General features: G+C 33.4%; 89 protein-coding genes (2 of these 89 cut by a window edge). 58 read left to right on the top strand and 31 right to left on the bottom strand.

Features of this window, described 5'->3' with window-relative positions; genetic code table 11:
• The 3 genes from HNP35_RS11865 to HNP35_RS11855 form a co-directional block, all read left to right on the top strand.
• A protein-coding gene (locus tag HNP35_RS11865; protein WP_184161966.1) for an efflux transporter outer membrane subunit crosses the window boundary here: on the top strand, positions 1 to 575 show its final stretch. 835 nt of this gene lie to the left of the window's left edge; the window shows 575 of its 1410 coding nt (coding positions 836-1410); its start codon lies off the left edge, out of view; the stop codon is at positions 573 to 575.
• A gap of 74 nt (positions 576 to 649) precedes the next feature.
• The gene (locus HNP35_RS11860; protein WP_184161963.1) at positions 650 to 1441 is read left to right on the top strand and encodes a hypothetical protein; all 792 of its coding nucleotides are present in this window, start codon (positions 650 to 652) and stop codon (positions 1439 to 1441) included.
• A 129-nt stretch (positions 1442 to 1570) separates the two neighbouring features.
• Positions 1571 to 2578, top strand: a complete 1008-nt coding sequence (locus tag HNP35_RS11855; RefSeq protein WP_184161960.1) for a proline iminopeptidase-family hydrolase — start codon at positions 1571 to 1573, stop codon at positions 2576 to 2578.
• Between the two features lie 37 nt (positions 2579 to 2615).
• Here the strand turns inward: HNP35_RS11855 and HNP35_RS11850 are convergent, their stop codons facing one another.
• Both HNP35_RS11850 and HNP35_RS11845 read right to left on the bottom strand, forming a co-directional pair.
• Positions 2616 to 3515, bottom strand: a complete 900-nt coding sequence (locus HNP35_RS11850) for a helix-turn-helix domain-containing protein (protein WP_184161957.1) — start codon at positions 3513 to 3515, stop codon at positions 2616 to 2618.
• Positions 3516 to 3533: 18 nt separating this feature from the next.
• Positions 3534 to 4532 (bottom strand): aldo/keto reductase, encoded by a 999-nt coding sequence (locus tag HNP35_RS11845; protein ID WP_184161954.1) that lies wholly within the window; start codon positions 4530 to 4532, stop codon positions 3534 to 3536.
• A 328-nt stretch (positions 4533 to 4860) separates the two neighbouring features.
• Here HNP35_RS11845 and HNP35_RS11840 point away from each other — a divergent pair, with 328 nt between their 5' ends.
• From HNP35_RS11840 to HNP35_RS11810, 7 genes are all read left to right on the top strand, one after another.
• Positions 4861 to 6354, top strand: a complete 1494-nt coding sequence (locus HNP35_RS11840) for a DUF1254 domain-containing protein (RefSeq protein ID WP_184161951.1) — start codon at positions 4861 to 4863, stop codon at positions 6352 to 6354.
• 177 nt (positions 6355 to 6531) lie between these two features.
• Positions 6532 to 7251 (top strand): DUF2490 domain-containing protein, encoded by a 720-nt coding sequence (locus HNP35_RS11835; protein WP_246453496.1) that lies wholly within the window; start codon positions 6532 to 6534, stop codon positions 7249 to 7251.
• Between the two features lie 45 nt (positions 7252 to 7296).
• Positions 7297 to 8916 (top strand): arylsulfatase, encoded by a 1620-nt coding sequence (locus HNP35_RS11830; protein ID WP_246453494.1) that lies wholly within the window; start codon positions 7297 to 7299, stop codon positions 8914 to 8916.
• 115 nt (positions 8917 to 9031) lie between these two features.
• Entirely contained in the window at positions 9032 to 10660 is a 1629-nt protein-coding gene (locus HNP35_RS11825; RefSeq protein ID WP_184161945.1) for a tetratricopeptide repeat protein, read from the top strand.
• 164 nt (positions 10661 to 10824) lie between these two features.
• Complete coding sequence (locus HNP35_RS11820) at positions 10825 to 10962, top strand: hypothetical protein (protein WP_184161942.1); 138 nt, start codon at positions 10825 to 10827, stop codon at positions 10960 to 10962.
• Between the two features lie 83 nt (positions 10963 to 11045).
• On the top strand, positions 11046 to 17201 hold the full coding sequence (locus tag HNP35_RS11815) for a M4 family metallopeptidase (RefSeq protein ID WP_184161939.1): 6156 nt from the start codon (positions 11046 to 11048) through the stop codon (positions 17199 to 17201).
• 64 nt (positions 17202 to 17265) lie between these two features.
• The gene (locus HNP35_RS11810; protein WP_184161936.1) at positions 17266 to 17913 is read left to right on the top strand and encodes a porin family protein; all 648 of its coding nucleotides are present in this window, start codon (positions 17266 to 17268) and stop codon (positions 17911 to 17913) included.
• 84 nt (positions 17914 to 17997) lie between these two features.
• Here the strand turns inward: HNP35_RS11810 and HNP35_RS11805 are convergent, their stop codons facing one another.
• On the bottom strand, positions 17998 to 18897 hold the full coding sequence (locus tag HNP35_RS11805; protein WP_246453492.1) for an alpha/beta hydrolase: 900 nt from the start codon (positions 18895 to 18897) through the stop codon (positions 17998 to 18000).
• Between the two features lie 446 nt (positions 18898 to 19343).
• On the opposite strand from HNP35_RS11805, the gene HNP35_RS11800 reads away from it, so the two are divergent.
• The 9 genes from HNP35_RS11800 (at position 19344) to HNP35_RS11760 (ending at position 30381) form a co-directional block, all read left to right on the top strand.
• Positions 19344 to 20810 carry an MFS transporter gene (locus HNP35_RS11800; protein WP_184161931.1) on the top strand — a complete coding sequence of 489 codons (1467 nt, stop codon included), beginning with the start codon at positions 19344 to 19346 and terminating at the stop codon, positions 20808 to 20810.
• Positions 20811 to 20857: 47 nt separating this feature from the next.
• Positions 20858 to 22174 carry an MFS transporter gene (locus tag HNP35_RS11795; RefSeq protein WP_184161928.1) on the top strand — a complete coding sequence of 439 codons (1317 nt, stop codon included), beginning with the start codon at positions 20858 to 20860 and terminating at the stop codon, positions 22172 to 22174.
• Between the two features lie 98 nt (positions 22175 to 22272).
• On the top strand, positions 22273 to 23112 hold the full coding sequence (kduI, locus tag HNP35_RS11790) for a 5-dehydro-4-deoxy-D-glucuronate isomerase (protein ID WP_184161925.1): 840 nt from the start codon (positions 22273 to 22275) through the stop codon (positions 23110 to 23112).
• Positions 23113 to 23116: 4 nt separating this feature from the next.
• Positions 23117 to 23908, top strand: a complete 792-nt coding sequence (locus HNP35_RS11785) for a gluconate 5-dehydrogenase (protein ID WP_184161922.1) — start codon at positions 23117 to 23119, stop codon at positions 23906 to 23908.
• Positions 23909 to 23932: 24 nt separating this feature from the next.
• Positions 23933 to 25336, top strand: coding sequence for a glucuronate isomerase (gene uxaC, locus HNP35_RS11780; RefSeq protein WP_184161919.1), 1404 nt, complete (start codon positions 23933 to 23935; stop codon positions 25334 to 25336).
• Positions 25337 to 25349: 13 nt separating this feature from the next.
• Positions 25350 to 26372, top strand: a complete 1023-nt coding sequence (locus tag HNP35_RS11775; protein ID WP_184161916.1) for a sugar kinase — start codon at positions 25350 to 25352, stop codon at positions 26370 to 26372.
• Between the two features lie 13 nt (positions 26373 to 26385).
• Complete coding sequence (locus tag HNP35_RS11770; protein ID WP_184161913.1) at positions 26386 to 27054, top strand: bifunctional 4-hydroxy-2-oxoglutarate aldolase/2-dehydro-3-deoxy-phosphogluconate aldolase; 669 nt, start codon at positions 26386 to 26388, stop codon at positions 27052 to 27054.
• A 221-nt stretch (positions 27055 to 27275) separates the two neighbouring features.
• The gene (locus HNP35_RS11765; protein WP_184161910.1) at positions 27276 to 28721 is read left to right on the top strand and encodes a tagaturonate reductase; all 1446 of its coding nucleotides are present in this window, start codon (positions 27276 to 27278) and stop codon (positions 28719 to 28721) included.
• A 37-nt stretch (positions 28722 to 28758) separates the two neighbouring features.
• Positions 28759 to 30381 (top strand): UxaA family hydrolase, encoded by a 1623-nt coding sequence (locus tag HNP35_RS11760; RefSeq protein ID WP_184161907.1) that lies wholly within the window; start codon positions 28759 to 28761, stop codon positions 30379 to 30381.
• A 197-nt stretch (positions 30382 to 30578) separates the two neighbouring features.
• On the opposite strand, the gene HNP35_RS11755 is transcribed toward HNP35_RS11760, so the two are convergent.
• Positions 30579 to 31607, bottom strand: a complete 1029-nt coding sequence (locus HNP35_RS11755) for a LacI family DNA-binding transcriptional regulator (protein WP_184161904.1) — start codon at positions 31605 to 31607, stop codon at positions 30579 to 30581.
• 294 nt (positions 31608 to 31901) lie between these two features.
• Between HNP35_RS11755 and HNP35_RS11750 the strand changes: the two genes are divergently transcribed.
• The 13 genes from HNP35_RS11750 to HNP35_RS11690 all read left to right on the top strand — a co-directional run bounded on the left by HNP35_RS11750 (position 31902) and on the right by HNP35_RS11690 (position 49463).
• Positions 31902 to 33347, top strand: a complete 1446-nt coding sequence (locus HNP35_RS11750; protein ID WP_184161901.1) for a glycoside hydrolase family 28 protein — start codon at positions 31902 to 31904, stop codon at positions 33345 to 33347.
• A 115-nt stretch (positions 33348 to 33462) separates the two neighbouring features.
• Complete coding sequence (locus tag HNP35_RS11745) at positions 33463 to 34413, top strand: alpha/beta hydrolase (protein ID WP_246453490.1); 951 nt, start codon at positions 33463 to 33465, stop codon at positions 34411 to 34413.
• 50 nt (positions 34414 to 34463) lie between these two features.
• Positions 34464 to 35687 (top strand): glycoside hydrolase family 88/105 protein, encoded by a 1224-nt coding sequence (locus HNP35_RS11740; protein WP_184161898.1) that lies wholly within the window; start codon positions 34464 to 34466, stop codon positions 35685 to 35687.
• Positions 35688 to 35709: 22 nt separating this feature from the next.
• Positions 35710 to 36933 (top strand): glycoside hydrolase family 88/105 protein, encoded by a 1224-nt coding sequence (locus HNP35_RS11735; protein ID WP_184161896.1) that lies wholly within the window; start codon positions 35710 to 35712, stop codon positions 36931 to 36933.
• Positions 36934 to 37073: 140 nt separating this feature from the next.
• Positions 37074 to 38663 (top strand): glycoside hydrolase family 43 protein, encoded by a 1590-nt coding sequence (locus HNP35_RS11730; protein ID WP_184161893.1) that lies wholly within the window; start codon positions 37074 to 37076, stop codon positions 38661 to 38663.
• A gap of 224 nt (positions 38664 to 38887) precedes the next feature.
• Positions 38888 to 40888: a pectate lyase gene (gene pelA, locus HNP35_RS11725; RefSeq protein WP_184161891.1), complete on the top strand. Its 2001-nt coding sequence runs from the start codon at positions 38888 to 38890 to the stop codon at positions 40886 to 40888.
• Between the two features lie 61 nt (positions 40889 to 40949).
• Positions 40950 to 42305, top strand: a complete 1356-nt coding sequence (locus HNP35_RS11720) for a glycoside hydrolase family 28 protein (RefSeq protein WP_184161888.1) — start codon at positions 40950 to 40952, stop codon at positions 42303 to 42305.
• 112 nt (positions 42306 to 42417) lie between these two features.
• Complete coding sequence (locus tag HNP35_RS11715) at positions 42418 to 43164, top strand: rhamnogalacturonan acetylesterase (protein ID WP_184161885.1); 747 nt, start codon at positions 42418 to 42420, stop codon at positions 43162 to 43164.
• A 577-nt stretch (positions 43165 to 43741) separates the two neighbouring features.
• Positions 43742 to 45802 (top strand): hypothetical protein, encoded by a 2061-nt coding sequence (locus HNP35_RS11710; protein WP_184161882.1) that lies wholly within the window; start codon positions 43742 to 43744, stop codon positions 45800 to 45802.
• Positions 45771 to 46214, top strand: coding sequence for a hypothetical protein (locus HNP35_RS11705; RefSeq protein WP_184161880.1), 444 nt, complete (start codon positions 45771 to 45773; stop codon positions 46212 to 46214). Before HNP35_RS11710 ends, HNP35_RS11705 begins: the two co-directional genes overlap by 32 nt.
• Before the next feature lie 128 nt (positions 46215 to 46342).
• On the top strand, positions 46343 to 47629 hold the full coding sequence (locus tag HNP35_RS11700) for a DUF4861 domain-containing protein (protein ID WP_184161877.1): 1287 nt from the start codon (positions 46343 to 46345) through the stop codon (positions 47627 to 47629).
• Between the two features lie 25 nt (positions 47630 to 47654).
• Positions 47655 to 48977 carry a rhamnogalacturonidase gene (locus HNP35_RS11695; protein ID WP_184161874.1) on the top strand — a complete coding sequence of 441 codons (1323 nt, stop codon included), beginning with the start codon at positions 47655 to 47657 and terminating at the stop codon, positions 48975 to 48977.
• Positions 48978 to 49286: 309 nt separating this feature from the next.
• The gene (locus HNP35_RS11690; RefSeq protein ID WP_012026201.1) at positions 49287 to 49463 is read left to right on the top strand and encodes a histone H1; all 177 of its coding nucleotides are present in this window, start codon (positions 49287 to 49289) and stop codon (positions 49461 to 49463) included.
• 114 nt (positions 49464 to 49577) lie between these two features.
• On the opposite strand, the gene HNP35_RS11685 is transcribed toward HNP35_RS11690, so the two are convergent.
• The gene (locus tag HNP35_RS11685; protein ID WP_184161872.1) at positions 49578 to 50618 is read right to left on the bottom strand and encodes a GntR family transcriptional regulator; all 1041 of its coding nucleotides are present in this window, start codon (positions 50616 to 50618) and stop codon (positions 49578 to 49580) included.
• Between the two features lie 385 nt (positions 50619 to 51003).
• Here HNP35_RS11685 and rhaT point away from each other — a divergent pair, with 385 nt between their 5' ends.
• The 7 genes from rhaT (at position 51004) to HNP35_RS11650 (ending at position 60333) form a co-directional block, all read left to right on the top strand.
• Complete coding sequence (rhaT, locus tag HNP35_RS11680; protein WP_184161870.1) at positions 51004 to 52053, top strand: L-rhamnose/proton symporter RhaT; 1050 nt, start codon at positions 51004 to 51006, stop codon at positions 52051 to 52053.
• A 27-nt stretch (positions 52054 to 52080) separates the two neighbouring features.
• Complete coding sequence (locus HNP35_RS11675) at positions 52081 to 54222, top strand: bifunctional aldolase/short-chain dehydrogenase (protein WP_184161867.1); 2142 nt, start codon at positions 52081 to 52083, stop codon at positions 54220 to 54222.
• Between the two features lie 509 nt (positions 54223 to 54731).
• Positions 54732 to 56006 carry a TIM barrel protein gene (locus HNP35_RS11670; RefSeq protein WP_184161864.1) on the top strand — a complete coding sequence of 425 codons (1275 nt, stop codon included), beginning with the start codon at positions 54732 to 54734 and terminating at the stop codon, positions 56004 to 56006.
• A 65-nt stretch (positions 56007 to 56071) separates the two neighbouring features.
• Positions 56072 to 57433: an FGGY-family carbohydrate kinase gene (locus HNP35_RS11665; protein WP_184161861.1), complete on the top strand. Its 1362-nt coding sequence runs from the start codon at positions 56072 to 56074 to the stop codon at positions 57431 to 57433.
• 95 nt (positions 57434 to 57528) lie between these two features.
• Entirely contained in the window at positions 57529 to 58269 is a 741-nt protein-coding gene (locus HNP35_RS11660) for a (Fe-S)-binding protein (protein WP_184161858.1), read from the top strand.
• 83 nt (positions 58270 to 58352) lie between these two features.
• A complete protein-coding gene (locus HNP35_RS11655) occupies positions 58353 to 59753 on the top strand; it encodes a lactate utilization protein B (RefSeq protein WP_184161855.1) in 1401 nt (466 codons plus the stop codon).
• A complete protein-coding gene (locus tag HNP35_RS11650; RefSeq protein ID WP_184161852.1) occupies positions 59746 to 60333 on the top strand; it encodes a LutC/YkgG family protein in 588 nt (195 codons plus the stop codon). The genes HNP35_RS11655 and HNP35_RS11650 overlap by 8 nt, the downstream gene beginning before the upstream one ends.
• Before the next feature lie 73 nt (positions 60334 to 60406).
• On the opposite strand, the gene HNP35_RS11645 is transcribed toward HNP35_RS11650, so the two are convergent.
• Positions 60407 to 60739, bottom strand: a complete 333-nt coding sequence (locus tag HNP35_RS11645; protein WP_184161849.1) for a YegP family protein — start codon at positions 60737 to 60739, stop codon at positions 60407 to 60409.
• A gap of 143 nt (positions 60740 to 60882) precedes the next feature.
• The gene (locus HNP35_RS11640; RefSeq protein ID WP_184161846.1) at positions 60883 to 61629 is read right to left on the bottom strand and encodes a DUF1349 domain-containing protein; all 747 of its coding nucleotides are present in this window, start codon (positions 61627 to 61629) and stop codon (positions 60883 to 60885) included.
• A gap of 135 nt (positions 61630 to 61764) precedes the next feature.
• Here HNP35_RS11640 and HNP35_RS11635 point away from each other — a divergent pair, with 135 nt between their 5' ends.
• Genes HNP35_RS11635 through HNP35_RS11625 form a run of 3 tightly spaced genes read left to right on the top strand, consistent with a single transcriptional unit; the run spans position 61765 to position 64261 of the window.
• On the top strand, positions 61765 to 62508 hold the full coding sequence (locus HNP35_RS11635; RefSeq protein WP_246453488.1) for a response regulator transcription factor: 744 nt from the start codon (positions 61765 to 61767) through the stop codon (positions 62506 to 62508).
• Between the two features lie 36 nt (positions 62509 to 62544).
• Positions 62545 to 63681: an XdhC family protein gene (locus HNP35_RS11630; RefSeq protein ID WP_184161840.1), complete on the top strand. Its 1137-nt coding sequence runs from the start codon at positions 62545 to 62547 to the stop codon at positions 63679 to 63681.
• Positions 63647 to 64261 carry a nucleotidyltransferase family protein gene (locus tag HNP35_RS11625; RefSeq protein WP_184161837.1) on the top strand — a complete coding sequence of 205 codons (615 nt, stop codon included), beginning with the start codon at positions 63647 to 63649 and terminating at the stop codon, positions 64259 to 64261. The genes HNP35_RS11630 and HNP35_RS11625 overlap by 35 nt, the downstream gene beginning before the upstream one ends.
• A 227-nt stretch (positions 64262 to 64488) precedes the next feature.
• Here the strand turns inward: HNP35_RS11625 and HNP35_RS11620 are convergent, their stop codons facing one another.
• Positions 64489 to 65625, bottom strand: coding sequence for a cysteine desulfurase family protein (locus HNP35_RS11620; RefSeq protein ID WP_184161834.1), 1137 nt, complete (start codon positions 65623 to 65625; stop codon positions 64489 to 64491).
• Positions 65626 to 65992: 367 nt separating this feature from the next.
• Here HNP35_RS11620 and HNP35_RS11615 point away from each other — a divergent pair, with 367 nt between their 5' ends.
• Genes HNP35_RS11615 through HNP35_RS11605 form a run of 3 tightly spaced genes read left to right on the top strand, consistent with a single transcriptional unit; the run spans position 65993 to position 69820 of the window.
• Entirely contained in the window at positions 65993 to 66631 is a 639-nt protein-coding gene (locus HNP35_RS11615) for a (2Fe-2S)-binding protein (protein ID WP_184161831.1), read from the top strand.
• Positions 66628 to 67608 carry an FAD binding domain-containing protein gene (locus HNP35_RS11610; RefSeq protein WP_184161828.1) on the top strand — a complete coding sequence of 327 codons (981 nt, stop codon included), beginning with the start codon at positions 66628 to 66630 and terminating at the stop codon, positions 67606 to 67608. The genes HNP35_RS11615 and HNP35_RS11610 overlap by 4 nt, the downstream gene beginning before the upstream one ends.
• A 7-nt stretch (positions 67609 to 67615) precedes the next feature.
• Positions 67616 to 69820, top strand: coding sequence for a xanthine dehydrogenase family protein molybdopterin-binding subunit (locus tag HNP35_RS11605; protein WP_184161825.1), 2205 nt, complete (start codon positions 67616 to 67618; stop codon positions 69818 to 69820).
• Positions 69821 to 70053: 233 nt separating this feature from the next.
• On the opposite strand, the gene HNP35_RS11600 is transcribed toward HNP35_RS11605, so the two are convergent.
• The 13 genes from HNP35_RS11600 to HNP35_RS11545 form a co-directional block, all read right to left on the bottom strand.
• Entirely contained in the window at positions 70054 to 70617 is a 564-nt protein-coding gene (locus HNP35_RS11600) for a DUF2911 domain-containing protein (protein WP_184161821.1), read from the bottom strand.
• A gap of 105 nt (positions 70618 to 70722) precedes the next feature.
• Entirely contained in the window at positions 70723 to 72534 is a 1812-nt protein-coding gene (locus tag HNP35_RS11595) for a glycoside hydrolase family 2 protein (protein WP_184161818.1), read from the bottom strand.
• Between the two features lie 256 nt (positions 72535 to 72790).
• A complete protein-coding gene (locus HNP35_RS11590; protein ID WP_184161815.1) occupies positions 72791 to 75202 on the bottom strand; it encodes a glycoside hydrolase family 2 protein in 2412 nt (803 codons plus the stop codon).
• A gap of 84 nt (positions 75203 to 75286) precedes the next feature.
• Positions 75287 to 76477 (bottom strand): glycoside hydrolase family 88 protein, encoded by a 1191-nt coding sequence (locus HNP35_RS11585; RefSeq protein WP_184161812.1) that lies wholly within the window; start codon positions 76475 to 76477, stop codon positions 75287 to 75289.
• Positions 76478 to 76681: 204 nt separating this feature from the next.
• The gene (locus HNP35_RS11580) at positions 76682 to 78202 is read right to left on the bottom strand and encodes a RagB/SusD family nutrient uptake outer membrane protein (protein ID WP_184161809.1); all 1521 of its coding nucleotides are present in this window, start codon (positions 78200 to 78202) and stop codon (positions 76682 to 76684) included.
• A 187-nt stretch (positions 78203 to 78389) separates the two neighbouring features.
• Positions 78390 to 81392 carry a SusC/RagA family TonB-linked outer membrane protein gene (locus tag HNP35_RS11575; protein ID WP_184161806.1) on the bottom strand — a complete coding sequence of 1001 codons (3003 nt, stop codon included), beginning with the start codon at positions 81390 to 81392 and terminating at the stop codon, positions 78390 to 78392.
• 358 nt (positions 81393 to 81750) lie between these two features.
• On the bottom strand, positions 81751 to 84048 hold the full coding sequence (locus tag HNP35_RS23800) for a hybrid sensor histidine kinase/response regulator transcription factor (RefSeq protein ID WP_246453486.1): 2298 nt from the start codon (positions 84046 to 84048) through the stop codon (positions 81751 to 81753).
• 17 nt (positions 84049 to 84065) lie between these two features.
• The gene (locus HNP35_RS23795; protein ID WP_246453484.1) at positions 84066 to 85844 is read right to left on the bottom strand and encodes a ligand-binding sensor domain-containing protein; all 1779 of its coding nucleotides are present in this window, start codon (positions 85842 to 85844) and stop codon (positions 84066 to 84068) included.
• Between the two features lie 87 nt (positions 85845 to 85931).
• Entirely contained in the window at positions 85932 to 87560 is a 1629-nt protein-coding gene (locus tag HNP35_RS11565; RefSeq protein WP_184161803.1) for a DUF4955 domain-containing protein, read from the bottom strand.
• A 238-nt stretch (positions 87561 to 87798) separates the two neighbouring features.
• The gene (gene uxuA / locus HNP35_RS11560) at positions 87799 to 88983 is read right to left on the bottom strand and encodes a mannonate dehydratase (RefSeq protein ID WP_184161800.1); all 1185 of its coding nucleotides are present in this window, start codon (positions 88981 to 88983) and stop codon (positions 87799 to 87801) included.
• A 118-nt stretch (positions 88984 to 89101) separates the two neighbouring features.
• Positions 89102 to 89914 carry an SDR family oxidoreductase gene (locus tag HNP35_RS11555; protein WP_184161796.1) on the bottom strand — a complete coding sequence of 271 codons (813 nt, stop codon included), beginning with the start codon at positions 89912 to 89914 and terminating at the stop codon, positions 89102 to 89104.
• Positions 89915 to 90047: 133 nt separating this feature from the next.
• Positions 90048 to 90710 carry a bifunctional 4-hydroxy-2-oxoglutarate aldolase/2-dehydro-3-deoxy-phosphogluconate aldolase gene (locus HNP35_RS11550; RefSeq protein ID WP_184161794.1) on the bottom strand — a complete coding sequence of 221 codons (663 nt, stop codon included), beginning with the start codon at positions 90708 to 90710 and terminating at the stop codon, positions 90048 to 90050.
• A 3-nt stretch (positions 90711 to 90713) separates the two neighbouring features.
• Positions 90714 to 91163 (bottom strand): YhcH/YjgK/YiaL family protein, encoded by a 450-nt coding sequence (locus HNP35_RS11545; RefSeq protein ID WP_184161792.1) that lies wholly within the window; start codon positions 91161 to 91163, stop codon positions 90714 to 90716.
• 122 nt (positions 91164 to 91285) lie between these two features.
• On the opposite strand from HNP35_RS11545, the gene HNP35_RS11540 reads away from it, so the two are divergent.
• Positions 91286 to 92353: a LacI family DNA-binding transcriptional regulator gene (locus HNP35_RS11540; protein ID WP_317618015.1), complete on the top strand. Its 1068-nt coding sequence runs from the start codon at positions 91286 to 91288 to the stop codon at positions 92351 to 92353.
• 117 nt (positions 92354 to 92470) lie between these two features.
• On the opposite strand, the gene HNP35_RS11535 is transcribed toward HNP35_RS11540, so the two are convergent.
• On the bottom strand, positions 92471 to 93640 hold the full coding sequence (locus tag HNP35_RS11535; protein WP_184161789.1) for a DUF4861 family protein: 1170 nt from the start codon (positions 93638 to 93640) through the stop codon (positions 92471 to 92473).
• 201 nt (positions 93641 to 93841) lie between these two features.
• Here HNP35_RS11535 and HNP35_RS11530 point away from each other — a divergent pair, with 201 nt between their 5' ends.
• The 3 genes from HNP35_RS11530 (at position 93842) to HNP35_RS11520 (ending at position 97271) form a co-directional block, all read left to right on the top strand.
• Positions 93842 to 94492: an HAD family hydrolase gene (locus HNP35_RS11530; protein ID WP_246453482.1), complete on the top strand. Its 651-nt coding sequence runs from the start codon at positions 93842 to 93844 to the stop codon at positions 94490 to 94492.
• 164 nt (positions 94493 to 94656) lie between these two features.
• The gene (locus tag HNP35_RS11525; protein ID WP_184161786.1) at positions 94657 to 96579 is read left to right on the top strand and encodes a metallophosphoesterase family protein; all 1923 of its coding nucleotides are present in this window, start codon (positions 94657 to 94659) and stop codon (positions 96577 to 96579) included.
• A gap of 323 nt (positions 96580 to 96902) precedes the next feature.
• Complete coding sequence (locus HNP35_RS11520; RefSeq protein WP_184161783.1) at positions 96903 to 97271, top strand: STAS/SEC14 domain-containing protein; 369 nt, start codon at positions 96903 to 96905, stop codon at positions 97269 to 97271.
• A gap of 73 nt (positions 97272 to 97344) precedes the next feature.
• On the opposite strand, the gene HNP35_RS11515 is transcribed toward HNP35_RS11520, so the two are convergent.
• Genes HNP35_RS11515 through HNP35_RS11505 form a run of 3 tightly spaced genes read right to left on the bottom strand, consistent with a single transcriptional unit; the run spans position 97345 to position 98571 of the window.
• Positions 97345 to 97617: a PrgI family protein gene (locus HNP35_RS11515; RefSeq protein ID WP_184161780.1), complete on the bottom strand. Its 273-nt coding sequence runs from the start codon at positions 97615 to 97617 to the stop codon at positions 97345 to 97347.
• A 30-nt stretch (positions 97618 to 97647) separates the two neighbouring features.
• Entirely contained in the window at positions 97648 to 98052 is a 405-nt protein-coding gene (locus HNP35_RS11510; RefSeq protein ID WP_246453480.1) for a hypothetical protein, read from the bottom strand.
• A gap of 15 nt (positions 98053 to 98067) precedes the next feature.
• A complete protein-coding gene (locus HNP35_RS11505) occupies positions 98068 to 98571 on the bottom strand; it encodes a hypothetical protein (protein WP_184161777.1) in 504 nt (167 codons plus the stop codon).
• 388 nt (positions 98572 to 98959) lie between these two features.
• Here HNP35_RS11505 and tnpA point away from each other — a divergent pair, with 388 nt between their 5' ends.
• Positions 98960 to 99421 (top strand): IS200/IS605 family transposase, encoded by a 462-nt coding sequence (gene tnpA, locus HNP35_RS11500; protein ID WP_184161775.1) that lies wholly within the window; start codon positions 98960 to 98962, stop codon positions 99419 to 99421.
• Between the two features lie 526 nt (positions 99422 to 99947).
• On the opposite strand, the gene HNP35_RS11495 is transcribed toward tnpA, so the two are convergent.
• Positions 99948 to 100865, bottom strand: coding sequence for a DsbA family protein (locus HNP35_RS11495; protein ID WP_184161772.1), 918 nt, complete (start codon positions 100863 to 100865; stop codon positions 99948 to 99950).
• A gap of 301 nt (positions 100866 to 101166) precedes the next feature.
• Between HNP35_RS11495 and HNP35_RS11490 the strand changes: the two genes are divergently transcribed.
• From HNP35_RS11490 to HNP35_RS11475, 4 genes are all read left to right on the top strand, one after another.
• Positions 101167 to 101889, top strand: a complete 723-nt coding sequence (locus tag HNP35_RS11490; protein ID WP_184161768.1) for a DUF1963 domain-containing protein — start codon at positions 101167 to 101169, stop codon at positions 101887 to 101889.
• Positions 101890 to 101901: 12 nt separating this feature from the next.
• Positions 101902 to 102654 carry a DKNYY domain-containing protein gene (locus HNP35_RS11485; protein ID WP_184161766.1) on the top strand — a complete coding sequence of 251 codons (753 nt, stop codon included), beginning with the start codon at positions 101902 to 101904 and terminating at the stop codon, positions 102652 to 102654.
• A gap of 130 nt (positions 102655 to 102784) precedes the next feature.
• Positions 102785 to 103261 carry a TlpA family protein disulfide reductase gene (locus HNP35_RS11480; protein ID WP_184161763.1) on the top strand — a complete coding sequence of 159 codons (477 nt, stop codon included), beginning with the start codon at positions 102785 to 102787 and terminating at the stop codon, positions 103259 to 103261.
• A gap of 6 nt (positions 103262 to 103267) precedes the next feature.
• A complete protein-coding gene (locus tag HNP35_RS11475) occupies positions 103268 to 103882 on the top strand; it encodes a thioredoxin family protein (RefSeq protein WP_184161760.1) in 615 nt (204 codons plus the stop codon).
• 150 nt (positions 103883 to 104032) lie between these two features.
• Here HNP35_RS11475 and HNP35_RS11470 read toward each other — a convergent pair whose 3' ends face one another.
• The 4 genes from HNP35_RS11470 to HNP35_RS11455 form a co-directional block, all read right to left on the bottom strand.
• Positions 104033 to 105259 (bottom strand): PQQ-dependent sugar dehydrogenase, encoded by a 1227-nt coding sequence (locus HNP35_RS11470; RefSeq protein ID WP_184161757.1) that lies wholly within the window; start codon positions 105257 to 105259, stop codon positions 104033 to 104035.
• 353 nt (positions 105260 to 105612) lie between these two features.
• Complete coding sequence (locus HNP35_RS11465) at positions 105613 to 105906, bottom strand: DUF3861 domain-containing protein (RefSeq protein ID WP_184161755.1); 294 nt, start codon at positions 105904 to 105906, stop codon at positions 105613 to 105615.
• A gap of 19 nt (positions 105907 to 105925) precedes the next feature.
• Positions 105926 to 106657, bottom strand: a complete 732-nt coding sequence (locus HNP35_RS11460; RefSeq protein WP_184161752.1) for a LytR/AlgR family response regulator transcription factor — start codon at positions 106655 to 106657, stop codon at positions 105926 to 105928.
• Positions 106654 to 107700 carry a sensor histidine kinase gene (locus HNP35_RS11455; RefSeq protein ID WP_184161749.1) on the bottom strand — a complete coding sequence of 349 codons (1047 nt, stop codon included), beginning with the start codon at positions 107698 to 107700 and terminating at the stop codon, positions 106654 to 106656. The genes HNP35_RS11460 and HNP35_RS11455 overlap by 4 nt, the downstream gene beginning before the upstream one ends.
• A 265-nt stretch (positions 107701 to 107965) precedes the next feature.
• On the opposite strand from HNP35_RS11455, the gene HNP35_RS11450 reads away from it, so the two are divergent.
• The 4 genes from HNP35_RS11450 to HNP35_RS11435 all read left to right on the top strand — a co-directional run bounded on the left by HNP35_RS11450 (position 107966) and on the right by HNP35_RS11435 (position 114390).
• Positions 107966 to 109120, top strand: a complete 1155-nt coding sequence (locus HNP35_RS11450) for an efflux RND transporter periplasmic adaptor subunit (RefSeq protein WP_184161745.1) — start codon at positions 107966 to 107968, stop codon at positions 109118 to 109120.
• Positions 109121 to 109125: 5 nt separating this feature from the next.
• Complete coding sequence (locus HNP35_RS11445; protein WP_184161742.1) at positions 109126 to 112296, top strand: efflux RND transporter permease subunit; 3171 nt, start codon at positions 109126 to 109128, stop codon at positions 112294 to 112296.
• A gap of 18 nt (positions 112297 to 112314) precedes the next feature.
• Positions 112315 to 113721 (top strand): efflux transporter outer membrane subunit, encoded by a 1407-nt coding sequence (locus tag HNP35_RS11440; protein ID WP_184161739.1) that lies wholly within the window; start codon positions 112315 to 112317, stop codon positions 113719 to 113721.
• Positions 113722 to 113901: 180 nt separating this feature from the next.
• Positions 113902 to 114390, top strand: a complete 489-nt coding sequence (locus tag HNP35_RS11435; protein ID WP_184161736.1) for a hypothetical protein — start codon at positions 113902 to 113904, stop codon at positions 114388 to 114390.
• A 360-nt stretch (positions 114391 to 114750) separates the two neighbouring features.
• On the opposite strand, the gene fucP is transcribed toward HNP35_RS11435, so the two are convergent.
• On the bottom strand, positions 114751 to 115343 hold the final stretch of the coding sequence (gene fucP, locus HNP35_RS11430; RefSeq protein WP_184161733.1) for an L-fucose:H+ symporter permease. It continues 712 nt past the right edge of the window; 593 of the gene's 1305 nt are visible here — the last part of the coding sequence; its start codon lies off the right edge, out of view; it ends in the stop codon at positions 114751 to 114753.

Below are 115343 nucleotides of genomic sequence, written 5' to 3'. Positions count from 1 at the left end.
CTGGAGTTCCAGTTTCGCTTTTAAGCAGACGTCCAGACGTAAAAGCTAGCGAATACGCGGTAATGTCTGCAAATGCTAAGACAGGTTTGGCAAAAGCTACAATGTATCCTACTTTAAGTTTAAGTCCGTCAATTGGGGTAAATTCATTTGAGTTTGATAACTGGTTTAATTTTCCTGGCTCTGTTACTAAGACGATTGCAGCCAATTTAGCGCAGCCAATTTTTAGAAAAAAAGCTTTAAGAACTGCTTATGAAGTTGCTGTTTTAGAACAAGAAAAAGCAGTTGTACAGTTTAAACAGTCTTTTATTACTGCCGTAGGAGAAGTTAATGATGCCATGTCGAGATTGAAATATGCTGATGAACGTATTTTATTGGCAACAGAAAAAGCACAATCTTTAGATAAAGCAACTTCCGATGCTTCTTTACTGTACAAAAGCGGAATGGCGAATTACTTAGAAGTTATAACAGCTCAAAACAGTTCTCTTCAAAATGATTTAGATGTTGTAACCATAAAGTTAGAAAAACTTAATGCAGCAATTAATCTCTATCGGGCTTTAGGTGGAGGAGTAGAATAGTTAATTTATATAATTCACCATTTCTGGATAAAAACAGAAATGGTGTTTTTTATTTGGGGGAATTATTATTAAACATGGACAAAGTTAGTTTTACACGATTAGAACTTTACAACTTGGTTTGGAAATTTCCAATTATCCAAATTGCAAAACATTACGAAATTTCGACTATGGAAATAAAAAATGCTTGCAGTAAAATGGAAATCGCTTTACCCAATAACCGTTATTGGAATAAACCAGAATATAAAAGACCAAAAGCACCAAAATTGTCATTAGACTACAATGGCAATAACCAAATTCATATTCTAAAGAAAAGATATGAAATGCAATTTCGCCATACATCAAAATCAAGTCCGTTACTGGATGCTGTCCATCAAATAAAAAAAGATTTGAGTGATTTTTTGATAGTGAAAGAAACCCTTGAAAATCCGGTTGAAATTGTTCTAACTACAAAGGGATATTTCAAAAATTTGAAACAAAATGACAGAAAAGATTTTCTTGAGATTTTGAATTTAAATGTAGCCGATAAAAATTTAAATAGAGCTTTGCTTTTTATGGATGCTTTTATAAAGCTTTTAAAATACCGAGGACATCAATTAATAAAAAATACTAACGAAGCTGATATTATTTTATTTAATAATGGAATTGAGATTGAAATCGATTTAAGAGAAGCTTTAAAAAGAATTACAATTGAAGGAAAAAGAGAAACCTCTGAATATATTTTTACGGGCGAATTTATATTTCGTGCAAAAAGAGAATCTATTAAGAAAGAATGGCGTGACGGAAAGATTTTATTAGAAAACAAACTGGCAATTATTTTAGCAAAATTAGAACTTATAGCAAACGAAGAAAGTTTCTTTACCAATTAAAAAACGTCCGAGATATTATTAAAATATCTTTTATGAAATAAGTGTTGTACAGAATAATTAAGTAAATTAGAATTTTAAATAACTTAAAAAGTTCAGCTTATGATTCTATTTCGAAATGCTTTTTTAATAATGATAACTGCATTTTTTCTAACATCTTGTCATAAAGAAAATGGTTTAGAAAATAAAAACTTAGATCTAAATACCTATTTGAAGGATAATAGCGAAGGGATAAAAACAGGAGGAATTCAAATAGTGCAAATTAATACTCCTAAAGGGAAGTTTAATGTTTGGACTAAGAGAATCGGAAACAATCCTAAAATAAAATTACTGCTTCTTAACGGTGGACCCGGAGCGACACATGAGTATTTTGAATGTATGGAAAGTTTTCTGCCTTCAGAAGGAATTGAATTTATTTACTACGATCAGTTAGGAACGGGTAATTCTGATAATCCGAATGATCCAGCATTTTGGGATTTAGATCGTTATGTTGAAGAAGTGGAACAGGTTCGTCAGGCATTAAAATTAGATAAAGATAATTTCTATTTATTAGGTCATTCTTGGGGCGGAATTTTGGCTTCGCAATATGCACTTAAATATCAGCAGCATTTAAAAGGGCTTATTATTTCGAATATGATGATGAGCGCAATAGCGTATGATAAATATGCAGATGACGTTTTAGCCAAACAAATGGATCCGAAAGTTTTGGCCAAAATAAGAGAAATAGAAAAAAATAAAGATTTTGAAAATCCGGAGTATATGAAATTGCTTCTTCCTAATTTTTATTCGAAACACATTTTACGTTTAGATCCAAATCTTTGGCCAGAACCAGTTAATAGATCATTTGGTAAAATCAATCAATCTTTATATGTTACGATGCAAGGACCAAGCGAATTTGGACTTTCGGGAAAACTAGAGAAATGGGATATTACAAAAGAACTTCCAAAGCTAACGATACCAGTATTATCAATTGGAGCAAAATACGATACAATGGATCCCGAACATATGAAATGGATTGCATCGCAAGTTAAAAACGGAACTTATTTGTATTGCGAAAAAGGAAGTCATATGAGTATGTATGACGATCAGGAAACTTATATGAATGGATTGATTAAGTTTTTAAAAGATACTTCGAACTAAAAATAAGAAAGCCAGAAAAATATTTTTTCTGGCTTTTTTAATTAGTCCTAATTTTTTCTCGAAATTCTAAAGGCGACATTTGAGTTCTTTTTTTAAATAGCGTGCTAAACGATTGCGGATGTTCAAAACCAAGGTCGTAAGCAATTTCACTGACCGATAATTCGGTCGTAGATAATTTTTCTTTCGCTTTATGTATTAGTTTTTCATAAATATGCTCACTTGTATTACGCCCAGTATGTATTCGTAAGAAATCGCTAAGGTAATTAGGAGAAAGATTCATGGCTTCTGCAGCCAAGCCAACGCTTAAAAGACCTTTTTCTGCAGTGTTTTCACTATAATAATCATTTATAAACCGTTCAAATTTTGTTAGCAAGGTATGACTGTTGCTTTTCCTTGTTATAAATTGCCTTTCATAAAATCGACTAGAATAATTTAGAAGCAGGTCAATTTGAGATAGAATGATATCTTGAGTGTGATGATCAATATGTTGGCATTCTTTATCAATTCTATCCAAAATTTCTATCAGATATTTTTCTTCTTGTTCTGATAAATGCAATGCTTCATTTACGGCATAAGAGAAAAATCCAAATTCATGAATTTTTTGTGCTAAAGGATGTTTTAAAATAAAATCTTCATGAAATATCAGTAAATAACCAGCTCCACATTCCATATTATGAAAATCCAAATACTGCACCTGATTGGGTGCAGTAAAACTTAGTACGCCTTTATCGTAATCATAATGCCCTTGACCATATCTAATTTTCCCTTTTGCATCTCTTTTTAAAGCAACACAATAGAATTTATTGACAAAACCTTTCCAGATTTCATCATCGAGAAAAACACTTTCAGATAAATTGATTACGCTTACCATCGGATGTTTCGGTTCCTGAAGAGAAAGTAAACGGTGAAAAGCGGAGACAGATGCAATGGTATTCATAACAGCTTCTTTTTAAGTTTAATCTAAAAGCCCCATACTGAATTCATCATACGGCGCTCCAGTATCTGTTCCCAAAGGTACAATACTTTCAAGTTTTAGCAGATCTGCTGAACTTAATTCTAAAGTAGTAGCATTTATATTCTGCTCAAGATAAGTTCTTCGTTTAGTTCCAGGAATAGGAACAATTCCTTTGCTAATAATCCAAGCAAGAGCTAGTTGAGAAGAATTGATGTTTTTTTCTTCCGCCATATTTTCAATTGCTTTTACCAATTCGATATTTTTATGGAAGTAATTTTCCTGAAAACGAGGAATAGCTCTTCGGAAATCATTTTCAGGAAGATCATCAATTGAGCGAATTTGGCCAGACAAAAAGCCGCGTCCTAATGGAGAATATGCTACAAAGCCTATTTCGAGTTCGTTAAGAGTTTTTAATACACCTCTTTCTTCTGCGGTTCTTTCAAACAAAGAATATTCACTTTGAACAGCTGTAATAGGATGAATTTTGTGTGCTCTTTTAATGGTTTCAGAGGATACTTCAGAAAGTCCCAAATATCCTACTTTACCTTCTTTAACAAGATCACTCATAGCATCAACAGTTTCTTCTATTGGAGTGTTTTTATCCAGACGATGCATATAATAAAGATCAATATAATCGGTATTCAAATTTTTTAGAGAACGTTCAACCGCTTTTTTGATATATTTTTTACTTCCGTTTATAGCCCAAGTCACTTTTCCGTTATCATCTATTTCCCAGCCAAATTTTGTAGCCAGTATATATTTATTGCGATCATTTCCAATTGCCTTTGCGATTAGCTGTTCATTTTTTAAAGGACCATACAAATCTGCTGTATCGAGAAAATTACCTCCCAATTCTAGAGAACGGTGAATGGTTTGTATAGCTTCTTTTTCGTCTGCTGCGCCATACATATTTCCTTCTTCAAAACCCGTCATTCCCATACATCCCAAACCTATCGGCGGAATAATTAATCCTTGATTTCCTAATTTAATCTTTTCCATTTTTTAAAGTTTTTAATGAATACAAATTTCGAAAGTAAGTGAGCTTTGAACAGTTTGCAGATTACGGAAAAATGTAAGCGAATTACTGTTGCTCATAAAAAAGATCTTTTTACTGTAGTTATAAACCCCAAAACTTTGTTGCAAATTATAATTTGCAACATGTTTAAAAATTTTCTTCTAACGATTAGATTTAATTTAGTGCCAGCGAATTAAAGTAAAAGTTGCTCTTGCTTTAACTTGATATTTGATTGTAAAAATGCAGGTATAACTGTTCGATTTAAACAAACAATTACAGTGTTACATTTTTAAATTTTAATAATTGATTATCATGAAAAAAAATCTCTTTTTATTATTTACTCTGATATTCTTGTTATCATCTTGTAAAAAAGAAGAAACGGTAGCTAATACAGAATCTTCAGATGCTGTAGTAACAGGAACAGATAGTTCTGCAACACTAAAAGTGCCTGCAGCACCAGTTCCAAATACTATTATGACAGAAGCTTTTGTCAAAAATCTTGCGACTTCAATTTATGGCTGGGCTTGGCCAATGGTAAATATTCATAATAGAGTAGAGACTTTTAAGGCATTGCCAGGGCCAATTTATGGAGAAGGAATTCTGCCTCTTGCTCCGCCTAATCATTTGTGTATGCTTACAGATTATATTAAGCCACAAGAAAGAGCTGTAGCTTGTCCTAATCAGGATGTTGTATATGGTTTAGCAACTTTAGATTTAACAAAAGGTCCAGTAGTTGTTCAAGTACCAGATTTTGGAGATCGCTTTTGGGTTTATCAAGTCTGTAATCAACGTACAGATGGATTTGCAAGTCTTGGTAAAATGTATGGCACAAAACCAGGTTTTTATCTTTTAGCAGCAAATGATTGGAAAGGAACCGTTCCAGATGGCATTATTTCTGTTTTTAAATGCCCGACAAGCCGTGGAGTTGTAATACCTCGTGTATTTCAGAGTGATGATCCAAGCGATAAAAAAGCAATACAGCCATTAATTAGTCAAATAGGTTTGTATCCTTTAAGTGATTATGATGGAAAACCAAAAACAACAGATTGGACAAAACTAAAATCAACTCCTCCTCCAGCAAAAGGAGAAAAAGGGGAAACGAAATGGGTAAAACCAGAGATTTTCTTCGATCAATTAGGAGCAATTTTAAAAGAAGTTCCTCCCATGCATGGGGAAGAAGCTTTTTATGCACAAATGCAAGCCTTGCTTGATGCTGTTAATAAAGATCCTAAACTAAAAGCTATTGCTACAAATGCAGCAATTGAAGCAGAGAAGAATTATGTAACACCTTTATTCCAGTTTCAGAATGTGGGTTATCCTGTAAAATACAATTGGACTACCCAAAGAAACGGAGCACAATTTGGATACGATTATCTAACTAGACTTTCATGTGCTAAGGCTAATATTTTTGTAAACAAACCTTTTGAAACCAGGTATTTTTATCAGGATCGCGATGAAGCAGGAACAAGATTAAACGGTTCTAATAAGTATACTGTAACATTTGCAAGTGGACAGCTTCCTCCTGTAAAGGGATTTTGGTCGCTTACTCTTTATAATACCGAACATTTTTTTGCTCCTAACAGCTTAAATAGATATTCTTTAGGAACAAAAAATAAAAACTTAAAAAAGAATGCTGATGGTTCTCTTACACTTTATGTACAAAGTACGCCACCATCTGAAGATAAAATGAGCAATTGGCTTCCAGCACCAAAGGAGGTGTTTTCATTATATATAAGATGTTATTGGCCAGAAGAGGCAGTTTTAAATGACAGTTGGAATCCGCCAGCGGTGATAAAAGCGATTTAAATTAGAAATAAAATCAATCCTTTTTTGAGAGGAATTTTACTAATGAAGCAATAAAATAAAATAGTACACGAGAGTTTAATTAGAGAAGCTATGAATAAAATTAAGAAGGCGATTACTATTTTGTTCTGCATTATTTGCCAATCTTTTGTATACGCGCAACTAGATGCACCTTATACTATGGGTTTCATTCCTGCTTCCATTTCTGAAGGAGATCTTGCTTTTCCGATATATGATAAATGGCACTTAAGTGGTCAGGTCGATTTTCAATTGGTTACGCAAGGAGCATATAATACCACTAATCCGTTCGAGTATACGCAGCGTGTTGTAGTTAGACCTTGGATAGTTTATTCAGGTTTTAAGAATATGAAATTGTGGCTTGGATATGCCCATAATCAAAAATATGCAGTAGAAGAAATGGGAAATTATAAAACGCTTGAAAATAGGTTAATTGTTATGGGAACCTATACTCAAGCTATGCCGAAAGGTTCACTTTTTGAACAAGTGCGTTTTGAAACGAAATTTTTCGATGATAGAACCGGGCAGCAGCAAGTAATTCCAAGATTGAGGGCAAGATTTGGAGTCAATCATTACCTGCGACAGACTAGAGAGAAACCTATTTTTTTAGCTCCAAATATTGGTTATTACACAGAGCTTATGCTCAAGTTTGCCAAGAAAGATTATGCCGAAGAACATTTTGACATTTTTAGATTATCTGTATACTATACAGCCGGAATAACTCCTAATCTTCATTTTTTATCAGGCATAATAGGTCAGATGCAACTTCGAACAAATGGAAGTCAATTTGATGTTTACTATGGACCAATGGTTTCCTTAAAATATAGTATAAGACCTAAAGAAAGAGAAACTTTTGACAGTGTCGATGGCGGTGCTGATTAGGAATGTAACAAACGAAAACAGCTATAATAATTAAATTTAAAAATCATGAAGAAAAGTAACTTAAGACTAATTTTTGCAAGTTTGTTCTGTTTTATTTTTATTGGAATTATAAACGGACAAACAAAAAAGAAACCTAATATTATTATGGTAATTTCCGATGATACGGGTTGGGGAGATTTAGGAGTTTATGGAGGAGGTGTCGGACGAGGAATGCCAACGCCAAATCTGGATAGAATGGCAAAAGAAGGAATGCAGTTTTGGTCTTTTTATGGGCAGCCTAGCTGTACTCCTGGAAGAGCAGCAATGCTGACAGGGCGTATTCCAAATCGTAGCGGTATGACAACCGTTGCTTTTCAAGGACAAGGCGGCGGACTGCCAAAAGAAGAATGGACCTTGGCATCAGTACTTAAAAAAGCAAATTATAAAACTTATTTCTCAGGAAAATGGCATTTAGGCGAAGCGGATTATGCCATGCCAATTGCTCATGGTTTTGACAAAATGCAAAATGTAGTGCTTTATCATTTGAATGCCTATACTTATGCTTTTGAGTCATGGAACCCAGAAATGTCTCCTGATATGCTGGCTTTATTCAAAAAAGTGACTACCGGTATTTTAGAAGGCGAAGCAGGTGGAAAAGCCCGTGAGATAAGCAAAGTTACAGAAGAGAATATTGCAGAGCTTGATATGATGATGGTGGAGAATAATTTGAAGCAACTTGATGAATATGGAAAAGGTAAAGATCCATTTTTTATGTGTATCAATTTTGCTAAAAACCATCAGCCAAACTTGCCTTCTAAACAATTTGTTGGTAAATCTCCAGGAAAAAGTAAATATTCAGATGCTGTAGTAGAAATGGATTATAATGTAGGACGTATCATGGACAAGATTCGTTCTTTAGGAATTGCTGATAATACAATAGTAATTTATACAGTCGATAATGGTGCTTGGCAAGATGTGCATCCAGATTCTGGATACACTCCATTCAGAGGAAGTAAAGGAACAGACCGAGAAGGAGGTAGCCGAGTTCCTGCTATTGCTTGGTGGCCTGGGCAAATCGAGGCAGGAAGTCAAAGCCACGATATTGTTGGTGGGCTTGACTTAATGGCAACATTTGCTAGTCTCGCTGGCGTAGAACTTCCAACAAAAGATAGAGCAGGTGTTGATATGGTATTTGATAGTTATGATATGTCTAATGTTTTGTTTAAAAAAGGCACACCGCTTCGTGACAAATGGTTCTATTTTACTGAAGCTGAATTATCACCTGGAGCTGTACGTATTGGAAAATTTAAAGCAGTTTTTAATACACGAGGAGATAATGGGGCTATAGCTGGCAGTGATGCGCCCGGACAACAGCTTGGATGGAGAGGTGACGAAACTTATATTGCTACCATACCAGCTATTTACAATCTTTGGCAAGATCCGCAAGAACGTTACGATTTGTTTATGAATAGCTGGACAGAGAAAACATGGACCGCTATAATCTTTAATCAAGCGATTGCAGATTTAATGAAAACTTATGCCAAAACTCCGCCAAGAGCACCTCAGAGTGAAACTTTTACGGGAGAAATGCAGATCGAACGTTATAGAACTATTGAGCAGGTTAAAAAAATGATGAATGAAAAGAAAACCAATCTTCCTCCATTGAGTGTTGATCCTAAACAATAATTTAAAAAGGTTAATTACAATTTAAAATCCCGTTTCTCGTTTGGAATGGGATTTTATTTTTATTGCTAAGAATTATTTTTATATAATTTTGATGACCCCTTAAGATCTATTACCAATGATACCACGTTTATTCTTTTTATTTCTATTTTTTTTCTCTCTATCTATTCATTCTCAATCTTCAACACAAGAATTAATAGATAGTTTAAATACTATTGAGGATCACGATAAAAAGGTAGAATTATGCAGAAAAATAGCTTTAAGTCTTAAATCTACAGATTGGGAAAGAGCTGTAAAGTATATTGAATTGGCAGAAGCAGAAGCAAAAAAAACACCACAATCAGATTTAGCTTTGGCAAGTGTTTATACAACCGCTGGCGAGGTCTATGATTCAAAAGATGTTTTAGATGTTTCTTTACAATACTATTTAAAGGCGTATGATATTTATAAAGAAAAAAATAATATTGAGGAAGCGGCACGAGTAGAAAATAATCTGGCAATTTTGTATGCTAAAAGCAATAATCAGGAAAAAGCTTTGAAATTTTTCGCTCATGTCTACAAGTATCAAAAAGAGAAGAAAGATTCTGCTAAGCTGGTAAAGATTCTCAATAATATAGGAACTATCTATCTGGAGAAAAATGCCGATTCGTCTTTGTATTATTATCAGAAAGCCAATGCAATTACTGATAAATTGAAAGATAAAACGTTGACAGTTTATATCTACACCAATTTGGCTAGAGCATATATCTTAAAAAATGATAAGCAAAATGTGAATCTCTATTTTGAAAAAGCGTTCTCTGTGTTGAATTCTATTGAAGAAAATTCACTAAAATCATTTGTTTATGAAGCTTTTTCGGAATACAATCTGAAAGAGAAAAAATTGGATTTAGCAATTGCAAATGCAAAACTGGCATTAGAATTTAATAAAGAAAAATCATTTGGTTTTTCTAGTATGCGTTTGAACAAAATGCTTTATGATGCTTATTTAAGCAAAGGAGATTATAAAAATGCCGTCTACTATTTTCAGCAGTACAACAAAATAAGTGACAGTATTAACATTGAGCAAAAAGCAGTAAATCTAGAAAGAATAAGACTCGAACAAGATTATAAAGTTAGAAGTCAGATTCAGAAATTGGTTGAAGAAAAAACACGATTCAAGTATTATGTAACCGGACTGATATTGGTTATCGGAATTTTATCTTTAATTCTCTTATTGATTCGATACAGAAACAGAAATATTAAAAATCAGCTCGAAAAAGAGAAGCTAAAAGCTAAAGAGCAAGAATTAAAACAAAGTCTCGAAGCTAAAAACATGGTTTTGGTCGGTAAAGCAATGGCCGAAATTCATCGCACTGATAACATCAATGAAATCCTGACCGATCTTAAAAAGATCAAACTCAAAACACCCAACAAAGAATTACAGCAGGCAATTGATATTGTCTTAAAACGTCTAGAAAAAGATTTGAATACCGATATCTGGAAAGAATTTGAAATCAGTTTTGAGCAGGTTCATAAATCTTTCTTTGATAAATTGACCATCGATTACCCAACACTTACTCCAAAAGAGCGACGACTTTGCGCCCTTTTATATTTAGATCTAACTACAAAAGAAATTTCTCAGATTACAGGACAATCGTTTAAATCGATAGAAAACGCCCGAACCAGATTGCGTAAAAAGTTCGATTTAACGAATGAAAAAGTAAATCTTTCCACTTATTTAAACAGTTTTAAAGGAGAATCATTGTAAAATAATTTTAAATATAACTATTTGATATAGTTGTTTTTATTTTTAAATGAGTGTTTTTTTAATGCTTCAATTTTGTCTGCGAGTGTTTTTGCATTAGTCCTTTTTTTTCGAACCTTATAGCACCATTCTATTTTTACCAAACCGAATGCAAAATTTAAGTTTGGATGAATACGAATAAAAAAGAAGAGTCGAATAAAAGTCTTGAAGAGCTTTTAGAAGAAACAAAAACAAAGAAGAGCGCACTCTTAAAAATTTTACAAAAAATAACGAAAGCAAGTTCTAAGAATCAACCGCCGAATTGATTCTAAGGACTTGCTTTTGTGGTTTTCTGCGAACCATTTTACTATTAACTCGCAGCCTTAATACTAATTTTAAATTAAAAAAAATGAACCAGATTTACTCTAAACCCAGGTATTTGTTTCTTTTGTTAGGTTTACTGGTCTGTTCCGTTGGAATGGCACAGTCACCTTTACCAAAAAACAAAACTGCAAATGTACAGACGACATTAGGATCGTCGGTAGGACTTCAAAAAAAGGATCAAGTTTATCAAAAAACGGCTAGCTCTACAGTTAGCCAAGAAGAAGATTCTAATCCTCTTTTGACTGAAAAAAGTGTAAAAGGCACAACACTTTCGCAAGAAGAAAGCGATGCTGTAAATAAAAGAATACAGGAAAGTCAAAAGTTTTTCAATAAAAGCCAAAGCAGTACAACGGCTAGAACTGCTCAAACCATTCCGACTTCAGATAGTACAAAAGTGAAATCTTTTGCTAAATCTTCGAGCCTTACAATACGAAATGTATTTGAAGTAAGAAAAGAAGATTTTGAATTGTCTAATTCAGACAAAATGCAGTTGAAATCGGTTTCTGAAAAGCATGGCAGAAAGTTGGCGACTTATCAGCAATTGCATAATTCTGTTCCTGTAGAAGGAGCAATTTATAAGGTTAGAGAAAATAAAACTAAAATTGACGCTTTTGGAGAAACTTCTAAAAAGCTTCCAACTAGTGGCAATTATAAAATAAATGCTTCTCAAGGTTTAGAAAATGCTTTAAAAGAAGTAAATGCTAAAGAATATGTTTGGCAAAGCAAAAAACTGACGCCTTTAGTACATAAAAAAATAAGCACAAAACCGCAAGGAGAATTAGTTTATGTCGGTCCTAATTTTTCTTCAGATTTGAAGGAATATCATTTGGCTTGGAAATACGATGTTTTTGCGACAAATCCGCAGTCTAGCCAAACTATTTATGTTGATGCGAATACAGGAAAAATCATTTTAAAAATTGATTTAAACAGAGATGTTCGTTCGTCTTCTTCACCAGTTGCTGACGGTAGAGCTGCTATTGGAAAAGGAAAAGCAAGATTTGCTGGAGATGTAACATTTGGTACAACTCAATATGCAGATGGTTATAGATTGGAAACTTTAGAAGGAAAATATAAAGTGCCAATTTATACTTTAAATATGAATCACGCAGAGCATGCTTCGGATGAGGTTCTTACAGAATATATCGATGAAGATAATAACTGGAATGATTTATACAATAAAGATCACGATGAAGCTGCAATCGATATTCATTGGGGATTGCAAACGACTTTAAATTACTACGAAGAAAAATTTGACCGTAATAGTGTTGATAATGAAGGAATGACCATTTTTGGATTGGCACATTTAGGAACAAATGTTCAGAATGCTTCTTGGACAGGCGGATGGGCGCAGTTTGGAGATGGAGACAATCAGCCATTTGTGAGTTTAGGAATTACAGGACACGAAATGACTCATGCTGTAACTCAATTCTCTGCCGGTTTAATTTATCAGGGAGAATCTGGAGCAATGAACGAGTCGTTTAGTGACATTTTTGGAATCTCTATCGAGCTTTACGCTGGCAAAGATTCTAAAAATGATATCTGGATGCTTGGTGACGAATTGTACAAACACGGAAGTTTGAGAAGTATGTCTAATCCAAAAGCGGCAGGGCAACCAGATACTTACGGAGGAGAATTTTGGACAAATCCTGCAAATACAAGTGTTGACAATGGTGGAGTTCATCAAAACAGCGGAATTACTAATTATTGGTATTATCTTTTAGTTGAAGGTGGAGAAGGTGTTAATGATTTAAATAACAGTTATAATGTAAAAGGAATTGGTTTAGCAAAAGCTGAAAAAATTGCTTATACAACACTTACAGAGTATTTATCGCCATCTTCAAACTTTATGGCAATGCGTCAAGCGAGTTTATTGGCCACAGAAGATTTATACGGATTAGGTTCTGAAGAATACAAACAAGTTACAAATGCTTGGTATGCTATTGGAGTTGGGCCTTCTTATGCAGAAAAACAAATCCTTTTGGTTTCTGTTGAAAATCCTACGGTTCCATGTGGTCCTTTAAAAGGAGAAGAACCATTTTATGTGAAAATAAAAAATACTGGAAGCACTGTAATTAAAGCTGACGAAAATTTGAATTTCAAATTAAGAGCTATGGCAAGTGCACTTGGAAGATTAATTACTTTTTATACTTATGACGGAAAAGTTCCTTTTGCTAAGGATTTAAGCCCTGGCGAAGAAACAGTTTTAGCATTAAAGTGTAAAATTCCTTATCAAGGAAATGGAGCAACAAACTACGTAGAAGTAAAAGTAGACTTAAATCCTATTACAGAGTTTGGAGCAAAAGAAGGATATACTTTCATTTCAAACTTAGTTGTGCCAGTCGCTCAAAAAGATTTTGATCTTAAAGTTACAGGATTGAGCATGCCTACTTATACTGGAAATGCACTTCCTTCAAATTACCAATCGGGAATTACAATTTTTAATTTAGGCTGTGCTGATATTCCGGCGGGAACTGTGCTTAAAGTTGGATATACTGATACAGCGCCGGGAAGTACAGCGGTTTGGAAAGATGTTACGCTTGCTACAAGTCTTAAAGGAAGATCAGAAATGACAATTCCTTTTGATAATACTTTCGATTTATCTGCCCTTGGTTTACATACTTACGAAGGATACGTAACATTGGCTCAAGATCCTGTTACAACAAACAATAGTATTCTAAATGCGGCATACAGCGGTATTGTAACACAGTTGCCATACTATCAGGATTTTGAAAGAACACCTGGAGGTTGGAATTCTAAATCATTATCATCAAATAAAAATCAAAAATTCTTGTTTCAGACTTTTGCCCCATCTTTTAGAGATACTAAATCAAAATATGTTTGGGGAATGAAAGATTTTACAGAAACTGATAAAGTCGCTCTTAATTCTGATTTTGTATTAGAATCACCAATTTTTGACTTTACAAATGTTGCTTCTCCTTATGCAGAATTCGATTTGTACTATTTATTGCATACAGGATACGATGGATTAATTGTTGAATATTCTGAAGATAAAGGACAAAACTGGAAAAAAGTTGAAGATGTAAATTACCCGGAAACTAAGCATTTAAGTGATTTATTTGATGGAGGATGGTTTACAGGAATAAATACAGTTCTGAAGAAAGATCCTTATCAAATACGTTTAAATAGTCTTGCAGGAAAAAAAGTTGCAATTCGTTTCCGTGTAAAAACAGATGATTATAATGATGGTTTCATTGGAGGATTCGTAGATAATGTTCGCGTTAGTGATGCACCTTACGATTTGCAATTATTGTCTTCAAAATTGGAGGCGGGAAAATGTACTGTTGATAATAGCAATGTAACTGTAATTAGTAAAATTACAAACAACTTTATAGCAGGAAGTCAACGCGTAAACATTACGACTAAAATTCTTGATGCAGCAAAAAATGAAGTTTATTCTAAAACAGAATTAACTACTTTGAACTTTACTAAGTTTAAAGATACAATCAGTTATTCTACTTCAAACATTGTTTTAAAAAATGTAGGAACACATACGGTTACGGTTTCTGTTTTTCCAGAAGACATGACTCAAGATGTTAAACAAGGAAACAACTCCATTACACTTACTTATGATAACTGGAATAACGAAGATTTAAAAGTTTCTGTTCTGCCTTATAAAATGGATTTTGAAGATGCAAGTAAATATAAAGGTTGGAGAACTTTTGAAAATGTAGGTTCAGCAGGATGGAATCATGGTTTACGTGCAGATTTAGGTTCGCCGGGATGGTTTATCGCAGATCATACTAAATTCATGGCAAGTAATGACGATAAATGCAATTGTGACGCAGCAAACGATATGTTGGTTTCGCCAGTATTTGATTTGACCAATTACAAATCGGCACACTTGACTTTTGATGGTTTTGGAGATTCACAACACCTTTCTGATGGATTTGTAAAAGTAAGTACAGATGGTGGTGAAACTTGGAAAGAAGTATTTAAAATGCCGTATTATGGTGCTTGGTGGGAATATGGAGTTGATTTAAGTGAATATGCTGGAAAATCTTGCGTAATGATAGCATTTGTGCAAAATGACAACGGACTTTTTGCAAATGGTTTTGCGGTAGATAATATCGAAATTAAAGAAACTAAAACGAATTTAAGACTTACAAATTTAAGCGTTCCAGAGACGGTTTACGAAGATGCTCCTTCTCACGAATTTGCTGTAAACGTAAGAAATGGTGCTTACAAAGAAGTAAATAAATTTACATTCGAATATCAAGTTAGCCAGAATGGCAATGCAGTTGGAAGTCCAATTTTGGTTGAAAAAAATGAAGCCATTTTAGTTGGACAAACTATTACTTATAATTTGGCTGGTCTGCCGCAATTAACTGCAGGAAAATATGAAATTGCTATAAAAGCCTATACTCCAGATGAATCTAAAGAGAATGCTCAGATCATAAAAGGATCTTTCGAAGTAGTTGCAAACGCACCAGAATTAAGCGTCGAAACTTATTCAAATCTTCCAGCTGGTTCATTATTTGGACAAAAAGGATTTGTTTCTAGCCAAAGTGATGATAATTATCCTTGGAGAGTTGTAACAGCTCCAGATAACGTGAATTTAACTGTTCCTAAAAAAGATCATACTGGCGATACAGCAAAAAATATGTTGTATAGTTCTTTAGAGAATTTATCATATTACAGTGAATTAATTTCGCCGATGTATAAATTATCTGAAAAAGCTTCTGCTGTAGAATTTTATTATGCAATGCAGAGTAATGTTAATGATATTTTATTAGTTGATATTAAAACTGCTGGAGGAGAATGGACAGAATTATGGAGAAGAAATAAGGAAGGAAGTTATGTAGATACGGAATGGAAACGTGCTTCATTGAACATCACTAAATACAAAGGAAAATCAGTAATGTTCCGTTTTAGACATGCAAAAGCTGCAGGATATTCTTATATGGTTTTAGATGATTTAAAAATATTTAACAATGAAGTTACAGATGTTGCCATGCAGATTTTATCTCCAAAAGATGTTTGTGGAAGTCAGGAATACAAAGTGAGATTAAGCAACGAAGGTCAGATTGCGATTAAAGAAAATAGCATTCAAGTAAAAATAGATTATCTGAATACTTCAGAATCTATTTCAGAAACTGTAGAAGCTGGAATTCCAGTTGGTGGAAGTGTTGAGTATATTTTTAAAAAACAGCCAAAATTAGATCAAAGCGATGATTCGCACATATTTAATTTCACTGCCAAACTAGAAGGCGATATTATTGATCAAAATAATACAATTGAAAATTATTATTATCAAGGAGTTTCTGGTGATTTCAAATTGTTTGATAATGCATCAATTCATGGATATGCTGGTAAAAGTGTTTATGTTAATGCTCAAACTAATTTATTAATCAAAGAATTAGATGCAGTTTCATACAAATGGAATACTGGAGAAACAACAAGTGATATTGTAGTAACTAAACCAGGCGATTACATCGTTACAGCGGTTCTTGAAAATGGTTGTACGTTGACAGAAAAAGTAAATGTTACATTTGACACTTTTGACTCGGAGTTACAAAGCGGTTCGCAATGTGGACCAGAAGTTGTTTTAAATCCTGGAAAATACAAATCTTACGAATGGTTTGACGGTTCTACAGATCCAACTTATACTATTACAGAAAGTGGTGATTATTACGTAACAGTTTATAATGAAAACGGTTTAGGTAAAATCTTTACTACTTCAGTTACGATTTTAGAAAATAAAACACCTGAAATCCAAGCGGCAGGAGAAAAGAAAATTGAATCTGTAACAGAAGCGTCTTCTTATCAATGGTATTTAAATGGAAGAATTATTCCAAATGCAACGCAAAAAACAATTGTTGCCATTTGGGAAGGAAGTTATAGTCTGGAAACTACAAATAGTAACGGATGTAACAGCATGTCGGCACCAATAGATTCTAAAGGTTTAATTATCGGAAAATTAACAAATGCTTTTAGAGTTTTTCCAAATCCAGCAGTAGACGATGTGAACATTTTCTTGGCTGAAAAAGCAGAAGGAGAAGCTGAAATCAAAATTTACTCTATGGAAGGTAATGCCGTGTGGAGTAAAACGTATAGCGCTGTTCCTTCAAATGTAAATGTAAGTCAGCTAAGCACTGGAGTTTATATTTTAGATTGTATAGTTCAAGGTAAAAAATACACCGCTAAGATTATTAAAAAGTAAAAAATAAAGATAGAATCGGCAGTTCTGATTTTTAGGACTGCCTTCTTAAAAACAAATAAATACAATGAAAAAATCAAAGCTAATTGTATGTGCATTTTTAGTATGTGCGAGTTTAACAGCTCAGACCGAAAAAGTGAAACTAGGTGTAAAAGCAGGTTTAAATATTTCGAGCCTAACGTTTGATGAAAATGAATTGAATTCATCAAACAAAAACGGATTTACAGTTGGTTTGATGGCTGAAATTCCTTTGACAAAAAACTTCTTTGTGCAGCCCGAACTTTTGTATAGTCAGCAAGGAATGAAATTATCTTATTCTGATGCTGAGGTTGAAAATTCACATTACAAAAGCACTCTTTCTTTAAATTATTTAAATGTTCCAGTAATGTTGAAATATTATGTATTGAAAGGTTTAAGTGTACAGGCAGGACCTCAAGTTGGAATTTTGCTAAAAGCAAATAATAAGTATCAAGATAACTTTTTAGGTTATGACAACCATGAAAAAATGGATTTGAAAGATTACTCAAATGGAGTAGATGCTTCTGTCAATTTCGGATTGGGTTATCAGTTTAAAAACAAATTTTATGCAGATGTAAGATACAATATGTCTTATACAGATGTGTTTAAAGAGGTGACTTCAAACACCAATTATAGTATTAATAGTGATATGAAGAATAGAATTTTTCAAGTAACCGTTGGTTATTTTTTTAAGTAGAGTTAGTAACAAACCTCTTCATATCTCTTTTAAAACCACTCTTATACAAGAGTGGTTTTTTGTTGTTTTAAAAGCAGTAGTATTTTAATTGTAGCCATTAACTTTAAGCCATTCGATACAATCTCTTGTCCAGAATTTGCTTGTGTCGTTTACGCCTAATCCAAATCCGTGGCCACCTTTTTCATATAAATGTAACTCCGCTGTAACTCCATTTTTCTTTAGAGCCAAATAATAATTAATACTATTTTCTGGCATTACAACAGTATCATCTGTAGTATGAATTAGAAATGCAGGAGGAGTTTGTGCTGTAACTTTTTTTTCATTAGAAAATGAATCTATTAAATCTTGCGAAGGATTATTTCCTAATAAATTAGTTTGTGAACCTTTGTGCGTAATCTCATTTTCCATAGAAATAACTGGATAAATCAAAAGAGAAAAATCAGGACGCGCACTTACTTTATAGGCAGATTCATAGACTTTATCATCATAATGTGTTGATGCTGTAGCAGCTAAATGTCCTCCAGCAGAAAAACCTAAAATCCCTATTTTCTTCGGATCAATATTCCATTTTGCTGCATTCTGCCTTACGTAACGAATTGCTTCCTGAGCATCTTGCAACGGACCAACATTTTTATTTTTCATAGTTAAATCTGTTGGAAGTCTGTATTTCAATACAAAAGCTGCAATTCCGATGCTATTAAACCATTCGGCAACTTTTGCTCCTTCTTTATCAAAAGCTAAATGCGAATAACCTCCTCCAGGGCAAATAACTACTGCTGTTTGATTTGGTTTACTTTCTTTAGGAATAAAAATACTTAGTGTTGGTACAGAAACCTGACTTGTACTTTGCATTTTTCCATCTTTCAGTTCAGGTTTTTCTTTATAATCTGGTGCTTTTATTTCATCTGGAATTTTATTCCAAAGCGGAATTACTTGATTCTGAGCATTTGAACAAAATATTCCTGAAAAAAGAATAAAACTCAATGTTATTCTTTTGTAAAATGGTTGTTTTTTAGTTTTCAATTTGATAGTTAATTATTTGTTTTACAATGTTTTATTATGATGAAGAACTGGAAATGTAACAATTGATATAAGTATCTAAAATTAGTAGAAATAATAGATAAAAACCATGTTTTTCAGTACAATTTTGCCCCATAAAAAGGATGAATTTCACCTCATAGCTTTTAACAAATATATTGTTTAATGTGTAATTTTGTATTCTTTTTTTTATGTAATCTATTAATTTAAATAGTTAAAATAATTTTTTATACAATTTATTTGGATTGTAGAGATTAAAAACTATATTTGTGCAATCGATTACATTGTTTCTGTTTGAAGGTGTTAATTTGTTGATTTTTAATATTTTTAAACAGGAGTCAATTGTTTTATTAAGATTACCAAAAATTACAAAACTATAATACCCACTAACTATGAATCAAACCGAAACAGTTGCAGTAAATGAAAGCATTAAGACAACAGGAAAATACCGTTGGAGTATTTGTGCCTTATTGTTTTTTGCAACTACAATTAATTATCTTGACAGACAAGTGCTTTCTTTAACCTGGAGTGATTTTATTGCGCCAGAATTTCATTGGACAAATAACGATTACGGAAATATCACAGCATTATTTTCTATTTTCTACGCTGTTTCATTATTGTTTGCAGGAAGATTTGTAGACTGGCTTGATACTAAAAAAGGATTTCTTTGGGCAATCGGAATTTGGTCAGTTGGAGCTTGTCTTCACGCATTTTGCGGAATTGCAACTTCAGGAATTATTACAGGAGATTGGTTTGTTGGGTTTCATGGTTCAAAAGAAATTATTAGTACAATAAGCGATACAGCATTGGTAATCAATGTAAGTGTTGCTTTATTTATTTTTGCTCGTTTTGTTTTGGCGGTTGGAGAAGCAGGAAACTTTCCAGCGGCAATTAAAACCACAGCAGAATATTTTCCTAAAAAAGATAGAGCGTTTGCAACTAGTATTTTCAATGCAGGAGCAACGGTTGGGGCTTTAGCGGCGCCAATTACAATTCCGTTTATTGCGAAATCTTTTGGTTGGGAAATGTCATTTATCATCATCGGAGCTTTAGGATTTGTTTGGATGGGATTTTGGATGTTTATGTACGATAAACCAGAAAAACATTCAAAAGTTTCTGCAGAAGAATTAGCTTATATCCAGCAAGATGATATTGAAGATAGTAAAATGGGCTTTAAACCTGAAGCTAAAGGAAAAGTTTCTTTAGTAGATTGTTTTAAATACAAACAAACTTGGGCATTTGCATTTGGTAAATTTATGACAGACGGTGTTTGGTGGTTTTTCTTATTCTGGACACCAGCCTATTTAAGTTCTGTTTACGGAATGGATTCTACAGAAGCAGCATTGCCTTTATTTGTACTTTATTTAATTACATTATTATCAATTATTGGCGGTTGGCTTCCAACTTATTTTGTTGAGAAAAAAGGCATGAACCCATATGAGGGAAGAATGAGATCGATGTTGATTTTTGCATTTTTTCCGTTATTGGCTTTAGTGGCACAGCCTTTAGGGTATATTAGTTATTGGGTTCCGGTAATTATTATCGGAATTGCAGGAGCTGCTCACCAATCTTGGTCGGCAAATATTTTTACTACAGTAGGAGATATGTTTCCTAAAAAAGCAATTGCAACTATTACAGGAATTGGAGGTTTAGCAGGTGGAATTGGATCAACGTTAATCAATAAAGGATCTGGGGTTCTGTTTGATTATGCGAAAGATACAGAAATGGTTTTTCTTGGATTTAAAGGTATTGAAGCGGGATATTTTATCATTTTCTCAATCTGTGCAGTTTGTTACTTAACAGGTTGGATTGTAATGAAAACATTGGTTCCAAAATACAGTCCGATTACAGATCTATAAAAAGATTTTCAAAAACTAACTAACCAACCTAAACCACCAAATAAATTATGAATCAAGCTAATGCAGCAATAGGAAAATACCGTTGGACTATTTGCAGTTTAGTTTTTTTTGCTACAACTGTCAATTATCTGGATAGAAATGTAATAAGTTACCTTCGGCCTTTTTTGGCAGAAGCTTTTCATTGGACTCCCGAACAGGAAGTTATAGATTATTCGAATATTGAATTGGCATTTAAAATTGCCTATGCATTAGGAATGCTGGTTGCAGGTGGAATTATTGATAAGTTAGGAACCAAATTAGGCTACGCTATTGCAACTGGATTATGGAGTTTAGCGGCAATCGGGCATGCATTAGCAACTGGAACTGGAGGTTTTTTAATTGCTCGTGTATTTTTGGGAGTTACAGAAGCAGGAAATTTTCCAGCAGCAATAAAAGCTACCGCCGAATGGTTTCCGCAAAAAGAAAGAGCATTAGCAACTGGAATATTTAATTCGGGTAGTAATATTGGAGCAATTATAGTTCCGTTAACTGTTCCTCATATTGCAGAAAAATATGGTTGGCAATGGGCTTTTATTATAACAGGAATTGTTGGTTTTATTTGGTTGGCTTTATGGTTTCTATTTTATGAAGTGCCTCAAAAACAAAAACGTTTATCACAAGCGGAATTAGAATATATTACTTCTGATAAAATTGAAGAGGTTGAGCCAGAATCGAAAGAAAAAGTTTCATGGATTAAATTGCTTTCCTTTCGACAAACTTGGGCTTTTGCAATCGGAAAATTATTGACAGATCCAGTTTGGTGGTTTTACCTATTCTGGTTGCCAGATTTCTTAATGAAACAGTATAAACTGACAGCAACCGAAATTATCTGGCCTTGCGCATTGGTTTACATGATCGGAAGTGTTGGAAGTATCGGCGGTGGATGGCTTCCGTTAAGATTAATAAACAAAAATTGGCCAGCTTATAAAGCAAGAAAAACGAGTATGCTGTTGTATGCTTTAGCAGTTCTGCCTGTTTTATTTGCACAGCAATTAGGGACAATAAATATTTGGTTTGCCATTTTGGTTATTGGTTTAGCAGTTTCAGCACATCAAGCGTGGAGTGCAAATATTTTTACTACAGTTTCAGATATGTTTCCTAAAAAAGCGACTGCATCTGTTACAGGTTTAGGAGGGATGTTTGGTGCTCTTGGAGGAATTTTGTTGACACTTTTAGTTCAAAAAAATATGTTTGTGTACTACACCAAATTAGGAAAAGTAGAAACGGGTTATTTTATTATGTTCTGTATTTGTGGTGCCTCATATTTATTGGCTTGGCTGATAATGCATTTGTTGGTTCCGCGAATGAAAAAAGTCGAATTATAAAGAAAAGTACAGGCAATTGAAATATTTTTTTCGTTTCAATTATGCTATTTAAATATAAAAATATAATTTTGTGCAATCGATTACATTAATTTAAAATTATGACAAAATATAGTTCAAGATACGCGTCAAGTCCAGAAGCAGTAAAAAAATATGACACGCAACAATTGAGAGAAGAATTCTTAATTGATGACTTAATGCAGGAGGATGAAGTGGTGTTGGTTTATTCTCACTATGATAGATATATTGCAGGTTCTGCAGTTCCTGTAAAAGGAGATTTGCCACTTGAAACAATCGATCCTTTAAAAGCGCCTTATTTTTTAGAAAGAAGAGAGCTTGGAATTATTAATGTAGGAGGAAGTGGTTCTGTTGTAGTTGAAGGAACAACTTATGAATTAGGTTTTAAAGATGCTTTGTATATCGGAGCAGGAAATAAAGATGTTGTTTTTAAAAGTGATGATAAAAATAATCCAGCTAAATTTTATTTAAATTCTGCGCCAGCACACACAACGTATCCAACTAAGAAAGTAAGTTTAGCAGAAGCTAATAAATTACAATTAGGAACAATGGAAACGGCAAATCATCGTACGGTTAACCAAATGATTATTGGAAGCGTGGTAACAACTTGCCAATTGCAAATGGGAATGACAGAATTGAAGCCAGGAAGTGTTTGGAATACTATGCCAGCTCACGTTCACGATCGTAGAATGGAAGTTTATTTTTATTTGGACATTCCAGAAAATCAAGCAGTTTGTCACTTCATGGGACAACCTCAAGAAACGAGACATATCTGGATGAACAATCACCAAGCAGTAATTTCTCCGCCTTGGTCAATTCACTCTGGTTCAGGAACTAGTAATTATACTTTTATCTGGGGAATGGCAGGTGAAAACCTAGATTACGGAGATATGGATGTTTGTAAAATCACAGATTTAAGATAAGAAAATGACAAACTTATTTGACATAAAAGGAAAAGTTGCCCTTATTACAGGAAGTACACACGGACTGGGAATGGCAATGGCGAAAGGATTAGGACAAGCCGGAGCAACAATTGTGGTAAACGGAAATTCTTCTCAAGAAAAAATTGATAATGCTGTAGCTGAGTTAAAAAGCGAAGGAATCAATGCAGTTGGTTATAAATTTAATGTGACTGAAGAACAACAAGTAAAAGAAGCTGTTGCTAAAATTGAAAGTGAAGTTGGACCAATCGATATTTTGATCAACAACGCTGGAATTATTAAAAGAATTCCGCTTCTGGATATGGAAGTTTCAGATTTCAGAGAAGTGGTTGATATTGATTTAGTAAGTCCGTTTATCGTTTCTAAACATGTTGCAAAAGGAATGATCGAAAGAAGACAAGGAAAAATAATCAACATTTGCTCTATGATGAGTGAATTAGGAAGAAATACAGTTTCTGCATACGCTGCTGCTAAAGGAGGTTTAAAAATGCTGACTAAAAATATGGCAACAGAATGGGCAAAATACAATGTTCAGATTAACGGAATCGGACCAGGTTATTTTGCAACAGAACAAACCAAACCAATTAGAGTAGACGGACATCCTTTTAATGACTTTATCATTAGCAGAACTCCAGCTGCAAAATGGGGAGATCCAAGCGATTTAGCAGGAGCAGCAATATTTTTATCATCCAAAGCAAGTGATTTCGTAAACGGTCACATTTTATATGTTGACGGTGGAATTCTTGCTACTATTGGAAAACCTTCAAACGAAGAATAATTCTCAAATTATATTTAAAAAGACATGAGCGCAAATACATTCATACACGACAATTTTTTATTAGAAAATAAATACGCTGAAGAGTTGTATCACAATTACTCTAAAAATCAGCCAATTATTGATTACCACAATCACTTAAATCCGCAGTTTATTGCTGAGGACAAGATTTTTGATAACATTACGAATGTATGGATCAACGGCGATCATTACAAATGGCGTGCAATGCGTACGTTAGGAATCAACGAGCAGTTTGTAACAGGAAATGGTTCAGATAAAGATAAATTCTTAAACTGGGCAAAAACTGTTCCGTACACAATGCGTAATCCTTTGTACCACTGGACACATTTAGAGTTAGCACGCTATTTTGATATTTATGATTTATTGAATGAAAAATCGGCTGAGAAAATTTACATCGAAACTTCAGAGAAAATTAATTCTCAGGCGTACAGCACGCAAAACCTTCTTAAAAAAGTAAACGCTGAATTAGTTTGTACTACAGAAGATCCAATTGATAGTTTAGAATATCACAAGAAATTCGCAAATAATTCAACTGGAATTAAAATGAGTACGGCTTTCAGACCTGATAAAGCCATCTTAATTGCTAATGATGGTTATAATGCATATCTGGACACATTAGGGGATGTATCCGGTATTGCAATTAACACTTTTGCTGATTTGCAAGCTGCGTTAAGAAACAGAATTGAATTCTTTAATGCAAACGGATGTAAATTAAGCGATCACGGTTTAGATCAAATTTATTTTGAAGAATTTACTGAATCTGAGATTGCTGCAACTTTCAAAAAGAAAAGAGAAAACAGAATTATAACACCAGAAGAAGCTTTAAAATTCCAAAGTGCTGTTTTAATTTTCCTATGCGAAACGTATCATGAATTTGGATGGGTACAGCAGTTTCACTTAGGGGCTTTGCGTAATAACAACGCTCGTATGCACAGAATCTTAGGTCCGGATACAGGATGGGATTCTATTGGGGATTATCCTCAAGCACAAAAACTTTCAGGTTTCTTAAATGCTTTAGATAGTAAAGATAAATTGAGTAAAACGATTATCTATAACCTAAATCCAGCTGATAATGAAGTTATGGCAACTATGATTGGAAACTTTAACGACGGAAGCGTTCGTGGAAAAGTACAATTTGGTTCAGGATGGTGGTTCTTAGATCAAAAAGATGGAATGACGAAGCAGTTAAACGCTCTTTCAAATATGGGATTAATTAGCTGTTTTGTTGGAATGTTGACAGATTCCAGAAGTTTCTTATCATTCCCAAGACATGAATATTTCAGACGTATTTTATGTAATCTTTTAGGAGACGAAATAAAACGAGGAGAACTTCCAAACGATATGGAATGGATCGGAAAATTGGTTTCTGATATTTCATATAACAACGCTAAAGAATATTTCAACTTTTAATTAAGTATTTACAATGAGTAGAGTAGTTGCATTTGGAGAAATCATGCTGCGTTTATCGACAGAAAGACATTTACGTTTTTCGCAATCTACAGCATTTGGTGCTACGTACGGGGGTGGAGAATTTAACGTATGTGTTTCTTTAGCAAATTATGGTATAAATGCTGAATTTGTTACAAGATTACCTGAAAATGAAATTGGTTTTTCTGCCTTGAAAGAAATCAGAAAAATGAATGTCGAGTCTAAAAACATTGTTTATGGAGGAGAACGTTTGGGAATCTATTTTCTGGAAACCGGAGCAGGAACACGCGGAAGTAATGTGGTTTACGATCGTGCACACAGCGCGATGTCTACTATAGAAAAAGGACAAGTTGATTGGGATAAAGTTTTAGAAGGAGCAGAATGGTTTCACTGGAGCGGTATTACTCCAGCTATTTCCCAAACAGCAGCAGAAGCCTGTTTAGAAGCAATAAAAGTCGCTCACAAAAAAGGAATTAAAATTTCTTGTGATTTAAATTATAGATCAAAGCTTTGGCAATATGGCAAAACGCCAAGCGAAGTAATGCCAGAAATGCTAAAATACAGTAATGTTATTTTGGGAGATATTGACACAGCGTATTTTATGTTAGGAATTCCGAAAGTAAATCCGAATTATCAAGATGAAAAATCGCTTCCAGCTGTATATACAAAGTTGTTCGAATTGATTCCGAATCTTCAGGTTGCCGCTACAACTTTGCGTTATTCTGTAAGTGCTTCTCACCAAAGAATCGGCGGAATTTTGTTTGACGGAAAAGCAATTTATAGCGCAAAAGTAAAAGAAGTTACTCCAGTTGTTGATCGTGTAGGAAGCGGAGATGCATTTATGGGCGGATTAATTTATGGACTATTAGAATATCAAAATAATAACCAAAGAGCTTTAGATTTTGCAGTTGCGGCTTGTTGTTTAAAGCATACCATTGCAGGAGATTACAACTTGGTTACTTTAAAAGAAGTTGAAAATATGATTGATGGCGATGGTTCTGCATTGGTATCAAGATAATTTTAAATAAAAAATGGCAAAATATTCAAGAATTGAGGTTGCACAGCAGATGAAAGAAAATGGTATGGTTCCGTTGTTTTTTCATTCTGATATTGAGTTAAGTAAAAAAGTTTTAAAAGCGTGTTACGATGGAGGTTCCAGATTAATGGAATTTACGAGCAGGGGCGATTTTGCACATGAAGTTTTTGGAGCTTTAAACAAATATGCTTTAGCAGAACTTCCAGGAATGATTTTAGGAGTGGGTTCTATCACAGATGCGGCTTCTGCTTCATTGTACATGAGTTTAGGAGCGAATTTCATTGTTACTCCAGTTTTTAGAGAAGATATAGCTATAGCTTGTAATCGCAGAAAAGTGCTTTGGTCGCCAGGCTGCGGTACTTTGACAGAGATTGCAAGAGCAGAAGAATTGGGATGTGAAATCGTAAAATTATTTCCAGCCGATACTTATGGACCAGAATTTATCAAAGCAATAAAAGGCCCATGTCCGTGGACAAACATTATGCCTACGGGCGGAGTTTATCCAACAAAAGAAAGTTTAAGTTCATGGTTGAATGCTGGAGCAACTTGTGTTGGTTTAGGTTCGCAATTGATTTCAAAAGATATATTAGGAAATAAGGATTTTGATGGTCTATCTGCAAAAGTGAAACAAGTTCTTGACATTATAAAAGATATTAGAAAATAAGATTAAGGGGTAATCATGCCAAACTCCTTATTTTATAAGTTTTTTTTAGATTTTTAGAGATTGTAATTGAACATTACGCTTGAAAAATTTAGCTAGCCATTCCTCACAGCCGGCTTTATTTTACTCAATCGGGTGTAATGTTTCATTTACAATTTAAAAGGCAGAAATGAAGAAATAGGGTTTATAGATGGTTATTTATAACGCATTAAAGAAAATTTAAAATGAAAAAATTAAATAGAATAAATACAGGATTAGAAAAGTTACAGCCAATTAAGGTGGTTCAGTTTGGAGAAGGTAACTTTTTAAGAGCCTTTGTTGATTATGCTTTTGACAAACTGAATAAAGAAGTTGATTTTAATGCCGGTATTGCAGTAGTTCAGCCTTTGAAAGACGGTATGGTAAATATGATTAATGATCAGGACGGTCTTTATACCTTGTTTATGAACGGAATTAAAAAAGGTGAAAAGATACAAGATATTGTGTTGATTAATAATATTGTAAAAACTATAAACCCATATACTGAATTTACAAATTATTTGGCTTTAGCCAAAGAAGAAGAACTTCAGTTTATCGTTTCTAATACAACAGAAGCTGGAATTGAATTTATTGGAAGTGATACTCCAGACATGCAACCACCAGTGTCATTTCCTGCAAAATTAACGGTTTTATTATATGAAAGATTTAAACATTTTAATGGAGATGCTTCTAAAGGAGTTACAGTAATTCCTTGTGAATTAATTGATTACAACTCTGAGACACTTAAAAAATATATTTTACAATATGTTGATTTATGGAAATTAGAAGATGCGTTTAAAACTTGGGTATCAGATGCTTGTACATATCATAGTACTCTAGTTGACAGAATTGTTCCTGGATATCCAAGAGCTGAAATCGAAGAATACAATAATAAATTAGATTATCAAGACAATTTAATTGTTGCTGCTGAACCTTTTTTCCTTTGGGCTATTGAAGGCGGAGATGATCTAAAAGCAAAATTGCCTTTTCATAAAACAGATTTGAATGTAAAAATCGTTGATGATATACGTCCTTTTAAAATGATTAAAGTTCGTATTTTAAACGGTGCGCATACGGCAATGGTTCCTTTTTCACTTTTGCATGGCAATAAATTAGTAATGGAAACTGTTAACGGAGATTTTACCGGGAAATTTGTAAATAGCGTTATTAGTGAAATTAGTGAAACTCTTGATATGGACAAAAATGAAATTACGGCCTATTCTGAGGAAGTAATGGACCGATTTAAAAATCCATTTATAAAACATGCACTTGCTGATATTGCATTAAATTCTGTATCGAAATTCAAAGTAAGAGTTTTGCCTAGTTTATTAGGATATTATAATGCTAACAAAAAATTGCCTGTTAATTTGACTTTTTCATTAGCGAGTTTAATTCGTTTCTACAAAGGAACTTGGAATGGTCAAAGTTTACCGGTTAAAGATGGTGAAGATATTACAGCTTTCTTCAACGGACTTTGGAAATCGGATGATTACGAGAAAATCGCTCGTTTAACATTACAAAACAAAAGTTTCTGGGATGAAGATTTGACTGAGATTCCTGGACTTACAAGAGCAATTACAATTGCATTAGAAGAAATTGACTCAAATGGAATTGAAGCTGGTTTTGCTAAATTCCAAGAAAGAATAAAATAAAAAAAAACACAAAAAGAACAAAGAACAAAGGTTAATTATGGCAACGCAGAAAAAATTAATAAAAGTTCACCCTACAGATAACGTAGCGGTAGCTTTAGTAAATCTGACAGCTGGCGAAGTGATTGATTTTGAAGGACAATCAATTGCCGTTGAGTCTGATGTGAAAATGAAACATAAGATTGCAATGGTTCCTTTTAATGTAGGAGACAGAATCATTATGTATGGTGTTTTAGTTGGTAAAGCAAGCGCAAGAATCGAAAAAGGAGGATTGCTTTCTACTGCGAATGTAAAACACGAAAGTGATAAAGTTACAGGTAAAACTGAAACAATTGGTTGGACAGCGCCAAATGTAGATAAATGGAAAGATAGAACGTGGCAGGGCTATCATAGAGAAGATGGACAGGTTGGAACGGAAAATGTTTGGTTGTTTTTTCCATTAGTTTTTTGTGAAAACAGAAACATCGAAATCTTAAAAGATATTTTTGAGAAAGAGTTGATGAAGCCAAAAGAGAACGATTATCAGTTATTGTTGCGTTCTTTGGTAAAATCAGAAACGGGTGGAGCAGGAAATCAAGAAGCTTCAAATGATGCTAATTTATTCAATAACATTCAGGTAAAATTCATCACTCACCAAGGTGGTTGTGGTGGAATTCGTCAGGATTCTCACAGTTTAGCTAAGCTTTTGGCTGGTTATGTAAATAATCCAAACGTAGCAGGAGCAACTGTATTGAGTTTAGGATGCCAGAATCTACAGATTTCAATTTTCAAAGAAGCTTTAGATGCAATCAATCCAAACAGTAAAAAGCCTGTTTTAATTTACGATCAGCAATCTATTGGAACAATTGAAACAATGTTGAATAGTGTTGTAAAAGATACTTTCGAAGCTATTAAAAAGGCAAACGAAATTAAGAGAGAGCCAGCACCATTATCTAAATTAAGAATTGGTTTAGAGTGTGGTGGTTCTGACGGATTCTCTGGAATTTCTGCAAACCCAACTTTAGGGGTATTGTCTGATAAATTGGCTGCTTTAGGAGGAACAACAATTCTTTCTGAGTTCCCTGAATTATGTGGTGTAGAGCAAGAATTAGTAAACCGTTGCGTTGATGACGAAGACGGAAAACGTTTCTTGAGTTTGATGCAATGGTACGAAAAAACAGTTGTTGATGCAGGTTCAGGATTTGATATGAATCCTTCTCCAGGAAATATTAAAGACGGTTTGATTACGGATGCTATGAAATCTGCAGGAGCGGCTAAAAAAGGTGGAACATCTCCAATTGCAGGTGTTTTTGATTATGGGGAGTATATTAACGAACCAGGATTAACATTGCTATGTACGCCAGGAAATGATGTTGAGTGTACAACTGCAATGGTAGGCTCAGGAGCGAATATGGTATTATTCACGACAGGTTTAGGAACTCCTACAGGAAATCCAATTGCGCCAGTTGTAAAAATATCTTCTAACTCTGAGTTAGCGGCTAAGATGTCTGATATTATCGATATTGACACTGGTGGAATTATCAAAGGTGAAAAATCTATCGAAGAAATGTCTGATGAAATGCTTGAATTTATTATTGATATTGCTAGTGGTACAATTAAAACCAAAGCGGCAGTTTTAAATCAGAACGATTTTATTCCTTGGAAAAGAGGAGTTTCACTTTAATTTTAGGTACTAAGGTTCTAAGGGACAAAGTGACAAAGGTTTATATAGAAGACGCACAACTACTGTGCGTCTTTTTTTTTAAGGTTTTTCTGTAGAGACGCACCGCAGTGCGTCTTTTGTATTTTGTATTGACATTATTATCAATAAAAATGCCCATTCTAAAATGGGCTTATATAACTTATATGGTAAAAAAAATATTAAAAAGTGGTTTTGGTAGATGACTTGCGAATGTGTAATTCAGGTGCTAAAACGACCTTTTTTTCTATTTTAATTGTATCTGTTTTGTCTACTTGCTCTAAGAAAACACGAGCCGACATTTTACCCATTTCTAGAGGTGATTGATCTACAGAAGTGATAGATAATTCCATAAACTTAGTAAAAGGTTCGTTACTGAAACCTGCTACGCAAAACTCATTCGGAATGTCAATATTTCGTTCTTTAAGTTCCTGAATAGCTCCCAATGCAGCAAAATCACTCGAAGAGAAAATGGCATCTGGCGGAGTTTGTAATTGTAAAAGCTTGTCTACAGCTTCTTTTCCCGCATCAACAGCACTTTTGGTATAGATTACATATTCTTCTTTAAAATCAATTCCATTATCTAATAAAGCTTGTTTGTATCCTAAAAACCTGTTTTTAAAGATGTCTAAAGATTGATCCCCAGATAAATGAGCAATATGTCTGCAACCTTCGTCAATTAAATGTTTGGTAGCTAAGTAACCTCCTTTAAAGTCATTTATAGTTACAGAACTTACTCCATCAATATGTTTACTTCTATCGAAAAATATTAGAGGAACATTCTTTTCTAATACATTTCTAAAAGCGCTATCGTTTTCATTTGAAATACCCGTAACAGACATCATGATTCCGTCTACTTGTGCATCTACAAGAGTGTGAAGGTTTTCATTTTCTCTTTTGATGCTTTCATGCGTTTGACAGATAATAACTTGATAACCATGCGGATAAAGTTCTTCTTCGATTCCTCTAATAACAGAGGCGAAAAAGTTGCTGTCAATACGAGGTACAATAACTCCGATATTATTGCTTCGACCGCTCTTCAATGCAAGTGCCAACTTATTTTGCTTATAATTCATGGCAGCAGCAGTTTTAATAACTAACTCTCTCGTAGCTTCTTTAATCTTCGGATTATTATTTAAAGCTCTAGAAACGGTTGCAGCCGTGATATTTAATTTTTCAGCAATATCGTAAATAGTTACTTTTTCACTCATTCAACAAAAGTTTATCGGATTATGTATTAGACTAGACAAAAGTACATTTTTTTTTATTATGTAATATAAATTGTTATCGATTACCAGATTTAGGAAATCAAACGTTTTAGAAATTATTATGATAATAATTTATCTAAATTTTTGCGTTAAATGTAATTAAAATTTGTAATAAAAATTAAATATATAATTTTTTTCTAAATTAATTTGCTCTACTAGAACAATTTTTCTACTTTCGTGTAATCGATTACATGATTTTTGGTCGTTTTACATTTTAAACAAGAAAATACTGCGCAAATGATTGCAAATAAGAACATAACATTTAAAAATATTCTATTTATAGTGACTATAAGTGCTTTGTTCATTTCTTGTTCAGAAAAAACGGTTGCTGTTTCTTTAGATAATGGAGGAAGTTCTTGGAAAAAGATGCATTTAGTTATTAAAAGTATCCCAGAAACAAAATTTTCTGATAAAATCTATAATGTAAACGATTTTGGAGCTGTCGCTGATGGAAAAACGCTAAATACAATTGCCTTTGAAAAAGCGATACACAAATGCGCGGCAGATGGTGGTGGTCAGGTTTTAGTGCCAAATGGAAAATATTTAACAGGTGCTATTCATTTAGAAAGTAATGTAAACTTGCATTTAGAAGATAATGCTGAAATACTTTTTAGTATAAATCCGAAAGATTATCCTATCGTTCATACTTCATGGGAAGGAACGGAAGTAATGAATTATTCTCCTCTTATTTATGCCAAGAATAAAACGAATGTTGCCATTACAGGAAAAGGAATATTAAACGGTCAAGCAGACAGTACAAATTGGTGGATTTGGTCTGGAGGAAAAAATTATGGATGGAAAAAAGGAATTCCATCTCAAAATGATCCAACAAATCGTGAGGTTCTGGTAGACATGGCAGAAAAAGGAGTTCCAGTTGCTGAAAGAGTTTTTGGAGATGGAAGATATTTGCGTCCCAATTTTATAGAATTTTTTGAATGCAATACGGTTTTGGTAAAAGATGTAACAGTAATTAATTCTCCATTTTGGATTTTGCATCCAATAAAAACTAATAACATGATTATTGACGGCGTAACTGTCAACAGCCACGGACCTAATAATGATGGCTGTGATCCAGAGTATTCTCAAAATATTCTAATTAAGAACTGCACTTTCAACACTGGAGACGATTGTATTGCAATTAAATCTGGACGTGACGCAGATGGCAGAAGAGTTGCAATTCCAAGTAAAAATATCATTGTGCAAAATTGTAAAATGATTGATGGTCATGGCGGAGTAGTTATTGGTAGTGAGATTTCGGCAGGAGTAAATAATGTTTTTGTTGAGAATTGTGTAATGGATAGTCCAAATCTGGATCGTGCCATTCGCATTAAAACCAATTCAAAAAGAGGCGGAATTATAGAAGATATTTTTGTTCGAAATCTGGAAGTGGGAACTGTTAAAGAATGTGTTTTGAAATTGAATATGTTTTATAATGTTTATGGATCACAGACAGGAAATTTTATTCCAACAATTAGAAATGTAAGTTTAGAAAATATTACAGTAAAAAATGGAGGAAAATATAGCGTTTGGGCAGAAGGTTATGCGCAATCGCCTGTTGAAAATATCACATTAAAAAATGTAAAAATTCAAAAAGTAGATTCGCTCTATTTATTGAAAAATGTAAAAAATATAAAGTTTATAGATACCTACGTTAATAATAAAAAAGTAGAATCTGTTAAGTAATAATAGTTCTCGAATTGTTGGTAATTAGTAATTTGATAATATTTGAGATTATTGTTTTTTGAAGGAGTTAAAAAGGAGTTTATCAATCGTTAAACTCCTTTCTTAACTGAAAGAAATGAAAAGTAAGATGCAAAAGTTAAAGCTGTTTCTGTTGTTTTTTTTAAATGTTATTGCGGTGCAAAGTCAGCAATATCAGATTGATTCATCTTATACTATAAAAAGTACTTACGCTAAATTAATTAAGAAATATCCTTTAATTACCATTCCAGAAATTAAACCAAATCAAGATGTTCAGGTTACATTCGATTTAGTTTATAACAAAGAAAAAGAAAGAGAGCTCCATTTGGACGCTTTTGTAAATAAGAAAAATAAAAAAAGCCCGGCTGTTATAATGATTCATGGAGGCGGATGGAGATCAGGCAATAAAGATCAGATGCAGTTTCTTGGAAGAGAAATTGCATCAAAAGGATATTCTGCTTTTTCAATCGAATATAGATTGTCATTAGAAGCAAAATATCCAACAGGCGTTATTGACGTTAAAAATGCTATTAAATTCATAAAAGATAATGCATCAAAATTTAATGTCAATGTGAATAAAATTGCTGTCTTAGGATGTTCATCTGGAGGACAAATGGCCGCTTTAATTGGAACGACTAATAATAATTCAATTTTTGAAGATAAAGCTTTTAAAAGCAAATCATCATCAAAAGTAAATGCTATAATTGATGTAGACGGTGTTTTAGCATTCAAACATCCAGAATCATCAGAAGGCGATATGGCTGCATTTTGGTTGGGTGGAAAATCAGATGAAATTCCAGAAATATGGAAAGAGGCTTCAGCATTAACGCATACAGATAAAAATACGCCTCCAGTTTTGTATATCTGTAGCAGTATTCCAAGATTTCATGCAGGAAGAGATGATATGATTAAGATTTTGAATGAAAATAAAATTTATAATGAAGTGCAAACTATTCCAGATTCTCCGCATTCATTTTGGTTTTACGAACCTTGGTTTAAGCAAACAATTTCTTACACAATACAATTTTTAGACAAAATTTTTAAATAAATTAGAGCAAAATTCGAAGCATTAATTTAAAAAGATAAAAGGTATATTTTATGGGTAAATCTCTTTCTACAACAGTCAATTTTGCAAAGCTTATTTTGTTTTTTCTGTTGATTTTCGCTAACAAGACGAATTCACAGAATCAATTAGAAACTGAAAATTCAGTAATCTCATATGATTTAAAATGGTCAGAAAGAACTGCGCTTTCCATCCTTAATAAATACCCGCAAGCTTGGCAGCTAGACGGAAATGATAGACCAAAATGGGATTATAAAATGGGTTTTGTATTGTCTGGATTTGAAAAGTTATACCAAAAAACAAACGATAAAAAATATTTAAATTATATAAAAGAGTATGTCGATGGAATGATCGACAGCACTGGAAATATTAAAAAATATGATATTAAAGAATACAATATTGATTATTTAAATCCAGGAAAATTATTGTTTAATCTTTATGATATTACTAAAGATTCACGCTATTTGAAAATTATTGGTGAATTAAGAAATCAGTTAGAAAGCCAGCCTAGAACAGCAAGTGGTGGATTTTGGCATAAGCAAATTTATCCTAACCAAATGTGGATTGATGGTTTATATATGGCTGAGCCATTCTATACTCAATTTACGGTTAAATTCGAAAAAGGAAAAAGTCTGGATGATGTAGCCAAACAGTTCGAATTGGTTCAAAAACATATAGTTGACAAAAAAACAGGACTAGTTTACCAAGCTTGGGACGAAAGTAAAGAAATTGGCTGGGCAGATAAACAAACGGGAACTTCGCCAACTATTTGGGGGCGTGGTATTGGTTGGTACATGGTAGCATTGGTTGAAACGTTAGATTATTTTCCGAAATCACATCCAAAATATAAGGTTTTGGTTGGGTATTTAAATCAGATTGCAAAAAATGTAAATCAGTATAAAAGCGAATCTGGATTGTGGTATCAGGTTGCTGATAAAACAGAATTGTATGGAAACTACGTAGAGCCATCTGCTTCTGGAATGATTATTTATGCATTTGCAAAAGGCGCTAATAAAGGGTATTTATCAGCAAGCTACAAAGCAATAGCCAAAAAATCATTTGATAGTTTTATAAAAGAGTTTATTAAAGTAGATAAAAAGGGAGTAGTAAATGTTTTAAATGTTTCATCAAATGTAGGTTTAGGTGGAAAGCCTTTTCGTGATGGTACAAACCAATATTATCTTACTTCTAAAACAAAAGAAAATGGTGCAATTGGTCTTGGAGCCTTTTTGTTAGCATCAATTGAATTAGATAAATAATAGAATTTAAATATATTTTGAAATGAAAAACAGTAGAAAGCAAAGTTATTTGATGTCGGTTTTGATGATTTGCGTTATGACAATTACAAGTTGTAAAGTAACTTCTCAAGAACCTGCAAAGAAAGATATCGTAATCGCAAAAAATGCAAAGTGGTCAGATAAAATGGCTTTAACTTTGATGAAGCGTCATCCTGAATCTTATATGTTGGATGATGCTAAGAAACCAAAATGGGATTATGTTCATGCTTTAGTGCTGCATTCAATTGAAGAATTGTATAAAAAAAATCCGGATCCAAGATATAAAGCTTACGTAAGAGGTTATGTTGATAATTTGGTTCAAGCGGACGGAAGTATCAATACGTATGAATTTGATAAGTTTAACATCGATTTGGTTTTGCCAGGACGTTTGCTTTTCGATGTTTATGCATATTCTAAAGAAGAAAAGTATTTAAAAGCATTACAATTAATTCGTAAACAGCTTTCAGAACAACCAAGAACACAAAGTGGAGGATTCTGGCACAAACAAATTTATCCTAATCAAATGTGGTTAGATGGCTTATATATGGGAGAGCCATTCTATGCTGAATACACTGCTAAGTTCGAAAACGGTAAAAGTTTCGATGATATTGCAAAACAATTCGAAATAATTCAGTCAAAAGCAACTGATCCAAAAACAGGATTATTGTACCACGGGTGGGACGAAAGCAAACAAATGCCTTGGGCAAACAAAGAAACAGGAAATTCGCCTAATTTCTGGTCAAGATCTCTAGGATGGTATGTAATGGCTTTGGTTGATGTTTTAGATTATATGCCAAAAGATCATCCAAAACGCAAAGAGTTAATCAAATATTTGAATAATAGTTCTGAAGCACTGCTTAAATTTCAAGACAAATCTGGCCTTTGGTACCAAGTTACTGATAAAGGTGGCGAGAAAGGAAATTATTTAGAAGCTTCTGGATCTGCAATGTTTGCATATGCCTTTGCAAAAGGAGCAAACAAAGGTTATTTACCAGCTAAATTTAAAAAAGCTGCCAACAAAGCTTTTGACGGATTAACAACTGTATTAATCAAAAAAGTTGATGAAGATGGCGGTATCACATTGACAAATTGCTGTCAGGTTGCAGGTTTAGGAGGAACACCATATCGTGATGGATCTTACGAATATTATGTAAACGAAAGAAAAAAAGACAACGATCCTAAAGCAACTGGTCCTTTTATTTTGGCTGCTTTAGAGTTGAATAGATAATTGTTAATTATTGATTGTAAGTTTTGTTTTGCTGAGCGAATTCGAAGCATCGCAAAGAAACTCCTCAAAAAAAAGCATATTAGAAACCCGACAGTTTTTTTAAAGCTTGTCGGGTTTAAATAAAAGTAATAATATCAAAAATGAAGAATCTAAAAATCATCCTTTATCTGCTCGCTATTTTTTTCTCCCAAAAAAACACAGCGCAAGTCTGGGTTCCAGATAATGGTGACGGGACATATACCAATCCAATTCTTCATGCTGATTATTCAGATCCGGATGTTGTTCGCGTAGGCGATGATTATTATATGACAGCTTCTTCTTTTAACTGTATTCCAGGTTTACCAATTTTACATTCTAAAGATTTAGTAAACTGGAAAATTATCGCACATGCTTTAGTAAAACAGCCTCCTTTTGAAAATTACAATCGCGTGCAGCACGGAAATGGCGTTTGGGCACCAAGTATTAATTTTCATAATAATGAATTTTACATTTATTATCCAGATCCGGATTTTGGAATTTATATGATTAAGGCTAAGAAAGCAGAAGGGCCTTGGTCTGAACCTCTTTTAGTGAAATCTGGAGTTGGGTTAATCGATCCTAGTCCGCTTTGGGATACAGATGGGAAAGCTTATTTAACGCATGCATTTGCAGGAACACGTGCACAGATTAAAAGTTTATTGGTTGTCTGTACTATGAATGCAGAAGGTACTGTTGTCAATAATGATGAAGTAATGGTAATCGACGGTCACGATGGAGAAGGTACAATAGAAGGTCCGAAATTTTATAAAAGAAATGGCTATTATTACATTTTTGCCCCCGCTGGTGGCGTGCCGACAGGCTGGCAAACTATTTTAAGATCTAGAAATGTGTTCGGACCTTACGAAAAGAAAAAAGTACTAGAGCAAGGTTCAACTACTATTAATGGTCCGCATCAAGGCGCTTGGGTAACAACACAGACTGGTGAAGATTGGTTTTTTCATTTTCAAGATAAAGGTGCCTACGGAAGAGTTGTTCATTTGCAACCTATGAAATGGGTAAATGATTGGCCAGTTATGGGAGAGGATTTCGATAAAAATGGAATTGGAGAACCTGTTACAACTTATAAAAAGCCAAATGTTGGTAAAAAATTTCCAATAGAAACTCCTGCAGAATCAGATGAATTTAATACATCAAAATTAGGTTTGCAATGGCAATGGCAGGCTAACAGACAAATTAATTGGGGGTTTCCAACGAGTATGGGCTATTTCAATTTATTTTGTCAGCCGACTACTAAAAACATTTTTAATGCTCCAAATTTATTGTTGCAAAAATTTCCAGCAGAAGAATTTACTGTAACGACCAAACTGACTTTTAATTCTAGATTTAATGGAGAATCGACAGGTTTGATTATTATGGGATTAGATTACAGTTACTTGTGTTTTAAAAATGAGAACGGAAAATTATACCTTAATCAAAAAATGGGAACTTTTGATAAAACCGTTTCTGAAACAGAAACCACGCCTCTTAAAATAGAAAACAATACTATTTATTTGAGAGTGCAAATTAGAAAAGGAGGAATCTGCAATTTCTTTTACAGTTTAGACGATAAAAATTATCAATCCATTGGAAATGAATTTAAAGCTAAAGAAGGTAAATGGATTGGCGCTAAGGTAGGACTCTTTGCTTTAGCTCAAGAAGTAAAAAACGATTCAGGCAATGTAGCAGTAGATTGGTTTAGAGTAACGAAATAAAAAGACGAAAAAAAGATATTTTTTCCATTTTATTAAAAAAACGACCTTCATAAATTGTATTTAAAGGACAAAAAATAAAAGTTGATATTCGACTACAATTTGTATTGAGATAATGTTTTAAAAATAGTTTTAAATGACTTTTCTTACAAATTAGTTTTTTAAAATCATTTTTTTTGATAAAAAATCCTGATGTTTTAGTAAAATAAAAGTAAAAACAGATTAAAATGACGCGTGTAAAAAAAATAGCTGTATTTTTCTTAATTGGTTTTTGTTTTTGTGCAAATGCGCAGAATCCATTTAAAAACTGGTCAGAAATTATTCGTAAAAGTGATGCGGCTTGGTTTGGCTCTGAAGATGCCAAAAGAGTAGCAGAAAATGTTTTACTTTATCAGAGGGATATTGGAGGATGGCCGAAAAACATCCAAATGCAGCAAGAGCTGACAGAAAAGCAAAAGAAAGATTTAATTGCACTCAAAAAGACAGCCGTAGAGACAACAACGGATAATGGTGCGACTTGTCAGGAAATGCTGTTTATGTCCAGAATGTATGCCCAGATAAAAGATGAACGTTACAAAGATTCTTTCCTAAAAGGGTTAAATTATCTTTTAGAAGCACAATATGCAAATGGTGGCTGGCCACAGTTTTTTCCTCTAAAGAAAGGTTATTATACGCATATTACCTACAATGATGATTCGATGGTAAACATCATGAATGTAATAAAATCTGTAGCAAATGAAACGGATTATTACAGCATTAAGCCTTCTAAAGAAATTGTAGAAAAATGTAAAAAAGCTTTCGATAAAGGAATTGATTGCATTTTGAAAACTCAATACAAACAAAATGGCATTTTGACAGCTTGGTGTGCTCAGCATGATGAAGTTACTTTAAAGCCTGCAAATGCTAGAGCTTTTGAATTAGCATCTTTAAGCGGTTATGAATCTGCAAAAATAGTGCTGCTTTTAATGTCTATTGATAAGCCTTCAAGAGAAATTGTTATAGCTGTAAAAAGTGCTGTAGAGTGGTTCGAAAAAACCAAAATCACCAATTTGGAAGAAAAAAGGGTACTAAATGATGCTGGAAAAATTGTAGAAAAGAAAATGATTCCAGCTGTTAATGCAGCGCCAATATGGGCTCGATTTATGGATTTGGAAACCAACGAACCTTTCTTTTGCGATCGTGACGGAATCAGAAAAAAATCATTAGATCAAATAGGAGCAGAAAGAAGAAATGGTTATTCTTGGTATTCTGATGCGCCAAAAGAAGTATTAAAAAAGTTTCCAGACTGGGCTGTAAGAAATGGAACTAAAGTAGGAGCAACAGAAAAGAAAAATGTAAATTATATTACTGTGGCACAAGATGGTTCTGGAGATTTTTCCAAAATTCAGGATGCAGTCTATGCTACACCAGCTTTTCCTTATGAAAAAGTAACTATTTTCATTAAAAACGGAATTTATAATGAAAAAGTCAGGATTCCGGAATGGAATAATAACGTTATCCTGAAAGGCGAAAGTAAGGAAAATACAATTATTACTTTTGATGATAATTTTTCGAAAATTGGTTTAGGAAGAAATAGTACTTTTTACACCTATACACTTTTGGTTGAAGGAGACGATTTTACAGCATCTAATCTAACCATTAAAAATACTTCGGGTGAACATGGACAAGCAATTGCATTGTCTGTTGTAGCCAATCACGCTAAAATTATAAATTGTAATCTTTTAGGAAATCAGGACACTTTGTATTTGTCTGGAAAAGATTCAAAACAGTATTTCAAGGATTGTTATATTGAAGGAACAACCGATTTTATTTTTGGAGGAGCTACAGCTTTATTTGAGAACTGCACGATTCACAGTATTAAAAGCTCTTATATTACCGCGGCATCAACACCAGAAGGAACAGCTTTTGGTTTTGTTTTCAAGAACTGTAAACTAACTGCAAATCCAGATGCTAAAGATGTTTATTTAGGAAGACCATGGAGAGTTTATGCTAAAACGGTTTTTATAAATTGTGAAATGGGAAAACAAATTAAACCAGAAGGCTGGGAAAATTGGTCCAAACCAGAAGCAGAAAAAAAAGCTTTTTATGCAGAATACAATTGTACCGGAGAAGGGTTTCAGCCATCTAAAAGAGTCGGATGGTCACATCAGCTTTCTAAAAAAGAAGCAAGCCAATATTCTATAGAAAATATTCTAAAGGATAAGACGGTAAATTGGTATTTAAATTAAGTCGATGTTTTCAATTTCAGTCTACAATTAGTACCGTGACTGAAAACTAAAATGAAAAAATATGAATATAAAATATCTATTTCTATTATTCCTTTCTTGGACTTCTTTTTCTCAGAATAAAGATTTTCCTGATGCTAAAGTAGATTCAATAATAAAAAGAATTCAGCTTCCAGTATTTTCTTCATTTCAAGTAAATGTTGTAAAACTTGGTGCAAAAGGTGATTCAATTACTGATAATAAAAAAGCTTTTGATAAAGCAATGGCTTTGTGCCAAAAGAATAATGGCGGAACCATTATTGTTCCAAAAGGAATTTATAAAATTAATGGACCAATTCATTTTGTCAGCAATGTAAATTTGAAAATAGAGAAAGGAGCAAAAATTAAATTCAGCGACAATCCAAAAGATTATCTTCCAATGGTTTTAACAAGTTGGGAAGGCACGATGTTGTACAATTATAGTCCGCTAATTTATGCTAACAATTGCAATAATATTGCCATTACTGGAGAAGGAACAATTGATGGAGAAGGAGGAAAGATTTGGAAGACTTTTAAAGAAAAAGAAGGAACAGGAAAAAATCAGAGTCGAGAAATGAATCACAATAATGTTCCAATTGAAAACAGAAAATTTGGGGAAGGTTATTTTTTACGACCACAGATGATTCAGTTTTTAAACAGTAAAAATATTTTAGTAGAAAATATTAGAATTGAAAATTCTCCTTTCTGGTGTTTGCATTTATTAAAATCACAAAGCATAACCATTCGTGGAATAAGCTACAAATCCTTAAATCATAATAACGACGGAATAGATCCAGAGTATACAAAAGATGTTTTAATAGAAAATGTAAATTTTGATAACGGAGATGACAATGTCGCTATTAAAGCAGGAAGAGATCATGAGGGAAGAGCCAATACAGCAACACCAAGCGAAAATATTGTAATAAGAAACTGCAATTTTAAAGGACTTCACGGGGTTGTAATTGGCAGCGAAATGTCGGCAGGTGTTCAGAATGTTTTTGTAGAAAATTGTAAAACTGCGGGTTATTTAAAAAGAGGAATTTATGTAAAAACCAATGCAGATCGTGGAGGCTATATTAAAAATATATTTGTTAGAAATATTCAATTAGACCAAGTAGAAGACTGCCTGTACATTACAGCAAATTATCATGGAGAAGGAAAAGGTTATCAATCGGATATATCCAATATATATTTTTCGAATATTACGTGCAATAAAGCTTCAGAATCTGGAATCGTTATTCAGGGATTTCCAGATAAAAAGATTCGAAATATAGCATTAAAAAACATTGAAATTAAAGAAGCAAAAAACGCATTGTCTAATGAAAATGCAGAAAATGTTTTGATGACAGATGTTTTTATTGGTCAAAGGGCAACGGTACCTACAGCGGTTTCTAAAAAATAATTTTTAAGAGACAGAGGTTCAAAGAGGCAAAGTTACAGAGGTTTTCAGAAAAGAAACAAAGATATTTTCTTAAGGTTTGTATACTTTAAGGTTAAACAAAAAAATATAAAAAATGAAAAAATACATCTTCCTAGCATTTCTTATAACATCAGTTAGTTTTGCGCAAAAAACATCTGTTTATTGTATAGGTGATTCGACTATGGCCAATAAAAAAGATCCAGATCATAATCCAGAACATGGTTGGGCTCAGGTTTTACAATCATTTTTCAATGATAATATTGTAATAATTAATAAAGCGGTAAATGGAAGAAGTACCAGAAGTTTTATTAATGAAAAACGTTGGGATTCAATTTATAAGCAATTAAAAAAAGGAGATTATGTATTAATCGAATTTGGACATAATGATCAAAAAATAGAAGATCCAAATCGTTATACAAATCCGCATACGGCATATAGATATAACTTGATAAAATTTGTAAAAGAAAGTAGAGAAAAAGGAGCAATACCAATTTTATTAACTTCTATTAGCCGACGAAATTTTAATGATAAAGGAGTTTTGGTTCCTACTCACGGAGATTATCCTTTAGAAACCCGTTTAGTTGCACAAGAATATAATGTGCCATTTATTGACTTAGAATATGATACAGAATTACTTGAGCAATCTTATGGGCCTGAAAAGTCAAAAGAATTGCATTTACATTTTAAAGCAGGAGAAAATGCTTTTTATGATAATAAAGAAAAAGCAGATGATACCCATTTATCATTAAAAGGAGCAACAGAAGTAGCTCAATTAGCAGTTAATCGAATAAAAGAATTAAAAGATTCTTCTTTAGAAAAACTAAAAAAAGGGATAAAGTAGTTTTTCTATTTTAGGTTAAAAAAAGCACAAGCAATAAAACTTTATTGCTTGTGTTTTTTTGTTTTAAAGATCTTCCAAAACATTTACTATTTCAAATTATACTCTTTGCATAAATATAATTTTCAAACTTATTTATTGTTAATGTGTTGAAAATCAGTATCTTTATTGTCTATTGTTCATTATAAGCAAAAAAAACTTCTTTTTTTAAATCAAAATTATTAATGCGTAATTCTACTTTTAGACAATCACGCACCTTTTTACGCCAGTATAATTAAGGAATTTTGAACTTTTCAAGTCTGAATAATAATGACTTGCATCGAGAATAATTGAGTATTGTAACTATTTTTTATTAGCAGAACATAAACTTTTTTTTAGAAAAAAAAACTTTATTATGTTGTTTTTTAAACTTTTAAAGGAACTCTAGGATAGACGCTTGTAATACTTTTGCTCCCCGAAAAAAAAAGGTTTAGCTGCATTAACAAATTAATATACAGACAATTGTATTTAAGACTAGAATAATTTACTTCAAATTAGTTAACGGTTTTTCGAATCATTGTTTAGACAAACAAAAACAAATATGAAAACAAAAATTACTTTATTTTTTATACTGCTTATGCTGCCTTTTATGAGTGAAAAGGCATTTTCGCAGACTGTTTCTGGTGTTGCCAGTAATACAGGATGTCGGGATAGTGGTACCGTAACATCAAGCAGTACTGGATTAGGGGTAACCCCACAGTATCAGCTTTTGAGATCTGGAATTGTTGTTTCTCCAGTATCTGGAGATAATACGCAATTTACCAATAATCCTGAATTTACGGGATTAAGTTCAGGAACTTATGTCGTAAATGCAAGGGCAACTTCTGGAGGAACAGTATTCTCAAGCGCTAATATTGTTGTCACAGATGGATATACGGCAATGACAGTTATAACTCCAACAAAAGTTGCTAATTGTGTTGGAGGTACGGCACAGTTAATATCAACAGTTGCAAACGGAAAAGGACCTTTTACTTATACCATTGCAACGCAAACTGCTCAAGGTACAATTTTACAGAATAGTGGTCCAATTTCGGCCAATACTTTTACTTTTAATGGACTGGCTGCTAATAGCTATATTGTAAGTGTCACAGATTCTTGCGGTTTGACTATAACTGGAGCTACTTCTATTTCTAATCCTACTCTAGGATTAAATGATATAAAATTAGGTTACATTGTTTATCCAGGATATTCAACTGCTTATAATTGTAATACAGGTTTGTATGCATTTAATTCAGCAAATTTTAGGTATGTAGCAACTGGTACGATTCTTTCTGCAGCAGATGCAGCTAATTTTTCATGGAAAATAAAGTATCAGGGACAATTATATGGACAAGATATAACAGGAGACGGATTGAGTGATATTGGTGGAGCGGGATATCCTGCTTTGCAAGATAAGATAACGATGCCTGCAATCGCCACAAGAGATGCTATAATTGCAGACCTTGCCAACATGAGGGCTGTTCTTATTGATAATTGTGGAAATACAAAAGAATTTCCTTTCAGTATGTTATATAATACTATTGCAACCAGTAATTGCGGTGGTAATGGTCAGTTGCGTATAGGACCGTCCACACTTGGATGTCTTCCCATTAATGTAACATTTACAAATATTGCTAATTCTTCTGATGTGATCCAGAAAACATTAACATCGAACATAAATATTTACAACGGTTTTACTGCCGGAGCAACATATCATCTTACCTATTTAGATGCAGGAGGAAATACAACAGACGTTTTTAATTTACCTGTTTCACAGAATATAACAATTCCAGCTGCTCCAAGTATAACATTGACACAGTATGCCTCTTCACCAAATTTGAATTACTTGAATTATGGCTCAATAGGAGTAAATGTAAGTCCTTATCAAACAGGCGATATAGTTAGTTTTGTAGTAACGGCATCTAATAATCCTCTTGTTCCTGTTGGTTATAGTGAAACTACGACGATAGATAGTGGTGGATATGCAATAATACATAAAGTAAACGCAACAGACCCTACGGGTAACTGGCCTAAAGGTAATTATACATTAGAATTTACCACTACTTGTGGTGTAAAGAGTTTAAATATAACAATAGCGGGATTTAATCCTATAATATCGACTGACAATACTTCTGCTTCGCCAGTCTGTGGTGGATTTAATTATACAATGAGAGGAACTTTTGATAGTCCCTCTTCTTATCAGGTCGTAATAGTATCGGGGCCTTCTAGTGTAGGACAGACAAGAGATATTGCTAATTCTACTTCTTCACTTCCTTTTAATGGGTTAGGTTATGGCACCTATGTCTTTGGGCTAAGAGTTAAAGGTGGAAACACAATTTTACTTAGCCAAACAATTACCTATGATGCGAATAATGCAATTATAGTAGACAAAACAAATACGGGAGGCTATGTCTGCGCTTCAGGAGCTACAAACGGTGTTTTAACCATTACGGCAACTTCTAATTCTCCAGCTCCGAACAATGTACTTCAATATGCTTTGAGTACCGACGGAGGGAATACTTTTGAGCCTTATCAAAGTGCAAATACTTTCAGCGGACTAACCGATGCAACTTATTTTTTTAGAATAGCAGATGGCTGCGGAAATGTTATTACCCAATCTTGATAATAAAAGGATTTTCTTGAGAATGTTCAAGAGAAAGCTAAAAGATGAATTTGAGTTTTCGGAGAATTCTTTTATTGATCAAAACAAAAAAACGGCAAATTATTTTGATCGCATTATTTATGTAATACATAGTAAAGAAGAGTTGCTAAGTCTTTTAAAAGAAGGCCCAAGATCAAATAGTTTGGTTTGTTTATTTGATAAGCAATTTTATAGCAGCCTATCTTTTCTAGAGGCAATTAATAATTTGATTTTGTTTGATGAATCAAAAACCAGCCGTGAAATTTTTAAGGAAGTCAAACTTTTTTTGAAAAAGAGATTAGATTCCAAAAGCCAGAATAAATCAACTTTACAATCTAATATTTTGCAAACAAAGAGTAATGAATATTATAAAGCTATATATTTTCTAATGTAACATAATTTGGTTATTAATTTTTTTTAATCGCAGGACAGTAATTTCTATTGTCCTGCTTTTTTATTTTTTAAGTGTTGTATTAACAGTTATAAATCTTAAATTGCTGTAAAAAAAATAAATCCTAAATAATGAAAAAAAGAGTCATATTTTATCTCTCGATGATTTTTATTGTTGAGACTCTAAGTAGTTGCAAAGTATTTTCTCAGAAAAACACTGAAAATACTATTGTGTTGAGAAACAGTAGTTCGTTAGCATTATCTCAAAAAGCAATTTCAATTAAAAGAGAAAAATTAGGAACAACAAAAGATCTTTTTCCAATTTTAATATTTAAAAATGATACTATTCCAGCGCAAACCAACGACCTTGATGGAGATGGATTCTGGGATGAGTTATTCTTTACAACGGACTTTTTGCCAAATGAAGAAAAAAAAATTGCATTAAAATGGTCAGAAGTTGATCCGAAATTTACCATTAAGACAAGCGTGCGATTTGGAAAGAGAGAAGCTGAAAATTTGCCTGTGCATTCTGATATAAAAGAAATTTTGCTTGCAAATCAAGTTCTGAAAAAATTAGGCTATCAAAAATACCAAACTGATGGACCAACTTGGGAAAATGATAAAGTTGGTTTTAGACATTATTTGGATGGAAGAAATTCTAAAGATGTTTTTGGTAAAAAAATACCCGGAATTACACCTGAAAATGTTGGAATAAATGAAAAAGGTGCTGTAGAAGATAACTATCATGTGATGCACGACTGGGGCAGGGATATTTTTCCAGTTGGAAGTTCAGTTGGTTTAGGAGGTTACGCTTTGTGGGTCGATAGCAAAATTAACAGACTGGGCATATTAGGTAACGATACTATAAATAATGTTGAAAAAACAACATTTAAAATCGTGACCGAAGGGCCTGTCAATTCCGTTTTGAGTTATCATTATCAGAATTGGAAAGCATCTAATAGATTATATCAAGTTCAGGAAACAACTTCTATTTGGCCCGGAATGTATGCCTATAAAAATACAGTTTCGATTGAAGGTATAAATGGAAAAGAAACATTTCTGGCAGCAATTTCAAACTTAAATAATAAAAATCCGCTGCAGGTAGTAGAAGCTGGAGATTGGATATGTTTAATTCAGCATGATTATTTGACTTATGAAAGACAATGGATCTTAGGAACTGCCATTTTAGTTCCGAAAGCTATTTATCAGGGTTACATTGAAGCTCCAAAAACGGGACAGCTTACAGATTCTTATCTAGCAAAATTAAAGATTGAAAATAATAAAGAAATAAGTTATTATGCAGTTGCAGCTTGGGAGTTGAGTGCAGATAAAGATTTTGCTGATTCTGTATTTTTTACCAATTATGTAACTAATTTGGCAAAACAGCTTTCTGTTAAAATACAGATAAAAATAAAATAATGTAGGTAAGTTAATTGCTGAAGAAATGAAAAGTATTCTTTTAATTGTTATTTATATAGGAGGATTGAACTTTTGCTTTTCGCAACAGATAGCAGAATCTTTTCCAGATGGTATGCCGATTGATAGCTGGTTTAAAACGTACGAGAAACTTCAATTGAAAAATTTAGGAAAACAGTACGTGATAACTGAATTTGGTGTTCAGAATGATAGTACCATAATTCAGACTCAAAAGATACAAGCCGTAATTGATTTAGCTTCTCAAAATGGAGGAGGCGTAATCGTAATTCCAAAAGGCGTTTTTTTGAGTGGCGCTTTGTTTTTTAAATTTAAGACAGCTTTGCATTTGGTTAAAGAGGCTGTTTTAAAAGGGTCAGATGATATAAAAGATTATCCAATAATGCCTTCGAGAATGGAAGGACAGAATCTAGATTATTTTCCTGCTTTAATTAATGCTTACAAAGTTGATCATTTTTCAATATCTGGAGAGGGAACAATAGATGGAAATGGCAAAAAATTCTGGGAAGCTTTTTGGAAAAGAAGAAGTGAAAATCCAGATTGTACAAATCTTGAAGTTTCAAGACCAAGATTAGTTTTTGTTTGGAATTCTAATGATGTGCAATTTCAAGATGTTAAAATGATTAATTCTGGTTTTTGGACGAATCATTTTTATAAATGCAATAATATAAAATTACTCGGGCTTCATATCTTTTCTCCGCATACAGGAGTTAAAGCTCCAAGTACAGATGCAGTCGATTTAGATGTGTGCGAAAATGTTTTAATAAAAGACTGTTATATGTCTGTTAATGATGATGCTGTGGCATTAAAAGGTGGTAAAGGCCCCTATGCTGATCAAGATAAAAATAACGGATCTAATAAGAATATAATTATTGAAGACTGCCTATTTGGTTTTTGTCATTCTGCTTTAACAAACGGAAGTGAAGCTATTCATAATCGAAACATTATATTTAGAAATAGCAAAATTGAAGGCGCTTCACGTTTACTTTGGTTAAAAATGCGACCAGATACACCACAGCGCTACGAATATATTTTAGTTGAAAATATTGAAGGTGACACCAATACCGGTTTGGCTATTTTTGCATGGACACAATTCTATGATTTAAAAGGTAGAAAAGAGATTCCTATATCATATGGAGATAATATTATTCTGAGAAAAATTAAGCTTAATTGCAATAATTTTTTTGGAGTAGAAAAAGACTTAAATGTTCGTTTGACAAATTTTAGATTTGAAAATTTGGAAATTAAATCGGTCAAAACTAAAATTGACAAAAGCCTTATAAGTGGGTTTGTTTTAAAGAATGTCTTTATTAATAATACGCTAGTTGATTAGTTTTTTTTCTTTATAAAGTCAATTTGACGAAGAAAAATTAACAAATCTGAGGTCTTTTAGACACAATTTAGTAGTTTTCCTGTGCTATTGCAGATACTTTCTGTAGTACTCTATAAAGACTACTTTAAAAATATTTTTAAAATAAGTATTTGATTATTAATGTGTTGTATTTGCTGGTCTTTTGAGAAATTTGTGAGTCAATTTATTGTAAAGAAAATGAATGAAAAACTGCATTAAATTTAACAGCAAATATGTTGTAACTATCACACAAACTTCTATTTTTGTACCTTAATTTAACAATATATAAGCATGAAAGATTTATTAGTAAAAATCAACGCCGAAATTGAAACATTTAAAGCAGAAGCTGAATCTTTAACTGAAAAAGGAATTAAAGCTGCAGGTCCAAGAGCACGTAAAGCTACTTTAGAAATCGAAAAACTTTTAAAAGAGTTCAGAAAAGTTTCTATCGAAGAATCAAAAAAATAATACCAATAAAAACCTCGTCTGTTGACGAGGTTTTTTTATAAATGAAATTTGATTATTAAGTTTTAGCCAAAGAGAAGAAACCTTAAAATCTTAGCTTCTTAGAAACTTAGTATCTTAAATCGAATTTCTATCAATAAAATTAAAAGGAACTTTTACTTGACCTTTTTCTTTATTCAAAATCATTCGGGCAGCAGTTTCTCCCATAATATTAAAATCGGTAGACATTACTGTAATTCCTAGTAATTCTTTAAGAGGTGTATCATTATATGAAATGACACCTATTTCTTTTCCTAAAACAAATTCTTCATCACGAATCTGTTTGACCAAATTAACTAAATCAGATTCTTCGATTGTAATAAATAAATCTCCTCTTTTTAGAATCATATCATCATAGACTTCGCTTAGAATTTCAAAATTGATTTCATGTTCTACACAGAACTTTCTAAATCCGTGCAAAATTCTTCTAGGATAAGGATAAACGGCTTTATCTGGATAAACTAAGATTAACCGTTTGTATTTTGTTATTTTAGAAAGACCTTCTTTTAAAGCATTGTAAATATCATTTTCAAAATCCTGATAAATTTTAATGACTTCATCGCCAGTTCCTAGTTTTATGTTGTCTAAAACAACTAATTTTTCTTGTAGAATATTTTTTATTGCATTTACAACAGCATCAGTAAAACTTAAATGCTTTAATTCATCTGTTTTAAAATGCGTTGTAATAACATAATAATCATAAGCGCCTTCGAACTTATCTAAAATATTCAGGAATAATGTTTCGTCGCAGTGATAGATTTGAAGATCAACATGTGCATTAGCTCCTAAAGTATCTATAAATGAACTATAAGTTTTCATTTTATAAGAACTCAACTTATTTGTTAAGAATAGAATATTGACTTTAGATTCGAGTTTTGTTCTAGTAATATAATAGCCTTTTCCTCTTATAGAAGAAATAATTTTTCTTTCCTTTAGAATATTATAAGCCTTTTCGACTGTGTCACGAGACATATAAAATTCTTCACTAAAACTATTTATAGAAGGAATTTTTTGATTGATTTTCAAATTTCCGTTAGCGATGTTCTGAAGGATAGAGTCAACAATCTGTTTGTATTTTGGAACCCTTGAATCTTCGTCTATTTTGATAAGTTTAATCATGTTCTTTTTGGGAAATTTGTCTCGTATTTCAACGAAACTCATTTTTAATTCTACTATTTGACAAAAAAACTATTCTGTCAAAATAATTTAAAGGCTTTGTTTTTTTAATCTGATAAAAGAGAATTTGATAAGGCTTGTAGTCTTTTTTTTATAATTTCTAAATTTTAACCAGAATGCATAATTAATAATTGCGAAATCGATTGCTAAAGTAGCCATTTTAAATTTATTTACCCAATAATTACAGAGCCTTATTTGTAATAATCTTTAGTTTTAACAAAAAATACGAAATCCGTAAAGGATAGTACAGGACAGTTTTCTTTTTTACATTCTCTTATTTTACAAAACCAAATTACTATCAAACCAAACCTTAAACCAAAAACATAATATGGAATCATTATTAGGAATCATTTTTCATTCTATCGGAGGATTTTCTTCAGGCAGTTTTTATATGCCTTTTAAGAAAGTAAAAGACTGGGCTTGGGAAAGCTATTGGCTAGTAGGAGGATTTTTCTCTTGGCTGATTGTGCCGCCGGTTGCCGCTTATTTAACGATTCCTCATTTTGGTGAAATTATTGCGACAGCTTCTCCATCAATAAAAGCATTTACTTTTTCAATGGGATTAGTATGGGGAGTAGGAGGTTTAACTTATGGTTTAGGCGTTCGTTATTTAGGAATGTCTTTAGGGAATTCAATTACACTCGGATTTTGTTCTGCTTTTGGTGCATTGGTTCCATCCATTTATTACGATTTATATCCAACAGAAGGTAAAATTTCTTTTAGTGATATGCTAGCTAGTTCTGGCGGACAATTGGTTTTATTAGGAGTTGCAGTATGCCTTTTAGGAATTGCGATTTCTGGAAAAGCGGGAATGCTAAAAGAAAAAGATTTTGCTACAGGTCATGAAGATAAAGACAAAGATTTCAGTTTAGTAAAAGGTTTAACAGTTGCTGTTATTTCGGGTATTTTAAGTTCATTCTTTAATTATGGAATTGAGGCTGGAAAACCAATGGCTGAGCATGCGGTAATTAACGGTTGCAATCCATTGTTTCAAAACAATGTTACTTATATCGTTTTGCTTTGGGGTGGTTTAACAACCAATTTTATCTGGTGTCTTTATTTAAATTTTAAGAATAAAACTATTGGTGATTATACCAATAAAGCAACTCCAATAACAAAGAACGTTTTATTTTCTGCTCTTGCTGGTACAATGTGGTTTTTACAATTTTTCTTCTACGGAATGGGTGAAAGCAAATTAGGAAATGGAGCAAGCTCATGGATTTTGCACATGGCGACGATTATTTTAACGGCGAATTTTTGGGGTTTTTATTTGAAAGAATGGACGGGAGTTTCTAAAAAGACATTTAGAACTTTCATTTTGGGAATCGGGCTAATTATGCTTTCGATTGTTTTGGTAGGAATTGGTAACTCATTATAAATAATACAAGAATTAATATAAAAGTATATGTCGAATACAAACACAATTAATACAAATTTTAAGCACGTAAGCTACCTTTGGGATGATGCTAAAGCCGCAGCATTAGCGGGTGATGAAGTAGCGCTTTTTATTTATCGTTCTAACTTGTTAGGAGCTGATTTAAGATTGACTAACTATGGTGGTGGAAATACTTCTGTGAAAATTACAGATAAAGATCCTTTAACTGGAGAATCTTCTGAAGTAATGTGGATTAAAGGTTCTGGAGGTGATATTGGAACATTGACAAAATCTGGTTGTGCAGCTTTGTATTTGGACAGACTTCGTAATCTTGAAAATGTTTACAGAGGAATTGAATTTGAAGATGAAATGGTAGAATTATTCAACCACTGTATTTTCGATTTAGCTTCAAAAGCGCCTTCTATTGATACGCCTTTACACGGTTTTCTTCCATTCAAACATATTGATCACTTACATCCAGATGCGGCAATTGCTATTGCAGCGGCAAAAGATGGAAAGAAAATTACAGAAGAATTATTCAACGGAGAAATCGGTTGGGTTGGCTGGCAACGTCCAGGATTTGATCTTGGTCTTCAATTAAGAGCTTGTTTAGAAGAAGCGGCTCAAAACGGTAAACAGTTACGAGGTATTATGTTAGGTTCTCACGGTTTGTTTACTTGGGGAGATACTGCATTCGAAAGTTATATCAATACGCTGGAAGTAATCGAGAAATGTGCGACTTACTTAGAAGATAACTACGGTAAAAAACGTCCAGTTTTTGGAGGAAAGAAAATTGACAGTCTTCCAGAAGCAGATCGTAAATTAAAAGCAGCAAAAGTAGCTCCAATTTTAAGAGGTTTCTGTTCATCAGAGCGCCAAATGATTGGACATTATACAGATGATGCAAGAGTTTTAGAATTCATTAATTCTAATGATTTAGCGAAATTAGCTCCATTAGGAACATCTTGTCCAGATCACTTCTTGAGAACTAAAATCAGTCCATTAGTTTTAGAATTAGATCCAAACGAAGATTTATCTGATGTTGCAGCTGTAAAAGCAAAATTAACTCCTGCATTCGAAGCTTACCGTGCAATGTACAAAGACTATTACAATGCATGCAAAAAATCAAATTCGCCAGCAATGCGTGATCCAAACCCAGTTGTAATTTTATATCCTGGAGTTGGTATGTTCACTTTTGCTAAGGATAAAACAATGGCGCGTTTAGCATCTGAATATTATATCAATGCAGTAAACGTAATGAAAGGCGCTGAAGCAGTTTCAGAATATACTTCATTGCCACACCAAGAAGCTTTTGATATCGAATATTGGTTGTTAGAAGAAGCAAAATTACAGCGTATGCCAAAACCAAAAGCATTATCTGGAAGAGTAGCTCTTATAACAGGTTCTGCGGGTGGAATTGGTAAAGCTATCGCGAAGAAATTTGCTCAAGAAGGTGCTTGTGTTGTAATCAACGATATCAACGAAGAGCGTTTACAAGGTGCTACAGCTGAGTTTACAAAAACATTTGGAAAAGATGCGGTTTCTAGTACTCTATTAAACGTTACGGATGAAGTAAGTACAGAAAAAGCATTAGACGAAGCTTCTTTAGCTTTTGGAGGTGTTGACATTATAGTGAACAATGCTGGAATCAGTATTTCAAAATCTATTGCAGAACATACTCTTGAAGAGTGGGATAGATTATACGATATCTTGGTGAAAGGACAATTTATTGTTTCTAAAGCAGGAATCGAAGTAATGCGTAAACAAGGTTTTGGAGGAGATATTGTAAATATCGTTTCTAAAAATGCTGTTGTGGCTGGTCCAAATAACCCTGGTTATGGTTCGGCAAAAGCGGCTCAAGCGCACTTAACACGTTTAATGGCTGCTGAACTTGGAGCTGATAAAATTCGTGTAAACACAGTAAATCCTGACGCTGTAATTTCAGATTCAAATATTTGGTCTGGAGGATGGGCAGAAGGTCGTGCAAAAGCATACGGAATCACAGTGGAAGAACTTCCGGCTTACTATGCAAAACGTACGTTATTAAATGAAATCATATTGCCTGATGATATTGCTAACGCTTGTTATGCTTTTGTTGGAGGTTTACTAGGTAAATCTACAGGAAACGCATTAAACGTAGACGGTGGCGTAGGTATGGGCTTTTATAGATAAAGATTGTTTAGGTTTTTTATATAAGTTTGTTTAAGCAAAAGTGGTTTTTTGTGGTCTAGCGTTCGAATTCTTTCGGACGTTAGATTTTTTTAGCATATAACAATTCGCTTTTACAACGAAAACTTAACAAAAAAGTGAAGTAAAACGGGAGTTTGGATTGTATAAAATCTATAAGTTTAAAAATAGTAAACACATAAAGATATGGAACGCAGATAAAACGGATTCGCTATCGCGAAAACGCTGAAAAAAACGGATTTTTTGGTTTCACGCAGATTTAGACAGATTTAAGCAGATCTAAAAGATTTTAATTTGAGATGATTTAAAAAAAAGATCTGCGTTAGTCTGCTCTAATTCTGCGTGAAACCAAAAAATAAAATCCGCGTTAATCCGCGTTTTCGCGATAGCGAATCTGTATCATCAGCGTCTAAATTCTAGGTGTTGCGTGTTAAAAAAATGTACTAAACGTATAAAATTTATATATTGTAAACTCTATAAAAATATTAATAACTATGTTAATCTCATCAAACCATATTGATTCTCACAATGAGGATTTATTAAAAAAACATCAAAACAAATTAGTTTTCACAGCATCTGAAATCAATGAAACAGAAGCGATTATTCAGAAATTAATCGACTTTCAAATTGCCATTCCATCTTGGGCTTTAGGAACAGGAGGAACACGTTTCGGGCGTTTCGCTGGTGGCGGGGAACCTCGTTCATTAGAAGAAAAAATTGAAGACGTTGGATTACTTCATAAATTAAATAATGCTTCTGGCGCGATTTCACTTCATATTCCGTGGGATATTCCAACAAACTATGGAGCAATCAAAACATTGGCTGGACAGCACGGTTTGAAGTTTGATGCAATGAACTCAAATACTTTTCAAGATCAGGCAAGCGCTGAACACACTTACAAATACGGTTCTCTGCAAAACGTAAACAAAGCGGTTCGTAAACAAGCAATTGCCCACAATATTGAAGTAATTAAACACGGAATCGAATTAGGATCTGAGTCTTTAACTGTTTGGTTGGCTGATGGTTCTAATTTTCCTGGACAATTGAACTTTAGAAAAGCCTATCAAAACACATTAGAAAGTTTAGAGGAAATCTATGACGCATTGCCTTCTAACTGGAAATTATTTTTAGAATACAAATGTGCTGAGCCAAACTTTTATTCTACAACAGTAGCAGATTGGGGACAGTCTTATTCTTATGTGAAAAAATTAGGCGACAAAGCACAGACTTTGGTAGATTTAGGTCACCATCTTCCAAACGCTAATATCGAGCAGATCGTTTCTTTATTGTTAATGGAAAATAAATTAGGAGGTTTCCACTTTAACGATTCAAAATACGGTGATGACGATTTAACAGCTGGTGCATTAAAGCCATATCAATTATTCTTGATTTTTAATGAATTAGTAGAAGGAATGGATGCAAGAGGAATGAATCACGCTAAAGATTTAGGCTGGATGATCGATGCTTCTCACAACATCAAAGATCCGTTAGAAGATTTATTGCAGTCTGTTGAAGCGATTATGATTGCTTACGCGCAAGCACTTTCTGTTGACAGAAAAGCATTAGTACAAGCTCAAGAAGAAAATGATGTGGTAAAAGCGCAGGAAATTCTTCAAAATGCTTTCCGTACAGATGTTCGTGCACTAGTGGCTGAAGCTCGTTTACGTTCTGGAGCGGCTTTAAATCCGGTAGCATTATACCGTTCTATTCAAGTAAGACAAAATCTTATCGAAGAAAGAGGCTTAAAAACAATGGCAACGGGATTATAATTATAAATTATTAATTGTTAATTCTAAATTGACAATTGATAATTAACAATTTACAATTAAAAAAAATGAATGTAGTTGCGATTTTTGATATTGGTAAAACAAACAAAAAGGTTTTTTTATTTAATGAAAATTATAAAATTGTCTGGGAAAAATCAGTTAATCTGGAGGAAACAAAAGACGAAGATGGTTTTCCCTGCGAAGATATAGAGGTTCTTCAAAAGTGGGTTTTAGACCGATTGGAAGAAATAAAAGAATTGACTGATTATGTTTTAAAAGCCATCAATTTCAGCACTTACGGAGCCAGTTTTGTTTATGTAGACGAAAATGGAAAAGTTTTAACTCCTCTGTATAATTATCTGAAAGATTATCCAGAGGAATTAAAATCTGATTTTTATAAAAAATATAAGGGAGAAGAAAAGTTTGCCGTAAAAACAGCTTCTCCGGTTTTAGGAAGTCTGAATTCTGGAATGCAGATTTATAGGCTGAAAGAAGAAAAACCAGAATTATTCGAGAAAGTAAAATACTGTTTGCATTTGCCACAGTTTTTGAGCTTTCTTTTAACTAATGAAGCTTACGCTGATATTACAAGTATTGGCTGTCATACCAATTTATGGAATTTCAAAAAAATGAAATATCACAAATGGTTAAAAAACGAAGGAATTGACGCTAAATTACCTCCAATTTACTACGGCAAAGATGTTATCAGAACAAAAGAAGGATTATCTATTGGTACAGGACTTCACGACAGTTCTTCGGCAATAATTCCGTATACTATAAACTTTACAGAGCCTTTTGTTTTATTATCAACTGGAACTTGGAGTATTTCTCTAAATCCTTTTAATAATAAGCCATTGACTTTTGAAGAGTCGCAGCACGATTGTTTGTGCTATATGCAATACACAAACAAGCCTGTGAAAGCGGCGCGTTTATTTGCAGGAAACGAACATGAAGTTCAAACCAAAAGATTGGCAGAACATTTTAAAGTGCCTGTAGATACTTATAAAGAGGTTTATTTTGATAAAAAAATTACCGCTAATTTACGTTCACTGAATTATCAGATTTTCTATCCAAAGAAATATGATTTTGATATTTTGAATGAATGCCCGTTTCAAAAAAGAGATTTATCGCAGTTTAAAGATTACGAAACAGCTTATCATCAATTAATGTTGGATTTGGTAGAACAGCAGTTTTTCTCTACTAATTTGGTTATCCAGAATAGTCCCGTAAAAAAGATTTTTGTTGATGGCGGATTCAGTAAAAATTCAATTTATATGAATTTATTAGCTGAGGCTTTTCCAGATGTGGAAGTTTACGCGGCTTCTATGGCTCAGGCAAGTGCTTTGGGAGCAGCATTGGCAATTCATGAGAACTGGAATCCAAAACCAATTCAGAACGATTTAATTGACTTGAAATTCTATAAACATTAGGTAAAAACGGTCTGTATGTTGTAAATTTGCTGAGAAACGTATTTTTTACATTTTTACAGTACACGCCTAATGAACAACACACTAAATATTACAATATGAAAATTGGACTTTTTATACCTTGTTATGTCGACCAATTTTACCCAAAAGTAGGAATTGCAACCTACGAATTACTTCAAAAATTAGGTTGTGAAGTGCATTTTCCGATGGGACAAACCTGCTGCGGACAGCCAATGGCAAACAGCGGTTATGCTCATTTAACTAAAGGATGTGATGCCAACTTCATTGCCAATTTCTCAGGATTTGATTATATCGTTTGCCCTTCTGGAAGCTGTGTTTTGCATGTGAAAGACCATTTGCATGATGAAAAACAAGAAGAGAAGGCAACAGCAATTCGAAATACGGTTTACGAACTTACCGAATTTATTACCGACGTTTTAAAAATCGATCACATTGACGGAAGATTTCCGTTTAAAGTCGGAATGCATGTGAGCTGTCACGGTCAACGCGGATTAAAGCTTTCCCAGATGTCAGAATTAAATGCGCCATTTTTCTCTAAACCAGAACAATTATTACACAGTATAAAAGATCTTGATCTGGTTGCTTTAACTAGAAAAGACGAATGTTGCGGTTTTGGAGGTACATTTTGTGTAACAGAAGAAGCGGTGTCTGTAAAAATGGGACAAGATCGTATTAAAGATCACGAAAGTCACGATGTGGATTATATTACAGGTGGAGATATGTCTTGCTTAATGCATTTGGATGGAATTCTAAAAAGACAAAAAAGCAGAATTAAAACCATCCATATTGCTGAAATATTAAATTCACTCGAAAATTAATTTTTTTTCTACCATTAAGATATTAAGAAAGTTAAGTTGCTTACTGCTTAGAGCTTAAAGCCTACAGCTTAAAAAAATAAAAAATGTCATCAGAAAAAATAATACAGCACAGCGAAGCCGCAACAAAATTCAACAAAGATGTTGAACGTGTCAATTGGCACGATGAAACACTTTGGTTTGTTCGCTCAAAAAGAGATAAATCGGCGCATCAGATTAAAGATTGGGAATTGCTTCGTGAAACAGCTTCTCAAATCAAATTTAATGTGCTTTCTAATATTCACGATTATTTAGTAGAATTTGAAGCAAATGCGCAACGAAATGGCGTAATTGTACATTGGGCAGCTGATGCCAAAGAACATAATGAAATTGTGCATTCTATTATGGCAAAACATGATGTAAAGCAAATGGTGAAATCCAAATCGATGCTTACAGAAGAATGCCATTTGAATGATTATTTAGCAGAAAAAGGAATTGAAGTAATCGATTCAGATTTGGGAGAATATATTGTACAGCTTCGTAAAGAACCGCCAAGCCATATTGTGCTTCCTGCGATTCACTTAAAGAAAGAAGATGTAAGCGAAACTTTTCACGAACATTTAGGTACCGAAAAAGGAAACTTTAATCCGCAGTATTTAACCGAATCTGCGCGTCAAAGTTTACGAAATACCTTTTTAACTAGAAAAGTAGCCTTAACTGGAGTTAATTTTGCTGTTGCAGAAACAGGCGAATTTGTAGTTTGTACTAATGAAGGAAATGCCGATATGGGTGCGCATTTAGCAGATGTTCACATCGCCTGTATGGGATTTGAGAAACTAATTCCGAAAAGAGAACATTTAGGTATTTTCTTGAGATTATTAGCAAGAAGCGCAACAGGACAGCCAATTACTACTTTTTCTAGTCATTTTAAGAAACCTAGAGACGGAAAAGAAATGCATATCGTAATTGTAGACAACGGAAGAAGTAAACAATTAGGAAGAGAAGAGTTTAGAAATTCGCTTAAATGCATTCGCTGTGGTGCATGCATGAACACTTGTCCAGTTTACAGGCGTAGTGGCGGACATAGTTATCATAATGCGGTTGCAGGACCAATTGGTTCTATTTTGGCGCCAAATTTAGATATGAGCAAAAATGCCGATCTACCTTTTGCCAGTACGCTTTGCGGTTCTTGTACCAATGTTTGTCCAGTAAAAATTGATATTCACGATCAATTGTATAAATGGCGTCAGGTTTTGGTTAAAGAAGGGCATACGCCAACAGCAAAAACAGTTGCAATGAAAACGATGGCTACTGTTTTAGCCAATCCGACCGTTTTTAATATTGCTGGAAAATCTGGACGATTTGTAATGAAGAACATTCCAGGAATGGTCAATAATAAAATGAACAAATGGTACGATCAGCGCGAAATGCCAGATGTTCCGGAAGAATCTTTTAGAGAATGGTACAAGAAAAATTCGAGAGAATCTAAAGAAAAAGGAAATGAGTAGTAAAGGCGAAATTTTAAAAAGAATAAAAGCAAATCAGCCAGATTTGGTTTCAGAATTGCCAGATCTTAAAGTTTTAGGTTCAGAACAATTTGATGTTTTAGAAACGTATAAAACGGTTTTAAAAGGTATTGGAGGCGATCCTGTGGAAGTTGCTAATTATGACGAAATCGTCAATTATATCAAATCGAATTATAACTTAGAGAAGAGATTAATTACAACACTTCCAGAACTTTCTGAAATAGCTTCTTTAGACTGGAAAACGGTTGATCCACATTCATTGCAAGATGTTGAATTGACTGTTATAAAAGCGCATTTTGGAGTCGCAGAAAATAGCGGACTTTGGGTTACCGATGATATCTTAGGACAGCGAGTTGCACCATTTATTGCGCAATATCTAGCAATTGTGGTCCATAAAAAAGACATTCTGCCAACGATGCAACAAGCTTATGACAGAATTGGAAACTTGGAATATGGTTTTGGAACTTTTATTGCTGGGCCATCAAAAACCGCAGATATTGAGCAGTCTTTAGTTCTTGGAGCACACGGCGCTAGAGGATTGATTGTGTTTCTGTTAGATTAAGAAAATCGAATATTTATATAATAAAAAAGCGAGGCAATTACCTCGCTTTTTTTATGTTTAAAACAGTTTTTAATTAAGCTGTTTGATCATCAATTGTTGCATCTGGAGCATTCTTTTTAACAGATTCGATTCCGTTTTCTCTTGCAGAAGTGCTTTCGTACATTTCGCTTGAACCAATAATTTGTCCGTTTCCAGCTTTTAAATTAAAATAAGGTTTTCCGCTTTTAGATTCTAATCTATCGTAACGACCATCGTCTGATGCATTTTTTTGAACCGATTCAATACCATTATTGCAAGCCGCTTTTGTTGTATAGCCTTCGCTTGTTAAAATTGTCTGGCCATTACCAGCTTTCAAATTGAACTGAAACTCTCCATTTGTTCTAGTAGTAATTACAAATTTTCCCATGCAGTTTAAATTTAAGGTGAGTATTAATTATTTCGCTATCGATAAAAATACAAAACTTAGTAATACAAATCATACGTGAATTTGAAAAAATAATTATGCTAACAATAATAAATCATTTTAGCCCAAGAACTTAGTTGTAGACTTCATATTCCTAAACGAAAATCTGAAACACTTTTCTCTTCTAAATTAATTTCTTCAAAAATACTTTGAGTTCCTTTGTCAACGGGACATTGCGTACTAATTCCCATCCAGATTTCTTTAGGGTAATTGTTTTTATACAAACGAACCATTTGCCAGTTCTTTTTATCAAGAGAATAATAACTAGCAACGGTTTTGGTGTCAGAAGAGATTTTCATGTAAACAGAAGGCTGTTTTACCACATCGTGATTATTATCATCAGAAGTTCCCATTGTACGAACGGTTACAATTCTGTGATTGCCTCTTTCGTCTTGTTCAAAACAGAATTTCTGATAAAAACTATCATTTACATAAATGTATAAAACTCCTGCATTGTATAAACCACTCTCTGTAAATTCGGGCGTAACTTTCGCGGTAAGCGTAAAAGGTTTTGTATTGTCTACTTTCGATAAAAGCATTGGCGCTGTCGTGTTCGATAATTTTCCGTCTGGATCAGAAAAGTAATCTGATTTTTCACCTGCTTTAAAAACGATTTTTTCATTTGCTTCCTTTTTTATTAAAGTATCAGCGCCATTTATCGCTTTTGTAAAATGAATATTCGATAATTTAATATCGCAAGGTAAACCGTTTACAATAGCCGAATCTGTTTTTATTTCTTCTGTCATGACTGTTTTTGATGTCTCATTTTTATTATTACAGCTTGCAAGAGAAAGACTAATGATAATAATAACGTTGTAAAAAAATGTTTTCATAAATTATTTTTTTGGATAGAAAGTGATATTTTTAAGTTTCCAAAAATAAAATTGCTAGATAAAAGCAGCAATACGTAAAATTAACCAATTCCACTTTTTTAGATGTTACAGAATCCTTCAGTCGAAAACCAATTAATGGATACATTTTTAGAACAAAAATTTGAAATTGGAGAATCTAACGACATAGAAATGTACAAACAATTTGTGATAAATTATGTTAAAATCGAGCAGTGTGTGGCAGTTTTATCCGATTATCAAGGAGATTGCAGTTATATTTTTGCTGGAAATTTTGGTTCTGTTTTCGGACTCCCAAATGAAAATTCTGTAATTGATTCTGCTTTTGAAGAATGCATTTTTACTAAAATAAACCAAGAAGATTTGGTTGAACGTCATATTTTAGAACTTAATTTTTATGAGTTTTTGAAAGGAATTCCCAAAGAAGAATATTCCAACTACAGTACTTTAAGCAGATTGAGAATGAAAGATTCGGTTGAGAAATGTTCGTATATCAATCATCGGACTATTTATCTTAAAACGTTCAGTAACGGAAGTATTTCTCTTGCTTTGTGTTTATATGCGCCTTCAACAGATTTACAATTTAGAAAAGGCATTGACGGAAAGATTTTCAACATTCAGACTGGAGAAGTTATTGAAGCTGAAAAATATAGAAACAATGCAGAAACGATTCTTTCTAAAAGAGAAATTGAAGTTCTAAATAGCGTTGCAAAAGGAAATAAAAGTGAACAGATTGCATCAGAACTTCATATTTCAGTTTATACTGTTCGACGCCATCGACAAAATATTATTGAAAAGTTGAAAGTAACCAATACGGCGGAAGCAGTTCAAACCGCTTTTGTGATGGGGATTATATCACTTTAAAAGATTTCCTTATTTTTGTTTAGAGGATAATTTATTATGAAGGAAATCAGCGATATACTAAAATCTTATTCTGAAGCACAAGAAGCAGGTAAAAAATGCGCTTTGGCAACAGTTGTAAAAGTTGAAGGTTCGTCTTACAGACAGCCTGGTGCACGTATGCTGGTGACCGAAGACGGAATTCTTACTGGTGCAATTAGCGGAGGTTGTTTGGAAGGTGATGCATTGAGAAAAGCACTTTTATCTATTTATCAAAAACAAAATAAATTAATTACTTATAATACAAGTAATGAAGACAGTGCAGAAATTGGTTTGCAATTAGGATGCAACGGAATTGTTCATATTTTGTTTGAATTTATAGATGAAGAAATTTCTAATAATCCAATTGAGCTTTTGCGCCAATTAGAAGCAGAAAGAAAAGAAGCTGTAGTTGTGACTGTTTTTTCATTAAAAAGAGGAGCAAAGCAAATAGGGACAGCACTTTTTTTTAGAAAAGATAATCCGGTTTTACATCATGATATTGATGTTTTAAATTTGATTTCGGACGTAAAAGAAGTTTTAGAAAACAAAAAGACCATTGTTAAAAAGTTAATCGAAGAAAATGATGATGAGGCTTTAATCGAATATGTAAAACCGCCAATTTCTCTCATAATCGCCGGTGCTGGAAATGATGTACAGCCTTTGGTGAAAATGGCAACTATTTTAGGTTGGAAAATTACTATTCAAGAAGGTCGCACAACACATGTTACGAAAAAACGCTTTCCCAAAGCAGATGTTTTACGCCATATAAAAGCGGAACAATTTTTAGAGAATATTGTTGTTGATGATCGGACATTTTTTGTTTTAATGACGCACAATTATAAATATGATTTGGCTGTTTTAAAATCATTATTTGAAACAAATTGCCAGTATATTGGAATTCTTGGCCCAAAATCAAAATTTAATAGAATGCTGGACGATCTCCATAAGGAAGGAATTGTGCCGAGTGAAGAACAGCTGCAAAGAGTTCATAGTCCGATTGGTTTAGATATTGGTTCTGAAACAGCAGAAGAAATTGCATTGTCAATAGTTGCTGAAATAAAAGCTTTTGCGACAGAACGAATTGGTACTTCATTGCGTTATAAAAAAGGTAAAATACACGATGAAATTGAATATGGTGAAGAAATTTCAAAATAAAACCGCCATAGTCATTTTGGCTGCTGGAAATTCTTCTAGACTCGGAAGGCCAAAACAATTATTGGAATACAAAGAATCAACTCTTTTAAGAAATACAATTTCGGAAGCTTTAAAGGTTGAAAATTCTTTTTTAATACTTGTTACTGGTTCAAATAATAATTTGATTGAAAAAGAGCTTAATTCGGTTGAAATTACGGTCGCTTTTAATTCTGATTGGCAAAGTGGAATGTCTTCTTCTATAATAAAAGGAATTCAGAAAGTACTAGATTTAAATTCTAATTGCGAAAGTTGCATTTTGAGTGTTTGCGATCAGCCATTTTTAACTAATGCTATTTTTGAAAATTTGATGAAAGAATCTGAAACAACAAAGAAAGGAATCGCTGCTTCGGCATATTCGAAAGCTTTAGGAACGCCGGTTTTATTTCATAAAAAATATTTTGAAGAACTATTACAATTAAAAGGACAAGAAGGAGCAAAAAAACTGATTAATAAATATGCTGATGATGTAGTTGCTGTTCCTTTCGAAAAAGGCAATATTGACATTGATACGGAAGAAGATTACGAAAAGTTGATTTCTTGATTGAGTGACAAAGGATCAAAGTGACAAAGATGCAGAGGTTTCTATTGAAATGATAAATAGCGTCCAACTTTAGCTGGATGATAAATTATTTGATTCCAAAAGGCTTTTTAGCCAAAACTAGAAGAAGTTTGGCTAAAGCCTTTTAATCTTTTTTATTTATTCCTCCAGTTGAAACTGGAGACAATTCAAAAAAACTTTGCGTCTTAGCGACTTTGCGAGATTAAATATTAAGTCTTTAATTTCTCAAGAAGATTTAATATTCTGTCAATAGCAACATCAATTTCCTCATCGGTAGTAAATCTTCCCAAACTAAATCTTATCGAACTCAAAGCTTTTTCATCAGATAATCCCATTGCTTTTAAAACATGGGAAGGTTCTGAAGTTACCGCTGAACAAGAAGCGCCATTCGAAACAGAAATATTACCCAAAGCTAGAATCAATTGTTCTGAGTTTACGCCCGGGAAACAGATATTAGAAGTATTGTAAATTCGGTTTTCTATATTTCCATTTACAAAAGAATTTTCAAACTGCAGTAAACCTTTTTCAAGTCTGTTTCGTAATAAAGAAATTCTATTTCTATCTTTTTCTAATTCGTTTACAGCTATTTCCGACGCTTTTCCTAAACCAATAATTCCAGTGACATTTAAGGTTCCGCTTCGTAATTTCTTTTGCTGTCCACCACCTAAAATTTGAGGAGTTAATTTTAGTTTGGCTTTAACCGAAATGTATAAAGCGCCAACTCCTTTTGGGCCATAAAATTTGTGGGCAGAAAGTGCTAAAAGATCTATTCCTAAGCTTTTTACATCAATCGGAATTTTGCCTACAGATTGTGTTGCATCGCAAAAAAAGAGAACATTTTTAGTTTTAAGAATTTTAGAAATTTCACCAATATTCTGTATGACACCTGTTTCATTGTTGGAAAACATTCCAATGAAAGCCAGTGTTTTATCTGTTATTATTTCTTTTAAAAGTTTAATATCTAAAAGCCCGTCGAAGTTTACGGTCAAGTATGAAATTTCAAAACCGATACTTTCCATAAAAGCACAAGTTTCAAGTACGGCTTTATGCTCTGTCTTTATTGTAATGATATGTTTTTTGTTTTGATTGGCGAGACCTTTTATAGCCAAATTAATAGCTTCAGTTGCTCCAGAAGTAAAGACAATTTCTTCAGCATCTGCATTAATTAAATTAGCAGTTTGCCAAGATGCATTTTCTATAGCTTCGTTTATGGTTAATCCTGCAATGTGTGTGCTAGATGGATTAGCATAATAATCTCTAAAATAAGGTAGCATTGCTTCTAAAACACGGTCGTCAACACGGGTTGTAGCATTATTATCAAGATAGATATGTTGCAGATTTGGCATAATAAAAACTTAATTCTCGTAAAAATACAATTTTTCAAAGTAAATAATAAATCTGTTGAGTGTCTAGTTTTTTTAACGCAAAGCACGCAAAGGTTTTATCGCAAAGCGCACAAAGTTTTTTTTAAAGTATAGTTATCTAGATAACTGTTAAGTTCGCAAAGCTTTATCAATTCAAGCTTTGCGAACTTTGCATTCGCTTAACATAAAGTGAGATAAAAAACTTTGCGCGCTTTGCGTTAAAAAAATATCCCGAAGTTGTAATTATTCTAAATAAGAGTAATGTTTGAATTTCATAACTTTTTGTGATTTAAGATGATTAAATTTGTTAGAATGCCCAAGTGATTTAGCTAATTTAAAAATAGATAGAATGGCTTCTAAAAAAACAAATCAGGATAAAGTAACTCCGGAAGACTCCAATTCCCGTCGTGACTTTATAAAGAAATCAGGACTTTTTACCGCTCTTGCTTTCACGCCGCCCTCTTTGGTAATGGCATCGGACAAGAAGTGGGATGAAAAAATTGCGGAGTATTTAGAAACTGTACCGCTTTCTATTGAAGTTAATGGGCAAAAACACAATCTCAATATAGAACCAAGAACAACTTTGCTTGATTTATTGAGAGAACAGCTTCATCTTACTGGTACCAAAAAAGGTTGTGATCACGGTCAATGTGGCGCTTGTACGGTTCATGTAAACGGAACAAGAATTTTATCTTGTCTAACATTAGCATCCATGCAGCAAAATACGCAGGTTACCACAATTGAAGGACTTTCAAAAGGTAAAAAACTGCACCCAATGCAGGAAGCTTTTATCAAACATGATGGTTTTCAATGTGGTTATTGTACTCCAGGGCAAATTATGTCGGGAATTGCTTGTATTAAAGAGGGTCATGCGAATAGCAGAGAAGAAATCAGCGAATATATGAGTGGAAATATCTGCCGTTGTGGAGCTTATCATAATATTGTTGATGCGATTACAGAAGTGAAGGAAGGAGGGAAAGAATTATGAAAAACTTTCAGATAATAAAAGCGTTGTCGTCTTCATCTGCTGTAACTGGCAAAGCCAAAGACAATTCTTCTATGTTTATTGCAGGAGGAACTAATTTGGTTGATTTAATGAAGAAAAATGTTGTGGCTCCAGACAAATTGGTTGACATAAACGGATTGGATTTAAAGAAAATAGAATTCTTAAAAGGAAAGGTTTCTATTGGAGCTTTGGCTAAAAATAGTCAGGTAGCAGAAGATTCCTCAATAAAAGAAAAACATCCTTTGTTGGCATTAGCTCTAGCGGCTGGTGCATCACAGCAAATTAGAAATATGGCAACAGTTGGCGGAAATATGCTTCAGCGCACTCGTTGCTCTTATTTTTACAATACCGATATGCCATGCAACAAACGAGTTCCAAAAAGTGGATGTGGTGCAATTGGCGGTTCAAATAGAATGTCGGCAATTTTCGGAGCTTCGGATAGCTGTATTGCAGTTCATCCGAGCGATATGTGTGTGGCTTTGGCGGCATTAGATGCGACAGTTTTAGTTGAAGGTCCGAAGGGAAAGCGTCAAATTAATTTTACTGATTTTCATCGTCTTCCAGGAAATACACCTGAAAAGGATAATACATTAGAGAATAGAGAATTAATTACTTCAGTTGAAATTCCAGATCATAATTTCACTAAAAATGTTCACTACTTAAAAGTTCGTGACAGAACTAGTTATGCTTTTGCATTAGTATCTGTGGCAGTTGCTTTAGATCTTAAAAATAATGTAATAAATAATGCCAGATTGGCAATGGGCGGAGTGGCTCATAAACCTTGGAGATTATTTGAAACAGAAGAATTTTTAAAAGGAAAAACAGTCTCAGAAGAAATATTTAGACAGGCAGCAAATTTGTCTATGAAAGGGGCAAGAGGATACGGAGAAAACGATTTTAAACTCACGCTTGGGGCTAATGCAATTACAGAAGCACTTACAATAGCAGCATCAAAATAATTAGATTATGAGCAAGACAAGTAATATAAATAGAGTAGACGGATTTGCTAAAGTAACGGGTTCTGCAACTTATTCTGCTGAATATAAAACAGATGGGGTAGTATACGCCTGTTTAGTCGGAAGTACGATTGCAAAAGGAAGAATCAAAACAATAGATACAAAAAAAGCAGAATGGGCTCCAGGAGTGCTGGCGGTAATTACGCATTTAAATGTGGATAAACCCACTGGATATCAAAAGGCAAAAGATAAAAGAAACTTTGGTCAGCCATTGCAGATTTTTAAAGATGATTCGGTTCTGTATTACGATCAGCCGATTGCTTTGGTAATTGCAGATACTTTCGAGCGTATGCAATATGCTGCGAGTCTGATTAAAGCAGATTATTTTAAAGAAGAACATTCAACGGATCTTCAAAAAGCGGCTGATAAAGAAAGGAAAATTGATACCGATAAGGGAAATGATTATCATCGTGGCGAACATGACGGCTATAAAAATGCTGAAGTTGTTCTAGAAACCGAATACACTATTCCTACTGAAGTTCATAATCCAATGGAATTGGCTAATATCATCGCAAAATGGGAAGGAAATAATCCGATTTTGTATACCAAAAGTCAAGGAGTAGAGGGAACACGAAGAAGCATCGCGGGAGTTTTTGATGTTCCTGCTGAAAATGTTGAAGTGCATTCTGAATATATTGGTGGAGCATTTGGAATGGGGTTGCATACTTGGCCTTATGAAATAGCGGCTTTAATTGGTTCGAAAAAACTAAATCGCCCTGTTAAATTGGTTTTACACCGCGAGCAGATGTTTACAAATGTTGGTTTTAGACCTTACACGATTCAGAAAATGGGTCTTGGTGCAACAAAAGCAGGAAAACTGACTGGATTAACGCATGAAGCTGTTGCTATGACTTCGAGTTATGAAGATTTTATGGAAGGAACCGTAAACATGTCGAGATTTATTTATGATTGTTCGAATGTTTCTACACGCTATAGAATTGTCCCTCTAGATACTTGTACACCAATATGGATGCGTGGTCCAGGCGAAGCAACGGGTTCTTTTGCTTTAGAATCGGCAATGGATGAAATGGCTTATAAATTGAACTTAGATCCAATAGAATTCAGAAAACTTAATTATGCAGAAAAAGATCTGGAACAAAATAAACCTTGGAGCAGTAAATTTCTTCTAGAATGTTATGAAGCTGGAATGGAACGTATTGGTTGGAAAAATCGTAAAAATGAACCAGGTTTAGTTAAAGAAGGAAACTGGTTTGTAGGTTACGGAATGGGGACAGGAACTTTTGGCTGTTATAGAAGTCCTACTTCTGTAAAAGCAAAATTTTTAGCCAATGGAGATTTAGTATTGCAATGCAGTGTAAATGATATGGGACCAGGAACTGCAACTATGATGACTGCCATTGGGGCTGAAGTAATTGGTTTGCCAGCTGAAAATGTAATTATAGAAATGGGTAAAAGCGGATTGCCGAAAGGTCCAACACAAGGAGGTTCTGCAACTACTTCGTCTGTTGGTTCTGCTGTTCACGATGCCTGTAATTTATTATTGAGTAAAGTAATAGAATTGGCAAGTAAAAATCCAGTTTTTAAAGGGATTCCATTGTCAGATTTAGCTTTTGAAAATGGTGTGGTTTATTCTAAAAAAGACAAGTCAAAAACAGTAGCATTAACATCACTTTTGAGTAGCAATAAATTGGAAGATTTTGAAGTTGAAAACCTGTCTAAAGCAGCAGAAGAAGCTAAGAAATATTCTATTTATTCGTTTTCGGTTCACTTTGTAAAAGTATTGGTAAATCCGAATTTGGGTAAAATACGTTTGGCTCACGTGGTTTCTTGTGCAGATATCGGAACAGTTATCAACCAAAAAACTTCTGCAGGACAAATGTATGGAGGTGCAGTAGGAGGTATCGGAATGGGATTAATGGAATCCTTAGAAATCGATCATCGTTTTGGGCGTCCAATTAATAATAATTTTGCTGATTATCATGTGCCCGTAAATGCTGATATTGAAAAGCAAGAAGTTTTCTTTGTAAATAAAAAAGATCCAATCAGTAATCCGATGGGAACAAAAGGCCTTGGAGAAACTGCTTTGGTTGGAATGGCGCCAGCAATTGCAAATGCCGTTTTTAACGCGACCGGAAAACGTGTTAGAGATTTACCGATTACATTGGATAAAATTATAGAAACTGTTAAGGTTTAAAACAAAAAAGACATTTTTCAATGTCTTTTTTTTGCGCTACAATTGTCAATATAGCCCGTAGTTTCAACCACGGGAAACGTATTTTTATAAACGTAATGTTATATACTTTGTGTCCCCGTGGTTAAAACCACGGGCTATATTTGATATACGATTGTGTTTGCAAATGCAAATTATCAAAACAAAAAAAGAGGCATTTAAAAATGCCTCTTTTATAATATTAAAAAAACGATTAATTATTTAACCGTAATTGGCAATTCAACTGTTGTTTTATCCCAACCAATAACAAGATTAGCGATGTTTCCTTGAGTTGTAAAAGCGATTGATAAAGCTTCAATTACATCAGATACGGATTTAACAGGCACTGAAACTCTAACAACATCTTTACTTTGGTCATAAGCATAACCTCCCCATAAATCTAATTCTTTATTGATAATGATTGTCCATTTGTCTTTTTCTGGAATAGCAAATAAACTGTAGTATCCAGCAGGAACTTTTTTACCGCCAATTGTAACATCTTTGTAGAATTTAATCTCTGTGTTTTCATTAGCACCAACTCTCCAAACTTCACCAAACTTTACAACATCACCAAAAATAGTTCTTCCTTTTACAGAAGGTCTAGCATAAATAACTTTTACAACTGGGTTTGGAGTATCAGTTTTTTTGAATTTAACTGCTTTGTTTGGAAAATAAGAAATATCAACCGGACTTGCATCAAGCGGAGCAAATTTTACCACATCTTGAGCTTGAACTGTAAAAGCAGCAAATAGAGTAACTGCCAATAAACATAATTTTTTCATAAGATTACAATTTTTAGAATTACTACAAAGTAAATTAATAATAAAGAAAAATCATATAATTACAGTGTGGTTTTTTGTTAATGAATTGATAATAATGAATAAAATTTACTCCTCTTTTTTCTTTTTAGCGTACCAATCCTGCATGATATAAAATGCTTTTTTCTTTTCTCCATCATTAGAAATTAATCCTTTACGATTGTAACCATCCTGAATTCCTGGAAGCAATCTTTTTGGCGATCTGAAATCAACCAGAATCCAAGGAGTTGTACCACTTAAATGTGGAATCTTTTCAATCATTTTTAAATTTTGAATGTATAGATATTCCTGATATTCTTCAGTCCAACGTTCATTTTTTTCGCCATGAAAACCAGCTTTGGCATCGCCTCCAAATTCAGAAACAATTACAGGTTTATTATAAGGAGTTTTCCAGACCTTCTTTTCAGCTTCTTCAAGATTACCTCCATACCAGCCTAAATATTGATTAAAAGCGATAATATCAAGTGATTTCCCGATTTCGTCATCAATCATTCCAACGCCATCAACTTGAAGCGTTAATAAGGCAGCGCTAGTTAATCTGGTATTGTCTAGCGATTTTGTATGGGCAACAAGATTTTTGATAAACGTATTTCTTGCATCAGAAACAGGAGTTTCATTTGCCATAGACCAGATTATGATACTTGCCCTGTTTTTATCTCTTGTAATTGCTGCGGTTAATTGGTCTTTCGTATTTTGGTACGTATTTTCATTGGTAAATTCAACTGTCCAATAAACCGGAATTTCTTCCCAAACCATTAAACCCATTTTATCTGCTTCTCTGATTATATTTTCGTTATGCGGATAATGCGCCAAACGGACATAATTACAGCCTAATTCTTTTGCCCAATTTAATAAGCGTAAAGCATCTTCTTGAGAATTGGCACGTCCGCCTTTTGCATTTTCTTCGTGAATGCAAATTCCGCGTAAAAAGACTGGTTTTCCGTTCAAAAGGATTTTATCTTCTTTTGTTTCGATAGTTCTAAAACCAATTTTATCGTTTAATTTTTGTCCGTTAAAATCAATAATGACATCATATAATTTTGGGTTTTCTGGAGACCAGTAAGATATTTTCTTTGTTGGAATTTCGAAGTTTAAAACTCCATCAGAACCGATTTTTCCTTTATAATTGATTTTTAATTCAGGAATAGAAATCGAAGCATTATTCTGAGAAGCTTCTAAATTATTAATTTTTATAAAACCAGAAATCGTATTTGCATTGCCTTTTTTAAGCTGAATAGTGTAATCTTCAATAAAAGAGCTTTCTTCTTCAATTAAAGTAACATCTCGTGTTATTCCGCCATAATTCCACCAATCGGTATTAATTGTTGGCACATCTTCTTTATGACGCGTATTGTCTACTTTGACAACCAGATAATTGTCTTTTGGTTTTACAATCGAAGTAACTTCATAATTAAAAGGCGTAAAACCGCCCACATGAGTCCCTAGTTTTTTTCCGTTTAAATAAACATCTGCTTTGTAGTTGATAGCTCCAAAATATAAAAAGAGGCGTTTCTTTTCTTTTAAATTGTAATCGAACGACTTTTTAAACCATACATTTCCCTCATAATATTTCAGCTCAGAAATCTGCGAATTCCAATCGCTTGGAATATTTATTGTTGGCGATTTATCAAAATCATATTCTACTAATTCCTGTTTGTTTTGCGCATGATAATTATTGAAAAAAGCTCCTTTTGCTGGTTTTTCCTGTTTGTCGAATTGATCCATATGAAAACTGTAAAAACCAGTTTGATATGGATCGATAATGTAATTCCAAGTGCCGTTTAAAGAAGTGGTATTTCGGTTTGGTACATTGGAGATTAGATTTTGTGCAAATCCCAGAACAGAAGAAGTTAGAAGTAATGCGGTTAATAGTTTTTTCATTTTTGTATTAATTTGTTTTTGTATTTTTTTTGCCACGAAGGCTCTAAGGCACGATTTTTTTAATATAGTTTGTCATCCTGACGAAGGAAGGATCTCCGTAAGTAGCTCCGCGAACTAAATCGCCAATCTTTGTAGAGTTACTCGTGGAGATCTTTCCTTCGTCAGGATGACAAAAATGCGAGAATACTGCGTGTTTTTATATAAATTAGGCTAAAATAATCTTAGCATCTCAGTATCTTGACAACTTATAACCTTTTTATTCAACAGGAATTCTCAAGTATTCTCCTTTAAAGCTCTGATTCAATGCTGTCATTTCAATAGCATTTCCAGAACCATCAGGAATAACTTCGATAGACGCTTTTCCATTTGCCATTCTTATCGATTCGCTTCCTGTTGGTGTTCCTTGATTTTTCAGTGTTTTACCGCCTTTTAAGCATTGAAAATAAACGCTTACTTCATAATCCAAACAACGTAAATTGTTATTGTCAATGGCGATTGCGGTTACCAGATAATTACCATTTTTTAGTTTCTCAGCACATAATTGTAAAGAAGAGGCAGTATCATTTTTATTGAAACGATAATTAACTTTTATCGTATCAGAAACTGTTTTTCCGTCTTTTGTTTTACCAACGGCGATAAGAATGTTTTCTCCTTTTGTAAAATTAACATCCCAAGTCAAGCCATTTGCTGGATACAAGGAAAGATTGCGCTGTTTTTCTCCTAATGATTTTCCGTTATGAGATAAAGTCACTTTATCGCAATTACTGAATACGCTGATATTTCTCGGAGTATTTTCGGGTCCTTGACGCTCTGTCCAAGTATGCGATTCTATGTACGTGAAAGGCTCTTTCGCCCAATAACTTTTAAAAACATAGTAAGCATCTTTTGGAATTCCGTTTCTATCCGTAAGCCCTTTTTGGTTCATATACGGAATATCATCTTCAGGACGTAGAGGCGTTGCAAAATCTTTAAATGCCCATTGTATATTTCCCACAAACGTAGGGTCATTCTCGGATATATGCAAATGCCAGTCAAACAAATCAACTATGTAATTCTCGCTCCAATCTCCAATTTGCGCAATATTAGCCACTTTTGTTTGTACAATAGCTTCTTCCCAACCTTCTGCTTTTATCACATTTTCTCCCGTAATCGGATTTTCGCTGTGACGCCCAACGTGACTGTCACCGCCATATTCGGCATGAATAAAATGTTTGTATTCTTTTTTATAAACATCAATTGCTTTTTGATAGCTTTTGTAACTTCCAGAATACCAGCCAGACCAGATAGAAGGCGAGAAGACATCGACAATATGCGAACCTTCATAATACTTTCTAATTGCTGTTTTTCGGGTTGGATCTAGTTTATGAGCAATGTCGTTTAATTCGTTTAAGAAAACATTGGTTTTATCGGCATTATCTCCATCAGGAAAATCAGGAAGCCAATTGATTTCGTTTCCTAAAGACCAAATAACAATACTTGGATGATTGTAATTTTGATTGATGATTTCTTCGAGCATGTTTTTGGTATTGGTTTTCCAAGCCTCATTTCCAATTCCTCCACGACACCAAGGCAATTCATCCCAAACCAAAAGACCAAGTTCGTCGCAAGCTTTATAAATCTCGGGATCTTGTGGATAATGTGCCAAACGAACAAAATTTGCGCCCATTTCTTTTATAGATCTCATATCAGCCCAATGTTGTTCATTGCTCATCGCCGCACCAACTCCGGCTTGTTCTTCATGGCGATGCGTTCCGCGAATAAGCAAACGTTTTCCGTTAAGATAAAATGGACCGTGATCTTTAAATTCAAACCATCTGAAACCTACTTTTTCAGAAATGCTATCTCTAATTTGATTTTTCTCTGATAAAACTGCTGTTATTCGATATAAATTAGGTTTTTCAGTATCCCAAAGTTCAGGATTTTTGATGTTTTCAAAAGTAATAGTTGCCGTTTTATCTGTAACCGAAATGGTTTTACTAGCTACTTTTTTTCCTTTCGGATTTTTCAGCGTTACTGTTAATGATAAATCTTTTGAGTTTTCAGGATTTATAAAAGAAGAAACAATCTGAACTGAAGCTTTTTTTGCAGAAACTTCTGGAGTCGTGATTTTTAAATTTTCAATATGATTTTTGTATTTCGAAACTAACCAGACATCACGAGTAATTCCGCCATAAATAAAGAAATCGCTTTTTTGAGACGGAATAATTTCAATATCGTAGCTATTATCCACACGAACAAAAATATCATTATTTCCTTCTTTGATTAATTTGGTAATATCGATAGAAAATCCAATATAACCGCCAATATGACTTCCAGCTTCTTTTCCGTTTACATATACTTTCGTAGTGACATTCGAACCTTCGAAGTATAAAGAATAAACCCTGTTTTTGTCTATTTGCGGAATATTTAATTTCTTTTGATACCAGCTCGCATCACGTCGATAACCAGGATATAAATCGGTTGCATCTTCGGCATTCCAAGTGTGTGGTAAATTTAAGGAAGTCCAGCTAGAAGCTTTTTGCGCATCGCTGAGGTTTTGAGTGTCATTTTCTAAGTAAAGCCAATTTTCATTAATGTTTGTTTTTGTCTGAGCAAAACTGCTCAGACAAATTTGAAACAAAACAAAAAGCGCAAAAATTGAAAATGTATTGTGTTGATATTTCTTCATTTGTTTTTAGGTTCAAAGGTTCAAAGGCTCATCCAGAGATTCAAAGGTTCAGAGGTTCAAAGGCTAAAAACCTTTGTCCCTTTGTTACTTTGTCCCTTTGTCACTCTTTCTTAATAGAGCCTCTAGAAAATAATAATCAGCGTAGATGATCGGTTCGTCTATTTCATCGTGTTTTGGCCAGTTTCCTGTGCTGTGGTCAAATAGAAAAGGTGCCTTAATTTTTGTATCGAGAATATATTGATCTGTTTGGACAGAAGCTATTAGTTTATCAGCAAAAGCTAAATAATTCTCTTTTTTAGTATAACTGTACAATTCGTATAAAGCCGAAGCCATAACCATTGCAGCCGATACATCTCGAGCAGAATTTGGAATACTTGGATCTTTTAAATCCCAATATGGAATTCCGTCTTCAGGCAGATTTTTATTTGCCATAAAAAATAGAGCAGTAGCTTCTGCCTGTTTTTTATAAGCTTCATCTTTGGTATAACGATATGCCATTGTAAAACCATAAACTGCCCAGCCTTGTCCGCGAGCCCAAACCGAATCATCATTATAGCCTTGAAGCGTAGTTTTCTTTCTTACTTCACCACTAATTGGGTTATAATCAATAACGTGATAACAGCTGTTATCTTCTCTGAATTGATTTTTTAAAGTAGTATTAGCGTGTTGAATAGCTACGTTACGATATTTTGGATTTCCAGATAATTTTGAAGCTTCAAAAAGCAATTCCAAATTCATCATATTATCAATGATAACAGGATAATCCCAAATTTCTTTGTTGAAATCCCAAGAACGAATCGAACCCACTTTTGGATTAAACCTTGTGCATAAAGTTTCTGCGCCTTTGATAATTACCGCTTCGTATTCTTTCTTGTTTTCCACTTTTAGAGCTTCTCCAAAACTGCAAAACACTTTAAAACCTACATCATGCGAATTACTATTAACACTTTCTTTTTTACTGAAAGGAGTCCATTTTTGAGCTTGTTCTTTGTATTTTGAATCGCCTGTCAATCGGTATAACTGCCAAAGATTTCCAGCAAAAAAACCGCTTGTCCAGTCCTTTGAAGGCACTTTTCGAATTTCATTGGTTTTGATATTCATACTCCTCGGCATCGACATAGAATCAACAGGATAATCAAGTAGCATTTTATAACGTGTTTCCAATTTTTCTGTCGCAGCAGAATGTTTTTTTGTTTGAGAATTAATTCCGGATTTGCACGCCGTTGCTAGCGATGCAAATCCAAGAATTAAAGAAATGAAATTGACATTCTTCATATTTAAAATAATATATATTTTGAGTAATTGCTAAATGAGTTTTTAAACACATAGGAACATAGTTTTAGATAACCGAAAAAGGCGTTTCACTTTATTTAAATAAACATAACTATGTGTTAATGACGAGTCATCTTCTTAAGCCTTTTATTCAAAAAAAATCTATGTCTCTATGTGCTTAAAAAATATTCAGCTAATATAATTTTTTTAATAACCCGGATTATTTGGTTTTAAATTCGGATTGATGGCCAACTCAGTCCCAGGCAACGGCCACAAATAATCTTTGTTTGGATCAAAATTAGCGTGTGGTTCTAAACCGCTTGGACCAAATACTTCTGGTCCGATTTTTAGTCTTTTAATATCATACCATCTCACATATTCAAAAGCCAGTTCTAATCGTCTTTCGTCAACAACCATTTTTCTAAAAGCGTCTTTAGATAAACCTGGTGTAACATTTGCTGGAAAAGAAACCAATTTTCCTGCTTTATTTCTTGCTCTTGCACGAACACGATTTACATATCCATCTGCTTCTGTTGTTCCCGGATTGATTTCGTTTAAAGCTTCTGCAGCAGTCAATAAAACTTCTGCAAAACGCATTGTGATATAATTGTGCTGAGAAGTTCTTCCGTTAGCTCCAGCTTTTCCCGGAAAACGGAAATATTTAGCGATATGAGGGCGAGGCGCTTTTTCATTATCACTAGAAGGATAAACTTGCAATGCTCCACCTGGACCTGTTTTCTTTCTAATAATAGTATCAAAACTTACGGCTCTTCTGTAATCTCTTTGATCCCAAGTGTTGAATACTTTTAATGATGGAACTGCAACAGAGAATCCTTGCCCGTAGCTATAGCTGTCATCTTTTAAAGAACCTGTAAAAAATGCAGTATAATCTTGACCGTAATTTCCAGAAGTTAAGTTGTTGAAATCGACTGTAAAAAGTGGTTCTTTTAATGTAGCCGTTTTATTAGCGTTGAATAAATCCTGAAAATCAGCATCTAAACCTAAACCAAATTTAGCTTCGTTCGTAATAACAAATTTAGCTTCATCGTATGCTTTTTGATATTGCCCCAATGTTAAATAAACAGAAGATAAATATCCTGCCGCAGTTCCTTTTCCTGGAACAGCTTTTACTTTTGGTTTGTCTTCCAGCCATTGTTTTGCAAATTCTAAATCAGCAATAATTTTTGGATAAACATCAGCTTCTTTTGTTTTAGTGATTGAACTAACTTGTTTGACATCGTTTACCACAAAATCGATATATGGAATATCTCCAAAAAGACGTACCAAATGATAGTAAGCAAAGGCTCTGGCAAAATAAGCTTGAGCAACGATAGCGTTAACTTTTGCAGGATCTCCAGGTGTTTTTTTAGCACCTTCAATTGCTTGATTTGCCGCCGTAATAATCACATAAGATTGTGGCCAAAAGTTTGCTACAAGAGCGTTAGTGTCATTCATGCTCATATCATTTACGTCAATACGAGCTGCCTGTGTAGTTCTATCGCCAATGTCAGACATATCGTCGCGAAGCATTAGGGCAATTGTAAATTCTCTTCCCCAATAATTATTGTGTGCAATGTTGGCAAAAGCACCATTTACGGCCGCTTGCAAATCGTCTGTATTATTGAAAAAGTTTTCTGGACGAATAACTCCAACTGGGTGTTCTTCCAGATCGGAACAGCTAAAAAAAGCAAGTGTTCCGAATAATAGAAAAGCGATATATTTTTTCATAATATTATTTTTTTATTAGAGTATATTTTAACACATAGAAACATAGTTTTTAGAAATGCTAAATAAGGCGTTTCACTTGCATTAATAATCATAGCACTTTGTATATAGCTATGTGTAAAAACTAGTTTTTTAAATTTTCTTCTTCTGAAAAAGAATCTATGTTTCTATGTGTTTAATATTATTTAGATTAAAATTTAAGATTGAAGCCGAATGTAAATGTTCTTACGTTTGGATATCCTCCGTAATCTAATCCTAAATTGGTGTTACTTCTAGAGTTTGTATCGTTTAGGTAATTGGTTTCAGGATCTGTCCCCGGATAATCGGTAATAGTCCAAAGGTTTTGCGCACTGATGTAAAAACGAACTTTGCTTAATCCCATTTTTGAAACAATTTTCTCATCCAAACTGTATCCTAAAGAGATGTTTTTTAGACGAATATAACTTCCATCATAAACAAATCTTGAAGTAATTCTCTTAGTTCTTGCCGCATTTATCGGAACATTTGTATCTGTATTTGTTGGTGTCCAAGCGTCTAAAACTTCTGTCGTAGCGTTATTGTTTCCAGAAGCCAATTCCATCAAAGTATAGTTTAATATTTGACCGCCTTGTGAACCTTGGAAGAAGATATTTAAATCCAGATTTTTATAAGTGAAATCATTATTAAATCCGAAGATGAAATCAGGATTTGGATTTCCGATAATCGTTTTGTCTTGAGAATCTAGTTTTCCATCGCCATTCACATCTCTGAATTTTTCACCTCCAGCAATAGTTTCAAAATTTCCTGGTAAAACGGCTTCTCCTTGCTGAATTACACCATCATAAATAAATCCGAAGAAAGAACCAACTGGCTGTCCAACTCTCAAAATTTGTGATTCAGTCGCCAAAAAGTGACCTGGAGCAGAGTTGATTAAAAGGTCTTTGTTATCAGCTAATTTCAATACTTTGTTTTTGTTTGAAGAAATATTAAAACTTGTTGACCAAGTAAAATCGGCACCGATAAAGTTTTTAGTATTAATGCCCAATTCCCATCCTTTATTTTCTAATTCACCCACATTTTGAAGTTGTGAAGCAATTCCAGAAACTCCCGGAAGCGGTCTATTGAACAATAAGTCTTTCGTTATCGTTTTATAATAATCTGCTGTAATGCTGATTCTGTTATCAAATAAACCTAAATCAATTCCGTAATCCTGCTGGTATGAAGTTTCCCATTTTAAGTTTGGATTGTCCAAAGAAGTTAATTGAACCGCATTTACAATTACGTCACCACTTACGTCATAAATTTCAGAAAATCTAGAAAGCGTAGAGTAGGCACCAATTGACGGATTTCCTGTTGCTCCATAACTCGCTCTTAATTTTAAGTTTGAAATTGTTTTATTGTCTTTTAAGAAATTCTCTTTTGCAATATTCCATCCAATTGCTCCAGAGGGGAAAGTTCCGTATTTATAGTTTTTACTAAAACTTGAAGAACCATCTCGTCTTGCTGTAAATGTTAGCAAATATTTGTCGTCATAATCGAAGTTTAACCTTCCAAAAGCAGAAATTAATTCGGTTTCAGATAAATTAGAATCTGGTTTTAAAAATACGGTTCCAGCACCTAAATTTCTATAAGAATTGGTATTCGTCAAAAATCCTCTTGAAGCTGCGTAAGAACTTTCGTTTTTGTTTTTTTGGTATGAATATCCACCTAAAACTGTCAAAATTCCTTTTGAGATAATCTCACGTTTGAAAGTCAAATAATTCTCTGTCAAGAAAGAAGAGAATCTTGTGTTGTTTACTGAAGCTTCTCCTTTAATATTTTTTCCTGCAATTAAAGTTGAAGGAATAAATCTTCCTGTTTGCGAATTATTATCGGTTAAACCTAAAGTAGTTTTAAAATCTAAATCTTTAGTGATTTGATATTGTGCAAAGAAATTATTTCGGTTTACGATAGAAACAGTTTCTAGAATATTTTCCATCGCTGTTGCATACGGATTGTCAATATCATCTCCAATTGGAGCAGTTGTGGTGTATGTTCCGTCTGCATTATAAATTCCTTTGTCTGGCATAAAACGATAAGCCGAAGCAATTACACCCGCAGCACCAGTTCCTCCAGCTCCCGTCTGGCTGATAATTCCTTCTTTGTTTTGTTTGCTTGTAAAATTGTTCAAACCAACTTTCAATTTTGGAGTCAGATTTGCTTCAAGATTCGCAACAATAGTATATTTATCGATTCCAGAATTGATTACAACTCCATCTTGGTTAAAATAAGTTCCAGATACATAATATTTGATGTCTTCTGAACCGCCAGAAAATGATAATTGTGTATTCGAAATCATTCCATCGCGATAGATAATATCTTGCCAGTCTGAGTTTGCTGGACCTTGCGTATGTGTTGTGAAACTTTTTCTATAAGCCGCAAACTGATCAGCATTCAGTAAATGCAATTTGTTATTTACAGATTGTATAGAAGTCGAATTGCTAAATTCAATTACTGGCTTACCTGGTTTTCCTTTTTTAGTAGTTACCATAATAACTCCGTTTGAACCTCGAGATCCATAAATCGCAGTTGCCGAAGCATCTTTTAAAACTTCAATAGAAGCAATATCTTGTGGAGCAGGCATTGCAACTCCCGCAAAACCATCGACAACAATAAGAGCATCACCGCTGGCATTAATAGAAGTTCCTCCACGAACTCTAATCTTCACTGGAGCACCTGGTTCACCACCGTTGTTAGTCATTACGGAGACACCCGCCGCACGGCCTTGTAAAGCTTGTTCTGCATTTAAAAGTGGATAAGCAGTCAATTCTTTTGCCGTTACAGAAGATACAGAACCTGTAATGTCGCTCTTTTTACGCGTTCCGTAACCTACTACGATTACTTCGTCTAGGGCTTTGGTATCTGGTTTTAAACTTACATTGATTACGGTTTTGGTTCCAACAGGAATTTCAACCGTTTGAAATCCGACAAAATTGAAAACTAAAACAGCATTTTTTTCTCCTACAATAACTGAGTAATTTCCATCCATATCGGCCGAAGCTCCAACGGAAGAATTTTTGATATAAACATTCGCACCAGGAAGTCCGAGTAAATCTTCGCTGGAAGTTATTTTTCCGGTAACTTTTCGTTCCTGTGCATGCATCACGATATTAACTAGTAAAAAAGAAACTAGCAAACACCATTTAAACGATTTGTTTTTTTGGTCTGTAAACATTCATTTTTTGGTTTTAAGGTTAATAAGTTAGATAAAGTAGAAAAGCAATAAACTCATTCCGATGATGATGATGACAAATAGAATTTGTAGCAATAGGAAGTTTGTTTTTTTGATTTTCATATCGCAAATGTAGAAGCCAAAAAAGAAACAGAAATACAAAAAAGGGTATCTAAAAATACAGATACCCTTTTTTAAGCCTTTAAAAATGCGGAATGTTTAAATAAGATGTGAAAAGTGAGATGTGAAAAGTGAGATGTGAAAAGTGAGATGCCAAAAGTGAAAAGTGAAAAGTGAAAAATTAGTTGTATCTCACAATTCACAATTCACAATTCACATTTTACATTTTACATCTCACATTTTACAATTTAATTGTAGAAGATTTATAAAATTTGTCGGCGTATTGAGAAGGAGTTTCTCCATATTTTTTCTGAAAGCATTTACTAAAGTATTTCGGATTGTTGAAACCGACTTTATAGCTAATTTCGGAAACGGTTAATTTGTTTTGTTCTAATAATTGAGCAGCACGTTTTAATCTTATTTCATGAATAAATTCGTTCGGCGTGCAATTGGTCCAAGCTTTAATTTTTAAAAACAACATCGTTCGGCTTACACCTAATTCGGAACAGAAAAACGGAATATCAAATTGTTCGTTCGAAATGTTTTCTTCAACTATTTTAAAAGCTTTTTTCAACAATTCTTCGTCCAAAGAAGAAACCGTAATTTCTGATGGAATAAAACTGTCTTCGCTCGAAAATTTGATTTTTAAACGTTCGGTCGTGTTTAAAAGGTTTTTTACACGAAGTCTAAATTCCATTAAATTAAATGGTTTACTGATATAATCGTCTGCACCGCTTTCTAATCCTTCAAATTTATAAACCAATGAAGATCGAGAAGTCAGTAAAATAACTGGAATGTGACTGGTTTTGATGTTCTCTTTTATTTTAGAACAAAGTTCCGTTCCAACCATTTCCGGCATAATAACATCGCTGATAATTAGATTCGGAACAAATTTTAATGCTTTTTCTAAAGCAATTTTGCCATTTTCGGCTTCGATAATATTGTAATCTTTTTTGAGAAGATTCTTCATGAATTTTCTCAAGACTTTATGATCTTCAACCAATAAAATGGTTTGTTTTTCTTCGTTTACAATTAAATCTTCGATGTCTTCATTTTCAATAATTTCCGAAGGTTCTAATTGTGCAGAATATTGTGCAATATCATCACTGATTTTAAAATCAGGAATAATTTCGCTGTCTAAAAGATGTTCGCGTCCAAGCGGTAAAGTCACTTTAAAAATAACACCGCCAGTAGTTTTATTTGTAACATCAATTTTTCCTTTGTGAAGTTCAACAATGTTTTTTACTATTGAAAGTCCAATTCCAGTTCCTTTGTTATAATTTTTCTGAACTTGATTGTGTGTTGGAACTTCGAAAAATAAATCAAAAATTTTATCAATATGCTCTTCCGAAATTCCAACACCAGAATCTTCAACTTCGATAAAAAGATTTTGCTGATCGTGATTGATTTTAATATTTATTGAACCGCCTTTTGGAGTGTATCTAAAAGCATTTGAAATCAGATTATAAAAAACACGTTCGAGTTTGTAACGGTCGTAATAAACCAAAATTTCTTCATCGGAAGTTTCAAATGTATAGTCGTAACCGCCGTCTTTGGCATATTCAATAAATGATAAATAAATTTCTCGCGTAAACTTGACAATATTGCCATTTGCTGATTCCAACGAAACTTGATGATTTTCCAATTTTCTAAAATCCATTAAACGGTTAATCAAACTCAGAAGATGATTGGCACTTCCTTCAATAACCAAAAGCTTTTTGTACATTTCATTTGTTCCATTATAATCGGCTAGAATTTGCTGTAACGGACCTAAAATCAAAGTCAATGGCGTTCTGAATTCATGCGAAATATTGGTAAAGAAATCCAACTTTAATTTGTTGTTTTCTTCGATTCGCTGCGTTTCCAAATACTCTAATTCCAGTTTTTGTTTCAATCTGGCTTTCGATTTCATAATCCAAATCAAGCCATATAAACCTAATCCAATTACAATTCCATACAACAAAAACGCCCAGATGCTGCGCCATGGAGCCGGATTTACAATTACGGTTAATGTCGTCGGATTTTTATTCCAAACTCCATCATTATTGGCGCCCCGAACTTCAAAAGTATAGGTTCCTGGATTCTGAATCGCAAAATTAGCTTCGCTATTTTTGGTTGTAGTCCAGTTGTTTTCTAAACCAACCAAACGATAGCTATATTGGTTATTTTTTGATCGAATGTAGTTTGGAATTGCAAAGTTTATCGAGAAGTTTGCCTTATCATAATCTAAAGTAATCGTGTTGGTAAAACCGATACTTTGTTCTAAAATCACATCTTTGTCATGCGCATTGATTATTTCGTTTTTGATTTTTAAATCGGTTATTAAAACCTGCGGAGCATAACTATTTAAAGAAATTTTTGAAGCATCAAAAAATGTAGCTCCCGATGGACTTCCAAAGTAAAACTGATTTGAGTTTAACTTTAAAGCCGAATTATCATTGAATTCATTACTTGCCAAACCATCTTTTTGATCGTAAATAACAATAGATTTTTTAGATTGATTGTATTTTATAATTCCCTGATTGGTGCTTATCCACAAGTTTTTGGAGTCGTCTTCTAAAATGGAGTGAATAGAAGTGATAACGGTATTTCCAACTTTAAGACTAGTTTGATTGAATTTTTTTCCATCAAAATAATATAAACTCTTGCTTTTGTTCCGACCCAGATTTTATTTTGAGAATCTTCAAATAAAGTCAAAATATCATCGCCTGATAAAGCCGAATGATCGTAAAAGAAATGCTGTATTTTATATTTCTTAGGATTAAAATTTTGAAGCGAAATACGATTTAAACCATTTTGTGTTCCAAGCCAAATTGAATTTTGTTTGTCAATCAAAATACTTCGAACCATATTATTAGTTAGAAAAGTAGGTTTAGAAATGTCATTTCCAATAATTTGAAAAGTTTTGTCTGATGTATTATAACGAATTAAACCTTTGCCAAAAGTTCCAATCCATAAGATTTTGTTTTCCGCTTTAAGCGAATAAACACCGCTCTCTTTTAATAAATCGGTTAAATCTGGTGCAATTCTGTTGTCTTCAATTCTTTTAGAAATGGTATTATATGCCGATAATCCTTTAGAGAAAGTTCCAATCCATAAAATATGATCCTCTGATAAAGACATGGCTTTGATATCATTTTTATGAGTTTGTCCCGTTTTGCTGTTGATGTAACTTACAGCTTCGGATTTTTTATTGTAAATGGTAATTCCTCCACCTTCGGTTCCAAAGTAAATATTATCATTTTGATCTGAAATAATGGAACTTACAACATCAAAACTCATTGGAATTTTTTTTGAGGTTTGATTGTAATTGGAAAAATTGACATTAGAAATATCCCAAAGATTTACCCCTTTATAATAACAGCCAATCCAGATAGAGCCTTTTTTATCCATAAAAATAGACTTCACCTTATCAATTCCGTTGCTATTGTTGCTATTGTTTATTTTTTGAAGACTTTTATCTTGCCCTAAAATATAAATTCCGTCATAAGAACCAACCCATAAAGAACCTTGTTTGTCAATTATTAAAGATCGAATATCGGTATTGATTTCGCTATATTTTTCATTTGATAAAAATGTGACAAATGATTTCTCTTTTTGATCAAATTTTAGAAGGCCTTTATTTTTTGTTCCGATCCATAAATTACCTTCTTTGTCTTCAATAACCGACTGGACATTTAATAGATCGGTAGTATTTAAAGGAAAATTTTTAAAGGATAATTTTCCATTTTTTCTACTGATTAACTGACATAAACCTTTGGTAGTTCCAATCCATATTTCCCCTTTTTTGGTTCTTAAAATACTCAGAATATTATTACTCGGAAGAGTAGAAGCATCATCATCTGAATGAAAAACAGAAGTAAATAATCCTGATTTTTTATTGAAAATGGTTAATCCTTTTGATGTTCCAAACCACATTTCGCCTCCAATTTCTCGAATGCTCCAAACAGCATTATTGCTAATTGTATGATTGGCTTTGGTATGCAGATATCGTGTAAAACGATTTGAAATCGGATTATAGCAGTTTAATCCATTGTAAGTTCCAACCCAGATTTTTCCCGAATTGTCTTCTTCAATTGCCAAAATATCATTGTTGCTAATAGAAAATTTATCATTAACATCATTTCTAAAAATGGTAAATCGGCTTCCGTCGTATTTGTTTAAACCATCGCGCGTTCCAAACCACATTTGTCCAAATTTATCCTGATGTATAGCAATGACTGAACTTTGCGAAAGTCCGTCGGTTGTGGAGAAATTTTTAAGACGATATTTATTTTGGGAAAATAGGTTTCCGAAAACAAATACAAATAATATAAGAGCTATTTTGAATTTCATAGCGTTTGATTTTTTTGCCACAAAGACGCTAAGACACTAAGTTTTTTTAATTGCTTTGTGTCTTTGAGCCTTTGTGGCAGTTTTAACTTATTTTAAGCGTCTTTGTAATTGATAATCATATAGTGACGGAATTTTTTTTATCGGTGTATTCAAAAACTCAATATACGGATCAACATCATATTTAATTTCAAATTTAGTATTTCCATGGACACCAACAATCCTTGCCATAGCACCGTCTTTCATTCCGTACAGTAAAACAGGTTTTAATGCATCTGGATTTTTGACTTGCACATTTAAATTCCAAAAAGTACTGAAAGGTCCGTGAGATGGTTTCCAATAATCTGCACCGCCGCCGCCAAATATCAAGTAACTGTTATTTTTATCTGGAGTAATATGAACGGTAACATTATCAAATAAATTTTGATGATTCGCGCCCGAATGCTGGTCTAAAAGCGGATCTGCGAAAATCTCACAATCCTGATATACATTTTTGGTTGAAAAAGTATTGAAACTCAACGGATGAACAGCCGAATTGTAGATTTTTAGATTCTTAACCAAAACATTATGAACACCGCCCAAAGTTACGGTATAATGTGCTAAATGAGGTCCGTCAGTTGTAATATCTTGAATAGTTACATTGGCAACTTCTTCAGCTAGAATTCCGCTGTCGGCATTAGTGATTTTTACATCTTTAACCCAACTATTAAACAAACGAGTTAAGAAAATCCCGTTATTTCCGGGCTCGACATGGTGTGCAACTCTTGGAATGTCAGGAAAAGTAAAACGAAGATGTTCGATGCCAACTTCATTTAAATGTTTCCATTCTACCAATTGCGCCTGATAATTTGGTTTGATTGAAATGGTCAATGGCGTTTTTAAAGTAATTTTTGAACCTGAAATTTTAACGATTTCAACTTGCTGTCTTACGATTGGGAGTTTTGGAAATTTCCAATGATGTGAACCAGGTCTAACAGAAGCACCTTGATATAAATCTTTGATGATTTCGCCATTTTCACCGTCTTTATTGAAAAGTTGCAATTCTACTACATCGCCAACTTTCAAGCCTTTTACATCTGAAACGTTGATAATATTTTCGCCCATTTTTCCAGAACTAACTTTTGCCAGCGGACTAGATTCTGGTTCATATTTATCCAAATACGATTTTACACGTTCGCCCGGAACTTGTGTCCAGATAAAACCTCCTGACCAAGCATATTGCGAAAAAGGAAGATCAATATTGTTTTCTGCTTCTCGTTGTCTTTTGTCGAAAGTGGTTAAATATTCTCGTAATTCTGCCAAAACTTCAGGATCTTTAAGATATATCATTGGTCTTGGACAGTAGATTTCAGTTCCGTTTTGAGCAGAACCAGCGCCACGAAGTACAAAATTGCTTCTTTCGATATAGAGAATATCACTAAGAATAATTTTTCCTGCGGGTAATTGCAAAATGACATTTCCTTCAACTGCATTGGCAGCTTTAAAGGCTTTTAATAGCGCTTTAGAATCATCTAATTCATCATTGGCTTTTACACCAAAATCCACGGCGTTTATGATTTTTCCGTTAGCTTCTGGAATCTGGCTTTCGCCGAAATGATATCCCGCATAACTAAAATCGGGAAGATAGTCTGTTTTTGAAGTAATAATTTTAGGTAAGTCCTGCGCCAATATGGTATTCATAAATAAGCCACAGGAGAGAATGATGGCTTGGCGAATCATGGTTTTTGTGATTTGTGGTTAGTTAGTTTTTTATGTATTAGATTTGCCACTAAGTCGCTAAGGCACAAAGTTTTTCTTTTTCATTTCACGCAGATTTTAAATGATATAAGCAGATACACGCAGATTTTTTATAATAAAATCTGCTAAAATCAGCCAAATCTGCGTGAGACAAAATCGTTTTAATCCTTTAATCTGTGGCTTAAAAAACTTTTGTCTTAGCGCCTTCGTGGCAAAACAATTATAAAGATCGTTTAATCCCTATTTCAAGTCCGCGTAGTTCTGCCAAACCTCTTAAACGGCCAATTGCAGAATAACCTGGATTTGTTTTTTTCTTTAAATCATCCAGCATTTGATGCCCGTGGTCAGGACGCATCGGTAATTTGCTGTTGTTTCTTTTCTCAACTTCCAAAATTGCTTTTACAACTTCGTACATATCAACGTCACCTTCAAGATGATTGGCTTCGTAGAAACTTCCTTCTTCGTCGCGTTGTGTACTTCTTAAGTGAATGAAATTCATTTTATCGCCATGGCGTCTTACAATTCCTGGTAAATCATTATCTGCTCTCACTCCATAAGAACCAGTACACATTGTAAATCCGTTTGATGGAGAAGGAGCGGCATTCATTAATTCGATCAAATCTTCTTCAGTACTTACAACTCTTGGCAAGCCTAAAATTGGGTAAGGAGGATCGTCTGGGTGAATAGCCATTAGAACACCTTTACTTTCAGCAACAGGAATAATTTCTTTTAGAAAATGAAAAAGATTATTCTTTAAAGCTTGTCTGTCAATATGATTATAAGCGCTTAAAGTAACTAAGAAATCTTCAACAGAATAAGCTTCTTCAGCTCCTGGAAGTCCAGCCAGAATGTTTTGCTGCAATTTTACTTTATCATCAGCAGTCATGGCTTCAAAATAGGTTTTGGCTTTTTGTTTTTGCTCTTCAGAATATTCGTTTTCAGCACCAGGTCTCTTTAAAATATACAATTCAAAAGCGGCAAATGCATTAATATCAAAACGTAAGGCTTTAGAACCATCTTCAACCGTAAAAGATAAATCTGTTCTAGACCAATCTAAAACAGGCATGAAATTATAGCAAACACATTTAATACCGCACAAAGCCAGATTGCGAATACTTTCTTTATAGTTTTCAATATATTCTAGATAATTTCCAGTCTGTTTTTTAATGTCTTCGTGAACCGGAATACTCTCTACAACAGACCAAGTTAAACCAGATGCACCTTTTTTAGGATCGCCATCTTCGTGTTCGATTTCAACTTTACGCTTAATGATTTCGTCAATGCTCCAAACTTGTCCGTTTGGAATATGGTGCAAAGCCGTCACAATTCCGGTTGCTCCAGTTTGTTTAATATCTTGTAAAGAAACAGGATCATTTGGTCCGAACCATCTTAATGTTTGTTCCATTTTTTTATGATTTTAGTTCCTGCAAGGTTTCCAGAACCTTGTAGGTTTGTTTTTAAAGTTTTTATTCTAAATTATTCAGACCTACAAAGTTTGGAAAACCTTGCAGGAGCCGGAAATATTAAATACTTGTTGCTGCAAATCCGCCGTCAACTTTCAATGTTATTCCAGTTACAAATTTTGACATATCGCTACATAAAAATAAAAGCGCACCGTCTATATCTTCTGGCGAACCAAATCTACCCATTGGTGTATGATCGATAATTTTTTCTCCTCTTGGAGTTAATTTTCCTTCTGGAGTTAGCAATAAAGCACGATTTTGCTCTCCGATAAAAAATCCTGGAGAAATTGCATTTACACGAATGCCTTCTCCGTATTTAGAAGCCAATTCAACCGCCATCCATTGTGTGAAATTGTCAATTGCCGCTTTTGAAGCTGAGTAACCAACTACTCTCGTTAAAGGTCTCTGAGCTGAAGCTGATGAAATGTTGATAATGTTTCCTGATTTCTGTTTTGCAAAAAGCTCAGCAAAAACTTGAGAAGGAAGCATTGTTCCGATAATATTTAAGTCGATTACTTTCTGTAAATCATCACTTTTCATATCGTAAATCGCTTGGTCTGGCTGAATAGTTGCTCCTGGCATATTTCCGCCAGCACCGTTGATCAAAATGTCCAAACGACCGTATTTTTCAACAATAAAATCTCTAACTTTTTCGATTTCTTCTTTGTTTAAAACATTCGCCTGAACTGCAAAACCTTGTCCGCCATTTGCTTCGATTGTTTTTACTGTATTTTCAGCTTTTTCAAGAGATTGCGAAACGATTCCGACAATAACGCCTTGCTTGGCTAAAACATTGGCAAAATTGCTTCCCAATACGCCAGCACCTCCAGTAATCAGTGCAATTTTTCCTTTTAGATTGAATATTGAATCCATTATTTAATGTTTAAAATTTCAATACTTTAAAATTCCAAATTCCAATTTGGAAGATAAAGTATGGTTTTGATTTAGTTTTATATTTTTAAGATTTTAATTGGAATTTGGTATTTAAGAAATTAGATTTTTAAACTTAACCTCTTATCGCTTCAATTAAATCCAAAACTCTTTTGGTTTCTTTTTCAATTGTCTCGTAAGCGTCATAAGCCATTACTTCTTTACTGATTAATTTACTTCCCATTCCGACAGCAGAAACACCTGCATTGAACCAAGTTTCTATACTTTGTTTAGTTGTATCTACACCTCCAGTTGGCATGAAAGTTAAGTTTGGAAAAACATCTTTTATACCGCTCATAAAATCTGGTCCTAAAATATTTCCTGGGAAAAGTTTAATGAATTTTACTCCAGCATTTTCAGCAGCGATAATTTCTGTCGGTGTCATACAGCCCGGAGCGTATAAAACTTCTTTTCCGATTAAAAATGTAGCAATTTCAGGAACAAATCCTGGACTGATAAAAAAATCAGCTCCAGCTAAATAATAGGTTTCTGCCTGCGCTAAATTTTTGATTGTTCCAATTCCTAAAAGCATTCCAGGCATTTCAGCATTTCTAATTTCGATTAATTTATTAAAATTCGAAAGTGCTTCTGGACCGCGACTTGTATATTCTACAGCTCTAATTCCGACATTATAAAGAGATTTTAAAACCGCAATACTTTTGTTTTCGTCTGCATTAAAATACAACGGAAGCATTCCTTGTTTTACAATAACATCTATCGAGTTTTGAATTGTACTCATAATTTATATTTTGACTTTAATTACAATTTTCTTCAAAATACCTTCTCCAATCATTGCGGTATGAACGTCTTCTGGAAATAATATCGCAAATTGTTTTTCTTGCATTTCAAAAAATGTATCTGGAGCATCATGAAAAAAGCGAACATCTTTTTCGTCACTGTAATCTCCATTTGGATTCACACATTTCTCTCTAGGTTTCCATGCAAAAGTTTCTGGGCCTTTAATAGAAATCTGAATGTCGATATTTTTGTCATGGCATTCAAATCCTTTAACGGCTTCTTCTTTCGTATTTCCTTGTCCGACAATTACAATCAATTTTAAACCTTCACCGATTTCAAAAGCACCTTCTTCAAGATTTTCAATGTTATTTTCGTTTATATAATCAAATGCTTTTTTGAAATTAGGATGCAGTCCGTAGTATTTTGCTGCATTTTGTAATGAATCTAGTATCATTTTCGCTCGCTATTATTTTGGTTTTTTAATGTTATGTGTATATTTGCGTGTGCGTACACGGTATTTTTACAAATGTATGTAAATTGTACTGTAAAACAACTTATTTTTATTAAAATAAATTAATTTTACCGCACTGCTTTTATTTTTTTAACTTAAAAAGAATCAATATCATAACGATTAAGAAAATTGCCGAATTAGCTAATATTTCGCCAGGAACTGTGGATCGAATTATACACAAGCGTGGACAAGTGGCTCAAGAAACGGTTGACAAAGTCAATGCGATTATTGAAGAGTTTGGTTATAAGCGAAATATACTGGCAAGCAATCTGGCATTAAACAAGAAATTTCATTTTGCTATTTTCCTTCCAAAATCCGAAACCTTAGAATATTGGAAAAGCCAGATTGACGGAATTGAAAAAGCAGCTTTAGAATTCAGTAAATTCGGAATTGTTTTAGATTATTTTTTTTATGATTATAATCTGTCTTCTTTTAAAGAATCTGCTAAAAAAATAATGCAGTTTGAATGTGATGGATTGTTGTTTGCACCAATTTTTTATGAAGAATCTGTTCAGTTTTTAGACGAATATAAAAAGAAGAACATTCCAATTGTCATGATCGATTCTAATATTTCTGAGGAAAATGAACATGCTTACGTTGGACAAAATGCTTTTCAAAGCGGTTATTTGGCAGGAAGATTAATCAGTTTTGCTGTCAAAAATGAAAGACATGTTTTGATTTTTAAAATTACTCGCGAAATTGAAAGTACTTCTGTTTACCTGCAACGTATCAAAGGATTTTATTCGTATTTCAAAGATCATGACGAATTGACCAATTTTAAATTTTCAGAAGTTACGCTGAAAGATTCTGGAATAGATCAATTAAGTATGGAAATGTTTTTGGGCGTAAATAGTGTTTTTGTACCAAATTCTAGAGCTTATATTGTGGCAGATTTTTTAGAAAAAAATAATATTAAAGGTGTTCGAATTATTGGTTTTGATTTGCTGAAAGAAAATATAGAATACTTAAATAAAGGCGTTATAGATTTTTTAATTAACCAAAGACCCGAAGAGCAAGGTTATTTGGGAATCAATTATTTATATAAAAAACTGGTTCTTCAAGAAGAAACAGAAAAGACGCATTATATTCCGTTAGAGATTATTTTGAAAGAGAATTATTTTCCTGTGAAATAAAGTCTAGTTTCTCCTTTCAGTCGAAATGACAAAACACACTTCAAACATAACCCGTGGTTGAAACCACGGGCTATGTTAAAAAACTTTGTGTCTTAGCGCCTTCGTGGCAAAAAAAACTTATTTCTTAACCTTCACAACTAACGGATTATTAATTTTCTCAGCAAAAGAACTTAAATACTTTTCCCATTCTTGTTTAGTCTGAAATGGACTTCCTTTTTTCCATCCAAAACCAACGTAATAAATTGCTTTGTTGTTTTTTACTGAAATATTTCCATAAAGATTACTCAAATCTTTTTCTTCTGTTACGTGATTATCAAAACTTAGCAAAGTATTTTTTGGAGCGACTAAACCTGTTCCGATTTCAGAATCGTCGATTGGTTCCCAATAGCTTAGCCAGCCTTCTTTTACGTTAGTTCCGATAGTGCCTTTTTTATCATGAAGCGTCAAACCTGCAGCAATAGTTTTTGTCCCAGTAATATTGATTTCAAAACGAGAAAGCTGACTTCCATAATCCAAACTAATCAATTTTGATTCGGTTATTTTATTGCCTTTTGCATCCCAATCGGCATAAGTCAAAATAAAACTTGTTCGAATTGGTCCTGTTGTAATAGTTTTCCAGCTGGTAAAATTCTTAGAAAAATAATATTTTCCGTCAACATTTACGGCAATTCCACCCACGCCGCGACTGTCTCCTACATGAAAATTATCTAAACCTTCTCCAGTATCTTTATGATAAGTTCCAGTTCCGTTTGTTGCTTTTTCGTACCATTTATTAATAATCGGATAATCGACTCTTTTTAGCCAAGCATCAATTCCGCTTGTTAATGTTCCGCCAGCAATTTTGTCTTCGACCATTTTTTGCGCTACTGGTCCATAAGTTCTAAAAGCAACTTTATTATTTTCCCAAGCATAATCATCGGTACGTTCTGGAACAAAACGAGAATAGCAATTAATAACTTTTGATGCTGAAGGATTTGTTCCAACAAAAATCTCAAAATCTTGCTTGGATGAAGCTTTTATTTTAGGTTGAAACAATAATAAATCGGCTGTGCCATCACCATCGTTATCTACCGTTTGAGTTTCTAAAAAAGTAGTACTGCCAATTTCTTTTATAGCATAATTTTCCAGTTTAGAATTTGCATTTAAACCAAGCGATTTTTTGGTCAATTCTATAGTTTCAAATTCTCTGTCAACTGGTAGATTATTAGAAACAGTGATGACTTTATTTTGCGAAATGGCAACAAAATTGCCTGCCAAAATGGTTATAAATAAAAGATGTTTTTTCAAAATGAAGGGTTTATTTTTTTAATGAAATGGGTTAAATAGTATTTTATAAAAGTACAAATCAAAAAGGAATTAAAAATACAGAATAGGGGTAATTCTGTACAGAATGTTGAAAATCAAAATGTAAAGTTTAGATTTTTGAATCGATTATTTTTTTGTAAATTTCATTTCAGGTCTTTTATTAAAAGAGTTATTTATAATTAAATGAAAATCAGAAAAATGGTGAAATGTATTATTTTCGATTGTGACGGAGTTTTAGTCGATACAGAAAAAATCGGTAACGGAATATTACTAGAAATGGCACAAGAACACGGTTTAAAAATGGAACTCGAAGAAGCCTATCACTATTTTAATGGAGTAAGTTTGAAAAACTGTTTTTTGCAGATTGAGAAAGCAATTGGAAAAAATCTGCCAGAAGATTTTGAAGACCAATATAGAAATAGAAGTTTTCAGGCTTTCTTAAAGGAAACAAAACCAATGCCCGGAATTTTTGATTTTTTAGATAATCTTAAAATACCATATTGTACAGCCTCAAGCGGACCTGTTGATAAAATCAGATTGAATCTTGAAACGGCTGGTTTACTAGATCGATTTGAAGGAAAAATTTTTAGTTCTTATGTAATTAAAAGTTGGAAACCAGATCCCGAAATCTTTTTGCATGCGGCCAAAGAAATGGGCTTTAATATTGAAGATTGCATTGTTGTCGAAGATAGTGTTGCAGGAGTTAGGGCGGGATTAAAAGGCGGTTTTAAAGTTTATGGTTTTGCTAATGGCTATAATAATGAAGATTTAAAGAAAGAAGGTGCAATTCTTTTTAACTCTTATGAAGAATTAAGTGTTATGCTCAGACTTTAGATTTTATAACTTAAAAATTGTTATTAATTATTAGAAATCTCCTAAAAATTATCATTCCATAACACTATCATAAACTCAGTTTAGCTTTAAAGTAATAAAATTGCGGTCAATTAAAAGTTCCAAAACTTCTAATAAGTGTCCCCAATTTATTAAAGTTAAAACCTATGAAATTAAAAATTACATCATTTTTTATAGCATCATTTTTTATTCTTTTTAATGGTGTTCTTTCTGCACAAAAAACAAAAGATTTAAACGGAACGCAAATCGCATTTTTATCCGATGTTCATTTACAAGATTTATTCGGAGGATTTTCAGACTCAGATTATAAAGGTGTTCTGAATCCGAAAACAGGACAATATGCTTTAGTACGAACGATGTCGTCACAGTTGCATTCAACACGAATTTTCAACGAAAACTATTTTGCTTTTCTGGCAGCTTTAGAAGATATCGCCAAGCGAAAAATCAAATATGTAGCACTTCCAGGAGATTATACAGACGACGGACAGCCCATACACGTTCGCGGATTAGCAAAAATTTTAGAACAATACACTCAAAAATACGGAATAGAATTTTTTATTACCACAGGAAACCATGATCCAGTCGGACCTTTTGCACAAGAATCTGGTAAAGAAGATTTCTTAGGAAAAGATGGTAAAAGTCAGCCCATTTATAGCAAAGACGGTATTTATAAGCCCAATCTACAAATTGAACAGCCTGTTGTCATAACAGCCGATATTGCTAAAATGGGTTATTTAGGAATTACAGATCAGCTCAAGAATTTTGGATTTCATCCGAACAAGAAAAACAAATTTTGGGCAACTCCTTTTTCTAATTATTCGAGTGAAAATTATTCGTTTGACAAAGCTTTAGAAAGTGCAAAATTGACTAATCGCGTTTATGAAGTTGCGCCTGGTTATGAAGTTCCAGACGTTAGTTATGTCGTAGAACCTATAGACGGACTTTGGTTAATGGCAATTGACGGAAACGTTTATATTCCGAAGAAAACAGTGAGTGATCCAAAAGATTCTAAAAGTTATTCGGAGGCAAGTACGGGTTACAATAATGTGCTTTCGAACAAAAAACATTTGATTAAATGGGTTGAGGATATTTCGGCTCAGGCCAAAAAGCAAGGAAAAACATTAGTTGCTTTTAGCCACTTCCCAATGATTGACTTTAATGATGATGCTTCTGCGGAAATAAAAGAATTGCTTGGGGCAAATAAATGGCAGTTAAATAGAGTTCCTGTTGAAGAAGTGGCGCAGGTTTTTGCCGATGCTGGATTGAAGATTCATTTTGGAGGTCATATGCATATTAACGATACAGGAGTGAGAACTTCTCCAAAAGGAAATACTTTAGTTAATATTCAAACACCATCTCTCGCGGCCTATATTCCAGCTTATAAATTATTGACATTGAAGAAAAACAATGTTGTAGATATTCAAACTATTGCAATTGATGATGTTCCGAGATATGATGAATTGTTTGATTTATATAAAATGGAATACCGATTTTTAGAAAGTCAGAGCGATAAAGATATTTGGAATATAGATATTTTGAAGACTAAAAATTATCACGATTTTACCGATTTCCATTTGAAAGAATTGGTGCGTCTTCGTTTTCTAAAAGACGATTGGCCAGTTACTTTTAAAGATTTTATATTGAATGTTTCGGCTGAAGATTTATTGGTTTTGTCGAATATAAATTCTGATAAAGATTTTGATTTTATTTTGAAAAATAAAGAACAATTTCAAAAAGAATGGAAAGAAGCAGAAATGAAATCAGAACAGATTCTAATTAAAAATAAGCTTAAAAAGGAAGATTTTAATTGGAATGGAAATGATCTTTTAATTGATTTTTATCGTTTTAGAAGTGCAGATGAATTGGCTTTTGCCGATGTTTCAGAAAAACGAGTGGCAGCTTATAAAGTTTTGTCAAAGTTACTTTTGGATTCTAAAGATGAAGTTTCAAAACCTTTGCAAAAACGAATGAAACTGTTTTTCTCTATTTTCAATAAATTTATGCATGAAGTTCCTGCAGATCATTTTACGGTTGATTTGAAGAATGGTGAGGTTAAGAGTTTGAAGTGATTTTTTTTAACGCAAAGGGCGCAAAGGATTTACGCAAAGTTCGCTAAGGTCAATTTTTAAGCTAGATTTTATAAATAAAAGAAAGTTCGCAAAGCTTTTCATTTATGAACATAGCTTTCAGATAAAAAAAACTCTGTGTCCTTTGCGTAAATTCTTAGCGCCCTTTGCGTTAAAAAACTACTAAAAAAATCTAGCCTACTCATAATAATATAATAAACGAATAGTTAAATGTAATTTATATATTGTTGATAATGAGTATTTTTGAGTAAATAATCAACCTTTTAAAAGGAAAGCAAAATTCATTAACTCAAAAGTTAATCATCATGATACATCAAATAGATACTACAGATAATATAGTTGCTTTTAGAGCATTAGCAGAAGTGACAAAAGAAGATTTTTTAACCGCAGTTGTTCCAGCTGTTGAACATTTAGTAAAGCAAACAAACGAAATCAATTTTTTATTGGTTTTAGATACCGATATTAAAAATTTTACCGCTGGAGCTTGGCTTCAAGATGCTCTTTTAGGGTTAAAACATTTAGGAAAATGGAATAGAGCTGCAATTATTACAGACACAGATGAAATTATTTCGTTTACAAACGGGTTTAGTTTTATCGTTCCAGGTGAATTTCGCGGTTACAAAAAAGTAGATTTCAATAAAGCTTTGAATTGGGTAGAAGGAAATATTTCATAAATAAATTTCTAAAAAACATAAAAAAAGAGCACTGTAAAAAGTGCTCTTTTTTTATGAGATAGGTTTGCATTTTTTAATGGTTGTATTCAATCCCGCTACTAGATTTAGCATCGATTTTTTCTTTACTAACCTGACTGTATTTTTTATAGCATGCAGAAGCTAAAATTGGTAAAGCAATACTTCCTACAACTGCGCTAGCTTTTGAGTGTCCAGTTTTTTTCAATACAGCCGATGCAACTAAAGCACCAACTCCTGCAAACACCATTTGTTTTACTGAAAGATTGATTGATTTGTTTTGAGGTGTAATTCCGTGTAACAATGGATCTATGAAATTTAAATTCTCCATGATAGTTAATTTATTTAGTTATATAATATTTCAATTTTTACTGATTTCATTTTCAGTTTCGCTCTCAATTTTTTCTATTTCTACTTTTTCTTTTTTAATTGCCTGACGTAATAAAGCAAAAAGACTCATGTATACATTTGCCATAAAAACCAGAGAAAACCCTGCCAAAATATAGCCTCTCCAATCATTTAACAAAAGTTTATAATCACAGAGTATCAAAAAAGCAATTGTGACATAATGACTAAAACAGTATTCGCAGGTAAAAAGATAAAAGAACTTTCGTGACAGTATAAATCGGTCATTTTTAGAATGTCTGACACACCATTCATGCGGTTCTCTAAAAATCTCTTCATGCGTTACAGTCCAACTGACACAAGCAATTGGAATTGCCAGCACAAAAAGCCAGATGATTTGTGTTACAATTTCCATAGTCATTAAAGAGAGTTTAGATTATTCTCTAGGATGATTTTCTGGATAATGCTCGGCATCAAAATCGTTAAGCTCCTCATCTTTATCAAAATCACTGTCTTTTTCAATGTCATTTTCAAGATCTAAATCGGATGGATCAGTATTATCGTTATTATTATAATGATTGATTTCACTATCATTTGTAATTCGACCATCTTCATTAATAATTCTTTCTTGATTTGGAATGTTTTCAGCTCTTAAACTTTCATTTGTATAAGAGTCGTTTGAAACGCTTTTTCCATCATCAATAAATTCCTCTTGATACTGATATTGACCATAATCTTCTTCATAAATCGCATTTTCATTGCCAACAGAAGTATTTTGATCTATAATATCAGGATCTTGATCTCCGTAATTATCTTCATTTATATTTTGAAATAAATTTTGTTCATCATAAAAAGAATCTGCCTGATAATCTATCGGAGTATTTTGGTCTATGTAATCAGGGTCGAATTGACCATAATTTTCGTTATTTAGATTTTTCATAATTTCCTTTTTTTAATGTTTATTTTGATTTGAAAAATGCCTGTTTTACAAATTTAATTCAGCATTTGTCAAAATATATTACAGAAAAATATTTGGTATTTCTATAATTTTCAGTTGGTTATAATTTTAACGTCTTATTGCATTTTTATAAATGATGAAAATTTAAAATCCAATTTTATTTGTTTCAGTCGTTCCTACGGAGCGAAACTAAAAACGCCAATTATTTTGGGGCTACCGATGAGATGTTCCTAGCGGAACATTTTTGAGACTTTGTCTTATTGTGTTATTTTGTTGCCTTATAGAGGTGGTATTTGTTGTTGATTTCTATTGAGATTTACATCAATTACAAAAGAAATGTTCCGCTAGGAGTATCTCATCGTTAGAATTTATGGCAAATACATACACACAATTACATATACAATTTGTTTTCGCAGTAAAATATAGAAAAGCATTAATTGCATCAGAATGGAAAGATAGATTGCATCAATATATAACAGGAATAATACAATCTAATCAGCATAAAATGTTGTGCATAAATAGTATGCCTGATCATATACACATATTTATCGGTATGAGACCAACTCAATCTATTTCGTCGCTCATGCAAAATTTAAAAACAGAAACTACAAAATGGATTAAAGACCAAAAATTAGCTTCCAATTTTGCTTGGCAAGAAGGTTACGGAGCATTTTCATATTCGAGAAGTCATGTTCCTAATGTAATTCGATATATAGAAAATCAGGTAGAGCATCATAAAAAAGAAACATTTTTAGATGAATATCAAAAGCATTTGAAAGCATTTGAAATAGAATACGATACGAAATATATTTTTAAAGAACCAACTTTGTAATATCAAACGTCCCTACGGGACGAAATTAAGATACGTATAATTTTTTTCTACCGACGAAATGTTCCTATTGGAACATTTTTTTAATCATCTAAAGATTGTCCCATCGGGACATTTCGTTGGTAGAAATTCAACAATGATTCATTTTTTGCGTTCCGTAGGAACGTTTGATTAATGTAAAATGTTTTTTAATTACAAAATTCAAACGTCCCTATGGGACGAAACAAAAAATCGAAATCATTGATTTCTACCGACCATATGTTCCGATGGAACATTTTATTTGTGATTGAAAAAAAATAAAACACATTTTTTTTCCGCAATGATGTTCCGCTAGGAACATTTCATCGGTAGATTTCATTTGTGATTAAGAAAATTTAAAAACGCATTTTTACGCCACGATGTTCCGCTAGGAACATTTGATCGGTAGAAAAAAAAATATTAACAATTTATGTTTCGTCCCGTAGGGACGTCTGATGTCATTTGAATTATAATCGATCAAACGCTCCTACGGGATGAAATTAACAGAATGTTATTTTACAGAATATAGAGAACCATTCTTTATGTTTTTCTTATTTAATTTTCCTTTACTGTATAATTCTTCCAGAATAATTGTAGCATCCTTAACAGAAATATCTAAAATAATCGCATATTCTTTTGGAGCTAAAGTAGGGTAAACCTCGAAAATCGATAAGGTATTTTTTGAAACGAATTTTTCTTTTCTAGCTTCAGGATGTAAAGCCAATAAAGCATTTTTATAAGAAGAGTAAGGTTTCGAACCATAAACAGTCAATTGATTATTATTTCCATCGGCAAAAAATAAAGTTGGAAATCCTCTAACTCCTAATGTTTTGCCAAGTTTTAAATCGTCTTCAAAAAGTTTTTTTGCATCGCCGTCATAATCTTTTTTTAGTTTTTCTAGATCAAGATTAGCCAGTTTTGCTACTTCAGAAATGTTTTCCCATTTGGCTACATTTTTCTTTTCTAGATATAATTTCTCACGAAGGATTCGCATAAATTTCACGGCTTTTTCTTTGCTCTGAATTTGTGCCGCTTTCATAGCTATACAAGAAGGATACGAAGAATCTAAAGGATCTTCCAACCAAACATCTCCGTCAATTGGCATTTCGTAATACAAACTGGCTTCATCCCAATGATGTGCAACATCTGAAGGTTTGCTGATTCCGCCGCTGTTATAACTCCAATCTGGAAGTAAACCTCCCATTCGATAATCAATTTCAAAATAATCTCCGTATTCCAGTTTTAATTTTCGAAGTTGAGGTTCAATTCCCCAGCAAGAAGAACAAATAGGATCTGTATAATAGACAATTTTTATTGGTTTGTTTTCTGTTGAAATAGTAGCGGTTTCATTTGATTTTTCGCCCAAAGGCATTTCGCAAGTTCCATTAACAGGATCACATAATAACGGATTTGTTTTTTCTTCACTCATTTTTGAATTTGTTTGCGATTGACAGCCATAACTGCAAACCAAGATTAATAGTATCGACAGTATTTGCATAAATTGATTTTAAAATGTACTCTCGGATTTTTTTATTTTTTTGTAAAGTTCTGCCGTATTTCATCGCAAGTCAATTAGTCAAAAAAAGATGACTAGGCAATTTTAACTTAATATCATTTTTTCTCAATAACTACGTTTTGAATAATAAAGTAATTGCAATCTTACAAGTAATTGCTTATTTTCACAGTTAATAATTTAAAAGCCAAAATCAATACTATAATTTTTGAATAAGATGAAAAACGAAATTTTTGACATTATTGAATTACGTCCAGCAACGAAACATTATTATGGAGATAGCTTGAAAATGCCCGAAATACTTTTAGAAGATGGTTTGTTGGTAAAAGTAGGAACTTTAGATATTCCGATTGGACATTCACGTTATGGCGGACCAATTGCAGATCTTCCTAAAGATTTTGAATATCCAGAAGATTTACGATTTGCGGCTCAGTTAGATCTGGAACAAATTGTACCGCATGATAAATCGGGACTTTTACCAAAAACAGGACAGTTGTTTTTCTTTGCGGATATTATGGAAGACAAAGGTTTGGTGGTTTACAGAGATATTGAGAAAAGTGAATTAGAAAGAGTAGTAAAAGAGCATGAAGATAACTTCTTTGAAGGAGTTCTGATAAAATCGGCATTTCCTGCAACTGAAAAACTGTCTAGTCGTTATCGTCAGCCAGAAGACGAATATGAAGAAGAAGATGCAAATGAAGACGGAGTTTTATGGGATTATTTTGAAGGAAGCGAAACCTCTAAAATCTTTGGAATTTTTACACATTGCCAAGCGCAGGAGCAAGAGATATTAGATATAGTAAATTCTGACAAAGTAGTGCTTTTGCAAATAGGAGAAAACGGATTTAACGATGAAGGTGTCTTTAGTGTTTTAATCGATAAAAATGATTTAAAGAATTTGAATTTTGATAACTGTGAATTTCATTGGGGACAATCTTAAAAAAGAAAAAAAATGATTGAAGATTTAGGACACGGTTATAAAATCATAGACAACAAATTTATCCTTCGTTATGATAGTGAAGTTTATAAAAAGTTTTATAAGATTATAGATTTCGAAACATTCAAAATCAAAGCAACAAATGCTGAATTTGATAATGATGGTTTTGCTTCGACAATTTATTTTGAAGATAAAAATCATATTTATTTAGAAAGTGCTTTTACTAGTTTTTGTATTTTAGAAGATGCTAAACCAGATGATTTTAAAGTAATCGATATTAAGAAAGGATATACTTTTTCAAACGGAAAATATTATCGTCATAATGATAAAATGCCATTTGATTTGAGTAAAGCAAAACACCTCAATGATTATCATATTCAAGTTGAAGATCAATTGTTTTTTGGCGATGTAATTTTGATTGAAAACGTAGATTTAGAATCCTTTACGATTCCGTATCCAGATTTGATTCAAAACCTGGCGATGGATAAAAATCATGTTTTTTTTAAAGGAAAGATAATTCCTGAAGCAAATGTGCAGAGTTTTAAAATTTTAGAAGGCTGTTTAGACGGAACTTATTATTTGGAATGCGATAATGCTTTCTATGCCAAAGATGATAAATATGCCTATTTCATAAGAACAATTAGTAATGAAGTAAAAATTATAAAGAGTAAAAGTCTCGATGATTTTCATTTTAAAGTTATTGATGAAAGAGGATATGCGTTTGATAAAGAGTATAGTTACTATATGGGAAAAAGAACCAAGCTATAAATTAATCTTAGTAACTTAGAATCTTAGTCTCTTAGAACCTTCAAAAAACCATTAAACTTTCATTAACAAAAAGTAAGATTTCATTATTTTATATTTGTAAGGCTTAATTAATTCTAAAGCATTGTATCTCATGAAAATCAAGTATTTCTTTCATATATTCCTGTTTAGTATTGTTTCAGTTTCTGCTTACAGTCAGAATGTAAAGCTTTTAAATATCAATCAGCTCAACGAAAGAATTAAAAACGGAAAAGACAGTACATATGTAGTTAATTTTTGGGCAACATGGTGTGCGCCATGTATAAAAGAATTACCGCATTTTGAAAAATTAAAAGCAGAACATAAATCAGAGAAATTGGCAGTTTTACTGGTGAGTCTTGATTTTAAATCGAAATTAGAGTCGAATGTAATTCCTTTCGTAAAGAAAAAGAATTTAAAGAATGAAGTTTTTCTTTTAAACGAAAGCGATCCACAGCAATTTATTGACAGAATTGATCCGTCTTGGTCGGGAAGTATTCCAGCAACACTTTTCATTAAAGGCGATAAACGAAAATTTGTAGAAAGTGAATTTACCTATGAACAATTATTAACTGAATATAAAAAATTATAAATTATCATGAAGAAAATAATCTTATTATTAGCATTAGCATTTTCAGCTTTTCTTGCACAGGCACAAAATGCTGTAACACTTAAGGCGGGTGACAAAGCACCAGATTTTAAACTGAAAAATGTAGACAACAAAGAAGTTTCTTTCGGAACTTTTAAAGATGCAAAAGGGTATATTGTTGTTTTTACTTGTAATACTTGTCCGTATGCAATAGGTTATGAACAAAGAATTATTGATTTAGATAAAAAGTTCAAACCGCAAGGATATCCTGTAATAGCAATTAATCCAAATGATCCAGAAGCTTCTACAGCAGATACTTTTGCAAAAATGCAGGATTTAGCAAAAGAGAAAAAATATCCTTTCCCATATTTATTCGATCCAGGACAAAAAATTACAGATGAATATGGAGCAAAACGTACACCGCATGTTTTCATTATTTCTAAAACTTCAAAAGGAAATGTTGTAGAATATGTTGGAGCAATTGATAATGATCCAGAAGGAAGCAAACCTGAAAAAATAAAATATGCTGAAGATGTCATCGCTTCTTTAAAAAGCGGTCAAAAACCGGCAATTACACAGACCAAAGAAATTGGATGTACTGTAAAAAGAAAAGCTAAGGCTTAGTTTTTTTGTTTCAGGTTTCAAGTTTCAAGTTTCAAGTTGTTCACTTAACGTCTAACCTGAAACGTGAAACCTGAAACAAAAAAAATAAAATACGAAACGCCCCATTTTCATGGGGCGTTTTTTGGCAAGTATAGTGAACAAGATTACTTTCTATTTTTTATCAATTTTGTAAAGTCTTCCTTGATCGGTAACGGCGTATAATGCTTCATCTTTTCCTTGTGTAATATCTCTAAATCTTTGTCCTTCTCCTGCTAATAATCTTTCTTCTCCAGACACTTTATTGTCTTTAAATGCCAAACGAACAATATGCTGTCCGCTTAAAGCGCCTATAAATAAATTGTTTTGCCATTCTGGAACACGTTTGCCTGCGTAAAAAGTCATTCCACTTGGCGAAACAACAGGATCCCAATAATAAACTGGCTGTTCCATTCCTTCTTTTTTTGTTATTCCATCTCCAATTTTAGTGCCACTGTATTCAATTCCGTATGTAATGGTTGGCCAGCCATAATTGGCTCCGGGTGTAATTCGGTTAATTTCGTCACCACCTCTTGGGCCGTGTTCGCTTTGCCATAATTCGCCACTTGTTGGGTGAAGTGCCAATCCTTGTGGATTTCTATGTCCAATAGAATAAAGTTCTGATAGAGCTCCAGTTCCCGTAAAAGTAGGGTTTCCTGCTGCTGCTTGTCCGCTAGTTGTAATTCGAACCACTTTTCCTAAACTGCTGTTTACAGCTTGTGCCAACGGACGAGTTTGTAATACAGATCGTTCACCAATACTAACAAATAGATTTCCCGTTTTATCAAATAGAACACGTCCTCCGTAATGCAGTGTACTCGCATTTGGAGTATTCGATCGATAAATTACAGTTACATTTTCAATAGCGGTTTCGTTATCAGATATTCTGCCTTTCGCTACAGCGGTAATATTTCCTCCCGCCACAGCTTCAGAAAAAGCCCAATAAATCATTCTGTTTGTCGCATATGAAGGATCGAGGCAAATACCTAATAAACCTCCTTGATCTGCTGGATTAACGGCAGGAACGCCCGTTAAGGCATTTCCAATAACTCCTGCTTGAGTAACAATTTTTATTTTACCTGCTTTTTCAGTCACTAAAAGACGTCCGTCTGGAAGATAGGCAACTCCCCAAGGAGCGCTTAAGCCGTTGGTGATAACTTTAGATTCAATTTCTGTGGTAGTTTGAATGCTTCCAGCGCGTGTTTGTCCAGCAAATGCTGGCTGATAGGTCGTGTTTGCAGTGCCAGTTTCTACTGGTGGCCCAGTTGGTCCAGTATTGGCGCTGTCATCATTGTCATTGTTGGAACAGCTGCCTAAGACGAGCAAACCAGCAAGAAGAAATATACTTTTTTGAATTATCATAATGCTTTCATTTTTAATGGTTAAAAAATAATTTTTGCATTATCGAACAAATCGAAAGTGAAGATTATATTCTAGAGATTCATAAAAATGAAATGGTCAGCTTCAAACAAAATTCTCTTTTATTTTCAATTAAGATTGCCTAAATGCTTATGCCATTTTCTATGAAAAATAATTCAATTTCAAAAAAGAAATTAAACTTCTTTTGGAAAGCATTTAGTGGGACATGCTTAATTTTAACGGAAAATTGTTACAAAATATTGCCAGTAAAAATTAGATAAAGTCTTTTTTAAAGTAAATTTAATATTGAAATAAAAAGTAAATACGGCATTGAACGCCTGATTTTAAAGGAGTTTTTATAAACTTTTAAGTTTCTTCATAAAAACAGGAAAAACTTCATTTAGTTCATCAAAAAGTGGATTTTTTCTGTTTTTTAATTTGATTTCGCTGAATAATTTTAATCCTAAAGCAAATTGAATTGCTTCAGATTCATTTGCAAAAATATTTTTGTCTTTAATTCTATCAATGATTCCGAAAATCTCGTCGTGATTGTCAAATTCAATTCCTAATTCTTTCGCAGGTTCAGTTTCGCCGTTTGCGTATTGTTTAAGACTTAATGTCAGATAATATTTGTTTGATCTTTTTTCCATGATTTTTGTAATTCTAAATTTATTTGAGCCATTTATCGACTACGATTTTAAAGGCTTCTTTGTATTGTTCGCCAACTGTAATTTCGATTTTATCAATAAAAATGGAGTTCTTACTGATGGCGCTAATTTTGTCAAGAGAAACAATGAAAGAACGATGCACACGCATGAATTTTGATGCAGGTAGTTTTTCTTCTAAAGCTTTTAATGAAATTAATGACAATAGCGCTTTTTGAGAATCTTCTAAATGTACTTTTACATAATCTTTCAGACTTTCTATGTAACAAATATCTTTTAGCGAAATCCTAACCCATTGATATTCTACTTTTAAAAAGATAAACTCGTCATCTGCAGTAATGGTCTGAAATTGATTGTTTGCTTCTTCATACAGTTGCAAAACTTTACTTGAGGCACGTAAAAATTCTTCGTAGCTAAAGGGTTTTAAGAGATAATCTACCGCATTAACACGGTAACCTTCGATTGCATAATGATTATAAGCAGTTGTAAAAATAATTTTAGGCAGAGGTCCAGATTGGTCTTGAATTAGTCTTGCAAGTTCCATTCCGGTTAAATTAGGCATATTGATGTCTAAGAAAACAACGTCAGGTTTTGTTTCACGAATGATTGCCATTGCTTCTACAGCATTATCGCAGGTCGCAGTTAATTCTAAAAATGGTGTTTGTTCTATAAACGTTTCTACCAATTTTAAAGCTAATGGTTCATCATCTACCGCTATGCATTTTAGTACTGTCATTGCTCTAAATTTATTTTCAATTTAATTTTATATGTTCCGTAATCGGTAACTCCAAAAGTGATAAAATGATGATTTGGATATATTAGCTGTAACCTTCTTTTTGTATTAGTTAAACCAATTCCTCCAACATCCGAAACAGCCGTTTTTTCAAAGAAAGTATTTTCTACTTCAAATTCAAGATTGCTTCCGTTTTGTATCAGTTTAATATGAATTTCGCTTTTATCAGTTGCATGAACACCGTGTTTAAAAGCATTTTCTACTAAAGGTAATAATAACATTGGAACAATTGGATAATCTTGTATTTTTTCGGGAATGTCTGTTGTAATCGTTAGTTTGCTATTGGCACGAAGTTTCATTAATGCAATAAAATCTCTCATAAATTCGGCTTCTTTGAGCAATGTTGTTTTTTCTTCGGTGCTGTAAAGCAAGTAACGCATCATTCGGCTTAGCGTATGAAGTGCATTTCGAGAATCTTCAATATCTGTGTAAGTAAGGGAGTAAATGCTATTAAGCGAATTAAAGAAAAAATGCGGATTAATCTGCGCTTTGAGCATAGCCAATTCGGCCATTGTTTTGTCTTGCTCTAATTTTTGTTTGTGCTGTGCCGCTTTCTGCCAATGTTGTAGCATCGCCCAACTTGTACTTATTCCTAAAACCAATAATGTTAAGGTAAAAACGTAATTGTCAAAGTATGGATTTTTATATTTTTTAAAACCAATTGCCTTGCTAATCTGATTATGAAGATCTGTCTGTGAAGTATAAAAATAAGCAACTAACTGTAGTGTGAAAATGGCCAAAAATGCCCAAAGCAAATACAATGAAGTATTGTCATTAATGATTGTTCTTGGAACTACAATTTTTGCTGTAGAATAAAAAACAACAATCAATAAAAATAGTACAATACTTTGCCAAAGCCAAAATGCCGATGGAAGGGCTACATTCCAAGTTAATGGAATATAAAACAGCATAAGATACCCCAATAAAAGCCATCCCAGAATATGTAATCCAGTAAATAAATAGGGTCTGAAAAAGGTTGGTGACATTATAATTTATGATTTTAAGGCAATATTACATTTTATTTATATAGAAATTTTAAGCAATCGCTCAACATGGATTTAGAGCCTCTAAAAAGCCTTTTACAACCGACGGGATAAAATATTAAACGCTTGTTTAATATTCTGAAAAAACCATCGGTTTTTAATTAACCTTTGTCGATTGTCATTCACTCTTCGTCTATTTGAAAATTTTTGCGTGTTATATTTTATTTCTTTTGTTGTCATATAATAGATAAATCACACATTTTTCACAATGAAGAAGCAATCATTTTTAGGTATTCTAGCAGCATCACTTATTATCGCGTCTTGCGGTAAAAATGATAAATCGGCTCAGGCTGGTGGCGCACCACAAATAAAAGAGTATAAGACTGTAACATTGCAGCAAGAATCGGCTACATTAAATAGCGATTTTCCAGCAAGCATTCAAGGTCAGCAAAACATAGAAATTCGACCAAGAGTAGAAGGTTATATCGATAAAATTTTTGTAGATGAAGGAGCTGTTGTAAAAGCAGGTCAGCCTTTATTTAAAATTAGTGCTCCAGAATATGAGCAGCAAGTTCGTACAGCAACTGCAAGTATTAAAAGCGCTCAAGCAGATGTAAGTTCAGCAAAATTGGCTGTAAATAAAGTAAAGCCTTTGGTTGAAAAAGGAATCATTAGTAAATATGATTTAGAATCTGCACAATATACTTATGAGTCAGCAATGGCATCTTTAGCACAAGCAAATGCAGCTTTGGTAAATGCTAAAGTTAATTTAGGATATACTACAGTTACAAGTCCAGTTAATGGGGTTGTGGGGTCAATTCCGTTTCGTTTAGGAAGTTTGGTAAGCTCTAATACAACAGAGCCTTTAACGACAGTTTCAAGTATTGGCAATGTATATGCTTATTTCGCAATGAATGAAAAATCGTTATTGAATTTTACTAAAGATGCTGGAGCTTCATTAAACCAAAAACTTAAAAATATGCCTGCGGTTTCTTTAGTGCTTTCAGACGGTTCTGCTTATGATCAAAAAGGACATATTGAAACGGTAAACGGATTAATCAATACAGAAACAGGGACAGTAAATGTTAGAGCGCGTTTCCCAAATCCAAAAGGGATTATCAGAAGCGGAAGCAGTACTACAGTTCGAATTCCAAAAGAAGTAAAAGACGGAATTATTATTCCTCAAAGCGCAACATTCGAACTTCAAGATAAAATGTTTGCAGTAGTTTTAGGAAAAGATGGAAAAACTAGAAATGCTAATATTTCAGTACTTGAAAATACAGCAGGAAACTACTATGTGGTAACAAGCGGTTTGAATGCTGGCGACGAAATAGTTTTAGAAGGAGTGGCTTCTCTTAAAGAAGGAACTGAAATTAAAGCTCAAAAACAAAGCCCAGAAACAGTATACGCCGATTTAAAATAATAGAAATGTTTAAAAAATTTATACAAAGACCCGTACTCTCAACGGTAATATCTGTTATTATCGTTATTTTAGGTGTTTTAGGCCTAATTGAGTTACCGATTTCGCAATACCCAGATATTGCGCCACCAACAGTAAACGTGGCAGCAAGTTATACAGGAGCTAACGCCGATGTAGTTTTGAAAAGTATTGTAATTCCGTTAGAAGAACAAATCAATGGTGTAGAAAACATGACTTATATGACATCTACAGCAACAAATGACGGAAATGCTTCGATTAAAATTTTCTTTAAAGTAGGAACCAATCCCGATTTAGCAGCCGTAAACGTTCAAAATAGGGTTTCTAGAGCAACAAGTTTATTGCCTGTTGAGGTAACTCAGGCGGGTGTAACCGTTACGAAAAGCCAGAGTAGTAACTTGTTGATTTTCTCTTTATATAGTGATGATAAAGCTTACGATCAGACGTTTTTACAGAATTATGCTAAAATCAACTTAGTACCACAAATTCAGCGTGTAGTTGGAGTAGGAGACGTTACCGTTTTTGGTGCAAAAGATTACTCAATGAGAATCTGGCTAAAACCAGATGTAATGCAGCAATATAAACTGATTCCAAGCGATATTTCGGCAGCTTTGGCAGAACAAAATATCGAAGCGGCACCAGGTAAATTTGGTGAGAATGGAAATCAGGCGTTTCAATATGTAATTAAATACAAAGGACGTCTAACAAGCGCTCAAGAATTTGAAGATATTGTAATCAAATCTGTTGGAAATGGACAGATGCTAAGACTTAAAGATGTTGCTAAAGTTGAATTAGGTTCTTTAAGCTATTCTTCAACAATTAAAACAAATGGTGTAGAATCTGCAGCGATGGCAATCAGCCAGACTCCAGGATCGAATGCGCGTGACGTAATCATCAATTCTAAAAAATTAATTGAAGAAGCGGCAAAGAGTTTTCCAAAAGGAATGAAATACACCATTATGGTGGATGTTAATGAAAATTTGGATGCTTCTATTGAGAAAGTAATTCACACTTTGATTGAAGCATTTATTTTGGTTTTCATCGTGGTATTTATTTTCCTTCAAGATTTTAGATCAACTTTAATTCCAGCTATTGCGGTTCCAGTTGCTATTGTTGGTACGTTTTTCTTCCTAAACTTATTCGGATTTACGATTAACTTATTGACGCTTTTTGCGATGGTACTTGCCATTGGTATTGTGGTCGATGATGCGATTGTCGTCGTTGAGGCCGTCCACGCCAAACTCGATGATGGCTATAAATCGGCTAAAAAAGCGACTATCCACGCCATGGACGAAATTTCGGGAGCGATTATTTCGATTACATTAGTAATGGCGGCGGTATTTATTCCGGTAACATTTATTAATGGATCAACAGGAGTTTTCTACAAACAGTTTGGTATTACGCTTGCTGTAGCGATTATTCTTTCGGCAGTAAACGCCTTAACATTGAGTCCAGCTTTATGTGCGCTTTTATTGAAACCACACGCTGACGATCATAAACATAGAACTTATTTACAGCGTTTTTATACATCATTTAACGTTGCGTTTGATAACGTGACGCAAAGATATAAACGTTCTGTAAGTTTCCTTTCTGTAAAAAAATGGATTGCTTTAGCTTCTATAATTATTGCTGGTGTTGCATTAGTTTATATGATGAAAACGACACCGTCTGCTTTCGTACCGTCGGAAGATCAGGGAACTGTTTTTGCGAATATAAGTTTGCCACCATCAGCTTCTATGGAGCGTTCGGATATTATTGCAAAAAGAGTCGATAGTATTGCGAAGACTATTCCAGGAGTTAAAAATACACTTCGAATTGTTGGGCAGAACTTTACTGCAGGAGCGGGTAGTGCCTACAGTATGGTAATCGTGAAATTATATCCTTGGGATCAGCGTGATCTAAGTGTTGATGATGTAATCGGACAGCTTTTTGCTAAAACTAGTGGTATTCGTGAGGCAAGTATTTTCTTTATTTCTCCTCCAACTATTCAAGGTTTTGGACAAAGTGGTGGATTCGAATTCCAATTACAGGATAAAGGAGGACATACAACTGCTGAGTTCTTTAAAGTAAATAACGAATTCTTAGCAAAATTAGCTGAACGTCCAGAAATTCAATATGCAACAACGCCTTTCAACCCTGGATTCCCTCAGTATATGATGGATATTAATTTAGCGAAAGCAAAAGATGCAGGAGTTTCTGTAAACACAATTCTTTCTACTATGCAAGGTTATTATGGTGGATTGTACGCTTCAAACTTCAATAAGTTTGGTAAACAGTACCGTGTAATGGTTCAGGCTGCTCCAGAGTTTAGAGCTAATACGCAAGGGTTGAACAAAATCTTTGTTCGTAATAGTGCAGGAAATATGGCACCAATTACAGAGTTTGTAAAAATGACAAGAGTATTTGGACCAGAGTCTATTTCGAGATTTAACTTATTTACGTCTATTTCGATTACGGGAGCACCAAAACCAGGTTATAGTTCTGGAGATGCGATTAAAGCAATTCAAGAAGTAGCGGCAGAAAATCTTCCAGCGGGTTATGGTTATGAATTTTCTGGATTAACGCGTGAGGAATTAGCTTCTGGAAGCGAAACGATATTCATTTTCATTCTATGTTTAGTTTTCGTCTATTTCTTGCTAAGTGCACAGTACGAAAGTTATATTTTACCATTTGCAGTATTATTATCAATTCCGTTTGGATTGGCAGGAGCTTATCTGTTCTCGATTATTTTTAAACTGAATAGCAATATCTATCTACAAATTTCTTTAATCATGTTGATTGGACTTCTTGCCAAGAACGGTATTTTGATTGTAGAATTTGCTTTGGACAGAAGACGAAAAGGATTGCCAGTTGTACAAGCAGCAATTGAAGGTGCAGTAGCGCGTTTGCGTCCAATCTTGATGACATCATTTGCCTTTATTTTAGGATTAGTTCCGTTGATGTTTGCTTCAGGTGCGGGTGCTGTTGGTAATAGATCGATTGGTACAGGAGCTGTAGGAGGTATGTTAATCGGAACAATTTTAGGAGTTTTCGTAATTCCGGTTCTTTTTATCATTTTCCAAAATTTACAAGAAAAAATCAGCGGACCTGCAAAAGATGGTTATGATGACGATGACGACGATGAAGAGGAAATTCATTTAATAGAAGCTCACAAAGAGTAAAATTTAATTAAAAAAGAAATGACGAATAGTTCAAATAAATATATTTTAATGGTAATGACGGCCGCACTTTTGAGTGCGTGCTCCGTTACCAAGAAATACGAACGTCCTACAACTTTAAAAACAGATCAATTGTATCGCGATCAATCTTCAACAGATTCGACTACAATTGCAGATATGCCTTGGAATACTATTTTTAAAGATGAAAAACTAAATGCTTTAATTCAAAAGGGTTTAGATCAAAATCTGAATCTGAAAAATGCAATTGAAAATATTGTGCAGGCAAGAGCTTCTTTGCGTCAGAGTAAATTGGCTTATTATCCGACTTTGCAATTAGACGCAAGTGCTACTCATAATAAACAATCTCAGGCAGGACTTAACTTTCCAGCAGGAATTAACATTAATACTTTGACTACAACTTATAAATTAGGTGCTAGTACGTCTTGGGAAATTGATGTTTGGGGAAAATTAAGCAGTTCTAAAAGAGCAGCTTTGGCAACTTATTTAGCTTCAGACGCTGCAAAACAAGCTGTTCAAACACAATTGATTGCCGATATAGCCAATAATTATTTTGCCCTTTTGGCTTATGATAAATCGCTTAAAATCACTCAGGCAACATTAGAAAGTCGTATTAAAAATGTTGAAACAATCAAAGCTTTAAAAGAAGGTGCGATTGTTACTGGTGCAGCGGTTGTTCAGAGTGAAGCCAATCAGCATGCAGCAGAAGTTTTGATTCCTGATTTAAAGCAAAACATTCGTGAGACAGAAAATGCTTTGAATATTTTGTTAGGACAAGCGCCTGGCCCAATTGAAAGAGGAGAATTGGGAACACAGATAATTCCTGAACAAATTGCAATCGGAATGCCGGCTCAATTATTAAATAATCGTCCAGATGTCCGTCAAGCGGAATTTAATTTCAGAGTCGCTTTTGAGTCAACAAACTTAGCTAAAACCTATTTTTACCCAAGTTTAACACTTACTGCAAGTACAGGATTCTCGAATTTAGAGTTGAAAGATTTCTTTAGCCATTCTATCTTTTATTCAATTATTGGAGGTTTAACGCAGCCAATTTTTAATCAAGGATTGAATAAAATGAGATTGACAACAGCTCAGTCACAACAATTACAAGCCTATAATAATTTTCAGCAAAGTCTTTTGGTTGCTGGACAAGAAGTTTCAAATGCCTTGTATTCGTACCAAATGGCGGTTGAGAAAGAAGATTCAAGAACCAAACAAATAGAAGCTTTAGAAAAAGCGGTAGACTTTACACAACAACTTTTAGAATATAGTTCTGCAACCAATTATACAGATGTATTAACATCAGAACAAAACCTTTTATCAGCACAATTGAGCGGAGTTAATGATAATCTGCAAAAATTGCAAGCTGTTATAAATTTGTACCGTGCGTTGGGTGGTGGTTGGAAATAATTGTTATTTATAATGCTAAAAACGTCTCAGTAATGAGACGTTTTTTTATTAAATGTATATCGGTTAGAAAGTACTATTCGTCGATTAGTTTTTGGGTTTTTTATAATGAATGTGATAAGCTTAAATATTGGCATTAATTTCGATTCATATCTACTAAATAAAAATTTAAAACTAAAGATCATGAAAAAATTAGTATTCGCCTCAGTACTCTTTATGAGTGTATTTTTCGCCCAAGCGCAAGTGTCAGTTAATGTAAACATTGGAACACCGCCAAATTGGGGGCCACAAGGTTACGATGATAGCAGATATTATTACCTGCCAGATATCGATGTGTATTATGATATAAATCAGAGCGTATTTATTTACGATAATGGAGGAAAATGGATTCGTGAAAAAAGACTTCCTTCAAGATATAGAAACTATGATTTGTATTCTGGTTACAAAGTTGTTTTGACAGATTACAGAGGAGATTCTCCTTATAGTTATCATACAAGACATATAAAAGCTTATCCAAAAGGTTATGTTGGAAAACCTCAAAAAAAAAGAGGTGAGAAACCAAAAGGTAACAATGGAAACCATTATGGAAATGACAAAGGTAAAAGCAAAGGAAATAACTCCAAAAAGCAGTCAGACAAAAACCACGATCATTCTAACGGAAATCACCGTTAATTTAAAAACAAGACTGAAAGAAAACGTCCCGAATTTCGGGACGTTTTTGTTTTTTATAGCCACAAATTACACGAATTAACGCGAATTTTATTTTTATAAAGCTTGTAATTTAAGCTAATTTATATGGCTAAAGTAAATTGCCTCCTGCTTTAGCTGGAGGTTATTAAATTATGTATTTAATGGCTTTAGCCAAACTTTCGCGTTTAGTTTGGCTAAAGCCCTTTTATTTGCAATAAACAAAAAACCTCCAGCTAAAGCAGGAGGCAATTGATATTTATAAAATAAAAATTCGCGTTAATTCGTGTAATTCGTGGCTTGAAAAAAAAACTTTTTAATCCAAATAATTCTGCGGCTAAAAAACTATTCCGAAACAGTTTTAACTTTATGACCAACAACTCCAAAAGAAAGAATGATTAAAAAGCAAACTAGCGGAATAATATACCCAGACTGAATATCATCATGATTCATATCGATTAAAGTACCCATTCCGTAAGGAATAATTGCACCACCAACAATTGACATTACCAACCATGAAGAACCCGTTTCTGTATTTGATTTCAAGCCTTTAATTCCTAAAGAGAAAATAGTCGGGAACATAATTGACATAAAGAATCCGATTCCGCCAAGAGCATAAATTACCACGATTCCAGAACCGTAAATAGCAACCAAACAAAGTAATGTGCTCATTACGCAATAGATTGACAATAAAACATAATCTTTTACAAATTTTAAAAAGAAAGTTCCAATAAAGCGACCTGCCATAAAAAGGAAACCATAAATTCCCAGATAATATCCAGCCGTTTTTTCGTCTAATCCAGCGCCTTGCTGTGCAATTCTGATAAAGAAACTAGTAATACAAACTTGCGCTCCAACATAGAAAAACTGTGCCACAACGCCCCAGCTTAAATGTCTGAATTTTAAAACAGAGAAAAATCCCGGTTTAATTTCAGCTT

It is taken from the genome of Flavobacterium notoginsengisoli, assembly GCF_014207905.1.
In the GTDB taxonomy this organism is placed as follows: Bacteria; Bacteroidota; Bacteroidia; order Flavobacteriales; family Flavobacteriaceae; genus Flavobacterium; species Flavobacterium notoginsengisoli_A.
Note: the sequence above shows the minus strand (reverse complement) of the source record. Positions and strands in the feature narration are given on the sequence as shown.

Excerpts from the sequence above, each read along its gene's own strand:
- HNP35_RS11860 (WP_184161963.1), top strand. The coding sequence starts at position 650 with ATGGACAAAGTTAGTTTTACACGATTAGAACTTTACAACTTGGTTTGG.
- HNP35_RS11855 (WP_184161960.1), top strand. The coding sequence starts at position 1,571 with ATGATAACTGCATTTTTTCTAACATCTTGTCATAAAGAAAATGGTTTA.
- HNP35_RS11850 (WP_184161957.1), bottom strand. The coding sequence starts at position 3,515 with ATGAATACCATTGCATCTGTCTCCGCTTTTCACCGTTTACTTTCTCTT.
- HNP35_RS11845 (WP_184161954.1), bottom strand. The coding sequence starts at position 4,532 with ATGGAAAAGATTAAATTAGGAAATCAAGGATTAATTATTCCGCCGATA.
- HNP35_RS11840 (WP_184161951.1), top strand. The coding sequence starts at position 4,861 with ATGAAAAAAAATCTCTTTTTATTATTTACTCTGATATTCTTGTTATCA.
- HNP35_RS11835 (WP_246453496.1), top strand. The coding sequence starts at position 6,532 with ATGGGTTTCATTCCTGCTTCCATTTCTGAAGGAGATCTTGCTTTTCCG.
- HNP35_RS11830 (WP_246453494.1), top strand. The coding sequence starts at position 7,297 with ATGAAGAAAAGTAACTTAAGACTAATTTTTGCAAGTTTGTTCTGTTTT.
- HNP35_RS11825 (WP_184161945.1), top strand. The coding sequence starts at position 9,032 with ATGATACCACGTTTATTCTTTTTATTTCTATTTTTTTTCTCTCTATCT.
- HNP35_RS11820 (WP_184161942.1), top strand. The coding sequence starts at position 10,825 with ATGAATACGAATAAAAAAGAAGAGTCGAATAAAAGTCTTGAAGAGCTT.
- HNP35_RS11815 (WP_184161939.1), top strand. The coding sequence starts at position 11,046 with ATGAACCAGATTTACTCTAAACCCAGGTATTTGTTTCTTTTGTTAGGT.
- HNP35_RS11810 (WP_184161936.1), top strand. The coding sequence starts at position 17,266 with ATGAAAAAATCAAAGCTAATTGTATGTGCATTTTTAGTATGTGCGAGT.
- HNP35_RS11800 (WP_184161931.1), top strand. The coding sequence starts at position 19,344 with ATGAATCAAACCGAAACAGTTGCAGTAAATGAAAGCATTAAGACAACA.
- HNP35_RS11795 (WP_184161928.1), top strand. The coding sequence starts at position 20,858 with ATGAATCAAGCTAATGCAGCAATAGGAAAATACCGTTGGACTATTTGC.
- kduI (WP_184161925.1), top strand. The coding sequence starts at position 22,273 with ATGACAAAATATAGTTCAAGATACGCGTCAAGTCCAGAAGCAGTAAAA.
- HNP35_RS11785 (WP_184161922.1), top strand. The coding sequence starts at position 23,117 with ATGACAAACTTATTTGACATAAAAGGAAAAGTTGCCCTTATTACAGGA.
- uxaC (WP_184161919.1), top strand. The coding sequence starts at position 23,933 with ATGAGCGCAAATACATTCATACACGACAATTTTTTATTAGAAAATAAA.
- HNP35_RS11775 (WP_184161916.1), top strand. The coding sequence starts at position 25,350 with ATGAGTAGAGTAGTTGCATTTGGAGAAATCATGCTGCGTTTATCGACA.
- HNP35_RS11770 (WP_184161913.1), top strand. The coding sequence starts at position 26,386 with ATGGCAAAATATTCAAGAATTGAGGTTGCACAGCAGATGAAAGAAAAT.
- HNP35_RS11765 (WP_184161910.1), top strand. The coding sequence starts at position 27,276 with ATGAAAAAATTAAATAGAATAAATACAGGATTAGAAAAGTTACAGCCA.
- HNP35_RS11760 (WP_184161907.1), top strand. The coding sequence starts at position 28,759 with ATGGCAACGCAGAAAAAATTAATAAAAGTTCACCCTACAGATAACGTA.
- HNP35_RS11755 (WP_184161904.1), bottom strand. The coding sequence starts at position 31,607 with ATGAGTGAAAAAGTAACTATTTACGATATTGCTGAAAAATTAAATATC.
- HNP35_RS11750 (WP_184161901.1), top strand. The coding sequence starts at position 31,902 with ATGATTGCAAATAAGAACATAACATTTAAAAATATTCTATTTATAGTG.
- HNP35_RS11745 (WP_246453490.1), top strand. The coding sequence starts at position 33,463 with ATGAAAAGTAAGATGCAAAAGTTAAAGCTGTTTCTGTTGTTTTTTTTA.
- HNP35_RS11740 (WP_184161898.1), top strand. The coding sequence starts at position 34,464 with ATGGGTAAATCTCTTTCTACAACAGTCAATTTTGCAAAGCTTATTTTG.
- HNP35_RS11735 (WP_184161896.1), top strand. The coding sequence starts at position 35,710 with ATGAAAAACAGTAGAAAGCAAAGTTATTTGATGTCGGTTTTGATGATT.
- HNP35_RS11730 (WP_184161893.1), top strand. The coding sequence starts at position 37,074 with ATGAAGAATCTAAAAATCATCCTTTATCTGCTCGCTATTTTTTTCTCC.
- pelA (WP_184161891.1), top strand. The coding sequence starts at position 38,888 with ATGACGCGTGTAAAAAAAATAGCTGTATTTTTCTTAATTGGTTTTTGT.
- HNP35_RS11720 (WP_184161888.1), top strand. The coding sequence starts at position 40,950 with ATGAATATAAAATATCTATTTCTATTATTCCTTTCTTGGACTTCTTTT.
- HNP35_RS11715 (WP_184161885.1), top strand. The coding sequence starts at position 42,418 with ATGAAAAAATACATCTTCCTAGCATTTCTTATAACATCAGTTAGTTTT.
- HNP35_RS11710 (WP_184161882.1), top strand. The coding sequence starts at position 43,742 with ATGAAAACAAAAATTACTTTATTTTTTATACTGCTTATGCTGCCTTTT.
- HNP35_RS11705 (WP_184161880.1), top strand. The coding sequence starts at position 45,771 with ATGGCTGCGGAAATGTTATTACCCAATCTTGATAATAAAAGGATTTTC.
- HNP35_RS11700 (WP_184161877.1), top strand. The coding sequence starts at position 46,343 with ATGAAAAAAAGAGTCATATTTTATCTCTCGATGATTTTTATTGTTGAG.
- HNP35_RS11695 (WP_184161874.1), top strand. The coding sequence starts at position 47,655 with ATGAAAAGTATTCTTTTAATTGTTATTTATATAGGAGGATTGAACTTT.
- HNP35_RS11690 (WP_012026201.1), top strand. The coding sequence starts at position 49,287 with ATGAAAGATTTATTAGTAAAAATCAACGCCGAAATTGAAACATTTAAA.
- HNP35_RS11685 (WP_184161872.1), bottom strand. The coding sequence starts at position 50,618 with ATGATTAAACTTATCAAAATAGACGAAGATTCAAGGGTTCCAAAATAC.
- rhaT (WP_184161870.1), top strand. The coding sequence starts at position 51,004 with ATGGAATCATTATTAGGAATCATTTTTCATTCTATCGGAGGATTTTCT.
- HNP35_RS11675 (WP_184161867.1), top strand. The coding sequence starts at position 52,081 with ATGTCGAATACAAACACAATTAATACAAATTTTAAGCACGTAAGCTAC.
- HNP35_RS11670 (WP_184161864.1), top strand. The coding sequence starts at position 54,732 with ATGTTAATCTCATCAAACCATATTGATTCTCACAATGAGGATTTATTA.
- HNP35_RS11665 (WP_184161861.1), top strand. The coding sequence starts at position 56,072 with ATGAATGTAGTTGCGATTTTTGATATTGGTAAAACAAACAAAAAGGTT.
- HNP35_RS11660 (WP_184161858.1), top strand. The coding sequence starts at position 57,529 with ATGAAAATTGGACTTTTTATACCTTGTTATGTCGACCAATTTTACCCA.
- HNP35_RS11655 (WP_184161855.1), top strand. The coding sequence starts at position 58,353 with ATGTCATCAGAAAAAATAATACAGCACAGCGAAGCCGCAACAAAATTC.
- HNP35_RS11650 (WP_184161852.1), top strand. The coding sequence starts at position 59,746 with ATGAGTAGTAAAGGCGAAATTTTAAAAAGAATAAAAGCAAATCAGCCA.
- HNP35_RS11645 (WP_184161849.1), bottom strand. The coding sequence starts at position 60,739 with ATGGGAAAATTTGTAATTACTACTAGAACAAATGGAGAGTTTCAGTTC.
- HNP35_RS11640 (WP_184161846.1), bottom strand. The coding sequence starts at position 61,629 with ATGAAAACATTTTTTTACAACGTTATTATTATCATTAGTCTTTCTCTT.
- HNP35_RS11635 (WP_246453488.1), top strand. The coding sequence starts at position 61,765 with ATGGATACATTTTTAGAACAAAAATTTGAAATTGGAGAATCTAACGAC.
- HNP35_RS11630 (WP_184161840.1), top strand. The coding sequence starts at position 62,545 with ATGAAGGAAATCAGCGATATACTAAAATCTTATTCTGAAGCACAAGAA.
- HNP35_RS11625 (WP_184161837.1), top strand. The coding sequence starts at position 63,647 with ATGAAATTGAATATGGTGAAGAAATTTCAAAATAAAACCGCCATAGTC.
- HNP35_RS11620 (WP_184161834.1), bottom strand. The coding sequence starts at position 65,625 with ATGCCAAATCTGCAACATATCTATCTTGATAATAATGCTACAACCCGT.
- HNP35_RS11615 (WP_184161831.1), top strand. The coding sequence starts at position 65,993 with ATGGCTTCTAAAAAAACAAATCAGGATAAAGTAACTCCGGAAGACTCC.
- HNP35_RS11610 (WP_184161828.1), top strand. The coding sequence starts at position 66,628 with ATGAAAAACTTTCAGATAATAAAAGCGTTGTCGTCTTCATCTGCTGTA.
- HNP35_RS11605 (WP_184161825.1), top strand. The coding sequence starts at position 67,616 with ATGAGCAAGACAAGTAATATAAATAGAGTAGACGGATTTGCTAAAGTA.
- HNP35_RS11600 (WP_184161821.1), bottom strand. The coding sequence starts at position 70,617 with ATGAAAAAATTATGTTTATTGGCAGTTACTCTATTTGCTGCTTTTACA.
- HNP35_RS11595 (WP_184161818.1), bottom strand. The coding sequence starts at position 72,534 with ATGAAAAAACTATTAACCGCATTACTTCTAACTTCTTCTGTTCTGGGA.
- HNP35_RS11590 (WP_184161815.1), bottom strand. The coding sequence starts at position 75,202 with ATGAAGAAATATCAACACAATACATTTTCAATTTTTGCGCTTTTTGTT.
- HNP35_RS11585 (WP_184161812.1), bottom strand. The coding sequence starts at position 76,477 with ATGAAGAATGTCAATTTCATTTCTTTAATTCTTGGATTTGCATCGCTA.
- HNP35_RS11580 (WP_184161809.1), bottom strand. The coding sequence starts at position 78,202 with ATGAAAAAATATATCGCTTTTCTATTATTCGGAACACTTGCTTTTTTT.
- HNP35_RS11575 (WP_184161806.1), bottom strand. The coding sequence starts at position 81,392 with ATGTTTACAGACCAAAAAAACAAATCGTTTAAATGGTGTTTGCTAGTT.
- HNP35_RS23795 (WP_246453484.1), bottom strand. The coding sequence starts at position 85,844 with ATGAAATTCAAAATAGCTCTTATATTATTTGTATTTGTTTTCGGAAAC.
- HNP35_RS11565 (WP_184161803.1), bottom strand. The coding sequence starts at position 87,560 with ATGATTCGCCAAGCCATCATTCTCTCCTGTGGCTTATTTATGAATACC.
- uxuA (WP_184161800.1), bottom strand. The coding sequence starts at position 88,983 with ATGGAACAAACATTAAGATGGTTCGGACCAAATGATCCTGTTTCTTTA.
- HNP35_RS11555 (WP_184161796.1), bottom strand. The coding sequence starts at position 89,914 with ATGGATTCAATATTCAATCTAAAAGGAAAAATTGCACTGATTACTGGA.
- HNP35_RS11550 (WP_184161794.1), bottom strand. The coding sequence starts at position 90,710 with ATGAGTACAATTCAAAACTCGATAGATGTTATTGTAAAACAAGGAATG.
- HNP35_RS11545 (WP_184161792.1), bottom strand. The coding sequence starts at position 91,163 with ATGATACTAGATTCATTACAAAATGCAGCAAAATACTACGGACTGCAT.
- HNP35_RS11530 (WP_246453482.1), top strand. The coding sequence starts at position 93,842 with ATGAAAATCAGAAAAATGGTGAAATGTATTATTTTCGATTGTGACGGA.
- HNP35_RS11525 (WP_184161786.1), top strand. The coding sequence starts at position 94,657 with ATGAAATTAAAAATTACATCATTTTTTATAGCATCATTTTTTATTCTT.
- HNP35_RS11520 (WP_184161783.1), top strand. The coding sequence starts at position 96,903 with ATGATACATCAAATAGATACTACAGATAATATAGTTGCTTTTAGAGCA.
- HNP35_RS11515 (WP_184161780.1), bottom strand. The coding sequence starts at position 97,617 with ATGGAGAATTTAAATTTCATAGATCCATTGTTACACGGAATTACACCT.
- HNP35_RS11510 (WP_246453480.1), bottom strand. The coding sequence starts at position 98,052 with ATGACTATGGAAATTGTAACACAAATCATCTGGCTTTTTGTGCTGGCA.
- HNP35_RS11505 (WP_184161777.1), bottom strand. The coding sequence starts at position 98,571 with ATGAAAAATCTAAATAACGAAAATTATGGTCAATTCGACCCTGATTAC.
- tnpA (WP_184161775.1), top strand. The coding sequence starts at position 98,960 with ATGGCAAATACATACACACAATTACATATACAATTTGTTTTCGCAGTA.
- HNP35_RS11495 (WP_184161772.1), bottom strand. The coding sequence starts at position 100,865 with ATGAGTGAAGAAAAAACAAATCCGTTATTATGTGATCCTGTTAATGGA.
- HNP35_RS11490 (WP_184161768.1), top strand. The coding sequence starts at position 101,167 with ATGAAAAACGAAATTTTTGACATTATTGAATTACGTCCAGCAACGAAA.
- HNP35_RS11485 (WP_184161766.1), top strand. The coding sequence starts at position 101,902 with ATGATTGAAGATTTAGGACACGGTTATAAAATCATAGACAACAAATTT.
- HNP35_RS11480 (WP_184161763.1), top strand. The coding sequence starts at position 102,785 with ATGAAAATCAAGTATTTCTTTCATATATTCCTGTTTAGTATTGTTTCA.
- HNP35_RS11475 (WP_184161760.1), top strand. The coding sequence starts at position 103,268 with ATGAAGAAAATAATCTTATTATTAGCATTAGCATTTTCAGCTTTTCTT.
- HNP35_RS11470 (WP_184161757.1), bottom strand. The coding sequence starts at position 105,259 with ATGATAATTCAAAAAAGTATATTTCTTCTTGCTGGTTTGCTCGTCTTA.
- HNP35_RS11465 (WP_184161755.1), bottom strand. The coding sequence starts at position 105,906 with ATGGAAAAAAGATCAAACAAATATTATCTGACATTAAGTCTTAAACAA.
- HNP35_RS11460 (WP_184161752.1), bottom strand. The coding sequence starts at position 106,657 with ATGACAGTACTAAAATGCATAGCGGTAGATGATGAACCATTAGCTTTA.
- HNP35_RS11455 (WP_184161749.1), bottom strand. The coding sequence starts at position 107,700 with ATGTCACCAACCTTTTTCAGACCCTATTTATTTACTGGATTACATATT.
- HNP35_RS11450 (WP_184161745.1), top strand. The coding sequence starts at position 107,966 with ATGAAGAAGCAATCATTTTTAGGTATTCTAGCAGCATCACTTATTATC.
- HNP35_RS11445 (WP_184161742.1), top strand. The coding sequence starts at position 109,126 with ATGTTTAAAAAATTTATACAAAGACCCGTACTCTCAACGGTAATATCT.
- HNP35_RS11440 (WP_184161739.1), top strand. The coding sequence starts at position 112,315 with ATGACGAATAGTTCAAATAAATATATTTTAATGGTAATGACGGCCGCA.
- HNP35_RS11435 (WP_184161736.1), top strand. The coding sequence starts at position 113,902 with ATGAAAAAATTAGTATTCGCCTCAGTACTCTTTATGAGTGTATTTTTC.